General features: G+C 38.9%; 66 protein-coding genes. 20 read left to right on the top strand and 46 right to left on the bottom strand.

All coding sequences use genetic code 11. The features are described 5' to 3' along the window. Positions 1–17 precede the first annotated feature (17 nt). Positions 18–254 (top strand): transposase, encoded by a 237-nt coding sequence (locus EZ444_RS21795; protein ID WP_225874809.1) that lies wholly within the window; start codon positions 18–20, stop codon positions 252–254. Here the strand turns inward: EZ444_RS21795 and EZ444_RS21790 are convergent. The 16 genes from EZ444_RS21790 to EZ444_RS21715 form a co-directional block, all read right to left on the bottom strand. After that, positions 196–1,005 (bottom strand): hypothetical protein, encoded by an 810-nt coding sequence (locus EZ444_RS21790; protein WP_131611313.1) that lies wholly within the window; start codon positions 1,003–1,005, stop codon positions 196–198. The genes EZ444_RS21795 and EZ444_RS21790 overlap by 59 nt on opposite strands. 115 nt (positions 1,006–1,120) lie before the next feature. Beyond that, a complete protein-coding gene (locus tag EZ444_RS21785; RefSeq protein ID WP_131611311.1) occupies positions 1,121–1,684 on the bottom strand; it encodes a sigma-70 family RNA polymerase sigma factor in 564 nt (187 codons plus the stop codon). A gap of 305 nt (positions 1,685–1,989) precedes the next feature. Beyond that, entirely contained in the window at positions 1,990–4,011 is a 2,022-nt protein-coding gene (locus EZ444_RS21780) for a RagB/SusD family nutrient uptake outer membrane protein (RefSeq protein ID WP_131611308.1), read from the bottom strand. A gap of 16 nt (positions 4,012–4,027) precedes the next feature. Further along, entirely contained in the window at positions 4,028–7,312 is a 3,285-nt protein-coding gene (locus tag EZ444_RS21775) for a SusC/RagA family TonB-linked outer membrane protein (RefSeq protein ID WP_131611304.1), read from the bottom strand. Between the two features lie 85 nt (positions 7,313–7,397). Then, a complete protein-coding gene (locus EZ444_RS21770; protein ID WP_131611302.1) occupies positions 7,398–8,168 on the bottom strand; it encodes a GntR family transcriptional regulator in 771 nt (256 codons plus the stop codon). A gap of 43 nt (positions 8,169–8,211) precedes the next feature. Further along, positions 8,212–8,919 carry an SGNH/GDSL hydrolase family protein gene (locus EZ444_RS21765; RefSeq protein WP_131611300.1) on the bottom strand — a complete coding sequence of 236 codons (708 nt, stop codon included), beginning with the start codon at positions 8,917–8,919 and terminating at the stop codon, positions 8,212–8,214. Between the two features lie 15 nt (positions 8,920–8,934). Next, the gene (locus tag EZ444_RS21760; RefSeq protein WP_131611298.1) at positions 8,935–11,478 is read right to left on the bottom strand and encodes a hypothetical protein; all 2,544 of its coding nucleotides are present in this window, start codon (positions 11,476–11,478) and stop codon (positions 8,935–8,937) included. Next, positions 11,478–12,980 carry an L-fucose/L-arabinose isomerase family protein gene (locus tag EZ444_RS21755; RefSeq protein WP_205945326.1) on the bottom strand — a complete coding sequence of 501 codons (1,503 nt, stop codon included), beginning with the start codon at positions 12,978–12,980 and terminating at the stop codon, positions 11,478–11,480. The genes EZ444_RS21760 and EZ444_RS21755 overlap by 1 nt, the downstream gene beginning before the upstream one ends. 33 nt (positions 12,981–13,013) lie before the next feature. Further along, complete coding sequence (locus tag EZ444_RS21750; RefSeq protein WP_131611296.1) at positions 13,014–14,240, bottom strand: MFS transporter; 1,227 nt, start codon at positions 14,238–14,240, stop codon at positions 13,014–13,016. Beyond that, on the bottom strand, positions 14,230–16,485 hold the full coding sequence (locus EZ444_RS21745; RefSeq protein ID WP_131611295.1) for a GH92 family glycosyl hydrolase: 2,256 nt from the start codon (positions 16,483–16,485) through the stop codon (positions 14,230–14,232). Before EZ444_RS21745 ends, EZ444_RS21750 begins: the two co-directional genes overlap by 11 nt. Before the next feature lie 58 nt (positions 16,486–16,543). Then, positions 16,544–19,147: a T9SS type A sorting domain-containing protein gene (locus EZ444_RS21740; protein WP_131611293.1), complete on the bottom strand. Its 2,604-nt coding sequence runs from the start codon at positions 19,145–19,147 to the stop codon at positions 16,544–16,546. Positions 19,148–19,151: 4 nt separating this feature from the next. After that, the gene (locus EZ444_RS21735) at positions 19,152–19,895 is read right to left on the bottom strand and encodes a hypothetical protein (RefSeq protein ID WP_131611291.1); all 744 of its coding nucleotides are present in this window, start codon (positions 19,893–19,895) and stop codon (positions 19,152–19,154) included. Positions 19,896–19,962: 67 nt separating this feature from the next. Next, the gene (locus EZ444_RS21730) at positions 19,963–21,849 is read right to left on the bottom strand and encodes a sialate O-acetylesterase (protein WP_205945325.1); all 1,887 of its coding nucleotides are present in this window, start codon (positions 21,847–21,849) and stop codon (positions 19,963–19,965) included. 119 nt (positions 21,850–21,968) lie between these two features. Further along, on the bottom strand, positions 21,969–23,513 hold the full coding sequence (locus tag EZ444_RS21725) for a glycosyl hydrolase family 28 protein (protein ID WP_131611287.1): 1,545 nt from the start codon (positions 23,511–23,513) through the stop codon (positions 21,969–21,971). A gap of 37 nt (positions 23,514–23,550) precedes the next feature. Continuing rightward, positions 23,551–25,404 (bottom strand): glycoside hydrolase family 127 protein, encoded by a 1,854-nt coding sequence (locus EZ444_RS21720; RefSeq protein ID WP_131611285.1) that lies wholly within the window; start codon positions 25,402–25,404, stop codon positions 23,551–23,553. 104 nt (positions 25,405–25,508) lie between these two features. Continuing rightward, positions 25,509–27,392 carry a right-handed parallel beta-helix repeat-containing protein gene (locus tag EZ444_RS21715; RefSeq protein ID WP_131611283.1) on the bottom strand — a complete coding sequence of 628 codons (1,884 nt, stop codon included), beginning with the start codon at positions 27,390–27,392 and terminating at the stop codon, positions 25,509–25,511. Between the two features lie 55 nt (positions 27,393–27,447). Here EZ444_RS21715 and EZ444_RS21710 point away from each other — a divergent pair, with 55 nt between their 5' ends. After that, on the top strand, positions 27,448–27,903 hold the full coding sequence (locus EZ444_RS21710; protein ID WP_131611281.1) for a hypothetical protein: 456 nt from the start codon (positions 27,448–27,450) through the stop codon (positions 27,901–27,903). On the opposite strand, the gene EZ444_RS21705 is transcribed toward EZ444_RS21710, so the two are convergent. Further along, on the bottom strand, positions 27,893–28,159 hold the full coding sequence (locus EZ444_RS21705) for a P-loop NTPase family protein (RefSeq protein WP_205945324.1): 267 nt from the start codon (positions 28,157–28,159) through the stop codon (positions 27,893–27,895). The two genes, EZ444_RS21710 and EZ444_RS21705, sit on opposite strands and share 11 nt — an antisense overlap. 198 nt (positions 28,160–28,357) lie before the next feature. On the opposite strand from EZ444_RS21705, the gene EZ444_RS21700 reads away from it, so the two are divergent. Continuing rightward, positions 28,358–28,549, top strand: coding sequence for a cold-shock protein (locus EZ444_RS21700; RefSeq protein WP_090780871.1), 192 nt, complete (start codon positions 28,358–28,360; stop codon positions 28,547–28,549). A gap of 163 nt (positions 28,550–28,712) precedes the next feature. Here the strand turns inward: EZ444_RS21700 and EZ444_RS21695 are convergent, their stop codons facing one another. Both EZ444_RS21695 and EZ444_RS21690 read right to left on the bottom strand, forming a co-directional pair. Beyond that, positions 28,713–30,128, bottom strand: a complete 1,416-nt coding sequence (locus EZ444_RS21695) for an aminotransferase-like domain-containing protein (protein WP_131611279.1) — start codon at positions 30,126–30,128, stop codon at positions 28,713–28,715. A 1-nt stretch (position 30,129) separates the two neighbouring features. Continuing rightward, positions 30,130–30,504, bottom strand: coding sequence for a hypothetical protein (locus EZ444_RS21690; protein ID WP_131611277.1), 375 nt, complete (start codon positions 30,502–30,504; stop codon positions 30,130–30,132). Positions 30,505–30,648: 144 nt separating this feature from the next. On the opposite strand from EZ444_RS21690, the gene EZ444_RS21685 reads away from it, so the two are divergent. Further along, positions 30,649–31,290: a chloramphenicol acetyltransferase gene (locus EZ444_RS21685; RefSeq protein ID WP_131611275.1), complete on the top strand. Its 642-nt coding sequence runs from the start codon at positions 30,649–30,651 to the stop codon at positions 31,288–31,290. A 42-nt stretch (positions 31,291–31,332) separates the two neighbouring features. Here the strand turns inward: EZ444_RS21685 and EZ444_RS21680 are convergent, their stop codons facing one another. Together EZ444_RS21680 and EZ444_RS21675 are read right to left on the bottom strand one after the other, a co-directional pair. Continuing rightward, complete coding sequence (locus tag EZ444_RS21680) at positions 31,333–31,710, bottom strand: GreA/GreB family elongation factor (RefSeq protein ID WP_131611273.1); 378 nt, start codon at positions 31,708–31,710, stop codon at positions 31,333–31,335. A 363-nt stretch (positions 31,711–32,073) separates the two neighbouring features. Beyond that, a complete protein-coding gene (locus tag EZ444_RS21675; protein ID WP_131611271.1) occupies positions 32,074–34,077 on the bottom strand; it encodes a sensor histidine kinase in 2,004 nt (667 codons plus the stop codon). A 106-nt stretch (positions 34,078–34,183) separates the two neighbouring features. Between EZ444_RS21675 and EZ444_RS21670 the strand changes: the two genes are divergently transcribed. After that, positions 34,184–34,768: a DUF4142 domain-containing protein gene (locus EZ444_RS21670; RefSeq protein ID WP_131611269.1), complete on the top strand. Its 585-nt coding sequence runs from the start codon at positions 34,184–34,186 to the stop codon at positions 34,766–34,768. On the opposite strand, the gene ligD is transcribed toward EZ444_RS21670, so the two are convergent. Together ligD and ku are read right to left on the bottom strand one after the other, a co-directional pair. Next, complete coding sequence (gene ligD, locus EZ444_RS21665) at positions 34,760–37,261, bottom strand: DNA ligase D (RefSeq protein WP_131611267.1); 2,502 nt, start codon at positions 37,259–37,261, stop codon at positions 34,760–34,762. The two genes, EZ444_RS21670 and ligD, sit on opposite strands and share 9 nt — an antisense overlap. 20 nt (positions 37,262–37,281) lie before the next feature. Continuing rightward, positions 37,282–38,046: a non-homologous end joining protein Ku gene (ku, locus tag EZ444_RS21660; RefSeq protein ID WP_131611265.1), complete on the bottom strand. Its 765-nt coding sequence runs from the start codon at positions 38,044–38,046 to the stop codon at positions 37,282–37,284. Positions 38,047–38,188: 142 nt separating this feature from the next. On the opposite strand from ku, the gene EZ444_RS21655 reads away from it, so the two are divergent. Next, on the top strand, positions 38,189–38,884 hold the full coding sequence (locus EZ444_RS21655) for an ElyC/SanA/YdcF family protein (protein ID WP_165503686.1): 696 nt from the start codon (positions 38,189–38,191) through the stop codon (positions 38,882–38,884). A gap of 33 nt (positions 38,885–38,917) precedes the next feature. On the opposite strand, the gene EZ444_RS21650 is transcribed toward EZ444_RS21655, so the two are convergent. The 12 genes from EZ444_RS21650 to EZ444_RS21595 all read right to left on the bottom strand — a co-directional run bounded on the left by EZ444_RS21650 (position 38,918) and on the right by EZ444_RS21595 (position 56,832). Further along, positions 38,918–40,474 carry a glycoside hydrolase family 28 protein gene (locus EZ444_RS21650; RefSeq protein WP_131611261.1) on the bottom strand — a complete coding sequence of 519 codons (1,557 nt, stop codon included), beginning with the start codon at positions 40,472–40,474 and terminating at the stop codon, positions 38,918–38,920. Between the two features lie 41 nt (positions 40,475–40,515). Continuing rightward, positions 40,516–42,222, bottom strand: coding sequence for a RagB/SusD family nutrient uptake outer membrane protein (locus tag EZ444_RS21645; RefSeq protein WP_131611259.1), 1,707 nt, complete (start codon positions 42,220–42,222; stop codon positions 40,516–40,518). A 26-nt stretch (positions 42,223–42,248) separates the two neighbouring features. Then, positions 42,249–45,389: a SusC/RagA family TonB-linked outer membrane protein gene (locus tag EZ444_RS21640; protein WP_131611257.1), complete on the bottom strand. Its 3,141-nt coding sequence runs from the start codon at positions 45,387–45,389 to the stop codon at positions 42,249–42,251. A 97-nt stretch (positions 45,390–45,486) separates the two neighbouring features. Further along, positions 45,487–47,730, bottom strand: coding sequence for a glycosyl hydrolase family 95 catalytic domain-containing protein (locus EZ444_RS21635; RefSeq protein ID WP_131611255.1), 2,244 nt, complete (start codon positions 47,728–47,730; stop codon positions 45,487–45,489). Positions 47,731–47,732: 2 nt separating this feature from the next. Then, positions 47,733–49,898, bottom strand: coding sequence for an alpha-galactosidase (locus tag EZ444_RS21630; RefSeq protein WP_131611253.1), 2,166 nt, complete (start codon positions 49,896–49,898; stop codon positions 47,733–47,735). Between the two features lie 16 nt (positions 49,899–49,914). After that, positions 49,915–51,978, bottom strand: coding sequence for a glucosidase family protein (locus tag EZ444_RS21625; RefSeq protein WP_225874808.1), 2,064 nt, complete (start codon positions 51,976–51,978; stop codon positions 49,915–49,917). Between the two features lie 111 nt (positions 51,979–52,089). Further along, positions 52,090–52,599, bottom strand: a complete 510-nt coding sequence (locus tag EZ444_RS21620; protein ID WP_131611249.1) for an Lrp/AsnC family transcriptional regulator — start codon at positions 52,597–52,599, stop codon at positions 52,090–52,092. Positions 52,600–52,667: 68 nt separating this feature from the next. Further along, entirely contained in the window at positions 52,668–53,381 is a 714-nt protein-coding gene (locus EZ444_RS21615) for a cyclic nucleotide-binding domain-containing protein (protein ID WP_131611247.1), read from the bottom strand. A 155-nt stretch (positions 53,382–53,536) separates the two neighbouring features. After that, positions 53,537–54,145 (bottom strand): hypothetical protein, encoded by a 609-nt coding sequence (locus EZ444_RS21610; RefSeq protein ID WP_131611245.1) that lies wholly within the window; start codon positions 54,143–54,145, stop codon positions 53,537–53,539. A 1-nt stretch (position 54,146) separates the two neighbouring features. Continuing rightward, positions 54,147–55,415, bottom strand: coding sequence for an adenosylmethionine--8-amino-7-oxononanoate transaminase (gene bioA, locus EZ444_RS21605; RefSeq protein ID WP_131611243.1), 1,269 nt, complete (start codon positions 55,413–55,415; stop codon positions 54,147–54,149). Then, a complete protein-coding gene (locus EZ444_RS21600; RefSeq protein ID WP_131611241.1) occupies positions 55,412–55,852 on the bottom strand; it encodes an NUDIX domain-containing protein in 441 nt (146 codons plus the stop codon). The genes bioA and EZ444_RS21600 overlap by 4 nt, the downstream gene beginning before the upstream one ends. 2 nt (positions 55,853–55,854) lie before the next feature. Beyond that, entirely contained in the window at positions 55,855–56,832 is a 978-nt protein-coding gene (locus EZ444_RS21595) for a cation diffusion facilitator family transporter (protein ID WP_165503685.1), read from the bottom strand. A 135-nt stretch (positions 56,833–56,967) separates the two neighbouring features. On the opposite strand from EZ444_RS21595, the gene EZ444_RS21590 reads away from it, so the two are divergent. Beyond that, positions 56,968–58,161 carry a pyridoxal phosphate-dependent aminotransferase gene (locus EZ444_RS21590; protein ID WP_205945323.1) on the top strand — a complete coding sequence of 398 codons (1,194 nt, stop codon included), beginning with the start codon at positions 56,968–56,970 and terminating at the stop codon, positions 58,159–58,161. A 234-nt stretch (positions 58,162–58,395) separates the two neighbouring features. Here the strand turns inward: EZ444_RS21590 and EZ444_RS21585 are convergent, their stop codons facing one another. Then, a complete protein-coding gene (locus EZ444_RS21585) occupies positions 58,396–59,637 on the bottom strand; it encodes an ABC transporter permease (protein ID WP_131611237.1) in 1,242 nt (413 codons plus the stop codon). A 231-nt stretch (positions 59,638–59,868) separates the two neighbouring features. On the opposite strand from EZ444_RS21585, the gene queA reads away from it, so the two are divergent. Together queA and EZ444_RS21575 are read left to right on the top strand one after the other, a co-directional pair. Next, positions 59,869–60,918: a tRNA preQ1(34) S-adenosylmethionine ribosyltransferase-isomerase QueA gene (gene queA / locus EZ444_RS21580; RefSeq protein ID WP_131611234.1), complete on the top strand. Its 1,050-nt coding sequence runs from the start codon at positions 59,869–59,871 to the stop codon at positions 60,916–60,918. Positions 60,919–61,009: 91 nt separating this feature from the next. After that, complete coding sequence (locus EZ444_RS21575) at positions 61,010–61,693, top strand: 2-C-methyl-D-erythritol 4-phosphate cytidylyltransferase (RefSeq protein ID WP_131611232.1); 684 nt, start codon at positions 61,010–61,012, stop codon at positions 61,691–61,693. Here the strand turns inward: EZ444_RS21575 and EZ444_RS21570 are convergent, their stop codons facing one another. The 6 genes from EZ444_RS21570 to EZ444_RS21545 all read right to left on the bottom strand — a co-directional run bounded on the left by EZ444_RS21570 (position 61,694) and on the right by EZ444_RS21545 (position 64,717). Beyond that, a complete protein-coding gene (locus EZ444_RS21570) occupies positions 61,694–61,855 on the bottom strand; it encodes a lmo0937 family membrane protein (RefSeq protein ID WP_131611230.1) in 162 nt (53 codons plus the stop codon). It abuts the gene before it with no gap. A 94-nt stretch (positions 61,856–61,949) separates the two neighbouring features. After that, complete coding sequence (locus tag EZ444_RS21565) at positions 61,950–62,171, bottom strand: DUF2795 domain-containing protein (RefSeq protein WP_008240955.1); 222 nt, start codon at positions 62,169–62,171, stop codon at positions 61,950–61,952. A 131-nt stretch (positions 62,172–62,302) separates the two neighbouring features. After that, the gene (locus EZ444_RS21560) at positions 62,303–62,851 is read right to left on the bottom strand and encodes a cob(I)yrinic acid a,c-diamide adenosyltransferase (protein WP_131611227.1); all 549 of its coding nucleotides are present in this window, start codon (positions 62,849–62,851) and stop codon (positions 62,303–62,305) included. 2 nt (positions 62,852–62,853) lie between these two features. Continuing rightward, positions 62,854–63,642 carry an ABC transporter ATP-binding protein gene (locus EZ444_RS21555; RefSeq protein ID WP_131611225.1) on the bottom strand — a complete coding sequence of 263 codons (789 nt, stop codon included), beginning with the start codon at positions 63,640–63,642 and terminating at the stop codon, positions 62,854–62,856. Positions 63,643–63,695: 53 nt separating this feature from the next. After that, positions 63,696–63,986, bottom strand: a complete 291-nt coding sequence (gene gatC, locus EZ444_RS21550) for an Asp-tRNA(Asn)/Glu-tRNA(Gln) amidotransferase subunit GatC (RefSeq protein WP_131611223.1) — start codon at positions 63,984–63,986, stop codon at positions 63,696–63,698. Then, complete coding sequence (locus EZ444_RS21545; protein ID WP_131611221.1) at positions 63,983–64,717, bottom strand: lysophospholipid acyltransferase family protein; 735 nt, start codon at positions 64,715–64,717, stop codon at positions 63,983–63,985. Before EZ444_RS21545 ends, gatC begins: the two co-directional genes overlap by 4 nt. Before the next feature lie 201 nt (positions 64,718–64,918). Here EZ444_RS21545 and trpS point away from each other — a divergent pair, with 201 nt between their 5' ends. The 10 genes from trpS (at position 64,919) to EZ444_RS21495 (ending at position 79,889) form a co-directional block, all read left to right on the top strand. Beyond that, positions 64,919–65,917, top strand: coding sequence for a tryptophan--tRNA ligase (gene trpS, locus EZ444_RS21540; protein ID WP_131611220.1), 999 nt, complete (start codon positions 64,919–64,921; stop codon positions 65,915–65,917). 45 nt (positions 65,918–65,962) lie between these two features. After that, entirely contained in the window at positions 65,963–66,577 is a 615-nt protein-coding gene (locus EZ444_RS21535; RefSeq protein WP_131611219.1) for a deoxynucleoside kinase, read from the top strand. A gap of 1 nt (position 66,578) precedes the next feature. Next, positions 66,579–67,307 (top strand): 3-deoxy-manno-octulosonate cytidylyltransferase, encoded by a 729-nt coding sequence (gene kdsB, locus EZ444_RS21530; RefSeq protein ID WP_131611218.1) that lies wholly within the window; start codon positions 66,579–66,581, stop codon positions 67,305–67,307. Between the two features lie 33 nt (positions 67,308–67,340). Then, positions 67,341–67,871: a hypothetical protein gene (locus EZ444_RS21525; RefSeq protein ID WP_225874807.1), complete on the top strand. Its 531-nt coding sequence runs from the start codon at positions 67,341–67,343 to the stop codon at positions 67,869–67,871. Between the two features lie 363 nt (positions 67,872–68,234). After that, positions 68,235–71,012 (top strand): TonB-dependent receptor, encoded by a 2,778-nt coding sequence (locus EZ444_RS21520; protein ID WP_131611217.1) that lies wholly within the window; start codon positions 68,235–68,237, stop codon positions 71,010–71,012. 9 nt (positions 71,013–71,021) lie between these two features. Continuing rightward, positions 71,022–71,786: a GLPGLI family protein gene (locus EZ444_RS21515; protein ID WP_131611216.1), complete on the top strand. Its 765-nt coding sequence runs from the start codon at positions 71,022–71,024 to the stop codon at positions 71,784–71,786. Positions 71,787–71,942: 156 nt separating this feature from the next. Continuing rightward, positions 71,943–73,559 carry a CTP synthase gene (locus tag EZ444_RS21510; RefSeq protein WP_131611215.1) on the top strand — a complete coding sequence of 539 codons (1,617 nt, stop codon included), beginning with the start codon at positions 71,943–71,945 and terminating at the stop codon, positions 73,557–73,559. Positions 73,560–73,579: 20 nt separating this feature from the next. Beyond that, positions 73,580–75,379 carry a membrane protein insertase YidC gene (yidC, locus tag EZ444_RS21505; RefSeq protein WP_131611214.1) on the top strand — a complete coding sequence of 600 codons (1,800 nt, stop codon included), beginning with the start codon at positions 73,580–73,582 and terminating at the stop codon, positions 75,377–75,379. A gap of 323 nt (positions 75,380–75,702) precedes the next feature. Continuing rightward, positions 75,703–78,555: an alpha/beta hydrolase family protein gene (locus EZ444_RS21500; protein WP_131611213.1), complete on the top strand. Its 2,853-nt coding sequence runs from the start codon at positions 75,703–75,705 to the stop codon at positions 78,553–78,555. A 62-nt stretch (positions 78,556–78,617) separates the two neighbouring features. Then, positions 78,618–79,889 (top strand): nucleoside recognition domain-containing protein, encoded by a 1,272-nt coding sequence (locus tag EZ444_RS21495; RefSeq protein ID WP_131611212.1) that lies wholly within the window; start codon positions 78,618–78,620, stop codon positions 79,887–79,889. Between the two features lie 16 nt (positions 79,890–79,905). Here the strand turns inward: EZ444_RS21495 and EZ444_RS21490 are convergent, their stop codons facing one another. Then, positions 79,906–80,802 carry a LysR family transcriptional regulator gene (locus EZ444_RS21490; protein ID WP_131611211.1) on the bottom strand — a complete coding sequence of 299 codons (897 nt, stop codon included), beginning with the start codon at positions 80,800–80,802 and terminating at the stop codon, positions 79,906–79,908. A gap of 93 nt (positions 80,803–80,895) precedes the next feature. On the opposite strand from EZ444_RS21490, the gene EZ444_RS21485 reads away from it, so the two are divergent. Then, complete coding sequence (locus tag EZ444_RS21485) at positions 80,896–81,513, top strand: NAD(P)H-dependent oxidoreductase (protein WP_131611210.1); 618 nt, start codon at positions 80,896–80,898, stop codon at positions 81,511–81,513. Positions 81,514–81,553: 40 nt separating this feature from the next. Here the strand turns inward: EZ444_RS21485 and EZ444_RS21480 are convergent, their stop codons facing one another. The 3 genes from EZ444_RS21480 to EZ444_RS21470 all read right to left on the bottom strand — a co-directional run. Beyond that, complete coding sequence (locus EZ444_RS21480; protein ID WP_225874806.1) at positions 81,554–82,405, bottom strand: energy transducer TonB; 852 nt, start codon at positions 82,403–82,405, stop codon at positions 81,554–81,556. Between the two features lie 103 nt (positions 82,406–82,508). Further along, the gene (locus tag EZ444_RS21475; protein WP_131611209.1) at positions 82,509–83,432 is read right to left on the bottom strand and encodes a PorP/SprF family type IX secretion system membrane protein; all 924 of its coding nucleotides are present in this window, start codon (positions 83,430–83,432) and stop codon (positions 82,509–82,511) included. A gap of 55 nt (positions 83,433–83,487) precedes the next feature. Further along, the coding region (locus tag EZ444_RS21470; protein ID WP_131611208.1) for a Calx-beta domain-containing protein at positions 83,488–88,230 on the bottom strand (4,743 nt) is incomplete at its 5' end.

Genomic DNA, 88,230 nt, shown 5'->3' with positions numbered 1-88,230 from the left:
CAGATAAAGTCTTCGCCTTGGCGAGATTGGCCAAATGGCATGAAAAAGTACGGCAAACGGGATTCAAGTCTTTTAATACAATTGCCAGGTCCATACAGAACCATTATCAGACTATATTGAACTACTTTGATAACAGATCTACTAATGCTTCCGCGGAATCTTTTAATGCAAAAATAAAGGCTTTTAGAAATCTGTTTAGAGGTGTGAAAAACATAGAATTCTTCCTGTATAGACTAACTCAATTGTATGCTTAAAATCCAAAAATTCACGCCTGCTCCACAACTTTTGGGATTGATCCGTTTCTAGCTTCCCTTTAGCAGCAACACTCTTTAGGTACCCGCCAGCGATCAATCCCAAGCCTAAGGCCCCTAAACTGACTCCCGTTGTAAACCTACTCGTTGAATAGGCGCTTTCACCTCCTCCCATAGAAGTTAGCCCCGCAGCCAAAATAGACGCAGCCCCAGCTATGTAAAGAAATTTAGTTGTATTCATACTTCTTCTGTAAGCATAAAGCATATCCATACTCTGAGGATTGTCGGCCATGTCCTTCTTCAGATTAACGTAATTTAACATCTTCAAATCAGCATAGCCGGTATTATAATACAGGTTGGCACTTACTGATGGTGCAGCTCCGGATGGATAATGCATCTCATTTGTATGGTGTGCATCATAGACAAAAGGGGCATATGATAATGTTCTCTCCTGAAAAACATTAATCCGCCCTTCAATAATTCGCTCTGCGAAGCCCGCAGTACGTATAATCCCAATTTTTCTGGTATTGGCAAAAAAACCATCCTTACTATTTAGAAATTTGACTTGTGCTATCGGAACATTTCTCGAGTCGACTCTAACTCGTAGATTCCCTGAAAAATCTGGCCGGATTTTAATATCTCTTGCATAGATAATAGAATCAGAGTAGAGGTACAAAAAGTTCCTGGATTCGCGCAGCTGGGCACGAGCGCTAAAGCCATAGCAAGCCATTGCGATAATAAATAATTTTTTCATATCGGTTATATTTGTGTGTACCTAATGCTACACAAAACCCGACCCAAAAATGGAATTGTAAACAACAAAATACATTAGCTACTTAACGCACTAAGTTAAAAAAATAACAAAAAAATCAAGCATACAATACGTTCATCACATAGGTTTTGGATCCTACAAGTTCTTCTCTCAAAGCTTTATTAGCCAACCTGAGATGTGTTTTAACGGAGTTTATGGTAATTCCCATTTCTACAGCCGCATCCTTATATTTCTTTTTCTCCAGATAAACCAATTTACATACATTTAACCGCTGTACAGAGAGATTCCTGAGTAACTGATATACAGAACGCTCCGATTCGCGGTGCTCAAGCTGGTCATTGTAAACCAGATCATCGCAGCCTAACTTATACTGCTCTATCTGATACTGCCTTCTCTTCTTCCTATTTAATACCACAAGGCATTTATGATATAGGCAGGTTTTGAGATAAGCGCCTAAATTCGAATTGATTTTATCAGCCAATTTTTTATCCATTATTTCTATAAATAAATCTTGAACCTGGTCTTCGGCTTCCATACTATCTTTAAGAAGCATACAGGCCTGAGACCTGAGTGTATGATAATACTTTTGAAACAAATGCTCGTATGCATTTTTATTACCGTCTTTTAGCAGCAATAAGATTAAGTCGTCATTTATTCTCATATCATTTGGCTTATCACATAAACTTTACCGCCGGATTTTATACACTCAAAGCTTTAATATCAACAGCACTTTAACATTTTTTAATCAACTTAACGCACTAAGATGATTTTGACATTAAAAAAGACCGTACATTTTGGTGTATGATCCTGTTGCATACTATATTAAGCGCTATAAAAAACTACCCTAGCGACATCGTTTACGGGGTTTACATTTGGTTACAATTACAATACTATAATACAATTTTTATTTTTAAGTGCATAATTTTTCAATCAAATTATGCACTATAAGTTCTTTCTCAAAAATCCCTAATAACCGTAGTCCTGGCGTAACTTAGGATTGGCATCAATTACCGCTCTCGGCAAAGGTAAAAGTTCAGCATGATTAGGCCGGTAAAGTTCCGCAACATTCGTAACATACAAGGCCGACAAGGCTGCGATCCAGCTCACAGAAGTATAGCCGCTTAAAGCCGCCGCCGGAGCGGGCTCGTACATGGAGTTTTGCCAGATTAATGTTGCTGAGGTGTTTTTGTAAAACCTAACCTGTGGCAGATTTTGATACGGCGCTTGTTTATTTAGCATTTTTGTCAGATTTGCTCTGGTTTCCGTGATTTTCTGGCCCAAAAGGTTCCATCTGATCAGATCATACTTGCGGATCCCCTCTCCCCCGAACTCAAACCACCTTTCATTTACTATTGCTCCAAAAAAGGCATCCTTATCAGCAGTCTGTTGTGGCGTTAGATTAGCTTCAGCTTTATTGGTTAAAATTGTAGCGGTAGCCGTGGCTCCGGTTCCGTTTCCTCCTGTAAAAGAAATAACCGGAGCTGCTGTATAATTGTCGCCAACACTTATAATGGTTATTTTCACCACCTTTCCACCAGAAACACTGGCTACAGCAGCAGCCCCAGTTCCTGTCCCGGTAATCGTTACCGCCGGGATAGCTGTGTAGCCTGTCCCGCCATTTACTACATTTATAGTTTTGATCCCCCTAGCCCAGGCTCTCTGACGAACACTATTCACCGCGCTAATGGCATCCGTCCCTGGCCCTGAATTAATTTCATTATCTGCCTCAGCAAACATTAGCAATACATCAGCGTAACGGATTATGGGCCAGTTTACTCCATAATAAGAAGCTGTAGACTTCAAATCCACTACAGGATTCGAAATCCAGTCTCTTCTGAATTTACCAGAAGCCGCAGCCGGCAATACCGCCCCAAGTTTATTGTTACTTGGGTTAATGGTATAATCGGCGATGGTTACGGGCATTCTTGAGTCCAGCACATCAAAGGAGTAATAGTAAGTTGGCAAAACCCTTACCCCGCCCCCGCCTGCATTGGCACCAACGTTAGGCCCGTCAGAATTACCTAACCTTCCATCTGTTGTGTTCAAGCCTCCCGCCAGTGCAACTTCAAAAATTACTTCTCCGTTAGTTTCTATTTTATGCGCATCTATATTGTCTTTAAAAACAGCTTCGAAACTCGGGTTCAATGCATGTTGTTTGGAATCGATGATGTCCTTACATTCGTCTCTCGCTATTTTATAATATTCCAGGTAATCGGCCCTCCGTTCCATTACACCTGAATTCCTTCTTAGCGAATAGCCTCCACAAAATAGTGCAATCTTCGCACGGATAGCCTTTACCGCTCCTTTAGTGATCCGCTCATCTATAGCAATCCCCGATTCCTTTCTCCATGGGACCAGCTCTTCTGCAATTTTAAGATCGTCTAGTATCCGGTTATAGATACTGTCACGATCTGTCTTTGTTTTAAACAGGTCTGTCTGATCTGCCGAAGGTTCAAATTGTGCTGGAACATCTCCCCAAACCCTGACCAGTTCAAAATAAAACTGGGCTCTTAAAGTCAGGACTTCACCGTGTAATCGCTTTAATGATCTGATATCAGCGGCTGTACCATTGGTATACAGGTCCATTTTCGGAATATTCTTAATGCAGATATTAGCGCTCTCAATACCGCTAAACAGCTGGTTAAATGGTCTTTCCAACTGAATATTTTCTGGTGCTGCATTATACCTGGCAATTGCTTTAGCACCGTTATCTCCACCGCCTGATGAAGTATTCCCGAAGGCAAGGAAATCATCAGCATCAACAGGATAAATTAAGGATAATCGGGAGCCATAGGCAGATTCTCCGGTAAGTCTTCCATAAACGCCCATTACTGCGCTGGTAGCTGTAGTAACCGTACTAAAGGTGTAGGCTTCATCAAAAAATGATTGTGGTTCAATATCCAGATAGCGCTTACATGATGGTAGAATCAATACAGATGCAACCATTAGCATAAGCACAATTGAACGGGTGTAGTATTGTAATTTCATAATGCTATGAATTTGATTAAAGTGTAAGGTTAAGTCCGAATATGTAAGCTTTGCTTCTAGGATAAGCTGAGTAATCTACCCCCCTTGTAACTGGCGAATTTCTTATCGCATTGACTTCAGGATCGTACCCGCTATAATTCGTAATGACCGCAATATTGTTTACCGTACCGTATAGTCTTAAAGATTTTACTTTTATTTTAGCCAGTAAGCCTGGTGAAAAAGTATAACCTAAAGTGATGTTATTGATGCGTAAAAATGATCCATCTTCTACAGCCCTGGAATGTAAAGTATAAGCTCCCGTGCCCTTTAAAGGTTGCCAGATATTAGCCCCTTTATTAATATCATTCAATATTTCAGGAGCTTCACCTATAGCGACCTGTTTTCCACCTACAGTCGCTGTTGTTTGAACAAGGTTACCAAGGTTATCAATGGTTTTCCAGCGGTTACCCATAATGGACAGCATATTGTTGTCAGTTACAAATCCATTGGTAAATTCAATCTTATTGGCATTCATAATGTCATTTCCGATCACAAAATTCGCGAATATGCTCAGATCAAATTGCTTATACCTGAACTGCTGGTTCATCCCCCCAGAAAATTTAGGATTGGCATTGCCTATGATCTTCCTGTCATTCTGGTTTACAACCCCATCGCCATTGATGTCTTTAAATTTGATACTGCCGGGTTGAGAGACACCTGCTGCATCCAAACCATCCGGGATACCACTTTTAAGCGAATAGATTTTAGTTGCCGGATCATAGTTAAAATCCTCGGTTTTATAATAACCATCGGTAACGAAGCCGTACATGGCACCCACCGCCTGGCCAACACTAACCGCATAATCGGGCTGACCAGAAATCCCCCAACCCGAACCTTGCAAATATTCTTTTTGATAGGTAGAAAGTGAAAGAATCTTGTTCTCGTTATAAGAGATGTTAAAATTGGTTTTCCAGGTAAAATCTTTCTTACTGAGAATAGCAGCATCCAGTTGAAACTCAAATCCCTTATTTCTTGTTGAACCTACGTTTTGCAGTTGCGCGGCATAACCGGAAGTTGAAGGGATCGGAACAGGGATTAGCAGGTCTTTAACGTCATTTTGGTAAGCATTAAAAGTAAACAACAGTTTATTCTTTAATATTCCTAGATCCAGACCTATGTTTCTTGAAATTGTTTTTTCCCATTTTAAATTGGGGTTGGCCAGTTTAGTAACGGTATAACTCGGTTGCATCACCTCATTCAAGCCATAGGGGAATAGATTGGTTTGAAATGCGGATAAATAAAGATAATCATCGATCCGATTATTCCCGGCCTGCCCCCAGCTCAGCCTGAGTTTCATGTCTGATATAAAACTAATTGGCTTCATAAATTTTTCCTGCGAGATTCTCCAGGCCAATGATGCTGCAGGAAAATAGCCCCAGCGTTTATCAGGAGCAAATTTTGTAGAGCCATCTGTTCTAAGAGAAAACGCAGCCAGGTATTTACCCTTGTGGGAATAAGTGGCTCTTGAAAAGAATGACAAAATTTTACTTTCTAAAATCAAAGAGGTTGGAAAACTGGTACGCATGGTACCTAAATTCAATTGACCAAGTGCCTTATCAGCAGTAATTCCAGCGGGAAACCCGTTTAACTGTGAATTGTTCTGACGAATATCTGTCTCATAAATCTCCTGTCCCAGTAAAAAAGTGAAGACATTATTTCTGCTAAATAAAGTATTGAATGTCGAATTTGAGAAGTTCAGCACATTTGAAACATTCAATACGCTTTTCTGTGTATTAATCACTCCTGCTACTGGAAGTCCTAAACCATAAAATATAGATCCCGGAGTATTGATATCGTCAAATGAATCCACCTGGGCACTACTATAATCATAACCTGCAGTTGTTCGGAAAGATAAATACCTTGTAAAATTATAATTTACATAGCCAGCAAGATTTATTCCCTTACTTCCATTACTCCGATACTCTGCCTTATTCAAGGCAATAGGATTAATGATAAACACACCATTTCCTACTGCATTTGTTTCGTTGTAATAAGCCTGATCAAAGTCTTCAATTCCAAGATTCACATTGGTGATAAAAGGTTTGTATTTGATAGTCTGCCTTAGTCTTGAGGTTTGTGTTTGTCCGGCCGCACTGGTACCAGCTCCCATAACCTCTTGCGAAATAAACCTTACGGTAGCGCCAGTTTTGAATTTATTACTTGCAACATGGTCAAATTTTAAGTTGGCTATATTCCGGTCAAAATCAGAGTTTAACATAATACCGTCCTGTATATTTTTGGTAAGGCTTATGTTAAAAGTCGTTGACTTGCTGCCACCTGAGATGCCAAAATTATGAGTTTGTATTAAGGCATTTCTACCAAACATTTCCTGTTCCCAATCTATCGCAGGTGTATTTTTGTAAACCGCAAGTGTATCGAAATAAGATCCATATTTCCTGGCAAAGCTAGTTTCTGCATTCACATTTCCTCTGCTTCGCTCGTACTGGTATTCTACAAAATCATATGGGCTCATAACCCCTAATTTATTCGACAACTTATTTATACCCATAAAGCTGTTCACACTAACCACGGTCTTACCCTCCTTTCCACCCTTGGTGGTTACAACAATTACTCCGTTTGCCCCTCTGGCGCCATAAATGGCTGTCGCTGCAGCATCTTTCAAAACATCAACAGATGCAATATCCTGAGGAGAAATCCCTGTCAAACCACTTTCTACCTGCATGCCATCAATAACATATAAAGGTGCATTATCCTGTGTGATGGACCCTCCGCCACGGATAACAATATTGGTTTCTGATCCTGGTGCACCTTCTGATGAGGTAACCTGTACCCCGGCCAAGCGACCAGCAAGCGCATCTGCTGCAGAAGAAATTGGAATATCTTTCAAATCGTTTGCACTGATGGAAGCAACAGCTCCAGTAAGATCCCTACGTGTGACGGTTCCATAACCTACCACTACAATTTCATCCAGGACACTCGTTGATGCTTTCATTTGTATCTTCAATTCTCTCGGGGTTGTCACAGACACTTCCTGAGTCTGAAAGCCCACATAAGAAAACACAAGAATGATGGGATTGCGATCTGCAATCTGCAAAGAGAAATTTCCATTCCCATCAGTTTGGGTTCTTTTCTGAGTACCCTTCACAACAACACCGACGCCAGGCATCGGGCCCCCTTTATCATCTGTCACTTTCCCTTTGATTATTTCCTGTTGCATAAAACTTGCCCGAACAGGCAGGTTAGTCAGCAAAACAAGAACAATAAGCGAAAGCGAATACCAGCTACATTTTTTTTGATTCATACGAAATTAGATATTTGGTTGTCTTCACATATATAGATGTCGTTTCGCAGGAAAAAGGGTGAAGCAAAAAAAAATAAGCTGACGCTTATTTTTTTAAATTAAAAGTAGGACTTACATCGTACTCCGGACTCGCTACAATGGCGAATTTGTATTTATCACCACGATAAAAAGATCTTTCAATTTCAACGACTTTTTCAGCATCACAAAGCACGACGCTGTCCAGTATAAAAACTGGGATTTGCTTGTCTACCTCAAAATTATTCTGTGCAGATGAGGCTTCGAGAATATCTACACCCAGTGTTTGTTTAATATCAGATATCTTTAGGTTATACTCCTCCTCATATGTCTTGAAATAAGAAATCTCTGTAGAGAGTCGATCTATTCTTGGACATAATTTCAATGAAACATATCTGGTTTCGTCTTTCATCAGAATATCGTCTGCATAACGTAATTGACGAATTTTTAAGACAGGTCCATCAATAATATAGTGCTTACCGACAATCTCAGAAGAGATCCCTTCGTTTAAGACTGTTTTTTCAATGATGATATTTTTAGGTGTAAACCCTTCGGCTTTTATTCCCTCGTTAAAACCACGTCTTGTGGAGTTGATAGAACCTAAAGTACGTACCAGCTGATGTTCGACAGTTCGGTTTAGCACAAATGTACCCTTCCCTTTTATCCGCCTCGCATATCCTTTAGACTCTATCTCCAGCAAACATTTTCTGGCTGTAGTATTACTTATTTTATAATCATTGATCAATTCGTTTTCAGAAGGCACCTTATCTCCGGGCAGCAATTCTCCATCTTTAATTTTCTCAATAATCTCTTCACTAATGGTGATAAACTTAGGTTTCATAAGGTAAAATTTCTTAAAATTAGTGATTTTTCGTTAGTATGTGTTACCTGAACCATTTCATCAGTTCCCCGCTGATCAGTTGATGGCCTTTCAGATTGGGGTGGTTTACTTGCGACATATATTCGGCTAGGTTTCCTTTTTTTTGTATGGCTTGAAACAAGCTAAAAGGATCTGCCAAACCTACATGGTATTTTTGGGCCAATGCCCTAATTTGATCGGCATGTGCGGATAGGCTTTTGCCATCCTTCGCGAAAATATCAACTCTTGTATCGGGCGAAGGAGTTAAAAGGATCACTTTTACATTCGCTTCCAGGGCTTTTTGAATCATTTTCTCCCAGGCTTCCTTCGTTTTTTCAAGTCCCGCAGCCCTGTCATTCAGTGCGTAATCAATAAACAGGACATCTGGCTTATGTGGCAGCACATCCTGAGTAAAGCGGCTCTCACCTTTTATTGCATTTTCTCCACCAATTGAAGTGGTAATCACATTGATCACTGCATAAGGATACAATGTTTTCAATTGTTGTAAAAGCAGGTAAGGATAAGATGATAATGTATGTACTTCATGATTGGACCAATAACCTGAGGGTACCGAATGACCATGAAAGACGAGGTTAATAGTTCTGTTTTTTGGCCATTGTTTATTTAATTCAGTTTTTATACCACTAAGGTAAACTGAGGAATCGGCAAGTTGGCCGATACAGATCTGAACTGCCGAAATCAGGATTAATATGGATATACTTATTTTTTTCATATGATTTTTCAGATTTTACCAGGCGAGCACCAGTGTACCAGTCACATTTTTTAACAGATAACTGTTTCCAAATTCTTTTTCAGCTTGCTCAACAACTATTTTCTCGCCTCTCCATGGATAGGCTGCACCAGCGGAAGCTTTTAATTTATCTTTGGTGATGTCTTCATCAGGGAACACCCTGATCACAGCATTTTTTAATCCTTTGATCTCTATTCTCCGGCTTACAGTGGCATCGCCAGGGTAAGTTTCTTTTACAGATACAATCCCTTGCTCTTGTTCTACAAACACCCGGCATTCTTTATGCCATGCGGTTGGTAAATTATAGGTACTAAAGCCTTTTTCGAGCTTCGTTTCAAAGCCTGTAAGTAAGGGAGCACCTTGTGGAAATTTGAATAACTGTTTAGCAGTTGTGCCCGGCACATATCCGGAAAAGTAAAAGCCATTATTACTTCTTGAAAGCGTAAGTACTGGACTTTTTATGGCAGGACTTTCCTTTTCCAAAAGGAAATGATAACCGAACTCCTGTAGGGCATATCGAAGATATAAAGGGCCTGTGCCCCATAAGGACGGGTTATCAGGTGTAAGTAGTTTTTCGTTTTTAGCACTGCTGGAACTTGTACCACGCACATAAACCAGCTTTCCGCCATTCCATTCGGGCTTAGCTCTACTCCACAAAACCGCTCTCTGCTCCTCCCCTTGTTTCGCAGTCATCAACACATGTGTAGTTTTTTCACTTTTATCTTTTACCTGGGTACGTATACCACCGGCAGAAAATAGGGCTTGATGAAGCATTTTTTTCGGGTATGGCTTTTCCAGTTTATCACCCTCCAAATCTGTTTCTATTTGAAACTCTCCCTCTAGCGGCGATATATTTTTAAGATTAAGCAACTCCAGGAACTTCTCGCCAGCATGATCTGCGGGACCGTATATCATTACCTTACCGCCGTTCTCGATAAATCCGATCAGCTCTTTTTCCAATACAGAACCCGCATCCGGGACAATGGTAAGCAGTACAGACTCCTTAAAATAACCAGGTCTGCTTTTGATTAAACGGTTAAAGGATCCCGTCGAAATTACTGTATTCAAAGGAAATCCGTTATTAATAGCCTGGCGGATAAACCAGTCCCCGAAATACACCTCTTTTAACCTGTCTTTTTGCGCATACGTCCAATCGTGGTACTCATCAAAGGGATATACCCATACAAATGGTCCGGCTGTAGTAGGCGCATCATACCGGGCTTTAAGAATATGTGGAATTACCTCATCCGGTACCTGTGCGGGCATGTTACCGAAAGAATTATCTATGGAAAGGAAATTAAGTTGTGTAGGTAAAGTTACTCCGCCATTTGAATCAATCCGGCTAACGGCCATAGGCATATAAATGTCATGGGGTTCGCCACCATACCTGTCAAACCAGGGACTATTTACCCACCAAGGATCATGGGTATAATACCGGAACAAATACCTGTTATCAGGTAATTCAGAAATTCTCGACATATACCCTACCAGTTCCATACCAAAATCACCATCTAATGCTGCCCATGGAGAGTTAGGTGGCGGCAGCAGGTTAAAGCCACCCTTATAAATCCCCCTGAGGTCAACCCCATCCCTAGCCAGGTCTGTACCTGTTGAAAGGTTTGTCCCCCTGGTCTGCACTTGAAATCTTGGACATTCCATACGGAAGATCTTCCAGAATTCCAGGTTTTTAGCCTGTACTTCAGCCAGTTTCCCAGCATCAAATTCTTTCCCGTCAAATATTGCTCCTTTAGATGACCAGGCCTCCATTCCAAAGCCAAAGCCATTGCTTAGCCACAGATAATCAAAACCCATATCCTTTAAAAAATGGTAGCTCTGGCGGCCGAAAAACCTACCGAAAGGTGTATTTGCGGGAATACCTTTAGGAAAGCCCGCGTAGGAGTCTTTATCCGCATTTAACACGGAATAACAATTGACAAAAGATTTAGTGCCCATCGCATTGCCAAGCAATATTTCTGGATGTTTTTTGTATTTAAAATCCGAGCGGGCAAATTCAGGCCCAGGATCAAAAGTAGACCCCACCTTAATTGGCTTACCTGTTACCTGAGCACCCACTTCTTTTAATGTGCTGATGATTAATCTAAGGTTATTATAAGTAAAGTCGGGTGGGTTCTCCATATAAAGATAAGCCCGCTCATGTAGAGAAAGCTCCTTAGGACCAGAACCCACCGCATGTTTTGTATTCGGATTACCAATGTACTTAGCCCATTCTAAGGGTTGATTTTGTTTTCCCTTGTAGTTTAGTATTTCGGAACCGTCGGAAGTCCAGAGCATAATACAGACTGTATCTGCATGCCTCAATAAAGACGACCATTGTGTGAACATTTCCCTGGCTACGCTTTTGATATAAGCCTTATCATTCTTCTTAAATGGCTTTAAAGATGTTTCAAGCGTAATATTATTGAACGACTTGCCCTTTAAGGTATTGGCAGGAATAGGCGAAGCCTTATGTTTTACGCTGTAACAGCTATACATAAGGCTGCCTGTTATGACCAGGATAAAATAGCTGATTAATCTATTCATTAAACAATTACTGATTCTATATTTAAATATTCACCAATCTTCTTAATCGTTTCTGCATGATGGCCAACTCCCAATGCAAAATGATGAGTGGGTCCTTCCTTTACCCATTTCTTAAGGAAGGTACGTACATCTGGTTTAAAAAAGCCCCTTGTATTTGTATTTCCTGTAGGTGGAATAGGTCCTTCAACCGATTCTCCCTCAGCAATTACAAATTTAAACTTCCCTTCGTAAGTCGACGTAATGGAAAGCATGGTAATTGGGCCTTCTTTAATTTTAAATTCAACACCAGCACCAAAACCGGGTTTACCATGATACTTTTTTAAGCTACGTAACACTGGTTTTCCTTGCGCAATGGTAATGTTATGTGGCCCATCGTGTCCAACTAGAATAAAGTTCTCACTAAAATCTACCGGATGGAACTCAGCAAAGCTGCCTCCTATCCCCAAGCGGTCCATGATGAACATGGCAATGCAACATTTAAGATCTGATTCTCCGCACATCGGAAATCCCGCGCCAGTTAGCAATGAATTACCCACAATTAAATTGGTCATCACCTGTCTGGTTGTACTGTTATCCTCGCCTTCGTAATAATAAGCCAGTCCATCCAGTTTTTTGGTCTCCACAAATTTCTCCAGTGCTACTGATACACGAGCGGCCACCTCCAGGTCTGCGTCTTTTAATTTCTCCGAAATAGGATCCGATACCGGATCAGGCGTATCAAAAAAGTCAAGTATCCGCTTTTTCTCCAGTTCTACGTCGGCCACAGCTGTTTCTTCATACTTACTTACAATTTCATTGGCTTCACATTGTACAATGTGCAAACCAAAATGGGCAGTAAGCATTGTTGCATCGGAGTGCATGTCAAGCATCGCCTCTATAGGGTGACCTATGTGACCAATTCGGGCTGTTTTCAAATCATGCAATACCCTTGCAATATTGCAATATTTAGCAATTTCTAGTTCTGATTCTGGATCATTATGCAGTGTACCAATAATCATATCCGGCACCTTTTTCCCCATCCTTACGGCTACACCTGCAAATTCCGGCAATGCACATATATCATCATTATATAGCTGCAAATGTGTAGAAGCGTTGTTATAATCTAGTGCACTGTCTGGTTGTAGGGCTACCAGCACCACCGGTACATCTATGTTCTTAATGATTACACCAAAGGTACTTGAAGTGGCATAGGTAAGCATATCGCAAAAGATCAGATCTAAATTGGCCGCTTTTAGTTTGGGTAAAAGTTCATAAGCACCACTTACTTCATCTACCATACCAAAGTCAATCACTTCTACTTTATTCTTCTGCACTTTTTCTATCAGCACCTCCTGTTTTGCCATGATTTGCTCATAAAGCCCCTCAAACTGGCTCCAGTATTTCACATAACCAACTCCAAAAACACCGATTTTGGGTACGGTCTCTACCCGGCGTTTCATAACAGGAAGCATCTGGTTCTTTTTATCCGGCTCTGCAAGCAGGGTTTCATTTAATTCACTCATAGGTTTAAGTTTAAATATCTTGTTTAATAATTTTTAATGGCTTATAACCAGCTCTTGTTTAAGCGGACTTATTTTAGGTATAAATTTTAAAAGGATTAAAAACGCCAGGGGGTACATCAGGCCACAGATGATCCATAAAGGATCGTAGGAATAATGTTGCACAACTAAACCGATCAGGGGATTGATCAATAAACCTGAAATTGCTCCCGCTGTGCCTGATAACCCCACCACCGTTGATGTTCCATTGTTACCAAATACATCCGATATAGCAGTTATATAATTAGTGATCCAGAAACCATGTGCGAACATTAGTAAGCTCATTAAAGTAATAGCCAGTGCAACAGAAGATACACTTTGAACCATAATAGCTGAAAGCGTTAATGCCGCCGCAATCCCCATCACTATTTTACGTGCCCGGTTAATCGAGATGCCGTTTTTAGTAAGCCTGTCGGATATCCAACCACCTAATATATTGGATATGCCGAGGGCTAAGAATGGAATCCATAACAACTTTCCAATCTCATCAAAGGAAACATTTCGTTGCTCATTGAGATATTTTGGAATCCAGAACATGATGAAATAAAAAACTGGATCGAGTAAAAATCGGATGAGTAAAAACACCAACGCTGTTTTATTACTTAGTATTTTCAGGAAGGAAATGGTCTTTTGTTTCTTAACTGGAGTAACTTCTGGCGTTCTGCTGTTTTTCCATGGGATAACTACCCAGCAGATTACCCATAAGATACCCACTGCTCCTGGTATGATAAAGCTCCATCGCCAGCCAAAAGAATTGGAGATGAGAATGGTTAACGGAGGGGCCAGCACCGCACCTATTGCTGACCCGCCTATGGCTATACCGTTAGCAAACGCGCGCTCCTTCTTTTCAAACAATTCACTTACTGTTTTAGCTGCTGCCGGGAAGCAGCCACCTTCGCCTACCCCCAGCAGAAATCTAAAGATCAGTAACTGGTAAAAACTATCAATTACGCCATGAAGTGCACTGGCTATCGACCAGATCAATACGGAGAAACCAAGCCCTATTTTACCACCAAACAATTCCGTTAACCTGCCACCTATGGTAAACATAAGTGCATAGCTGATCAGAAAGCTGGTATTGATCATTCCGTATTGAACATCATCCAGGTTAAATTCTTTTTGAATTTTTATGATCGTAATGGAAAGCACCTGCCTATCCAGAAAGTTTAAACCGGTGGCAACAAACACCATTATTAAGATTAACCAGCGGAGATTATTTTTCATGAAGTTGTGGTTTATTGGTCATAGCAAACACTAACTCCCCGCCTTCAGCAAGTTCCTGATGACTGATAAAAGGAGTAGCTAATAGTTTTCCATTAAATGTAACAGATTGTACGTATTTATTTTCTTCGGAAAGGTGATTTGCCTTAATTTCCAGTTTACGCAATCTGTTGTCGATATTAAAAGTCATCGTTAATGCAGGAAACTGGGGAGCCCCGAGTGCATACATCCCAGATCCGGGAGTAACCGGATAAAAGCCCATTACACTAAAAATATACCAGGCCGACATCTGTCCGCAGTCATCGTTACCATTTATGCCCTCCGGCTGATTCAAATAATTTTCACGGGTATGTTTTCTTACCAGTTCCTCTGTTTTCCAGGGCTGTCCGCAATAATTATACAGATAAGCATAATGGTGCCCTGGTTCATTGTTATGCGCGTAATGTCCGCCTTCAAAGTTTTGGTCGAGTTTGGCAGCGAACTTCTCCTTCCCACCCATCATATTGATCATTCCCGGAATATCCTGCATTACACAGAAAAGATAGGTCCAGGGACTTCCTTCCGTAAAGCTAAGCTTTGTATCCCCGCCCCAATTACCATTGTATTTTTTCGGCTCCATAAAGCCAGTCTTTTCATTGTACAGGTTTTTATAATTTTCGGACCATTTCATCAGTTTCTTATAATCATCAGTTTTATTCAGTCCTTTTGCAACCTGGGCAATACAATAATCATCTAGTGCATACTCCAGTGTCCTTGAAACAGACTCTGCCGTCTTATCTGAGGGCACATAACCTAGAGAATGATAGTAACTCAACCCTGTCCGCCCCTCAAAGCCAGTCCATTCTTGTCGGTCGTAGCCCCAACTTTTTGTATCATGATCTGGCGGCACCAAGGCATTCTTTCTCATGGCTTCATAGGCCAGGTTCAGATCATAGCCTCTAAAACCTTTTACATAAGCATCAGCAATGACTGCATCAGCGTGTGTACCTATCATGATATTGGTTTCGGCGGGGTTAGGCCACATTGGCAGCCATCCCCCTTCCTTGTACATTTGCAGCATCGAGCTGATCATGTCATTTACTCGTTCGGGTTGCGTAAAAATAAATAAAGGATGTAATGCCCTGAAGGTATCCCATAGGGAATAGTCATTGTACGAAATTCCTTTATGCACCTGATCATCAAAAGCGCTATAATATCTACCATATTCTGAAAATTCTCTTGGAAATAACATGGTATGGTACATTGCCGTATAAAAAATACTGCGTTGATCTGTTGTGACTCCATCTATTTTAATTCGCTCTAGATTTTTCTGCCATTTGTTACGTGTGGTCTGAACGACATCATCGAAATTCCAATCCGGAATTTCCCTACTCAGATTCTCTCTGGCCTGCTCAAGACTGATAAATGAAGTAGCAATTTTCACTGTTAATACTTCGTTCTTTTTAGTAGGAAAACTAATGTAGGCCCCTATTCTTTTACCATAAATTTCGGTCTCATTTTTAACAATGGCTTCAGGGGTCCAAACTCCATAATTCTTAATTTTCCTATTGAATTTCAAAACGAAGTATCCCTTAAAGTTGGGCAGCTCCGGGCCAAGGTTATAGGCTGTCCGGTCTGGGTTATAACCGCTGATCTCCTGGTTTAGTGTATCAATATAGATGTATCCTTTGAGTTTAGACCGCTTATTAGATTTATTATGAAAGTCATCTTCTGCCATATTTACATTAATTCCCTGTATAATTAAGTGGCTTTCTTTACTAGCCGGATATGTAAATCTCATCATTCCGCATCTTTCTGCAGCAGCCATTTCAGCATTAACTGAGCCGCCCTGTTTATCATGCATTTTTACTGCATAATAATAAGCTTTAGCGGTTTCCTCTTTGTGTGAAAATTTCATTTTACGCTGCTCTGGGAGCACAGCAAGTTTTCCTGCTTGTGGCATTACAGAAACATAGCCATAATCACCCATCCAAACCGTGGGTTGATGCGTTCCTATAAACCCATGAATGGTGGAGTCTTCATAAATATATGGCATCGCCTTCATCTTATTCTCACGTGTTTGTGCAGTAAAATTGGTCATTGCGAATGGTGGCCCAACACTTGGCATGGTTCCCCCCTTGCCTTTAGCAGGGGTTCCGATCAATGGATTTACTGCATCAACCTCAGCAACTGCCTTATTTTTTTTCTGAGCCAGTGCACAATTAAAAAGTAAAATAAAAATGAGTAAAGAATTTCTTGTTATGATCATCTTATGATACAGAGGGTATTTAAAAAGTAAAAGGGTGAAGCTGTGTTAAAAATAATTCCTACCTGATGAATTTTAACCTGGCCGCATTAGTATTAGTAGTCAGTATTGCGATATGAATTCCCGGTTTTATAGTGCTTACAGGGAGGGTAAACTTGTTATTCCCCTTCTCCAACCTGACTTTTGTTTTTATCAAAGCTTTACCGTTAAAGTTGTAAATACTCAACTCGGCCTGTTCCGCCTTATCCGAATTGACAGAAACATCAACCAGCAATTGATCGGAAGGCGCATAAACAGACAGTTTAAGAAGATCCTTTTTTTTGGCAACTTCGTCGGTAGTGGCAACAGTAGTTATAACAGATTTAGACACTGGTGGTACCAATAAAGAAAGCGCTCCTGTTATTACGGGACTTGTGATCAAAATGTTATCCAGATCTATAATCCCTGTTCCTGATATAAAAGCAAATTTTAAATCGCTCAATGTTACATCTGCTGCGCCGTTGCTCAACTTTTCATCGAATATTTTTACGTTACCAACCCATAAATCCCACCTGTCCGCCGCCAGTAATTCATCCGACCCGTCGGGAGCAACGTAACTTACTGTTTTCGAAGAATTGTTGATCACCCAGGTAAAGGCTTGGGTACCGCTAAATACAGCTGAACTTAATGCTCCGCTAATGTCTCTGAAACTAAACTGTCCTGCTGTAGGCGCAAAATTTATACCCAGTCTGGAATGTAGCAAGGCGTTATTTTCTAGCGGGGTTCCGGTTAATGCATTGTTGCCATCCACAAAACCTTTACCGACCTGAAATACTGCGACCTGATTTTGAGTAACCCCTGCTGTATTTCCGGATACCGTTACCTCTGCTTTGTATTGAATAACTTCGGGTACAGGCGAGAAGTCTGCTGTTCGGGCAAAGTAACCGTAATCAGCTGCCGCCGAACGGTTAAACCTGAGCTTATTGCTGTTAATGGATACAATGGTTCCTGTACCAGTAGAATTTACGGATGTAAATTGTCCATTATCCGGAGTCGAGCTGATATAAGTCGACAAACTTGAAGAAGAATTAAAGTTCTGGTTAAATATTTCTGAGGACAAATCTGCGTATTCAAAAAAAATCAATGGATCGGCATAATTCCCTCGTTTAAAATAACCACTGTCGGTATGATTTGCCTGGTTTATCAACGTTCCGTTGATATAAAAGTTATTAAACCTGAGGTTTGACTCCTTATTTGTGGCGTCATAGCCATTAAAGTAACTACTAAAACTAGGATGTGCGGAAGGGATTTTAGCATGAATATTTTTAAACAAAAAATTCCTGATGTTAATCGGATATTTGATGCCACGATCGATGCGCAAATCAATGAGTTTTAGTACTTCGGTATCAAAATAAATATCCTGAATCACAAAATTCTCTATCGATGCATTTGAATTTCCAGAGACATTCCCCATGTAATTGATAAAACCCGAGTTCTGAGTTTGCGGCAATACCCATTCCGCATGGATCACATCGCAGTTTTCGATCAGGTTTGTTCCATTGATGTTATGTGGGCGCCAGCCCAATTGTATGATACTGCCACCTCTTAAATGCCAAAATACACATTTGTCTATTTTAAAATTTTTGCTCCCATTGGTCAGAATACCATCGTCGCCAACCCGTACAAAACAATCCGTAACAGTAGCATCAGAGCCAGCCAGCGTAATTCCATCATTGTTATACCTGAATCCATGGATCTTTAAATTTTTGGCCAGGGAACTATCACAAGAGAGCACCACATTAAAAGCTGTGCCGTCTACCAGCGTGATTCCTTCTACACTGTGTTTTTTTCCACCACTGATGACAATTGATTTGTACCAGTCGGTAGAAACAGGATCATATGGAGGGGTGACTTTAGGATAATGGAAGTTCCACTGGTCGTTTGAAATAATACCACGACCATTAATTTTCAAGGATAACGTTGTTGTTGCCCGGTTGGCTCCTATATATCCCCTTACATAAGCTCCACCACTAATATAAACCTGGCTAACAGTGGCCGGAATCCTCCAGTAGTGGATGTTGTAAACACCCGGACCAAAATACACAATGGTCTTTCCGGCAGGTACAATTAAGGTATCTACAGTACTCACCTTGTATACATTAGCCGCAGTTGAATCGGGTATATCTGAAGCCTCTTCAAGAGGATCAGCAAAGATCATCAGGGCGTGCTGGTTCCCTGCATCATCATCAAATTCCACAGAAATCTTCCTGGATTGACTGAGGGTAAAAGTAACCTGTTTACCTCCAGTAACTGATGTGGTTGGAACAGTTCCCAACCCCACTCTGTCGGGCCGAAGTGTCGCTGATCCTGCAGTAGAACCTAGCTTGGTAACCGTTATTGTTGCGGTCCCCGAGGACGAAAACGTGGTAAAATGAAAGGTTTTACCTTCCTGTCCCTGCCATTCCCACAACGGTGCTCCAGTACTGGCCCTGCTCACATACACATAGCTGTCTTTTGTCTCGCTACCGGAAGTTACCGAAACCAGGTACAAATCAGATTTCTTCTCAAAAGCAGCCACAGGCTCTGGGTAGGTAATCAAAGTTTGACCATAGCTAACATCACCTATTAGGATAAAGCAAAACGTTAAGCAAACGGTCAGCTTCGTTAAAACAAATAAGGATTTCATAACGTTAATTTGAAAGGTCTGTAAGCTCAATATTATCAAGATCTATAATTCCAGCCCCTTTTGTAAAAGAAAACTTAAAATTCTTTAACAATTGATATGGACTAACAGCTCCCTTTTTACCGAGTACTAATGTGTTGTTTATCCAAACATCAAATCGATCTGCTGCAAGATTCTGAACCTGACCATTAGGATCGGTATAATACATTGGTGCAGTCGAATTGTTAATCACCCAGGTAATGGTTTTTGTTCCGTTTACAACAACAGACTCCTGCTTTGCCCCTATATGTCTGATAGAGAAATCACCTTCTTTTGCACCGAAACTAATTCCAATTACGGAATGGACAGCTGCCTGGTTCTCGTATGGAGTTCCCGAAAGAGAATTATTCTCATTCACAAAACCACTCCCAAACTGTAGGGCTGCAGCGGCTTCCATCGCCGTATTTTTTGAAACGCTAATGTCAAATTTCAGTGCTAATTTTTGTGGAATTGGAGAAAGTTCAACTGTTCTGGCCATAGAACCGAAATCCGCATTCCCTGTACGATCGAACCGAAGTTTACCCTGCTCAATGTTAATCTTAACCCCTGGGCCAGAACTAGTAATCGCAGTAAATTGCCCTTTATCAGGTTTGTTTTTAACATAATCCTTGATTTTTGTAGAGGCATCAAAATTTTGAGATAACTGTTGCGCAAGGGCTGTGTGACTGAACAGTATTACAGCACATACAAAAAGTAAGTTTTTCATCATCATATTTAGGTTTAAATTTGGTTTGTATATAAGATGAATTTCAAATTGAAATCGGGTGAAGTATAAAAATTTATTTAATCTTCAAAGTGTCCGTTCTGAACGGAACTGCCGGAAGCCCATCTTTGTTGTAGAAATTTATCTTACCCGGATTGTCTTCAAATGCATACCTAACATACAATGGCGCTTTCACCTGATCAGAAAACACAATGACCCGGTCTCCATCAATACTTGCATTTGCGCGGTAAAACTTACTGTCTTTACCTGCTAAACAAAATGCTTTTAAAGTGGATGTTCCATCTTTATTTACCAAGCCAGCACCAACGTTGTTATAACTAATGATCAAACGATCATCTATACGTTCTGCGCTTTTAAATTCCGGTCCCGAAGCGGTAATGTTATTTTCTCCGTAGGCGATCTTTCTGGCCAAGAGGGCTAATCTTTTACCAACATCCTGTTTATTTTTAGGATGGATATCAATTACGTCACCAATATCATTGATAACTACTGTTCCTGCATTTTTCAATCCTTGCCCCACTTTTGCCTGGGCCTCTTGCACAATTGTCCATGCCGAAGGTTCGGGATTACTTTTCACCGGATTAAAGTTTGCGAGTTGAACAATCAGGAAGGGTAGTTTGGGAGCATTGAATGAAGTCCGCCAGTCCGAAATAAGATTACTCAGCATTTTTTCGTAGTCATAGCACACAGAATTTTTGGCATTATCCTCTCCCTGGTACCAAAGCACTCCTTTTACTCCGTAATTAAAAAAGGGAGCGATAACAGCATTGTAAACCAAGGTAGGATACTGGTGTTCAAAATACTCCAATGGCATTAACGGACCTAAAACTCCAGGAGTTTCATAGGTTTTGCCTTGTTTAAAAAGCCATGTGCCTTCTAAAGAAATATTTTGCTGAGGTGCTGTGTTAATGACCAGCTTCGGTTTATACACAGGCTGAAAGCCAGTGCTTCCATTTTCATTGTAAGAGCATACCAGTATTTCGTTGCCGCCTTTTTTTAGCATTGCTTTTGGTATTTTATAATTTGCATTGTACCAAATGGAAAACTGCCGGCCAACAAACTGTCCGTTTATAAAGACCACACATGACATTTTAATTCGCCCTAGGTCGACATTAACGTCCTGTTCAGGTAATTCATCCAGCACAAACTCCTTTTTATACCAACTGACACCATTTTTTACTTTTAGCCCTTGCTGTTCCAGGTATCCGGGAACACGTACATTGAGCCAATCACTCGTATCAAAAAATGCAGGATCTCTGGATAGCTTCAGATCTTGTGAGATATAATCCGTAAGTGCGTAAAATTTCAATGCCCATTTATGGTTCTCTAATTTATATTTCTGCTTCAAATCATTTATAAAGGTTGGAGTAATCGCATCAATACGCTCTTTATATTCAGGAAAATCCTTTAATGCTGCCGGGCTCATAAATGTTTGTATAGGCGAGCCACCCCAGGAAGCATTAATTATCCCAATCGGAACCTTGTTTTTTACATATAGCTCTTTGGCAAAGCAAAATGCGACTGCAGAGAATGCCTGAATAGTAGCGGGACTGCATGACACCCAAGTACTTTTTGCGACATTCTTTTGCGGAACTTCCGCACCCAGCCTATTTGCATCCAATTGTCTGATCCAAGGATAATCAGCATCCTCTTTTTCTTTAGCAAAATTATTTATGGCACTCATTCTAAAATTCATATTGCTCTGCCCGCTACAAAACCATACGTCCCCAAATAACACATCTTTTAAAATAATGCTGCTTTGTGCCGATACAATTTTAATATCGTAAGGCCCGCCTGCTTTTGTAACAGGAAGGTTTACCGACCAGGTACCATCGTCCTTTACTGTGGCGGTATAAGTCACACTGTTAAAAGTCACGTTAGCCGTAGATCCTGCATTTGCCCAGCCCCATATTTTAACCGGCTGCGCCCTTTGCAGAACCATATGATCAGAAAAATATCCTGGAATCCTAAGTTGAGCATGTAAAGACCCGGAAAATAACAACAGCCAAAAAAAGACCGCTAGTTTTATGAAGAACCTCATATATGTATGGTGCAAGGACATTATTTTTGTATGTTTTCAGAATTGGTAATCTTATAAACCGGAGCTTTATGGTCTACAGTAAGCACATTTTCAAATTTAATGTCCTTACAGTAGTTCAATGCTACCGCAGCATTTAACGGGAGTACCACATTTTTGAAGGTTACGTTGCTGGTGTAATGCTTTATATCCGCAAAACCATCTACAGATATCGGGGTACCGTTCGCTTTGGCTTTTGACATATTCATATTACTGAACACCAGGTTTCTGAAATGTGGCAGAGCTGGTGCAGCATCTCCGTCGCTGTTATAGGCGACTGTGGTTTCGATTTTTATCCGCAAGAGGTCGCAATCACTCACGTAAACATTCTCTACATAGCCACCGCGGTCTTTTCTAGATTTGATTTGTATTCCTTCTTTCAGGTTGCCGACCTCACAATCCCGGATGGAAACATTTTTAACACCGCCAGACATCTCGCTTCCTATGGCGAGACCAAATCCCTTAACAAACTTACAATCGGAAATATGGACATTGACCGTAGGTCTAGCAACGATATTTCCTTCCGGATTTTTACCGGACTTGATGGCGATACAATCATCTGCTGTAGAAAAGGTACTGTTAAAAATATAACTATCTGTAGATGAATCAGGATCTATACCATCACCATTACGCGCAGTGCTTTTGATATCCAGGTCGTGGCAGGTCACATTGTTGGAATAGATGTAATGCAGTGTCCAGCAATGCGAATCCTGGAGGGTAAGTCCCTGAACGTTCACATTTTTAGCGTTCATAATGCAAATTAACCTCCCCCGGCTTCTTATTCCTTTTGCCTCAATCATGGCATCGCCCAATTTGGAACTTCCCCCTGTAATTTTACCTTCACCGCGGATAGCAATATTTTCAATGTTATAAACCGGGTTTCTATCCAATTTACCGGCGTTGATCAGACTGGCGTAAGTATCCAGTTCCCAGCCTTCAAACCTATTTTTAACCATTGGCAAATAATCATTAAGGGCCGTACTAGCTTTAAGTTCCCCTCCTTTATCAATTAAAAGGGTCATATTACTCTTTAAAAAGATGGCGCCAATTACATATTTTCCTTTGGGTACCAATACCGTACCTCCGACATTACAGGCATCAATCGCCTTTTGAACGGCTTTTGTATCCAGATCTGTATCATCTGCCCTGGCGCCATAATCCAGTATATTATAAACCTTACTTATCTGTCTGGTATTGATCGTAAGCTCGTTGGTAGTTTTAGAGCTGGTTCCATTTTCATCAACTGAGCTAATAGAAAACCTATATTTTGTATTGGGTTTTAGTCCTCTCGCCGTATAATTTGTTTTAAGGGACTGCGCTATTTTTTTACCATTGAGGTATACCTCATACTTTTGTATGCGATTATAATTTAAAGGTTTATCCCATAACAATGTAACCGATGTTGGGGTGCTGGAATTTGGTGGAGAAATCAGGTTTCTCGGACTTTCAACGGGCACAGCAGCCCGAATAGAAATGTTGTAAACCAGAAGCGTTATTAATATTAAAAATGATCGTTTATTAAATTTCATAAAAGGTTATTTAAAATTAAAATTCAAGGGAAGTGTATTATTTTTCACGCAGATCCAGGAGGTAGGGAAACCATACCATATACCCGGAGTCCGGATTCCAGGTATTTCCAGAAGAAGCATAATCGGTTAAATTGAGCTCGGTAGGCTTACCTGCAACACGAAAGGAAAGTTTGGCTAAAAAATAGATGTCCGGGTCTGTACTTTCAACCAACCTGCACTTGATCTGTTGTGATTTATCAGTGACAGGTTCATAATACTGATAATTTTGCCCTGCATTCAATCGCTGATCTACGGCCAAAACTAAAGGGCCATATTGAATGGCAAAATGTCTTTTATTTTCATCAGTTCGTATTCTTCCTTTTAAATCCAGTTTAATTACCACCTTATCGCCCTTACTCCATTTCCGCTTTATTTCAGCGTATGAACCTGACTTAACGTTATTTAAGGTATCGCCATTTACGGTTATGCTGGTTTGGTCGGACCATGCAGGAATTCTGATCTTCAAATTAAAAACGGCTTTTTTAGAGGGATCCACATAAATGGCGACTTCATCCGACTTAGGAAAAAGAGATTCCTGAGTAATTGAAACGTCCAAATTTTCCAATTTTAGCTTTGCTTTAATGTTACCGAAAAGGTTAACAACAGGGCCATATTTATCCATCATAATGGCTATTTTTGGTATCACCATCATTCCCCTTGGACCACTGGCTATGCAACAATTTAAAGGCATACCACATTGCATTTCGCCCAAGTGCCGATGCCCATTGAGCTCGCTGTATTTACTCCATGATTTCCCATCAGGAGTCATTGAACCTAACAAAGCGTTGTAAAAAGCTTTCTCAATTTCATCTGCATATTCAGGTTTTCCGGTTAATTGTAACATGCGGTTACAAAGCTTAACCCAGGTTGCGGTTACACAGGTTTCCATCATGTTTTTAGCGGGTATACATTGTTTATCTTTTCCGCCATACCAACACTCCAAACTACTCCCCGATCCGGTGATCATAATTTCGGTATCTGTGATATCCTTTACGGCGTTTTCAACTGCAGCTTTATATTCTTCCTTCTTTGTTACTTTATAAAGTTCAATGAGACCTTCGTAACAAGACATCATCTCATAAGCTTTCTGGCCATTTTCTGGGCTAAACCAATTCTTTGGCTTAGGGAAACGTTCTGCAACATGAATTCCATTGATGCTTTTAGAGATCAGTTTAGCTCCATCTGCTTGCTCCCAATCTGCTACTATGGCTTCTGCGAATTTCAAATAACCAGGATCCTTTGTATAATTATACAACAATACCATTGGTTCCAACACCGAGGAGGCAGCCATTCCTCTAAAATTTCCAAACTTGCTGATGTTGCGATTTCCAATTTCTTTAATCAGGTGATCGGCCAGCATCTTTGCACTGCCCAATACTTTTTTATCTTTTGAAATCTCATAATAAGAAAGCAATCCCAATAGACAATATTTTCGTCCCCAAATGTCCCATTCTTTCAAATGAGCCTCCTCTTTATAATTACCAATGTACCCATCCTTTGTTTGGGTGGCCACCAGACCATCTACTGCCTGTTTTAATTTTGCCAATATCAGCGGGTCATTAGTATACCGATAGGCATCGCAAGCAGCAGTAAACCATTTCCCCCAGAATTCCGACTGCCAATACCTCGTTTCAGTTCGGGTTTTAAAAGGTGCAACCAACATAAGCACATCCATTGTTTTTATACTGTTAGCTATACAAACAGCAATTTTTTTGCCCATATAGCCCCCTATCTTTACCTCGCCTGGCTCCAAAGGCTGAAACGGGTTTACACCAGAAACTCTTAAAGAATCATTGGAATAAACAGGGAATAGGAAAAGTAAAAAGACACTGGTAAACAGAAAAAACTTCATATAAGAATAGGTATTAAAATGTCCGTACAATTAAACATAGATCGATCCTAAAGCGAAAAAGGGTGAAGAAGTTGGCAGTTTTGTAATATCACCCTTCAGGGCAATTATACCGCCAAAGTTGAAGGCATAAGTTGCCATTCGCCAGTAATTGAATCATCCTGTTTTATGGCGGCAACTGCCCCGCTTGCCAGATTTGGTAACGATACTGTAAATCCTGTCTTTGCCGCGGGATATGTTGTGTTTAGCAGTGATTTTGAAACTGCTCCTGTAACCACAACATTTACGACCACAGTATTATAACTACTCCTGCTTATTTCTATCCAGGCAGTACCGTTCCACACCAGTGTTAAAATTGAATTCGTGGTGCTGATATACGTCGGAGTAATAATGCCGATATTCCCTACCAAGCGGTTCACAATACAATTAGGGATGGTGAACACAATATTGATTATCCTTCCGTAATATACCCCTGTCACTGTATTGATACGGTTAATGGTAACCGCTGCTCCGGCAACTTTAAAAAAGTCACCATTAGCCGGTAATTTGGCTTCATTAGAAGCATTCACTGTAACCATATCTGCTACTATAGCCAGACCGTTTATATAAATATTGTTGAGCCCATTATCCACAATTTTACCATTTTCGCCGGCAATAGTATTGGTCGCCGCACTATTCGTAATCAACACACCCTGAGCAGGCTGTGTACCCTTAAACAAATTATCTTCAATCCTGTTCCTCACTGTTAATGCATTTACCAGTACAATACCCGCATCTAGCGCTGTACCATCATTATTCACTGTATTGTTCACAACTACACAATCCTGAGCATTCTCTAAAAGAATACTTTTGGTAACAGTGCTTGTCCCTTGGGGTATGTAGGATGAATTTGAAATAACATTCTCAGCTATAATTACATTTTTTGATGGAGAAGAAGGTGTATCACGGGAACCCACGATCATAATTGCGGGGATCGTAATCCTATTCAGGCTGTTGCCAGTAACGGTACAATTGTGCATGTAACCATATATTCCATAATAACAATCTGAAATGGTGTTACCGATATAACTCGAGCTTTTAGCTGTCGGCACCGGTTGTCCGGTTAAATGTGTTGAGCCTATTCCAAACCTAGTATTGCTTACGGTGTTTCCCTGAATGGTACAATCGGATCCGTACCTTAACAATATGCCCCATCCTGTTTTATTATGGATAGCATTGTTCACAATCGTGACATTTGTAGAATATTCAGCCAGGTTATCTGTTATATAGCCCCACACCACAATCCCGTCGGATGTTCCATTCTCGATGCGGTTAGATGAAATCACCGTATTTTCGCAATCCGTCCATAAAGTGAATGCAGAATCCGTGTCGTAGATATAGTTATTAGTAAAAATTAAACCTGGGGAGCTATGGGTACTAACGGCCAAATAGGCATTATTTTGAAAGTTAACAGAAGAGACTTCGCATTGCGTTGAACTAAAAAAACGCAATAAGGCAACCCCATATTCCGGGGCGCCCGGAACAACTCCCTTATTACCATCCAGTGTAATATCTCTGATGGTAACATTAGTACAATCTGTAAATGCTAAAAGTGTATCCGGGACTACAGCTGTAGCGTCAGACTTTAAAGTTCCCGGCCCCGAAATTGTCAGATTAGATATTCCCGTCAAGTTCTTCGCGTAGTAAACACCTTCAGGGACCCATAGCGTTTTGTATGCACAAACATTAATCGCCGTTTGAATGATGATGCTTTCATTCCCTGATCCGGTAGCACCAAACCATTTCAGGTCTATAATACCCTCATCAATTCTTTTGTAAACATTTCCGGAAGTATCTTTTAAAATAGTCCCGGTATTATCGGCGGAAGTGGTATCCAGCGGATCGAAAAGCCAGAACCCCTCCTTTTCAATATCAGAAACATAATACCTGTCAGTAGCCGGCGGACTTGTCATGCTTCTGATACCCGCAATTGTAGTTTGAATTATTGCCATTGATTCTATTTTAAGTTATTCAATAACAACAAGATAAAAATCAGGAGAAAAAAGGGTGAAAGGAAATATCTTATCTTTAGCTATTATGAGGATAACCAGTTATAAAAACTACTTACCCTTTCTATATTTTTCCCTTTTGGCATTTTTGCCTCGAAAATCGATGGCACAAACTTTTCGTTATCCAGGGATATTTGATTTTTGGGATGGCGCAGGCAAACTGCATCCACAAATGTTAAAGAAAAAGGGTTTTTCGGAAGTGTATGGCGGTCCTAAAAAGCAAGGTGGTTTTATCTATTTATACCATAATAAAAACGTGCAAGAATACCTGTTTATACATTATACAGATTCCGGTAAAACGTCCACCATTACCTATTATGTGCCAACGAAAACAAAATATTTAAACCTACAGGTTGATAAGAAAACGCTGAATGTAGGTGAAGAGATAACTCCCCATGGAACCACCACCTATAATGACGGTAAAAAATATTATCAAATTAGTTTTATAAAATAGGACTCACAGTTGTTGTCGGTAAATAACAAAACTCTATTAACTCTTTAAATTCTTTGATCACTTTAGTATTTCCATTATCCATCAAAATGACAGTTGATGAAATATCTAGTACATTTTCGTAATCATGATCAGTAATTATAAACCCTTTGTCTTTTGAATGCTTTTTAATAAGGTCTTTTAGAATTTCGACACATAATGGAGAAACACCATTAAAAGGTTCATCATAAAAAAAACATAAAACATATAGTATACTCATCCGATTAATCTAGTATCATGACAATATAAATATTTGAAGTTTATAATTTTATCCAATAAATCTACTTGCGGTATAGACTATTACTATTTTTATTGTACATTTAAATATCACATTTATGATACAATAGAAAAAAAACACAAAACAATCCCATAACAATGTTGTTATGGTAATCATAATTACAAATTTAAACTAAACAAAATGCCTCAAGGAACAGTAAAATTTTTCAATGAATCAAAAGGTTTTGGCTTTATCGTACCAGATAATGGTGAACCTGAAATCTTCGTACACGTAACAGGAATTGTCGATCAAATTAGAGAAAACGATAAAGTTAGCTATGAAGTAGAAAATGGTAAAAAAGGATTGAACGCAACGCAGGTTAAAAGAGCCTAAGTTAATACCAGCCTTTATTCAAAAAAGCTCCGTAAATCAAGTATTTACGGAGCTTTTTTTTACAATTCACAGCACCATCCTTGCAGATGGTAACTACATAGCTCTAATCACACTACGTGTTTTATACGTGTATGCTACCTGTTTAATACGAATTATACTCAGCTTAATATACAGCTTTGATTAACCGCCCCAACCGTTTTAAGTCAGCCTCTACCTGAGCGTTCCATTCCAATCCATAGTTTAACCGCATACAATTGTTGTATTGATTGTATTGAGTGAACATCCTACCAGGTGCAAAACTTATTTTCTGCTTGATGGCTATGTCAAATAATTCGGCAGTATCCACCTTTTTATCCAACTCCAACCATAACATAAAACCGCCCTGAGGCTGTGATATTTTAGTATTAGAAGGAAAATACTCTTCAATTGCCCTTTGAAATTTGAGGCAACTTGTATAGAGCTTACTTCTCAGCATACGCAAATGATGGTCATACCTACCATGTTCCAGAAAATCGGCAATCACTTCCTGGTACAAAGAAGGTGTTGAAATGGTCTGTAATAGCTTCTGCCTTATAATTTTCTCTTTATACTTTCCAGGAGCTACCCAACCAACCCGGTACCCAGGCGCCAAAGTTTTAGATACTGACCCGCACCACAACACAATACCCGATTCGTCAAAAGCCTTACAAGGCTTGGGTCTTGTAGGACCAAAGAAAAGATTACCGTAAAGGTCATCTTCGATCAGGGGAATATCGTATGTAGTCAACATCCTAACCAGTTCGATCTTGTGCTCGTCTGGCATCAGGCATCCTAATGGGTTGCTAAAATTACTAATGAAGCAACACGCATTTAATTGCGGTAGCACTTTTTTAATGGCTTCTAAATCTACACCAGTTATGGGATGTGTAGGGATTTCTATAGCCTTTAATCCCAAAGATTTAATGATCTGCACGATACCAAAATAAACTGGGCTCTCAATAGCAACAGTATCTCCGGGTTTAGTTACAGCCATCAGACAGTTAAAAATGGCATTCATCGCACCAGAAGTGATCACAAGATCATCTTCAGTAATCTTTCCTTCGAGCACCAAGGACCACTTGGCAATACCTCTTCTAAGGTTAACGCTGCCTTGTACCGGTTCATAACTTGCCCAATCATCATTAAGTCTACGTACAACATTGATCACCCCTTTGTTCAGTTTTGCAATGGGGAGCATGCTTTTATCTGGAACACCCAAAGAAAAATGGCTAATCGTTTTATCTTCAAATGTATTAAAAACCTTACTGATTAAATCCTCAGGCTGCTTCTCCTGAGCCGAAGCCTTAAATTTGCCTATTGATGGAAGCGGAAATTTCCTCATGGATGCTTTGCTCACAAAATATCCAGATTTTGCTCTCGGTTCGATAAGCGATTTACTTTCTAACTCCAGGTAGGCCTGCTTAGCCGTGTTTATGCTGACATTGTAGAGCTTCTGTACGGAACGAATAGAAGGAAGCTTATCACCGAGTTTTAAAGTTTCGGTCGAGATCTGCTCCTCCATTACTTTTGCAATCTTAAGGTACAAGGATTCCTTTTTCATTTTAATAACAGTTATTTAACCAGTCTACTAATCTCAGAACAGAGCTCTTAAACTTGGCATTGTCTTCCCCGACATTTTCAAATGTTGAATGTAGCGTTTTTTTAGCTTGCTCTTCTAGTGTGTATCCGATGGACAAGTCCTCAACTACTTTACAGTGGGAATTTAACGTAACTTCTCCCAATTGGTTGATGGCTGCAAAACCATAACCTATGATTTCATTACCATTAATGGCGATACTTAGTGGGAGACCAAAATCTGCCGTCAACTTAGTAATACTTCCCTGTGATAATTGATGTAACCTCATTACTGCGCTCAGGTCAGAAAGGTATACCTTCCTAAATTCGACACCTCTGGTTTTATGACTTTGTTCATTCATAACTTATCGTTTGATTACAAAATTAAACATCAAATAGAAGCAGATACAGACACAGAAAAGCGATAATTTTAGGTTACAGAATTACGACTGGTATGATAAACTAAACTTCTTTACTTTTGTAACCATCATCAAAAATGAGCATTAATGAAAAAAGAACTAGCAATAGACCAGTGGAAGAGAAAAGAGCATTTTGAGTTTTTCAGAAAATTTGAAGAACCATTTTTTGGGATCACTACAAAAATAGATTGTACGAAAGCGTACCGCAATGCAAAGGAGAGCGGACAATCTTTCTTTTTATATTATTTATATCAATCTTTGATAGCTGCAAATTCGATTGAAGAGTTTAAGTATAGAATTGAAGACGAAAAGGTGGTAATTTACGATCAGATCAACGCTTCGGCAACCATTAACCGTCCGAATGATACTTTTGGCTTCTCTTACATCTATTTCAATGAAGATCCAGCACTATTTTATGAGCTTGCAAAAGAAGAAATGGATAGAGTTTCGAAAAGTACCCAGCTTTTCCCCTTGGTATCGGGTGATGATGTGATCCACTATTCGGCCATACCTTGGATAGACTTTACATCCTTATCTCATGCAAGGTGTTATTCGTTTAATGATAGTGTGCCTAAAATTTCATTCGCTAAGCTTACTGAAACTAATGGAAAGAGAGAAATGAGTATTTCTGTCCATGTACATCATGCCTTGATGGATGGTTATCATGTAGGCAAATTTATCGAGACATTCCAAGAGTTGATGAATAATCAATCTAATACCTTAAAATAATGACATAAAAAAACCGGCAAAATTGCCGGTTTTTTTATGTCATTATTTTAATCTGGATACCTCTTCAATGCGAAATTTCTTCAGGCCTTCAGGCATTTCCCAACTCAACTCTGCTCCCTGGTTATAACCTACTATAGCTACACCAATCGGTGATAAAATAGAAATCGTATTGTTTTTGTTTTTAGCCTTTGCTGGTGGAACAATGATATAAGTAAACTCTAAGCCAGTTTCCAATTCTTTTACACGGACTTTAGTATTTACAGTAACCACGTCTGCAGGAATATCTTTGTTTAAGATCTGCCTTGCATTTCGAAGTTCCTGTACCAGTTTTTCCTGATTGTAATTACTTAATTTCCTTCTTCTGATGTGATCCTTTAAAAGATCAAATATTCCTGTTGATAATATGATTGATGTAGTCATAACTATAAATTCAAAATGATTAAAAATTGAGACAATAGATTAGCTTGTCCGTCAGACCTGAGGACATGATAATCGAAATAAAAGAAATAATTCCCCAGACCTATTAAAAAGGTTGGGGCTTAATGAATGAAGTCTTTGCTACTTTTAAGAAAGGAATCGCCTAAGACAGATTGATGAACTAAAAAACGGTTAAACATAGCTTTAGCAGTCCGAAATTGTCTTGCAAACTGTTTATCAGACATCATATTTAACTGTTTAAATGGGTTCATTGATATAAATGTACCCTATTCCAATTGATATAAAAACTATAGCTAATGTATATCCAGCATTATTACAGTATTATGCCATTCAATACACAATTAACTATTGAGCGCTACTTAGATTAAAGCAAAGTGAGACTTTATCGGGATGGAGACCTATCTTAAGCTCTCCGCCGTTTTGAATAATATATTCCCGGCACAAATGTAAACCAAGCCCCACTCCTTTTTCATTAGCAGTCCCATAAGCAGGGGTTTGGATTTTACCGGCATTAAAGGAAGTTACATTTAACCTATCACTGCCAGCCACCTCATTTATGACGCAAATATGAACGTTTGATTCATCCTTTTTCAGATTAATGGTAATGCATTGGCCAAATGGTGTAAACTTAATCGCATTATCAATCAGGTTACGCATAATCAATTGAACCTGATTTTCATCAGCATGCACCATCAGGTCTGAATCAGCTTTTAACAGGATATTGATTGATTTTCGTTCAATTAATGGCTGATACACCAGAATCAGGTCATTTACCAATGTGAGCAAATCAAATCTTGTAGGAAATACCATTGCCCCATCCATCTGGCTTTTTGCCCAATACAGCAGGTTATTTAACGTATTGTGTATCGTATCTATGCTTCTTCTACTTTCATTAAGCAACATTTTAAGATCTTCAAAAGTCAACAGATCCATATCCTTTAATGAAAAAATGCTCAGCAAGCTGTTAAAGGGGCTTCGTAAATCATGAGCTATGATAGAAAACAGTTTATTCTTAATCGCATTTGTTTCTTCAAGTGTCTCAATGGTTTCATTAAGTTTCAGCGTTTTCTCCTTTAGCATCTTTACACTATCATGGAGCTTTAGTGTTCTGCCATGTACCAGCTTCTCCAGTCTTTCCTTTTGTGTGGTAACCAACAGCATATTGTACTTTCTAATTGTATTAAAACGATCACCTAATGCAAATGATAGCAATAATAATTCAATCGTAGTACCTACTGGAACGACATAAAAGGTGTAATCACCGTAGGCAAAAACATTGGATAAGCTCAGTGTAATGAATAAAATAGGCACACATACAAAAGCCCAGGCCATTATATAATACAATGCTGGCTTATGTCCTTTTAAATAAGACCAAAAAGCAACAGCCCATAAAAATAGTCCAGATAGCATCAATAGATAATTGACGAGCGCGGATATCATATTTTTATAACCCAATGCACTCATCACAAGTATAAGCAGCCAACAAACAATTAAAATATTGTAAATGAACAAGGCTTTTGGCAATCGTTTTTTCAATTCCAAAAAGCTAATAGAAAAGTAAGCTGAAGCCAAACAGGATATGCTTAAAAAAACATGCGGATAGAGATTAATAAATGAACGAAAATCTTGTCCAAAAACGTATCCATATCCCCTGATAAAAAACACCAGGTAAATAAATAGCATCCCCACATAAATGCTATATATAAAATAAATATGGTCCTTAAAGCTCAGATAAAGAAACAGATTGAAGAAAAATAGGATAATAATTGCCCCAATATACATGGCCTCAAATCGTACTTTACCTGTACCATTTTCAATCAAACTTTCAGAGCTTGCCAGCTTAATGGGGAGCAGTAAAACATTGTTCGTTTTGACTCTTAAATAAATAGATTGAGGTTTAGGATCTATCGTCGAAGCTAGCAGATTAAACACGAAATTATTGGAAACGACTACTCCTTTTGTCGCAGCTGAAAGGCTCCCAGCTTGTAAGTGTAATAACTTCCCCCCCTGCAATTCCTCATACAAATCAATATGTTCAATATTGGGCACATCTATCACCAGAAAAGCTTTGCCTTTGCTTTTATTGATATAATCGATTTTCAGCCAAAATGCAGATGTGGTATTGCCTAAATTAAGAATCTCTTTGTCCGACGGTCTAAACTTCCCTGCCTGATGCATTGCTCTAGCTTCATTGAGCGTTAATTTACCCGCTTTATCCTCCAGATAACTAATTGATTTCCCTATATTTTGATAGGGGAAACCATCATCCAAATGCAGTAACGGCTGGCTATACAATTTACAAATTGAAGCCAGGCAGATCAGCAGAAAAAGAGAGTAGCGCATAAGCATGTGAATTCCCAAAGTTAATATTAACCATGGGAATTGTAGTACATTATAAAAACATTTTCAGCTTTAAATTGTAGTTTAAAAAACCTAACACTTAATAGCTTACCTTATGAAAACAAAAATAATATTAGCTGTAGTGATCCTCAATTTTTTAGTACTACAAGCTTGCCAAAGCCCGGAAAAAAGAGTAAAAACCGAACAGTCAGAAACCAGAGCACCTGCACCTGATGAGGCCATTATACCGGATACTTTAGGACTAAACAGGGGAGCTAACTTAACCATTTTTATGAATGAAGCCGCCTTGGATGGTATGTTGGAAATAGAATTAGGAAAAGTAGCAGCGCAAAAAGCTACAGACATACACATTAAGAGATATGCAAGACGAATGATAAAAGACCACACGAAAATTGCTGAACGACTGAAAGTATTGGCTGACAGTAAAAAAATACCTTTACCAACCGTACTCCCCAAAGAGGATCTGGACCATATTGCCGAGCTACAAAAGATGCCAGTAAATGAATTCGAAAAACACTACATGGAAATGATGGTAAAAGGCCATGTTAAGGCACTTGAACTTTTTAAATCTGCAACAACTTCAGGAGATAGCCCGCTACAAAATTTCGCTATCCCTGCATTACGCAAAATTGAACAACATTATACGCTGGCTATGGATATAAGTAAACATTTAAAATAACTTTAAAGCTTTTTTTAAATCATTTTTAGCCAGCTTCAGGTCTTTCCATATATCTCCTGTATCTTTTAATCGATCGGGCATATTAAAAATATGAAAATCCTGAATCTTTAAACCTATTTTAACTTCTTCCCATTTAAGTGGGGCAGATACTGTAGCTCCTGGTTTCGGTCTAACTGAATAAGGTGCAGCGATAGTCTGCCCCCTACTATTTTGAAGAAAATCAAGGTAGATACGGCCTTTACGTTTTGACGGACTACGCTCCAGACTTGTTGTATTTGGATGTATTTCGAAAATAAGCTGTCCCAAATAACGAGTAAAATCCCGTGTAATGTCATAATTGTAGTTTCCAGTAAGGGGAATAAATATATGCAAGCCCTTGGAACCCGAGGTTTTAATAAATGAACTGATTTTACGCTGATCCAGCAACATTTTAGCGGTTAAGGCAACAGCGATCACTTCATTAAAATCGATATCATGAGGATCAAGATCAAGTACGGCAAATAATGGCGCTTCAGGTTTTTTATAAGTACTTAACCAAGGATTGATCTCGATACAGCCCAAATTTACCATCCACAATAAAGTAGCTTCGTCATTACAGATCAGGTAGTCAATATCCTTGTTGTTACTATCCGAATGCATCGGGGCAGATTTAATCCAGGATGGTATTTTATCGGTATCCAGATCTTTCTGAAAAAAACCAGGCTTTGTAATGCCATTAGGATGTCTGTTAAGCGATAAAGGTTTATCTTTTAAATGTGGTAAAATGTAGGCTGCAACTTCTTTATAATAATTAATCAGTTCGCCTTTACTAATTTTTTCTACTGGCCAGTACAACTTATTTAGGTTAGTTAATTTTACTTTTTTACTACCAAACTGTTCTTCTTTTTCATCAACCATTTCATTTTTCTGTTTATCAGGTTTCAAGTCTTCCTCCACTTCCTCATGTACAACATCCTTGGCTGCTTTATCTAAACGTAGACCTTTAAAAACAGGATGACGCAGATGCCGGTCTGCAGTCCATTCAGCGTAAGCTACCTCACATACCAATCCTGGCCTAATCCAGGTAAAACTTTTTTCTTTATGTACCGCTTGTTCAACTGGTTTTTGAGTGGTGATTAAGGACTGCATTTGTTCATATATGGTCTTTAAGCTTTTATCATTATATCCTGAACCGCAATTACCAATATAGGTAAGCGTGCTTCCCTCATAAATCGCTAATGCTAATGCACCAAAATATCCCCTTTCCCCCTCCGGTTTAGAGTAACCAATAATGATGGCCTCCTGGGTAAGTTGAAATTTAAACTTTAGCCAGGAATCCGTTCTTTTATTGCTTAAATATTGGCTCAGACTATTTTTTCCAATAACCCCTTCCCAACCCAGCTTTTGTGCTTCTTTAAAAAGCGCTTTCCCCTCAGCTAGGCGATGTTCATTATAGACGATTACTGAGTCAGCCAATCCTTGAATGACTTTACTTAAGAGCTCCTTTCGCTTTACCAGCTCCATACTTCTGATATCATGGCCATTTAGGGATAACAGATCAAATACATAGAACCTTAGCTGTACATCCTTTTTTTTATAATCGTAGTCTTGTAATAGCTGAAAACTGGTTTTACCGGCTTTGTCCAAAACCACCAATTCACCATCTATTACAGCCTCAAGCCCCAAAGCTTTTAGGGCATTTACAATTGAAGGGTAAGTAGTGCTAAAATCAATTCCATTTCTTGAGATGAGCTTAGCCTCATCTTTTTCAGTCACATAAGCCAGTGCCCGATATCCATCCAACTTACGTTCGTAAATCCAATCAGGATCATCAAATATATGGGCAGATAATCTTGCCAACATCGGTTGAAAGACCTCATCACTTTGCTTTTCTGAAATTTTGGTAGGATCATTACGATTTGTCGGCTTGCCCTTTTTTTCTGTTTTACTCCTTTTCTTAAAATCAACCCCGAGTTTTTTTATAGCCGCGGGCACCAAATCTTCGCTATTGAACTTTCCTTTAACTGCATATTTATCATTGTGCTTGATCAACAACCATGCATTTTGCTCGGAATTTTTAAAGCGTACCAGCACAAATTCTCCCTTTAAAATTTTGCCATTCAGTTTAAACTTAAGGTCACCCTGATTTAACCCTTTCTTCAAGTCTTTTTCTGTCCCCTTATCAAGGGCAGAATAAGTGCCTTTATCAAAAATCGTGACTACACCGCCCCCATAATTTCCTGCAGGTATTTCACCCTCAAAATCTTTATAATCAAAAGGGTGATCTTCTACCATCATAGCCAATCGTTTATCTCCAGGATTTAATGAAGGTCCTTTAGGCACCGCCCAGCTTTTCAATACACCATCCATCTCCAATCGAAAGTCATAGTGCAAACTAGAAGCATGATGGCGCTGCACTACGAAGCTCAGCTTCTTCCCTGTTGCCTTACCTGCGGCAGGTTCTTTAGTCTGACTAAAATCTCTTTTCTGTTTATATTTTTCTAAAGACATCATTAAAAATATTAAAGTGCCAATCAGGCTCTTTTATTTAAGCTTTCCATTAATTGATCATATAAATCTTCGCTAACTGCCTTTTTAGGCTTAATCTTTTTAACTGTTGCCCGTTTACCTTTCGCCTTCGCATTAATGATCTTTAGCAGCTCGTTTGAATAATCATTTTTAAAAGAATCAATATTAAAAGCAGAAGTGTATTGTTTAATTAAGGCCAAACCGACTTCTAACTCTTTGGGGTTAATGGTAACCGCTTCTTTTAGCTCGACTTCTTTTGTATCACGGATTTCTTCCTGAAATCGAATCTTTGTAATCACGATAATCCCATTCATGGGATGTATGACACATAGATTTTCGCTATTTCTTAATACAAAACGGGCAACTCCGGCCATTTTAGACTTCATAAGAGCCTTAAGTAACAAAACATAAGCTCTTTTACCCTGAGTATCCGGTTGTGTATAATACGAGGTTTCGTAATAAATAGGGCTAATTTCTGCGATATTCACAAAATTCTCAATCTCTATGAGCTTCGTCTTTTCGGGCTTTACTTCTTCAAAATCATGCTCATCCAGTACGATGTAACGATCTTTTAAAAAATATCCTTTTACAATATGCTCATATGCTACCTCCTTATGGGTTTTCTCGTTCACCCTCTTGAATCTTATATTGGCATGATCTCGCTCATCCAACATATCTAAATCAAGGCTGCTACTGTGTACTCCTGAATATAGCTTAACAGGAATATTAACCAGGCCAAAGCCTATCGAACCGTTCCATATTGATCTCATTTTTATAGGATTAAAAACAACATTCAAAAAACCAAGGTTAATTTAAGAACAAACAGCTGGTAAAAAGGTTCCAAAAAAATATTTACCTCTCGTTGTAGCAAATCTACCGCGATTAACGTCTATGTATAAATTACCCAATTATATGTCAGAAGAATTACAGCGGGAAATTCTAAAAGTTCCGGCAAGCCCAGATATGGATGCTGAGTTAATTTCAGCACTAACAACACTCTGTTTTCAGGAAGAAAGTTTAGTTGCATCTGACCTTCTTTTTGTATTCGGTTCGAATGTTCAGCATCGCGAAATTGCTGATATTATTACATACATGCTAAATGCAGGGTTCGTAAATCAAGTCTTAATTACAGGTGGAATTGCCAACTACAGCGGCTCCTTTTATAAAAAAGAAGCAGAATCTGAGCAAATCAAATCGCATATTCCAGTTGAAAAATATGCAGATAAAAAGATTTACACAGAAAACAAATCAAAGAATATCATTGAGAATATAGTTGAAGCGCAGAAAATAGTTTCTTTTGCAAACATTAGAAGCATTACCTTTTTGTCGCATTCCTACGCCTCTACAAGGGCCGCTTTATCTTTAAAAAGATTTTTTCCTACCGTAGAACTGCATTGTATTCCTTTGCCTTTAACTACTGATATCGCAAAATATCCAATCAGCAGACAGATGTGGTCTAAAACAGTATATGGACGAGATTTGGTTTGGGGAGAATATTTAAGGTTGCTAACTTATGGCGAAAGAGGTGACTTCCCTATTGATGGAATCCGCAATGAGTTGGATCATGTTAAACAACTGTCTGAGAAAAAATCATTATCAGTAGCCTAACCATTTTTGAGCTGTTAGGCTACTGACAATAGATTAATTAGTTGTACCAGAGATTTTATTATCTTTTATACTAATTGCCTTGCTGTTTCCTTCAACAAGTACAAATTTCTTTGCGGTAACTTTGCCTGTCACATCTTTAACCTGGGCATTTTGTACATTTTCGAATCTGATGATCGACTCTGCACCTGTGGTCTCTGGTAACTTCCAATTAGATACTTCAACACCTATACCATCTTCACATACCAATGCTGGTCTTAAATCATTACTGGCTAAATTGAATTTTACGTTTTTAAGCTTCAATCCTTTTACATGCCTTGCCCAAATCCCGTAAGCCGGTACACGAGGACCAAAAGTTTTTACCTCTGGATATTGATCTATAGCCTCTGGTACAGCCTGACGAGCATGTTCTGCCAATCCACCACCTGCCAAACTAATCTCAATATTCTCCAGGGTTAAACCAGTAATATAATGGCCCGGCACTCCTGTTATTAATATCCCTGTTGGTGGCATCAGCTGTGAATTTGCTGAAGCGTTTGCTTTAACATTTCTAATCACTACGTTTTCAAATGTACCTGTCGGTTGCTGAGTCTCACTGTTTTTACGAAATACGCTCAACCTCGAGCCTAGGCGGAAAAGCATGGGCGTTCTTACATCCTCCATAGTGATGTCTGAAATCTCTACATTCCGTAAATTTGCCCCATCAACTGTAAGCAATTTTATCCCACCATTTCTGGTTTCATAAATATGGCAATTTGAAATTTTGATGTTTTCGAAAGCTGCCATAGATTCGGTACCCATTTTAATTCCAGCCTGACTGCTTTTAAGGCGCAATCCGCTCACAACTATGTTTCGGCAAGCCATCTTACTAGATGTAGTTTTAAACACCAAAGCGTCATCCCCACTCACTACATCACAATTTTTAATGATTACATCCTGGCAGCCATCAATACCTATTCCATCATTATGTGCTACACCAACACTCTGGATCTTCACATCCTCTATGCGAAGATTTTTACTTTGAAAGTAATGTGAGGTCCATGCTCCAGCGTACTTTAAGGTCACATCCTTTACCGTTACCCCATCACAACGAACAATACGCACCAAAAATGGTCTCATGCCCCAACGCTGCCCTTCAGGACGCGTATCTGTTAAGATGTGTTTGGCTTTTATAGCCGAACCTTGACCGTCAATAGTCCCAGCACCTTCCAGTCCAATATTTTTTGCATCGACAGCCACTAAAAGCGCCCATCCTACATCAATACCTAAGCCTTCTGTAAAAGGGTCTAAGTTTTTGTAGTCTTTCAGATCCACGCTACCCAATAGGACCGCATTTTTCTCAAAATGGATGGTACAATTGTCTTTCAATACAATTGTGCCAGAAAGAAATTTCCCTTCAGGGAAGATCACCTTCCCCCCACCTGATTGATGACATTCATCAATTGCTTTTTGTATGGCTGCAGTGTTTAAGGTAACACCATCTCCAACTGCTCCATATTTAAGAATGTTGAAATCAGCAGCTTTTACACAAGTGGTAAAAGCTGCAAGCATGAATAAACTAACCAGTAATTTCATTTTAATTGTTCGGATCATTATCTATTTAAAGTATTTAAATTACGTTTTTATTTAAAACCTTAAAACCAACCCGGGTTTTGCGGGTACTTAGGGCCTACATTAACCGCATCTATCTGGTTTTGAGGAATAGGTCTTAGCACGTGAAAAGGTTTAATATTTGCTCCTGCTTCAGTGTTATACAATTTCACCCTTTCTTCAAGCTTCCCTGTTCTTACCAAATCTAACCACCTTACCTGTTCTCCGCATAGCTCTCTGGATCGTTCATCTAAAATAAAATCTATAGACGGGATACTGCCTACGTTCATTACAGCAGGGTTAGCACTTGGGAAGGCCGCTCTTCTACGTACCGTATTAATTAATGTCAGCGCATCTCCAGCAGGTCCACCACCCATATAAGCAGCTTCAGAAGCAATTAGATAAGTTTCAGCGAGACGATATACAATTACTGGTCTTATTGAAGGGTAATTTAAATCCGCACGCTTTGTATCATTATACTTCTTCATGTAAGGTGATAAACTGGTGGTATACTTACGTGTAGGGATCAGTAGATAAGGTGCCGCTGCAATCTGTGCATCGGTAGCGTCATTAGTGCCGGGCATCAGAATTGCGATGTCACCTAAAGCAAACTTAGGTTTTCCCGGAGCTGCACCAGCGGGTGCCCCAGCAGGAAGTGGATTTGGCCACACTGGTATGGAAGCCGCATTATTACAATTCCATACTGTTTGAAATGTTTTGTTATACCTGGTATCGTTTACACGTTCCTGAAAGGCCGTATTTGTTAACCATGGGGTTGGTACACAACGGATATAAGGTCTACCGTAAAATACGTCGCGCTTCATACCAGGTTGCAACTCATATTGCGGCACCCACATATGATTTAGCACATTATCAGCTCCTCCACTATTGTTGGGGCCGTTATAAGCTAAATTTGGCGTATGCTGCACGTTCCATATCACCTCTTGACTATTTTCATTACCCTCTGCATATACATCTCCAAAATCAGGCAATAGTGATAATCCACTCGTATTGATGACCGCCATAGCTGTATTATAGGCATCGGTATAGTCTGTTGCTTTTTTAGCAGATGAACCTGCCCTTGTTAAGTATACTTTTGCCAGTACATGTTGTGCTGCTGCTTTAGTAATCTGCCCTGGACGAACACCAGCAGTTTTAGGACTAGCAAAAAGACTTGGTGTGGCGATTGCATCTTTAAGATCTTGAACAATTAAATCGTAAACACTAGCCATTGGGGCGCGATCAGCAGTATTGTTTGCTGAGGTCTGAAACGTTTTGCTTAAAGTTACATCGCCCCAAAACTGAACCAGTATAAAATAGAAATTGGCTCTCAGGAATTTTGCTTCTGCAACCATTCTACTTTTAGTAACCTCATCAATATCAGGTACGGTTGCTGCATTTTCTAGCAGACCATTACAAGTATTGATATGAATGTAGCACTCTCTCCAAATAGACGTTACAGTGCCATTGGAAGTATTGTAATTGCTATTGTATTTATTGATGTCATTATTTCCATCTTTACCCGTGTAAAATTCATCTGTGCCTATTACCGTCATGGTAAATAAATTCTGAGTACCCCATAACATTCTTGTACCTGCATAAGCAGCATCAAGTCCTTTCTTAAAACCCTGCGTAGTCTTAAAAAAATCAGGTGTCAGTATAGAATGTGGCTCTTCATTTAGTGCTTTATTACAAGCCGATATCGTTACAATCGATATGAAGGCTAGTAGGCATGTATATATCTTTTTCATGATTCCTTTTGATTGATTTTATAAAATTACAAAGTCAGACTAACCCCAAATATCAACGAATAGGTAGCAGGAGTATCTACATTCACTTCTCCACGGTTATTGCCTGCATTTATAGCTTCAGGATCTATACCACTATACTTATTACGATATTTTGAAAAAAGAATAAAAGCATCATTTGCAGTTGCATAAACTCTTAATGATTTACCACCTATTTTACCCACCACTGATGAAGGTAGGTTATACCCCAAAGTTAAACTCCTTATTTTCACGAAAGTTCCATCAAAATAACCCAATGTTGAGTTGTTTGGAGTATTGGTTGATGCAGCATTCGGCTTAGGCCAGAAATTCTCACCATTGGTTGGCGTCCAGTAATGCACATTCAGATTGTTATAATTTCCCTGAAAAGTATTGGCAAATCCGCTATTATGTACCCTACTGATAATTGTACTTCCAAATCTTCCAAATGCGACTACCGTAAAATCAAAGTTTTTATAGCCAAAGCGATTGGTTAAACCACCAGACCAATCAGGTTGACTTGAACCCAATATCACCCTATCATCAGCAGTGATCCTTTGATCGCCGTTGGCATTTGGTGTAGTATTTGCATTTTCTACTTTAATATTTCCTATTACCGATCCAGAACCAGTTACAGTGAGCCCCAAACTTTTTGCCAATGCAATATCTTCCGGAGTGTTTTGCCAAATACCTATTTTCCTATAATCGAAAATTGTACCTATGGGCTCCCCTACAAACCGGCTATTGGTAATATCATTAATAGCTCCCTGATCTAATGCGGTTATTTTTCCGCGATTCAGAAAAACATTGGCATCTGTGGTCCACGAAAATTCCTTTTTGCCATCTCCTTTAAAGTTAACTGTACTCAACTGAAATTCAAGGCCATTATTTTCCGTTTTACCTACATTGGATACAGGAGAGTTTGGAATCCCTTGTGTAAGCGGTAATGCTTTAGTAAGCAACAACTTATCCGTTAACTGCCTATAAACCTCAACTGTACCTACTAACCTATTATTAAAAAATCCAAAATCTACTCCTATGTCGGTAGTAGTGGTATGCTCCCAGCGAAGATCTTTATTAACCACACTAACCAGATAAGCTCCTGTAGTCGTTTGATCACCAAAATTATAAGGAACGGCTCCCAAAGCACCCAACGTTTGATAAGGATCTATTGCTGTGTTCCCTGTTCTACCATAACTAGCTCTAATTTTTAAACTTGATACCGCTTTAACATCACGCAGGAAACTTTCATTTTGCATATTCCAAGCCACTGCTACAGAAGGGAAACTCTGATATTTTTTACCCGGACTCAAACGTGAAGACCCATCCGATCGCATGGTCAATGTCAATAAGTATTTATCCTTAAAGCCATAATTTAACCTGCCCATATAAGATACAATACCCCATTTTTCATAGTCCCCAGTCCCTACTAAGTTGGAGCCAAAAGCTGGGTTGTAATATACGAGCTCCGCTGGAGTATCATTATTACTAAACGAATTTGACTGTCCATAAGCCTCCTGATAACTGAACAATCCAGTAAAATTGATCTTATGGTTCTGGGCAATAACTTTGTCATAGGTCAAAATATTCTCCAAAGTAAAATTGCTTCTAAAAGCACTTCTATTGTTAGAAGTAGATAAACCACCTAAATTATTAGAAGTAGCGCTACCATAAAAGTTACCATAGTTATCAGATTTCAGTTCTACCCCACCATTAAATTTATACTTTAAACCATCAGCTATACTCAGCTCTCCATATAGTGTTGTAAAAGTTCCAAACCTTTTTCTGTTCTCCACCTTTGCGCCATCTACAAAATCGGCTAAAGGATTCCAAACCTGATTAGCACTACCCGGAACAAAACCTAGTAATTTACCATCTTTATCATAAGGACTAGCCAATGGACTCGCTCTTAACACCTGTCCCATAGGATTGGCATTTTCTCCCTCTGTATCATTATATGTATTCAACGAGCTTAAGCCTATTTTCACACGTTTCCCCAATTGTTGATCGAAACCAGCTTTAACAGTATAGCGCGCAAATGCCTGTCCAGGGTAAATCCCGGTTTCATTATGGTAACCAGCAGACACAGCATATTGGGTTTTTTCTGATCCACCAGAAACACTAACCTGATGATTGGTATTTAGTCCTGATTTATAAATTAAGTCTTGCCAATCGGTACTTCGCCCTGTGTTAATACCTTCTATCTCTTCGGCAGCAAAAATCCCATCAGTTAAAATTCTTGGGTCATCAATTCCTGTATATTTGGGTGTAGTTCCAACAAAGTTTCCGTTTACTACAGCCCACTTTTTAAGGTTCATATACTCTTCACCATTCATCACATTGATTTTGCCCAGGTTCTTTGTCACCCCAGCATAGCCACTATAGGAAACAACTGGTTCACCCACTTTTCCACGTTTTGAAGTGACCAGGATTACGCCATTTGCCCCTCTTGCTCCATAAATAGCCGTCGCTGATGCATCTTTAAGTACCTCAATAGAAGCCACATCATCTGGATTGAAATCGTTTATATTTCCATTATAAGGAATTCCATCCACCACAAACAAAGGTCCATTCTCTGCACTAATAGACCTTACTCCTCTGATACGAATTACAGGGGCCGAACCCGGTTTACTGTTACCGCCCCCTTTTTGTACGTCAATACCGGCAGCTTTACCTTGCAATGCCTGAGATAAATTCGCAACGGGAACTTCTTTAAGTGATTTCTCATTGATAGAAACAATAGAACCAGTAATGTCAGATTTCCTTTGCGTACCATAACCCACTACGATGATCTCTGATAATGTTTTGTTTTCAGCAACAAGCGTTACATTTATAACAGATCTATTTTCAACAGCAATTTCCTGAGAAATATACCCAATAGAAGAAAATACCAATGTTCCAGTACCATCGGGGATTGTTAAACTGTAATTACCGTTCCCTTCAGTTGAAGTAGAATTAGTACTTCCTTTCAACTTTACAATGACGCCAGGCAAAGCACCATTTGCGTCAGAAACTTTACCTTTTACGGTTAGCTGGTTTTTAAAATGATTTACCTTATTGATTGAATTACCTTTACCTAAAGCATCTACCACACTACAACACAATAAAAAAATCATGATACACCAATAGGATGATGTTGTTCGATTAATCATAATTAATTGGTTATTTGGTTAAAAATTGATTAACCTAAATTACCAACACCTCCAGTTGTATTTATCTCTTACATTAGCATTGTAATCACCGGAATTGTCATTTCAATCCCCAGTAATTTTTACCATCCGGTTTCACAGCATCAAGCGTAAAACTAAGCGGCTTCTCTCCTGTATACAAAACCACCTCTTCACCGCCTTTTAAATCAATTTTAACTACTCGATTACCCTGTGGTGTAATCTTGAACTGACGCTTCCCTATGGCTTTAACAACACCCTTAAAATCTGTTTTAACTAAACAAGGGGAACCTGCTAGACTTTTAACTTTTATAAATTCAGTTGTTCCATCTCTACGGCTTCCACTTACTAAAAAAGCTCCTTTTGCACTCAAGTCATTAAATGTAGCATCCTTCCAACTATCCGGAACAGCAGGAAATGGCCTTATTATCCCATTCCAGCTTTGTAAAAGTATCTCATTCATGGTTGTTACTGCCGAAAGCGGTGTTTCTATCACCGGCCCAGCCTCCAGGTACATCGTATTTGGCTTAATACTATATTTTCCCTTCATCATTTCATTCAATAGCTGATGGGTTTTATTTCCATTGCCCATCATCGCATAAATAGAGCCCGAACCTGTATAAGAATACCCTCTCCAGGAAGCTGAATTATTTTCCCACTGGCTTAATGATCTTTTAATCAGGTCGCGGTTTTCCAGCTGATCCCAGTTGGCATCATAGATGGGGTAAACCTGCAACAAGTGCGAATAATGACGATGAGAAATAGAAAAATCAGCATCACGACCTATACGGTAGCCCAATTTATCCTGCGGATATGGGGTTAAATTATTCAGTACCTCCTGCCACTTAACAGCAAGGGGATCATTTAATCCAAGTTCTTTATTGATGTATAACAAGGTTTTTAAGCCCCAATGAAACACAGACAAATCGTAATTTGCATCTCTGGTAACTCCTTTAGGATACTCCGGAGAATAAGTATAAGGAAGATGGTATTTACCATCGCTTTCCTTATCCATAATATTCAAATAATAATTAACAGATCTGGTTAATACCGGATAAAGGTTTTTAATGATCTTTTTATCCATGGTATGCTCGTAAGCCTGGTAATAGACGTGTAAAAGCCAGGTAAGATTACCCAACTCCTTGGATGCATCACTGCTTTCAGTACCATTATTACCCTTTAAAACTTTAATACCCGAAGTCATAGTATATGGCCCAGACCTTCCCAAGGCCGCAGAATTATGCTGGTAAGGCTCAGGTGCATTTTTAGATAAATTGTCAATATTATCATTGATCATCTTCATTAATGGTGCAACTAATTCCACATGATTAGAGCTGAAAAATGGATAATAAGTCAACTGAATATTTAAATTCCACCAGTACTTAGGCCATGGCGTCATCTTGTACCATGGTCCCATTAAATCGATTGGATAGGCACCCACCCTGGTTGCCGAAGCCATTTTATATTGCTGAATCCACCAGAAACTTTCCAAACGGCTATCCGGAACAGAAATAAAACTCTTCTGATAAAAATTACGCCAATGCGTACGGTGTGCCGCAATAATTTGAGGCACATTTGTAGGGCTTATCGAACTTAAAACTTGCTTTGCAATTTCCTTCGAACCATCTTTAGGATAAGTGCTTGCGATAGTGATCAACAAGGAATTGGTGTTCCCACTTCCAATACTTTTCCATGCAGTTGTATAGCTGCCTCCACTCGCCAAAACCTGATAATTGTAATTTACCTCGTTTTCCTTAGAAATATGATAAGGCGGATTAGCTGTGTATTTTGAAGCCGTATCTTTTCCTAAAGCCAAAAATGGACTTAAAGCCTGTTCCGGCTTCCAGGTCCAGCTTAACTTTTCATCTTTTTCTGTGCGCGTATTTAAAATAATGACATCTTTAGTTGCTGCTACAAGTCCACTGAAATGAACCAGCCCCTTATCAGTAGCGATTGTCCCCGACAATTCTGCCTTAAGCAAATCCAAACGTAACTTTATACTTTTAATCGACCCCCTCACTCCCATCACAAATCTCCCAATAGGTAACCTGCACCTTCCAATAGAGGCGTTAATACCTTCCTCATGCGCAACCACATCCGTTCTACCCAAATCAAATCTTAAGGTATTTGCATCCTCACGGTACACCATCACCCCCAGTAAACCGTTACCTAAAAAAGCACCCTCCTCCCATTTGGTGGATAAGGAATCAAACACCATGTCATTGCGGGACATGAAAGTATCCCAGTTTATTTTATTCCGGATTTGCGCAAAAGTCTGCTGAAAAATCCCCGCTAGCAAGAATAAGATTACGATTCGTTTGTTCATAGTTATTTTTCTGCAACAAGTTCAAATACAGTACTGGTTAAAGGGGCTATCTTACCAGCCGAAAGGTTCAACCCTACTTTCATCAGATAATCACCACTATAAATTTTTCCATCCTCAGGCTGAGTAGATTTGGTATCGGGCAGGAGATTAATCTCTTGTATTTTGTACCTTTTCATTGGATCAAGACCTTGCAAAAGCACTTTACCCATAAATTCTTTACGTCTAAAATTGAGCAAATAGTTAAATAGCACTGCCCTATTTTTACTTTGATCTGCATACATCAAAACGGCCCTGTTCTCTTCATAAGGGGAAATCAGACGATATAAATCACCAAACCAGATCACATCACTGATTCCTTTATACGTTTTTACGGCCTGATTACTGAACTTGATCTCTTGTTCAGTCAAATTTTTAACTCGTATATCGTAGCCCATTTTACCCATCATCGCAACATCGGTACGGAACTTTAAAGATTGCTTACCCATTGAAGTCACATGACTAGATACAGTTAATGCTGGGAAAAAGTTAAGGTATCCCCATTGGATAAACACACGCTCCAGACCATCGGTATTGTCACTAGGCCAGAACTCGGTAAAGTATTTCAAACCTCCATAGTCAACTCTTCCACCGCCACCTGCACAAAGCATAATAGGCAAGTGGGGATGCTTTACCCTCAGGCGTTTAAGGATGTCAAATAAGGCCCTGTTATAGTCGATAAACAAATTGCCCTGGTTTTCCTTTAAAAATGGAGAATATGTGTTGGTCAGCATTCGGTTACAATCCCATTTGATAAAAGCAATGCCCGGATTCTTGGTCACCAGATCATTTACCATATCATATATAAAATCCTGAACTTTAGGATTTACCAAATCAAGCACTAATTGATTACGCGAATAGGCTTCCTCTCGGTTTGGTAATTTCAATATCCATTCCGGATGTTTTTCATAAAGCTCACTTTTAGGACTTACCATTTCTGGCTCTAACCAAATTCCAAACTGCAAATGTTTTTTATTGGCTTCACTAACCAGGTAACCAATCCCACTCGGTAGTTTTTTCTTGTCTACCTGCCAATCCCCCAGCGCGGTTTTATCCGCATCTCTCGGGTACTTATTACCGAACCAGCCATCATCTAATAAAAATAGATCAACCCCCAATTGATTTGCGCCATCAAACAATTCGACTAATACATCCTGGTTAAAATCCATGTGCGTAGCTTCCCAGTTATTTAAAAGTGTTAGTCGTGGCTTATTACCATCCAATACGCCATAATTTCTGGCCCAGCGATGCAGGTTTCTGGTCGCCTCACCTTTACCATTTTTAGTGTAGGTAAATATAAATGCAGGAGTTTCAAAGGTTTTTCCAGGCTGTAGTTTATATTCAGAAGCATAAGGATTCATACCAGTAATCATCCGCAACGAGTTTTGCTGATCAATTTCAAAAGAACATTGAAAATTACCCGACCACGCTAATGTACCTGCAATCAATTCACCGGTAGTTTCGTCAGAAGGCTTATTCAAAGAAAGGAAAAAACAAGGTGAGCGATACATTTGTGCTCTGGTGCCAAGCTTACTATCCAGTATTTTTATGCCCGGCGTAAGTGGACTTTCCTTCATGCGCATTTCAGTCATGTAATCTCCATCAAATTGACTCAACCAATATTTCGAAGCATCAAAATGCAACATGGAAGAAGCATAATTGGTCAATGTAACCGGCTTCTTCTCGTTATGCTTTATTTCTGTCCATTCTTTAATAATGTCCTCGTTGTAATAAGCTGAAAAATGCAAGACCACCTCTACAGGATATTGTGAATCTTTTAGCGTGATAGAAGTCGTGGTTACATTGTCTTCCTCTTTGCTGGTCTTCTGCGCTGCATACTTTAAATCCAGTGAAGGGTTACCATCACTGTGTACCATACGGATCGCAGGTTCAAAAAGATCTGCCATACCTGCTCCAATATAAGCTTCCCTGCGAGTAGATTGCAGTAGACTCTGGTCTGCAGGATTGAGAAGCCTTTGCCCCAGGTAACTTTGATATAATTTTTGGGCAGAGGATATGGTAAAAATAAGTGAGGTATTTTTAGTTTCAACAATAATCTGCTTTTCTTTTTGCCCATTGGCATCACTACCAAGCGCTAAAAACAAAAGAAAACAGGCAATGTATTTAGTCATGTTTAATTGGTTTGTATTAGAGTTTAATTAATTGAGTTGCACCCTCTTTAATTTGATATTTATAATCTTTCCCAGCCTTTTTAATGGTTACCAGTAATTTATCCTTGCCAGCACGCGCTACTTCCAGATCAAATACGTTTCCAAAAGAATGGATATTCCTTAAAGCCATATTGTTCCAGTCTTTAGGTAATCTTGGCGCACATTCAAAGCTGCTAAACCCAACCGGGCGCATGCCAAACAAGCCTTCAGTGAATATACGGCAGTATAAACCGCTTTCGGCAGATAAATGACGTTGATTCCCCTCTGGATAAGCTTCTACTGCATAGGGAACATGATCCCCTAACAACCTACGGCGCGAGTAATATTTGATGAAATCCATTGCTTTTTCAGTCTCTCCGGCTTGCAATACTCCTCTTAATGCATAAAGTGTTGACCTGTCCCAGAAAGTTTCCTTCCCTGCCTGCGTAGCTAGTCCATCTGCTGTCCATAGTCTTGGCGAAAACAATGCATCAATGGTACCTTGTTTTCTATCAAAAATTCCCATAGTTAAAGGCAGACAAATCCATGCACGCAGAATATCATTACCTTCGTAATATTTATAGGTTTCAAAACCTTCTACATTGCCACCAAAATATTTTTCTATGTTCGCTTTTAGTGCATCGGCTTCCTTACGGTAAACATCAGTCTGACTTGTAGGTTTATTTAATGCCTGCCCCAATAACACCGACGAACGTAATGCATCGTAGTATAAGGTATTGGTAGATAAGTTGGCTTTACCTGCCGGAAAACGGCCTTCCAGTTCATCTTTATCAGAGGTAGCTACCCCTTCCGCATTTAATTTACGTTTGCTGTATTCCAAACACCATTCAATTAGAGGCCACAGCTTACGGGCCGAATCTATATTGCCATTGGCTAATGCATAACGTGATGCACCATAAGCGATCATAGCCTGATCCCCTCGGTCTCCCGCACCTTTCCAAACTGCATCGCCTTCAGCCACAATAGAACTTGGAATGGCTTTATAATCGGGGTTCATATACTTTGCAAACCAGCTGTAAGCATTCATTGCTGAAAGATTACCTATCCTATCACCAGAGAAAGCAAAATATGGATTGATATATTCTGCCTGGTCATTGGCCCAAATAGCGGCATAATAAGCTAAACCACCAGGTCCATGCATATAGCCGCCCTTTGTTTTATAAATACTTTCTGTAGCCCTCAGTTTAGCGAAGTCGAAAGTTGTATTCAATACCTTATCAGGAGTTTCTAATTTTAAAGGAGCTTCAATCTCCGCAATTCTCGCCACTCTTTTTCCTTCTTCTGCATCAGGGTTAATTGTTGGCAGCTGATCAGGATGATCTGTAGCCAGGTAATAAACAGCAAAAGTAACTGACTTACCAGGTTTCAAAACCCGACTTCCATCACCTACTGTCCCCATAATTACACTATGTGATTGCACTTTACTTCTAGAGGGATCGGTTCTTACCTCACGTTTCAAATATTCCATTGCAATCGGAAGATCTGCATCAGATACATTGGTAAAGACAAATTTCTCAATGGCCATAGGCTGATCTACGGAAGGGTAGATACTCCGTTCCATTGTACACAAAACTGGTTCTCCGATTTCTGCGTTTACACGCATGATGCCTTTATGGTTGATATTTTTAATATCGTAACCTACACTCCCTTTTTTCTTACTTTTAGCGCTTGCAAAATCAAATAGCTTATTATTGATGTAGAACCGAGGAAGTTCAATATCCTGAAATGAATAAGTGATATGTGTTCTGGTTCCATCAGGTAACATTCGAAAAGTTGGGAATACAAGCGTTCTGCTAATTTTAGATCTTTTAAGACTATCCAATCCATATTCAACCCATATAGCTACCTTTTCACCCGCCATTTCAATATGGTCGGTATGTGGTACTGTATTGTTAATGTTCCATGTAATACTACCATTGGGTTGTATGGCCCATCTATCGATCTGCTTTGGCAAAGTAACACGCTGCTGTCCGTAGCATAAAGCCTGACTAAGACAAAAAGCTGCTGCAATAATGTTTGTTCTTGTAAAAAAAAATCTCATACTGTTAATTATGTTCAAATTGGCTATTGCAATTTGAAGATTTTTAACAGCTTTTTCAGACATTCAATTGGCTAGTTAATCAACAATCTTAGCATAGATATCCAATCAACACTATTTCATCTGCTTTTGATTTCGATTGAACTTGCTACACAAATGTGTTAAATCAATCGCTTGGCCTCCTCCCATTTCATTGAGTACAAAAAATGTTCTGAGTTCACTCACATTTTCAATGTTAGCGAATGTATTGACCAAGCAATTGCGATAATCCTGCATATCGGTGGCAACCATATGCAAAAAAAAGTCGAACATTCCATTTACATGATAGCAATTGGTAACCTCAGGAACATACTTTACAAACTCCATAAAAGATTCCAGATTTGAACTGCTATTGTGAATTAAACGCACTCCGGTAAAGGCCATCAGCTTTCTATTTAGCATGCTGTTATTCAAAACCGTCACATATTGTTTAATATACCCTCGTTGTTCTAACCGCTTTATTCTTGAGCTTACTGAGTTAGGAGATAAATGAATCTTCCTCGAAATATCCTTGGCACTAATCCTTGCATTTTCCTGTAAATGAAATAATAATTTGAGATCTAGTTCGTCTAAGTTGAAAGGCATACATTTTTTTTAGTTGAGCGCAAATTAGATCAAGTCAACAATTAAAAAAACTGTCTGTAGATACTTTTTTATTTAGTTTGCCTTTTAAAATTCTCTCCACGCAATCTGCTCAGAAATGAAGGTTGCATTGCTAAAAAGCTGGCTATGTGCTTTACTGCAAAGTATTGTTCAATCTCAACCCCAAAAAAACTTAGGAATTCCTGGTATCTTTCTCTTGGTTTCATCTTCCCTATTTTCATTTTCTCTAAAAAACCCTGTTTCTCCAAGTCAAAAATTTTCTTCCCTAACTCTTCCACTTCAGGAGCATTCAACTTCAAACACTCAAAATATTCTTTTGGTAAGAGGATAATTATTGCACCACGAGCCAGTTGCAAATTAAGATCACTGTTTACAGGAATCATCTCTACTTTACCCGGTTTACAAAAATCCGCAGTTTCCTCATATGGTAAACCTTCTTTGTCTACCTTATTGGTATAATAACGTCCATAGCCCGACTGCAACCAAAAACCCTCAGCACATATGCTGCCTTCGGCATCCACCATTGTCATTTTTTTCAAAGTCTCAACCTCGAGCATCGGCAATACCATACTATAAAACGCATCTGAGAGATCCAGAAAACTGCGTAGGTAGTTAAAAAAATCATTGATGATTATCAACTCTCCTTCTGACCTATGCGAAATACTTAAGCCCCTGCTACTGAACTCATCTTCAATTGATTTTCTTACCGACATTTTACAAAATGAATAATCTTTAGGCTCTTTCATACACTTACTTTCTTTCATGTGTTAATTTTCTTAATAAATTACACATAGTTCGACGAATGGTCCACATTAGAAAGAAAATTTATTTTGTAACGATAATGGGACAAACTATTAAAAAAACAAAACCCGCCTTATAAATAAATTATAAGGCGGGTTAGGTAAAATTAATTTATAGTTTAAGCAACCAGCTTACCCAGATTTCGTATCCAGTCTGCAAACATATCTTGTTCTATTTTTATAACCAATTCTGCATGTTTTTCCCAATCCGGCGAGAAGGTTTTAAGTTGATTCAACATCTCTTCCAAATGTCCTTCTTCCTCCAAAATGATAGATTTCACATTCACCTTACTCCCCGCTCTGGTTAAAACATCCTGATAAATAGGATACAATTCATCCGCTCGCACTTCGATTGCATAAGTAACAAACAAATAAGCTGCAAATTTCAACTCATAGCCAGTCAAATTAAAATGCTGCTTTAAATACCTACACACAGCAACATCCAATGCATTTAAATAAAACTTAGTATGATTGGGGCTTAAAAGCTCCTCATTGGTATATGTTTTACACAAATTCCCATCCAACTTATCCAATTGCTTCTTCAAGTAATATGCATGACGATGTTCTTCTGCCGCATGTTTAAGGATAATCAAATTTACCTGTTCCTTATGCTCTGATGCTGAAATCTTTTTTGCACCGGCATTCTCCATGTACGACAACGTATTTAGCCATTTAGCGTGCAGCACGTTGTCATTAACTATATTCTCCAAAATTGCCTGGATCTGCATATTATATATCTTTTAGTGCCTGTAAAATAGTTTGGTAAATATACGCCAGATCTTCATTACTGATTACATAAGGTGGCAAAATATATAACACATTGCCCAATGGCCGTAATACGATCCCACGTTCTAAAAAGAATAGGTACAATTCATCCCTTAATCCGCTCAAATAAGAGGTGTCATTACCAGTTTCCCACTCCATAACTAATATAGTTCCGGCTTGCCTAATGTCTTTCAACTTAGCGTTTCCCTTAATCCTTTCTGCAAATCCCCTATGTTGCGCTTCCACTCGTTGAATATTTTGCAGAGTTTCAGGGTTCAATAAAATATCAAGACTAGCCAATGAAGCAGCGCAGGCAACAGGATTTGCCGTAAATGAATGCCCATGGTATAAAGTTTTAAGTTTATCATTACTTAAAAAAGCATCAAATACAGTTGCATTACAGGTGGTAATCCCAAGCGGCATCGTTCCCCCCGTTAGTCCTTTAGAAAGACAAAATATATCAGGCTTCCTGGTCAATGCTTCACAGGAAAAATATTTACCCGTACGACCAAAACCGGTCATTACCTCATCGGCAATGGTTAAAATCCCATGTTTCTGGCAGCTTTCCAAAAGCTCATCAAGATATTTAGCTTCATACATCAGCATTCCACTTGCACCAAGAACCATTGGCTCGAAGATAAAACAAGCAACCTCATTAGAAAGGTAGTTGATCCTCGATTTTAGCTGCTCTATGTTTTGAGCATTGGGCAGTTCTATAAACTCTACATCAAACAATAGCTGATTAAATGGATCTGTAAATATGCTGCGTCCACTAACAGACATGGCACCAAAAGTATCACCATGATAGGCTTCTTTAAATGCAATGATCTTTTTCCGAGCCTGTTTGCCCGTATTTACCCAATACTGTAAACACATCTTAAGCGCAACCTCTACCGCGGTAGAGCCATTGTCGCTGTAAAACACTTTCGATTGCTTTCCCGGTAACAGGGGCAATAAACGTTCGGCAAGCTGCACTGCAGGTTCGTGTGTAAAACCTGCAAATATCACATGTTCAAGCGTATTTAACTGTTCGGCAACCTTAGCGGCAATATAAGGATGCGCATGCCCATGGATATTTACCCACCAGCTAGAAACAGCATCAATATACTTCCTGCCCGTTTCATCAAATAAATACACACCTTCTCCCCGCACAATAGGAATGTGAGGCAAAGGATTCTTCATTTGCGTATATGGATGCCAAATTACTTGCGCATCACGTGCTGCTAAACTCATAAATCGTATTGTTTCAGTAATAGATCAACTGCCGTTTTATCAGTTTTAAAGGTCACATCATCTTCCTTTAGTTTATCCAACGCAATCCATCTAAACGACTGCAAAGAACCCTCATCAAAGTCAAACGCCTCAGTTTTAAAACTAAGTTCCAATGGATGCACTGCCTTAACCATATAATAAATGCTCAAAATCTGACTGTCGTTAAATGAAGACTGCTCATAAAAATCAGTCGTATAAAGATGACCCAACACCTCTATTTCGGCATTACATTCTTCCATAAACTCCCTTTTAAGTGCATCAGCGAGGCCCTCGCCAAGCTCAAGACCACCACCGGGAAATTTACTAAAAATACGTCCTCCAGACTGCTCATCACTAATCAATACCTCGCTGTTGGTGTTGATCAATAATCCGTATACTCTAACGTTAAAATAGCTCATTATTATTGGTCAAAATGTTTTAAATTCTTCGTTGCATTTTCTATAGTCCACTTAATTTCAGCTCTGAAATCCTCCTGCCTAACCGGGCATTCTTTCATGTGACAGTAATTACAGCAAGCCGGCAAACATGGATCAGTATGAATAAAAAGCTCCGTCTTACGATCCGCATTACCGTTTATTGTTTTATCTATTTCAGATATTTCCTGATGGACCCTATTCAAATCGAAATAATATGGCAAGGTAATGTGACAATCGATGTGTAGATCGGCACCGTATTGCTGCGCCCTTAAATTATGTACATCTATCCAAGGATCTTTCCTGTTTTTTTGAAGTATATCTATAATATTCTCTACCAGATCAACATTACTTTCGTCCATTAAGCCACCTACTGAGCGTCTGGTTAACTTATAACCGCTAAATAATATATACAAGCCCAAAAGAATTGAAATCACACTATCCAACCAAAAAATCTCCGTTAGCTTAATCAAAATAATCCCTACAACCAATCCCCCACTGGTAATCGCATCAGTTAACAGGTGCCTCCCATCCGCCTCAAGTGTAATTGATTTATGGTTCTTTCCTGTATTAATTAAGTAATATCCTACAATAAGATTAACTACCCCCGTGACTCCAATAATGCTTGCTCCTTCAAAAAGCTGTACAATTGGCCTAGGATAAATCAGATCGTACCCTGACTTCAAAATAATAATAACCCCTGCAATGGCAATTAGGACACCTTCGATAAACGCAGAAAAGAACTCCACTTTACCATGCCCATAAGGGTGATTCTCATCCTTTGGCAAAGTAGCGAGGTAAATACTATAAAATGCAAAGCTACTGGCCAATACATTTACAATACTTTCTGCAGCATCCGTAAGTATAGCATTTGAATGTGTGATAAAATAGGCGGCAAATTTAGCCAGCATTAACACTACGCTTACACATAATGCGATTAATATGGCTTTCTTTTGAGGTTGCAAATTGCTGAGTTTAGCAGCCAAAAATACAGTTTACCCATGAAATTATGATAAAAAGTATTTTTTTTAGTTTATAATACCGTTAGGTTTCTATATTTGCTACTTCACAAAATAATATTTGCTTGCGCATTAATCATTATGACATTTTTATCAAAAAGAATCAACAACCTATCTGAGTCACAAACCATTAAAATGGCGAAGTTAGGAAGAGAACTATCTGCAAAAGGGATAGACATTATCAATTTAAGCTTTGGTGAGCCTGACTTTTTTACACCTGATGATGTGAAGGCGGCTGCCAAGAAGGCTATTGACGAAAATTACTCTTACTATACCCCGGTTTCAGGTTACCCTGAATTACGTAAGGCTGTTGTTGACAAGCTTTTAAAGGAAAATGGCTTAACTTATACGTTCGACCAAATTGTACTTTCTACTGGCGCTAAACAATCTCTAGCCAATGCAGTAATGTGTCTGGTTGATCCAGGGGATGAAGTTATCGTACCTACTCCTTACTGGGTATCTTATTCAGAAATGATTAAACTTGGTGAAGGTGAAACTGTTTTTATCAATGCATCTGCTCAGAATAACTTTAAAATAACTGGTGCACAGTTAGAAGCTGCAATTACGCCTAAAACCAAATTGTTCATGTTCTCTTCGCCATGTAACCCTACGGGATCGGTTTACAGTAAAGCCGAACTTGCTGATTTGGTTGCGGTATTTGAAAAACATCCAAACATCTATATCATCTCTGATGAGATTTATGAGCACATCAACTTTGTTGGAAAACATGCTTCAATCGCAGAATTTGATTCTATAAAAGACAGAGTAATCTTAATCAATGGTTTCTCTAAATCTTATGCAATGACTGGCTGGAGAGTTGGTTATATGGCTGCAAACAAAGAGATTGCTAATGCCTGCGATAAACTACAAGGACAAATCACCTCTGGAACCTCTTCAATTGCACAACGTGCAGCTTTAGGTGCATATATGGGTGGTTTAGAATCCGTACACTTAATGGTTGATGAGTTCAGAAAACGTAGAGATATCGTTTACGCATTATTAAAAGAAATCCCTGGGATCAAAGTAAACCTTCCAGATGGAGCCTTTTATTTCTTCCCTGAAGTAAAATCTTATTTCGGTAAAAAGAATGGCGAAAATGTAATCAAAACTGCAGAAGATCTTTCTCTATACCTTTTAAATGAGGCACACGTATCTACCGTTACTGGTGAGGCTTTCGGAAACGAAGACTGTATCCGTATCTCTTACGCTGCTTCAGAAGAGCAATTAAGAAAAGCTGTTAGCCAAATTAAAGATGCCTTAGCTAAATTAAGCTAAGCACACATAACACTGTTACTAGTAAAAAAGCAGATCATGATTTATGATCTGCTTTTTTTATGCTCCCTACTTTTTTTATATACCCAACAATGAGAATAGCGAGTTTATGCTGAAGTGCCATGTTTAAAAAATGAGCGTTCGAAGAAAAGGCCTAGGAATTTTTGCGCTTCTTCAGCGCCAAAGGTTCCAGCCTTTGAATTGTAATGCTCATTTTTTAAGAGAAGAACAGCCATATTACGAGCGGATCGCTTCGACAGGATCCAACCGAGATGCCGAATAAGCCGGCCAGAACCCCGATATCGTTCCAATCGCAAACGACACCCCTACTCCTAACAAAATATTATTCAAGAACAGGATCATTGTAAATCCCATAGCTCCGGTGATTAACGTGACGATATACACCAATAAGATCCCCAGTCCACCACCCAGCAAACAAAGTGCAACAGCCTCAAACAAAAACTGTAGCAATATGAAATAATTCTTAGCTCCCAACGATTTCTGAATACCAATAATATTGGTACGTTCTTTTACAGACACAAACATAATATTGGCAATTCCAAAGCCCCCTACAAGAATGGAGAAGCCACCAATTACCCAACCTGCAATATTTACGATACCAAACATCTGATCTAGCTGATTAGATGCAATGGTGCTCTTATTCAAGGCAAAATCATCCTCAGCTCCAGGTCTTATTTTATGTATCGCTCGCATGGCGCCCTTTATTTCACTCTCAATCTCCTCGACAGCAATATGTTCCTTTCCTCTTACCGTAATCGTAGGATCATATCTTCCACTTTGCACGTCAAACAATCCTTTGGCAAAATTCAAAGGAATCAAGATGTTCTTATCCTGCGACATACCTAACATATCTTCCCCCTCTTTTTTAAATACCCCAACTACAGTCAGTCGGCGTCCCATTACCAATATTTTCTTACCTACAGCAGTTTCACCGTTAAATAAACCATCGGCAATATCGGCACCCAGGATGATCACAGGCGAACCTGATTTCCCCTCATTTTCGGTAAAATACCGACCTTCCTGAAAGTCGATGGTCCATGTTTTGTTAAAATCCTGTGAAGCGGCCTTTAACCCGGCACCTTCAACTGAATTACTCCGATACTTCACGGTTCTACTATCCGCATAAATCTCATAAGAAACGCCTTCTGCATGCTCCAGTCTATCTTTTAGCGCGGTATAATCCCTCAAAGAAGGCTCAGGTCTATTTACATACTTCCACCAGGGGTAATCTCCAAAACCACCCCAAGGCCATTTTTGCACAAAAATAGTTTTAGAACCTAATTTGTCAATGCTCTCCTGGAGTTTACTTCTAAAAGTATCGGTTGCAGTAAAAACGAAGATGATGGCGAAAATACCAATGGTAATTCCCAGCAAGGAAAGCATGGTCCTCAGTTTGTTTTGGCGCAATGCATCAGCTGCGAACCTAAAACTTTCTCCTATTAGTCTGAAAATAATCATAATTGTAGTTTAGATCAAAACTACCCAAAAAGGTTACAGTAATTCCTCCAAAAATAAAAAATATAAAGCGAACAAAATAAATTCAGATTTCGTCACCAAAATACCTTTTTAATAACAAATCAATAGAAAACAATAAAATATTGGCATTAACAGGCTCCATCAAAAAGAATTATACATTAATCAGGATATTATTTTGTAAATTTGCGCCCTTAAATATCACATTAAAACACTATGAAGTTATCTCAATTTAAGTTTAATTTACCCGAATCATTGGTTGCCAACAACCCTTCTGAACATAGAGATGAAGCCCGTTTAATGGTTTTACATAGGGATAGCGGTAAAATTGAACATAAAATATTTAAAGATGTTTTAGATTATTTCGATGATCAGGATGTTATGATTCTGAACAATACTAAAGTTTTTCCTGCCCGTTTATACGGAAACAAAGAGAAAACCGGTGCAACAATTGAGGTTTTTCTGTTAAGAGAACTGAACAAAGAGCTTCGTTTATGGGATGTTTTAGTTGACCCTGCACGTAAAATCCGTGTTGGAAATAAATTATATTTCGGTGATGATGATCTATTAGTTGCTGAGGTAGTTGACAACACAACTTCTCGCGGCCGTACCATCCGTTTCTTATTTGATGGTACTGACGAAGAGTTCAGAAAAAACATCGAAATCTTAGGTGAAACACCATTACCTAAATACATCAAACGTAAAGCTACTGCTCAGGATAAAGAACGTTACCAAACTATTTTCGCTAAACATGAAGGCGCTGTTGCAGCTCCTACTGCTGGTTTGCACTTTAGCAGAGAACTAATGAAACGTTTGGAACTGAAAGGTATCAACTTTGCAGAAGTTACCTTACACGTTGGATTAGGTACATTCAGATCAGTTGAAGTAGAAGATCTGACCAAACATAAAATGGACTCGGAGCAATTCATCATTGAGCAGAAAGATGCAGATATTGTAAACCAGGCATTAGAACGCAAGAAAAGAGTATGTGCTGTTGGTACAACCTCAATGCGTGCTATAGAATCAGCTGTTTCTTCAGGAAGAACACTTAAGGCTGCGAACGACTGGACTAGTAAGTTCATCTTCCCTCCTTATGAATTCAGTATTGCAAATTCAATGATCACCAACTTCCACACTCCAGAATCTACTTTATTGATGATGGTAAGTGCTTTTGGTGGTTATGATTACGTTAGACACGCTTATGAAGTAGCTTTAAAAGAAAAGTACCGTTTCTATAGCTATGGCGATGCGATGTTAATCATCTAAAGATTAATCTATTCAATTTAAAGAATATAGACATAGGAGATTTGAAAACGTAAGTTTTAAATCTCCTATTTTTATTTAAATGCAATACAACATGAAATATTATGCAATAATAGTAGCTGGCGGATCAGGCAACAGAATGCAAAGCGCTGTCCCGAAACAGTTTTTGTTATTAGATAAGCAACCTGTGCTTATGCATACAATAACAGCATTTCATTCATGTGCATTAAATCCTCACATCTTACTGGTGCTCAATATAGACCAGCACAAATATTGGGAAGAACTTTGCTTGAAGTATAATTTTACGATCCCCCATCAGGTTGTTAATGGTGGAGCACAGCGATATCACTCCGTAAAAAATGGCTTAAAAGCCATTAAAGGAAAAGGCATTGTTGCTGTTCACGATGCAGTAAGACCATTAATTTCAGTTCAGCTAATTACCAAATCCTACCAGGTTACTGAAGAAACAGGCAATTGCATTATTGGCATTACGCCTACTGATTCTGTTAGAAGAGTATTGGAAAATGGCAAAAGCGAAGCGCTCAGCAGAGATGAGCTGGTGCTAATACAAACGCCACAAACGTTTGAGATAGACCTACTCAGAAAAGCATATCAGGCTCCTTTTAGAAACGAGTTCACTGATGATGCTTCTGTAGCGGAATATGCTGGATTTAAAATTAACCTGATAGCGGGTGAAAGAGAAAACATCAAAATCACCCACCCTGAGGATCTGGAGATTGCCTCCATTTTAAAAAGGATGATCAAGAGAACACCTTAGTTATGCGGCCCTATTTATTACTTTCAGTAGAATAGCAACTACAGCAATAACCAACAAAATGTGAATCAAACCACCCACATTAGGTCCAAACCCGTGAAAAACGAATCCAATAATCCATAATATAACCAGCACTACTGCTATAAGATAAAGTAAATTTCCCATAATATTTATTTTTAATAAGGGAACACTTAAATCTGCAAATTGTTTAAAATAAAAAAGGCTCCCTTGTCGGGAGCCTCTACTATTTCGTTACAGGTTAATACTCGTCCTCGTTAAAGAAGAAATCATCTTTTGTAGGATAATCTGGCCAAATTTCCTCTATGGTTTCATAAGGCTCACCATCATCTTCCAAAGCTTGTAAATTTTCAATCACCTCTACTGGGGCACCTGATCTGATACCGTAATCAATCAATTCATCTTTTGTTGCAGGCCATGGAGCGTCTTCCAAATGCGATGCGAGTTCTAATGTCCAATACATATTTCTTATACTATTAAGTTATTCAAATTTATTTCGCAAAAGTATATTAAAAAACCTGAGCAAAACAAATTTTTTTTCCACTATTTTCAATCCCATCGTTTTTCAGTACAATGGTCTTGAAATTTCATTAATTACAATCGCGGAATCCAGATGTTTTCTTCTGTTTTAGCATCTGAATTCAGCTTTCGTGCCAAAACAAACAAATAATCGCTTAAACGATTCAAATAAATCGTCATTTTTTCGTCAACAAAGCTTTCCGAAGCTAAATGAACGGTTAAACGCTCTGCGCGACGGCAGATACATCTTGCTACATGACAATAAGATACAACTGTATTTCCACCAGGTAACACAAAATGTTTCAATTCCGGCAGCACTTCATTCATATCATCCATTTCCTTCTCCAATAAACTGATATCACTATCATAGAGGTCAGGGATCTTCATCCTTGATTTTTCAGGATCTGCAGCCAAAGCGGCTCCAACAGTAAAAAGACGGTCCTGTATTTCCTTTAACATTTTTTGATGATGTGCATCAATATCCTGACACATGATCAGTCCGATGTAAGAATTCAGTTCATCCACTGTACCATAACATTCGATTCTCAAATGAAACTTAGGTACACGGGTGCCTCCTATTAAAGAAGTCAAGCCCTTATCACCGGTTTTGGTGTATATCTTCATATTTAATTTATGGTTTCAAAATCGGCACCCTTCTCTTTCAGATGTGTCAATCTTGGCGACACCGTTTTAATGTCTGTATTTAGATAGTCTTTTTCAATCAAGCCATCACGCATACGAACAATACGATGTGCATGTTGAGCGATATCCTCCTCATGTGTAACCAGAATAATCGTATTCCCTTTACTATGGATCTCTTCCAGCAGCGCCATGATCTCTATAGAAGTCTTCGTATCCAGGTTTCCGGTAGGCTCATCGGCCAATATGATAGATGGATTATTAATCAATGCCCTTGCAACAGCCACACGCTGTCGCTGTCCGCCTGAAAGCTCATTGGGCTTATGAGTTACCCTATTTCCTAAACCAACGTTCTCTAGCGCCTTATGCGCACGTTCCTCGCGTTCTTTTTTATTAGCCCCTGCATAAATTAAAGGCAAAGCCACATTATCCAGAGAGGTAGAACGTGGCAACAAGTTAAAAGTCTGAAAAACAAAACCAATCTCACTGTTCCTAACTTCCGCAAGTTCGTTATCCGACATGTGACTCACGTTAGTCCCATTTAAAATGTAATCGCCTTTACTTGGCGTATCTAAACAACCTAAAATATTCATCAGGGTAGATTTCCCAGAACCAGAAGGCCCCATCAATGCTACAAATTCTCCCTTATGGATATCGAGTGTAACTGATTTCAAGGCATGAATCACCTCAGAACCAATGACATATTTACGAGCAATATTTTTAATGTGTATTAATGCTTTATCTGACGCTGTCGACGTGCTAGAGGCTTTCTCCATTGCTTTTCTTTTGAGGTTAGACGGCACCGAACATGCTAATGTTACAGCAGTCCTTATTTTTCTATGATCTTTGGAACGAGAAAAAATGCTTCATTATGTAGCGCTGAGTTTTTTAAACCGTCTGCTACACTGATCTCCTGTTTTACTTCATCTTCACGCCAAACATTCTCTTCCGTATTCATGTACACCAAAGGTTCCACGCCTTTAGTATCCAGCTCATTTAACTTCTCCATAAAAGTAAGAATCTTGTTCATATCCGGTATTAAGGCATCAATTTCTTCCTCTTTAACCGCGATCCTTGCTAAATCTGCTACTTTATGTATGGTTTGCTTATCTATAATCATTTATCAACAAGTTTACTATTTATCAAGTCAAAAATACGGTCTTTTAACTCATCTGAGTCATTTATTGTCAAATTGGTCGTCAAAACCGGCTTATGGACATAAATATCACCAATTCCCGGTGCAGAACCGTACTTTACCCCATCATCCCACATCGTTTTCCATACATTCGTTAAGCTTACCGCAACGATGGGCACCCCCTTCTCTATCGCCAATCTAAATGGTCCATTTTTAAAAGGCATCAATTTTGGTGGATAGTGTTCATCCGCAATCTTCCCTTCCGGAAAAATAATCAGGCTCATTCCGTTTTCAAGGTTAGTCCCTGCCCGTTTAAACGCCCTAAAGGCCGACATTTTACTATCTCTATCTACCGGAATATCGATAGTTTTAAAAAAAATCCTCAACAAGGGGTTCTTTAATAACTCCGCCTTTCCCATAAAATGAAATCTACCTTGTGCTAATATGCAAAGGATCATGATATCATGATTAGAAGTATGATTACAGCAGTAGATATAATTTTGACCTGACCGTAATGGCTCCTCGAAAGTAAAGCGAGGAACAAAGCCAATAAAGAATGCGCAGAGTCTACTTTTTAACTTACGCAAGCCATTTAACAGGCCGTAAGTTTTCGGATTTTGAGCGGCCAGATAATAAAACGGATAAAAAAATATCGAAAATATAGCAATTATAAATACAGAATAGACCCGATGTATTTGTTTGAGGTTGCTGATCATTGAATTCAAAATTACTAAAAATAGCCCATATGCTCAAAAACTGCCATTAACGTGTAAACATTTAGCATGTAGATAAAAAATGAAATTATAAGCGGGCTGAATTAGGGTTTTTTATTAATTTCGGCCTCTTGAATCTTACCTTCAGCTTAGGCTCAAAATCTAAAGCAAGGATTTTTCATCAAATTAACAATTAATAATCAAATGAGAGAAACGGTAGTTAGTGGTATTCGTCCAACAGGAAAATTACATTTAGGAAATTATTTTGGTGCAGTAACCAACTTTGTAAAAATGCAATATGATTATAATTGCTATTTTTTCATTGCCGATCTACATTCATTAACTACTCATCCTACTCCACAAGATCTACATGGTTATGTAAAACATGTTCTGGTAGAATATCTTGCTTGTGGAATAGATCCTGAAGAAACAACAATTTACATTCAATCTGATGTTCCAGAAGTTGCAGAATTGTATTTATACCTGAATATGAATGCATACATGGGCGAATTGGAAAGAAGCACATCTTTTAAAGATAAAGTTAGAACTCAGCCCGACAATGTTAATGCAGGACTATTAACATACCCTACATTAATGGCAGCAGACATTCTTATCCATAAAGCTACAAAAGTACCTGTAGGTAAAGATCAGGAACAGCATCTTGAATTTACAAGAACCTTCGGAAACCGTTTTAACAGGCTGTATAATACAGAATGCTTCCCTGAGGCATTTGCATTTAACTACTCACAAAATCTCGTTAAGATCCCGGGTTTAGATGGAAATGGTAAAATGAGCAAATCAAGCGGAGAGGGTAACTGTATATACTTATCAGACAGCCCTGAAATTATCCGTAAAAAAGTATCTCGTGCGGTAACCGACAGTGGTCCTACAGAAGAAAACCAGCCAAAGCCAGAAGCGATTCAGAACTTATTTGATTTGATGAAAATTGTTTCTACCCCTGACACCATTGAACATTTTGACGGACTATACAATAAAATGGGAATTCGCTATGGTGACTTCAAGAAACAACTTGCTGAAGATATGATTGTATTCAATACGCCTATCCGCGAAAAGATTGAAGAAATGTCTAAGGACACTTCATATTTGCGTCAGGTAGCCAAACACGGTGCCTTAAAAGCAAGAGAAAGTGCACAAAAAACCATCAAAGAAGTTAGAGAGATTATTGGATTCAAATCATTTTAACATTTAGTGTAAAATAAGTACCTTACTCCTCTTCAAAAATAAGATATGCACATAGCGATAGTTGGAAATATTGGCGCCGGTAAAACGACTTTAACAGGTCTACTCGCGAAAAATTATGGCTGGGAAGCCTTGTATGAAGCTGTAGATAATAATCCTTACCTGGAAGATTTCTATAGTGACATGAAGCGTTGGAGCTTTAACCTGCAAATCTATTTCCTTAATAGCCGTTTTCAGCAAATTGTAGACATCCAGAATTTTAATAGGAATGTAATTCAGGATAGAACGATCTATGAGGATGCCTACATATTTGCCGATAATCTGCATGAAATGGGATTAATGACCACCAGAGATCATCAAAACTATAAAGCTATATTTGAGAACGTTACTTCTTTCATTAAACCACCAGACTTACTGGTATACCTACGTGCTTCAGTACCTACTTTGGTAAACAATATTCAACGCCGTGGCCGCGAATACGAAACCAGTATCCGTATTGATTATTTATCTAAGCTTAATGAGAAATATGAAGCCTGGATTAAAGGCTATAGTCTTGGTAAATTACTAATATTGGACAAAGATAAATTGGATTTCAGCAATAACCCAGAAGATCTGGGCACCATTATTCAATCTATAGACGCGGAGATTAACGGATTATTTTAAGATGAAAGTATTAGGCATTATTCCTGCTCGTTATGCCTCTACCCGTTTTCCGGGCAAGCCTTTAATTGATATTCAGGGTAAAAGCATGATCCAACGGGTTTATGAACAAGCCTTAAAAGCTACGAGCTTAAACAAAGTGGTTGTAGCTACAGATGATGAACGCATTGCTGAAGCAGTAAAAAACTTTGGTGGAGAATTTGTAATGACCGGAAGTACACACCAAAGTGGTACAGACCGTTGTGCTGAAGTATCACAACATTTCCCAGATTTCGATACAGTAATTAATATACAGGGCGATGAACCATTCATCAACCCAAAGCAAATCGACCTACTTGTTTCTTGTTTTGAGGAGGAAGATGTACAACTGGCGACCCTAATTAAAAAAATCCACACCGAAGAAGAACTGTTTAACAACAACATTCCAAAAGTGGTGATCAACAGCAGACAAGAAGCTGTTTATTTTAGCAGGCATACCATACCCTACATCAGAAGTGCAGAAAAAGACCAATGGCTAAATGCACACCAGTTTTATAAGCACATTGGCATTTATGGATATACCACCACTACCCTACACGAAATCACCAAGCTTCTGCCTTCTTCGCTCGAAGTAGCCGAAAGTCTGGAGCAATTGCGTTGGGTAGAAAATGGCTATACTATTCAAACCCGCATCACAGCCATTGAAACCATTGCCATAGATACGCCCGAAGATTTGAATAAGATCATTAGGTAAGCAATTCAATTATTACTTATATTGGTTATAGTTATGAAAAATTATCTTATCCCAATTTTACTGGTATTCGGCATTTTAAGTGCTTGTACTTCGGGCCACGAAACTAAGGGCAGCGCTGAAAATCATATTGTATTAAAACCATTTAGCGATTCCGTTAAGATAGACACTTTTAAAGTTGCGCTTAACGGAAATGATTTGAAAGACATGACCATTCGGTTTAGCATAACCGCCCACGACGGGAAACTCATCTACAACAAAGATTTTAAAGCCGTGGATTTGATAGACAATTACAAATCCAGCGTCGATTTGAAAAAAGAGCGCAGTCAGAAGGCCTTTATTATGAATGAATATAAGCTATTTCTAGATGACGAGAACTTTCTAGAACCCGCAGTTACAGAAAGTGAGAGCCCAGATCAGTATACTCCTGATAAAACTTTTTACAACGAACTAAAACAGTCTACATTAAACGGTTTCAAATACCGTACTGGAAAAGAGACAAGTGTATATATTGCCTGGTCTGAAAAAGAAAAAAAAGTTAAGCCGTATTACAATTGTTGTAAATAATTTCATTTTAATTTTATTGCCAAAAAACGCTTCAATTGAAGGCCAGAAGCATGTGCTAACGTAAAATGGCCATACTTTGTATACCTCAACGAGAAAAAAATAAAAATAATATTATGATACTTATAAATTTTATATTATGTTTATATAATCAAAGAGCAAATAAGTAGTTTGCTTTTCAACAATCAGCATATTCTAACCAAATATACTTTTACAAAAGAGCCCGGAAATTTTCGGGCTTTTTTCATTTAACGCCTTTTCAATCTATTTTCAACTCATAAAAAGAATATTATTTCGAATAGTTAATGCGATAAAAAAAATAGTTCTTAGATTTAAGAACTGTGCCTCTTCGCTACAAAGTAATTTATGCTCAAAAAGATTTCCATTAGTATTCTATTTCTATTTCCAATTATTACCGCCTTAGCGCAAAAGGCAAAAATAAAAGGTATAATCATAGATCCTATCGAAAATAGAAAGCTGGAGCATAGCGCCATCCTACTTATCGGCGCCGCAGATTCTATGCTGGTAAAAACAACCAGAGCTAATCAGCTAGGATATTTTGAGTTCGGAAATTTAAAAAAAGGCGACTATAAAATTCTAATTACCTACCCAAAAATGGCCGATTATATTCGGAACCTAAGGGTGTCCGACACTTCAAATCTAAATTTAGGTATCATCGGCATGGAACTGAAATCCAAGATATTACACGAAGTAGTGATACAAGCCACAAAAAGTGCTGCAAGGATGAAAGGCGACACGCTTGTCTTCCAAGCAGATAGTTTTGCCGTACGTACCAATGCCAATGTACAGGAGCTATTAAAAAGATTACCAGGAATAGAGGTAGATAAAAATGGGACTATAAAGGCACAAGGCAAAGAGGTAAAAACAGTATTGGTTGATGGGGATGAGTTTTTTGGCGATGACCCATTGCTGGCCACAAAATATCTAAAGGCAAATGCAGTTGAAGAAATTCAAGTATACGACAGAAAAAGCAAAAACGCCGACCTCACCGGTATAGATGACGGCATAAAGAATAAGACCATCAACATTAAATTAAAAGAAAATGCCAAAAACGGGTACCTATCAACAATTGACCTGAATACCAGTACTAATAAGCTGGGAGATTACGGAGGTATGGTTGGTGTATTCCAAAATAAACTCAAAGCGGCTGTTTATGGCACCTATTCCCGCTTAAATAATGAATCCAAGATAAACAACTCGTTGCGAAAACTGAAGGGCGAAGAATACGACCTGATCGAAGTTGGGGATGATGGCAGCTCCATTATGTATGTATCCGACAGTGAAGATGATGACTACACCACATCTTCGGGAGGATTACCTAATAATTTAAGTTTAGGAGCTTATTATGCCGATAAATTTAAGGACAATAAAATGGGTTTAAAACTCAACTTTAAAATCTTTAATAACAATAATGTCAACCATACAACTGCCAATACAGAAGAATTACTTCCAGATCAGCCAAAATTTTACAGTTCAGAAAGTACAGATAACAATACCGAAGTAGGAGGCGAATCTTTAAAGGGAACTTATTCCTACAATATAGACCCACTTTCTGTCTTAAAAGTATCTTTTGGATTGAGTAAACGTAGAAACGAACACAATTCAAGGAGTGCTAACTCTACGCGTGGAGATAATGGATTCCCTATCAGTGAGAATAAGCAAAAGAATGCTGGGATAGGTACAACTGAAATCTATAATGGAAACATTAACTGGTCCAGAAGGTTCAAGAAAAAAGGACGTACGCTATCCATAGATTTGCAGCCAGAAAGCCAAAGTAGCAACAGCAATGAGTACAGTTTAAACAGAACCAATTACTTTAAAACCAATGGCTTTCTAGATAGAGTTGAAAATACCGACCTTAGGAAAAGCAATTCAGGATCTCAAAACTCATTAGGTACCAGGATCAATTACACTAATCCAATTTCTAAAAAATGGATACTCGAAGCAGGGTATAGTTTCAAAACTATAGCTTCAAGTAGTAATAGAATGGTCTTCGACAATATTAAAGATGATTCAAAAAAGATAGACTCCTTAAGTAACAACTTTAAGTTTGTCAATTTTTCCAACGTAGGTAAAATAATCCTACAATATAGTAACCAAAAAATTTCGGTATCGACTGGGCTCGAAGCTACTCAAAGTAACTTTGAGTTAAAGGACCTGGATAAAAGCACAGATTTCAGAAGAAACTACTTAAATCTATCACCCAGAACCAACCTATTTTATAAGATCAGCAACAGTACCGGCATGTCTGTCAATTACAATGGAAATATGCAGCAACCCAGTATTGAGCAGCTACAACCAGTCCGACAAATCAATACCCCATTGTTTCAAGTTATCGGAAATTCGGCATTAAGGCCTTCTTTCAGTAACAATTTCGGCATTTCCTATAACAGTTTCCAGTTTAAATCAGATCAATACATCTCTGCCAATTTCAACTATAGCTTTACCAGTAATGCCATTGTAAACACTGAATTGGTAGATGAGTTCAACAAGAGAATATCTAGCTTTATCAATGCCGATGGCAATAATTCCATAAATGGTAACCTAAGTTATTCTAAGGGTTTTTCTAAGGTGCATATGCGTTTTGGTGCTGACCTGGGCTTCAGCAGATCGAACACTATAGCTATCATTAATGCTACCCAAAATAAAGCGGCAAATATGCAATATAACTTAAGGGCATCCTTTAATTATTATACCCCTAAAATAGAATTCAATTACGTACCATCAGCCACTTTAATGACTGGTAAATCATCTATTGGTGAAATTAACGATGGTAAAAGTGTTACCCACAATCATGAAATCTCAGGCACCATTCAATTGCCCTTTAAATCCGAATTTCGCACTTCTTTTTCTTTATCCTTCCGTCCTGCCAATTCCTCGTTTGTACAAGATGTGAATACCGCAATCTGGGATAGTTACATATCTACAAAACTACTAAAAAGCGAAACGCTTGAAATTAAGCTATCTGTTACCGACATCCTAAACCAAAAAATAGGATACAATAGATTTGTAGGTGGTAACATGATAAGCGAAAACACATTTAGCTATATCCCGCGTTATGTATTAATTGGGATAAACTGGAATTTAAGTGGTAATTTTATGAAGAATACAGCAGCCAAATAAATTGATCTGATGAAGCAAAAGGTTATTGTTTTATTTTGTGTGTGTAATTGTTTTCTAAGTTTAAAAGCTCAGGAAGCCTTTATCCCCTATGGTAAAATTACATTCGAAAAAAAAATAAACCTGATCAGAAGCCTAGAAAACTCTGGTCTCCCGGAAGAAGCCAAAGAGAAAATGCAAAAATACTCCAGCAGCAATTGGGAATTTCTTTTCAATCTCGAAAAATCAGTCTACAAACCCATCAAAAAGGAAGCTGAAAATAACCAGGCGGGATTCTTTTCTTTTTCCTTGAACCAACAGAATAATGAAATCTATACCGATTACAGCAAAAACCGTAGGGTACTAAGACGAACGGTAATGGACGACACCTATCTGCTTACTGACACCATTCCGCGGGTAAATTGGAAGATTATGCACGATGTAAGAAATATTGCAGGATACGAGTGCAGAAAGGCCATAGGCGTAATTTACGATACCGTATATGTAGTTGCCTTTTATTCAGACGAAATTTTACTACGTGGAGGACCCGAAGGATTTGGCGGTTTACCCGGTACCATATTGGGTCTGGCTATCCCCCGCTACAACACCACCTGGTTTGCAACAAAGGTGGAAGGGTTTGCTAATCAGCAGGCTGAAATTGTCCCCCCAACTAAAGGAAAAAAAATAGAAACTGATAAGGATTTAAAGAAACTCATCGAATTATTTACCCGTTACGATCAGCATAAAAAAGAAAAAGAAGAACAAGCGAAGAAAACGCTGTACGGTTTCACCCTGTAACTTTTTAGGAGCTAAGATTTTATCACTTCTTTCACATATATGTGTTTTTTTACAAAAAGAGCGGCTCAGCTTTGGTTTTATTTGCTAACTTTGTATCCCGTACAAAAACAATAAAACAGTGATATAATTACTGCTTTATTTCAGAAAATCAAAAACATGACTAAGTATATTTTTGTTACGGGCGGTGTTACTTCCTCATTAGGTAAGGGCATCATCTCCGCTTCATTAGCCAAATTACTACAAGCACGCGGCTATAGTGTTACCATCCAAAAGTTCGACCCTTATATCAATATTGATCCGGGAACATTAAATCCTTACGAACATGGTGAATGCTATGTTACCGAAGATGGTGCAGAAACAGATCTTGATCTTGGTCACTATGAACGTTTCTTAAACGTTCCCACTTCACAGGCAAATAACGTAACCACTGGTCGCATTTACCAAAATGTAATCAACAAGGAAAGACAGGGCGAGTATCTAGGAAAAACCGTACAGGTAGTTCCTCACATTACTGATGAGATTAAAAGAAACATGCGTTTGTTGGGCGAAACCGGACAATACGACATCATAATCACCGAGCTTGGTGGAACTGTAGGTGACATCGAATCTTTACCATTTATAGAGGCTGTACGCCAGTTTAAGTGGGAAGAAGGCGCACATAATGCGATCGTGATCCACTTAACCCTGATCCCTTATCTTGCTGCTGCTGGTGAGTTAAAAACAAAACCTACTCAACACTCTGTAAAAACGTTGCTAGAATATGGTATTCAACCAGATATCCTGGTTTGTCGTTCAGAGCGTTCTATTTCTTTAGATATCCGTAAAAAAATTGCGTTGTTCTGCAACGTAAATGTAAATGCAGTAATCGAATCACTTGATGCTTCTACCATTTACGATGTTCCTTTGCTAATGATGAAGGAGCAATTGGATAAAACGGTACTGAGCAAACTTAAGTTGCCGCAGAAAAACGAGCCCGATATGGAAAAATGGAAAGAATTCCTTGGCCGTTTAAAGAACCCAACATCTGAAGTTAAAATTGGTTTAGTAGGTAAATATGTAGAATTACCTGATGCTTACAAATCAATTATTGAATCATTTATTCACGCTGGTTCAAGAAATGAATGTAAAGTAAAAGTTGAGTATATCCACTCTGAAGGAATATATCCAGACAATGCAAAGGAAAAACTTAGCCATTTAGATGGTATTTTGGTTGCTCCAGGTTTTGGAAGTCGTGGTATTGAAGGAAAAATTGACACCATTAAATACGTAAGGGAAAACAATGTACCATTCTTTGGTATATGCCTGGGTATGCAATGTGCCGTAATTGAATTTGGTCGTAATGTGTTAGGACTGCAAGGTGCAAATACTACTGAAATTGATGAAGAAAGTGTACACCCAGTAATCAATATGATGGAAGACCAAAAAAGCATAACTGCTAAAGGTGGTACTATGCGTTTAGGTTCTTACCCTTGTGATCTGAAAAAAGGTACAAAAGCCTTTGCAGCTTACGGAAAACAACACATTACTGAGCGTCACAGACACCGTTATGAATTTAACAGTGCTTACCTGAGCCAGTATGAAGAAGCTGGAATGATTGCTTCAGGTATTAACCCCGAAAGCAGTCTGGTTGAAATTGTTGAGCTTAAAAACCATCCTTTCTTTGTTGGTGGACAGTTTCACCCTGAATTAAAATCAACAGTTGCTAATCCTCACCCACTTTTTGTTAAATTTGTCGCCGCTGCGATGGAGTTTGCGAAGAAAAAAACAAAATAATACGCGTTTAATTAACAATAATGGATAGAAATACGTTTACAGGATTATTCCTGATCATGATCGTTTTAGCAGGTTCCTTCTATTTCTTTAAGCCTAGCGAGGCCGAAATGAAATCAATTCAGGAAAAACATAAGACTGATTCACTTGAAAAAGCTGGAGTTGCACCTGCTCCTACCGCAGTAGCTCCAATAGCAGCATTGCCTGTGTTAGACTCTGCAGCGTTAACGGGACCTTTCGGTGGCAACATCGCAGGAACTGTACAAACCAGTGTTCTTGAAAATGAAAATTTAAAATTAACCTTCAGCAATAAGGGTGGTAAAATATTATCGGTACAAGTTAAAGGTGAGAAAACCTATAATGGAAAACCGGTTATTTTATTTGATGGTGATCAGAACAAGTTTGGCTTGAACCTGAACATCGGTGGTAAAATCGTAAGTACAAACGACCTATATTTTACAGCTACACAAAATGCAGGAAGCATCAACATGCGTGCTAACTATTCGGCTGATAAATATATTGAATATGTGTACAACTTGAAGCCGAACAGCAGTCAAGTAGGTTTTAACATTAATTTAAATGGTTTAAACCAGGTTATTCAAAATAACACTATCGCTTTAAACTGGGAAACTACCTTACTTGAGCAAGAAAAATCAGCTAAGAAAGAGCAGGAACACTCGGCTCCATATTATAAGTATGTAGATAAAAACCCTGACCACCTGGGTGTTGCCAAAGATGTTAAAGAAGACCTTAAGGAAGGTAAAATTCAATGGTTCTCCTTTAAACAACAGTTCTTCAGTGCTGCTTTAATCCCTAAAGATGCGTTTGAAAAAGGAGATCTTGAAGTTAAAGTAAGCATTGAGCCTGGTAAAATTAAATGGTATGGCGCAAACATGATCATGCCTTTTAACCAACTAGCTGCACAAAGCTATAGCATGGATTTCTATTTCGGAACCAACAAGTTCTCTACTTTAAAAGCTCAAGGTCACGAGCTTGAAAAGCAAATAGACATGGGCTATTGGCCGCTTAAATACATCAACAGATTCATTGTTTTACCTGTATTTAAGTTTTTAGAAAGCTTTGGTTGGAACTACGGACTGATTATTCTGCTTTTAACTATTTTGCTAAAAGTGGCGATGTCACCTTTAACCTACAAGTCTTACCTTTCAATGGCCAAAATGAGAATTTTGAAACCAGAAATGGATGTGATCAAAGCTAAGGTTGGTGAAGATAATCCTACTTTATTACAACAAGAATATTTGAAACTTTACAAACAAGTGGGTGTAAATCCATTGGGTGGTTGTTTGCCGATGTTGCTACAATTGCCTTTTGTAATGGCTTTCTTCTTCTTTTTCCCTAACCTTTTCGAATTAAGGGGCGAATCATTCTTGTGGATGAAAGATTTATCAACTTATGACGACTTCATTAAATTCGGCTTCACTATTCCTTTTATTGGTGACCACTTAAGTTTAATGTGCGTATTGATGACGATTTCTACGTTGATTTATACTTATTTCAACAACCAGATTTCTGGTGCTTCAGGTCAAATGAAATACATTGGTTACATCATGCCAATCATTTTCTTAGGTGTACTGAACAGCTATCCATCAGGATTAAACTATTACTACTTCCTTGCGAACATGTTGACTTTTGCGCAGCAGTTCTTAATTAAGACAATGGTTGATGATGAAAAGATCCACAGAACATTACAAGAGAACAAAGCTAAACCTGCGGAAAAGAAAAAGAAATCAGGATTTAGTGCTAAATTAGAAGATTACATGCGTCAACAGCAACAAGCTGCTGCACAGCAAAAAAAGAAATAAGTAATCACCTTATTTTCTTACAAAAATGCCCGGATCATTAATTATGATCCGGGCATTTTTTTGTCAAAAAATCTGCCATATCCCCCTATTTCCCCTACTCGTTTTCAGCTGATCTGCTACCTGATTCTCTACGGGTTCCCTACGGCTAAACCCTTATAGAACCCGTTGCAAACCTGTAGAGGAAACGTATGGAGTCAAGACTCAAATACCCAACAAATCAACCACATCCCTTCATTGTAAAATTTGGCGTACAAATGAGGATATCTGTATAAAAATTATAACATTTAAGGGTTGAAGCCAAAAGGCGATTAATTCTACTAAGTATGTTAAAAAAACTAATTCCACTTTTCCTGTTATTCCTTTCAAGCGTAAGTTTTGCGCAAAAGAAACCCTTGGACCATACGGTCTACAACAATTGGGAAGCAGTTGGCACAAAACAGTTGTCAAATAATGGATTGTGGGCTGCGTACGTCATAAATAAACAAGAAGGAGATGCTGTCTTATACCTGAACAACTTAATGTCCAACATAAAGCGAAATATAGCGAGAGGAGCTAATTTACAATTTAGTAAAGACTCAAAATATGCTGCCTTTACGATCAAGCCTTTGTACAAGGATACTCGCGAAGCAAAAATTAAAAAGAAGAAACCTGATGAAATGACTAAAGACTCATTAGGTATCGCTAACCTTGACAATTTTGATATCCTTAAAATACCAAGGGTAAAATCCTATAAAATGCCAGAGGATGGTGCAATTGTGATCGCCTATTTACTAGATAAACCGCTGGATACGGTAAAAAAAACAAAACCGACAGGTACAAGTCCATCAACAGAGAAAAAAGAAGATAGCGCCATTGCTTTTGCTGATGAACCAGACACTAAAGGCAAACAGGAAGGTACGGATCTGATCTTTAAAAATTTAACTACCGGAACCTTGCGTATTTTCAAATATGTAACCGACTACAGTTTTAATAAAAATGGCAAGCAATTGGTTTTTGCATGCTCAGGTTCCAAAAAAGACAAGTCGGCTCCTACTGGTGTATTTCTTTTCAATACAGAAAAAGGAACACTAAAAACACTGGTAAAAGGAAAAGGTAATTTTAAGAGTTTCACTTTCAATGAGGAAGGAGAATACCTGGTGTTTTTAGGTGAAAACAGTCCTGAGAAAAAGGAAATCAAAGATTTCGAGATTTACTATAACGCTCCTACTCTTGATACGGCCCAAATTTTGGTTGACAAAGCCATTCCTGGAATGCCTGAAAAATGGGCTATAAGTGGAGATGGTAATCTAAAATTCAGCAAAGATAGTCGCAAGTTATACCTTGGCATTGCACCCATAAAAACACCAAAAGATACAACTTTAGTTGATTTTGAGAATGCAAAACTGGATATATGGAGTTATAAAGATGACTACCTCCAACCTATGCAGTTGAAAAATCTTGAAAAGGACTTAAAGAAATCATACTTATCTTCTTTTGAGGTATTTAGCAGCGAGCCTAAAATCGTTCCATTAACAGACGTAAAACTGCCAGATGCAATCCCAGTAACCGAAGGGAACGCCAATTTTGTATTGGCATGGACTGATTACGACAATAGAATACAGGCACAATGGACCGGCAGTACGCCAAGGGATTATTACCTTGTGGATACAAAAACCGGGGCAAAAAAGAAAATCATTGAAGGATTAAATGGATCAGCTACGGCCTCTCCTGCTGGTAAATACATCCTGTACTTCGATAAAAAAACATCCAACTGGTACACTTACAATGTGCTTACGGCAAAAATTACTTATTTAAACAATGGCTTAAATGTAAAATTTGTTGATGAGGATAATGATGTACCGGAAGATCCAGCTTCTTATGGAATAGCCGCCTGGACTGAAGAAGACAAAACTGTGCTGATTTACGACAAATATGACATTTGGGAGTTTAGTCCAGATGGTAAAAACGCTCCGCAAAATATCACTAATGGATTTGGCAGACAAAACAAACTGACCTTTCGTTATGAAAAACTAAATCCTGAAAGCAAGTTTTTAGATAAAAAGGCGACCATCTGGCTCAATACCTTTAACAATACCACTAAAGAACACGGTTGGTATAAAAAGGCTATTGGCAACCGCAACAATCCCGAGCTGGTAGTGATGGAGAAAATGGTCTACACTGATCTTGTTAAAGCTAAAGATGCCGAACGTTTCATTTTTGATAAAGGCAATTATGAAAACTCACCTAATGTTTACGTATCAACCGATATGAAGGCACAGGTAAAACTAAGTAATACAAACCCACAACAAAAGGAGTACAACTGGGGAACTGCAGACCTGGTAAAATGGACGACACCTAAAGGTTTCAATTCGGAAGGGATACTGTATAAACCAGAAAATTTTGATCCGGCTAAAAAATACCCGATGATTGTATATTTCTATGAAAAGCTATCTGATGGCCTTTACAGCTATCAAGCTCCTGCACCTACTCCATCCAGGTTAAATATCCCATATTTTGTAAGTAATGGATATCTGGTATTTGCACCTGATATTAGTTATGAGACAGGTTACCCAGGCAGATCTGCCGAAGAATTTATCAATTCGGGTGTTGAATCTTTAAAGAAAAATGCATGGGTAGACGGCAGTAAAATAGGTATCCAGGGACAAAGCTGGGGCGGTTACCAAGTAGCTCACCTTATTACAAGAACCGACATGTACGCTGCTGCATGGGCAGGTGCACCAGTAGTAAACATGACCTCAGCATACGGTGGGATGCGCTGGGAAAGCGGTATGAACCGCCAATTTCAATATGAAAGAACTCAAAGTCGCATTGGCGCTACATTGTGGGAAAAACCAGAACTATACGTCGAAAACTCTCCATTATTTAAATTACCCAACGTAAAAACCCCGGTAGTAATTATGTCTAATGATGCTGATGGAGCTGTGCCTTGGTACCAGGGGATTGAAATGTTTACAGGCTTAAGAAGGTTGGGCAAACCAGTATGGTTACTAAATTATAATAATGAGGCGCATAATTTAATGCAACGCCAAAACAGAAAAGATATCCAAATCAGAGAGCAGCAGTTTTTTGACTATTACCTAAAAGGTGCAAAAGCTCCGGCATGGATGGTAAATGGCATACCTGCAACGGAGAAAGGCAAAAGCTGGGGATTTGAGCTGACCAATGAAAAACCTTAAATTTAAATCAGAGATATTAGAATCAAAACTTTAAATTTAAGCCCTAAACTAAATCATCTTTAATGGCATTAAGTAGAATCTGGTCTGCTTTTATAATCGTTGCAATTGTTGTAGCAAGTATAAAATGTTTCTTTTTTGGACAAACTGATATTTTTAACTGGATGGTTATTGGCAAAGCCGATGACGCTGCCAATCCATTAAAACTTGACGGTATCATTCAAACCTGCTGGGTTGCGGTAGAACTTTGTCTTAAACTGATCGGAATTTTAGCCTTCTTTATGGGCTTGATGAGTATTGCTGAAAGAGCGGGAGGTATACGTTTATTATCGAGAATCGTAGGCCCCTTCTTTTCAAAATTATTTCCTGACATTCCCAAAGGACATCCATCTATGGGGCATATGATTATGAATTTTTCTGCTAATTTACTAGGATTGGATAATGCCGCAACACCCTTCGGACTAAAAGCAATGGAAAGTTTGCAAGAGTTGAATCCAAGTAAAGATGTGGCATCTAATGCCCAGATTATGTTTTTATGCCTTCATGCAGCTGGATTAAACCTAATTCCTGTAAGTGTGATCGCCATTCGTGCATCACAGAATGCTTCAAATCCAACAGACATATTTATACCTTGTTTGATTGTAACCTTTGTGGGCACCATAACAGCAATGATGATTGTTTCCTTCAAGCAAAAAATCAACCTTTTACAACCAGTGGTAATTGGATGGATTTTAAGCATTTCGTTTGTCATTGCTTTATTAGTTTTGTACATCACCACCCTTAATGCAGATGGCATTAAATCATTTTCAGGAGTGTTGAGTAATGGGCTGATCTTATTCGTTATTTTGGTGATTATATTAGGTGGACTCTACAAAAAAATTGATGTATTTGATGCTTTCATTGATGGCGCAAAAAATGGATTTGATACCGCGATTAGAATTATTCCTTATTTAGTTGGAATGCTGGTAGCCATAAGTTTATTACGTACAAGCGGTACTTTTGATGTAGTAATTGGTGGCATAAAAACCCTATTCGCTTCGTTAGGAGCTGATACAAGGTTTGTTGAGGGCCTACCAACGGCCTTGATAAGACCGCTAAGTGGCGGCGCAGCCAGAGGAATGATGGTCAGTACTATGGAAACATATGGTCCTGATTCTTTTCCTAGCCGACTTTCAGGAATATTCCAGGGTGCATCAGATACTACATTTTATGTGGTTGCCGTTTATTTTGGCGCTGTAAACATAAAAAATACGCGTTATGCAATTGGTGCGATGCTATTGGCTGACTTAGTTGGTGTTTGCACTGCAATAGGACTTTGCTACTTATTTTTCGGTTAGTGAGTAAAAACAATCATTAAACCATTTCTTTCAAAAATATCTCTTTGATGGTTTTGATCTGCTCCTCGTAAATTGTTTTTTTGCGGGTACCGAAGTATAAGGTGTTTTCGATAGGGTCATTACCCTCCCAAAGAACCTTAATACTTCCCTGATCAAGTTCTCGTTTAGACAAGAAATCAGGCATTACTGCAATACCATTACCTGCACTTAAACACCTAAGAATGGAACATAAATTAGGAACAATATAGTTAGGTTTAAAATCAGGCCGTTTACCAAAGTTATTGTGCCAAAACCTACGCTGGTGTTCCATATCTCCAGTAGTACCATACCAGGTTTGCTGTTTTAGCCAGTCCAACTGGCCATTTGTATCTTTTGCTTTGGTTAAACTTTCGAACGCTTCTGTAGCCGTTTTTGCCCCGCAAACCAGTACAATTTTTTCTTTAAAAAAAGGCTCATAAAATAAACCCTTATAATCTCCTTTTTGAGGAGTTATGATAAGGTCAAGGATGCCACTATCCAAATCATTCAACATTTGGGGATACTCTCCAAACTTGATGATCACATTGAAAGGCAGCGTTGGTAAATAAGATTCCAGTGTAAACTGAAAAGTTTCAAAACACATCCCGATGCTTATAGTTGGAATGTCCTTCTCTACACTTTTATGAAAATGCCTTTCAGCCTCTTCCAGTTTTGTTAAAGATTCGAGGATATAATTGTAAAGCACCTTACCCCTTTCTGTTGAGATCATTCTCCTCGACGTTCTGTCGAAAAGTTTATAACCAACATAGGCCTCCAGCGAGCTTAGGTGTAAACTTACTCCCGGTTGCGAGATATACAATGCTTCAGCAGCACCTGTAAGCGTCCCGGTTTCATAAATAGCTTTAAATGTTCTGAACCATTCTAAATTAACCATACTATCATAATTATGATACAAATGTATAAATTAAACTATTATAATTATACATATATCGGCTTTACCTTTGTAGTGTTATTAAAAGATAAAACTATGAAAAGAATATTTGTAATTAACGGCGGACAGGTTTTTGGACATTCTGGCGGTAAATTCAACAAGACAATAACAGATAAAACAATAAGCTTTTTTGAAAATAATGACGGCTTTGAAGTACGATCAACCGACATCAATCAACCATACGATATCAAACAAGAAGTAGAAAATTATAAATGGGCTGATGTAGTGATTTACCATACTCCGGTATGGTGGTTCCAGCTGCCTAATGAATTTAAGAAATATATAGATCTAGTGTTTACAGAAGGTCACAACAATGGGATTTACCATAGTGATGGCAGATCTTCGGCCAATCCAACCATCAACTACGGAACAGGTGGATTGATGCATGGCAAAAAGTATATGCTCAGCACTTCATGGAATGCACCTAAAGAAGCATTTACCTTACCTGGAGAATTTTTTAATGAAAAAAGCGTGGATGAAGGACCTATGTTTGGCTTCCACCGCATGAATGCTTTTACTGGTATGGAGCCATTGGAAAGCATCCATTTTCATGATATAGAGAAAAATGCGGATGTACCAAATGACCTGCAACGTTATGAAGCGCATCTAAATAAAATATTCATTAACGAATATAAAATGGAATTATCAGCATAAAAAAGGGCCGCTTTAAAGCGGCCCTTTTTTATGCTGATAATTACTGAGGCATAGCAAAGTTAATCGGGATGTTATACTTTACGCGGACGAACTTTCCATTCTGTACTCCAGCTACCCATTTTGGGCTAGCGGCCAACACTCGAACAGCTTCTTCATCGATTCCATAGCCCACCTTTTTTTCAACTTTAATATCGGTTAGCGTGCCGTTCTTTTCGATAATGAAAGATAAGTACACTTTACCTTGAATATTATTTTCTTGAGCCATGGCCGGATACCTTATACTTTTTGAAAGATATTTATAAAACTTATCCATCCCACCAGGGAATGTAGGTTGTACTTCTAACGCTATAAATATCTCGTACACGGTATTATCCTCAGTTGCACCAGCACCTACCGGTCCCTTACCTTGCGGTCCATCAATTACAATGTTACCATCAGGTACACCAAGGGCATCTTTCTGTGCTGTATTTGCATCCACAAGATCTTTAATCTGTACTGGATCAGTATCAATCACCTTATTATCTTCCACAACAATTGGGGGAGGAAACTTGATTTGATTTTGTCTTGCCGGAGGTGGCTCAATGGCTGCTGGCGGTGGAGTTTCTGGATTTACAGGTGGTGGCGACTGCACAGTCACCGTTGTTACCTTATCAGGAATATCCTCAATGGTATCATTTCCCTTGATCAGGCTAATGATCTTTGGAGATAAAAACAGCAGGATAAACAATGTTCCCGCTATAAAAAGTGCCCTTAAAGTATTCGAAGAACTTTCTCTGCGCAGTGCATAAGCACCATAGCTTTTGTTTTTCTGATCAAATACTACATCAAGCCATTCATTGCCAAATAAGTCGATTTTTGAACCCAACATTGCTTTAGAATTTAGATTAAACATTATACCATTGATTTATAGTATTGATGCTAACATCATCAGCATTCCATAAGCCAGAGAAAGAAATATTTAAATTAAAAAAACTTGGACAAATAAATGATCTTCGCTAAAAATAGCAGGTATCATTGGGGTCTCTTCCTTTAATAGAGAAACTGAATTTAAGCATAATTTCGTGAGACCCTGATTGGCGCTTTGCCAATTCTGTATTCGAAAAATCATAAGAGTAGCCAAGTTGAATTTGAGGCGTAATATATACAGAAGCGATTGCGTCGAAAGAATCTGCAGAACGGTAAGAAGCTCCCACCCATATGGTTTCTTTTATCAATAAATTAGCGTTTAAATCAAATTGAATGGGAGAGCCATTCACGTATTTAATTAAGAAATTCGGTTTTACTTTAAAATCATCGCCAAGCGGCAGGAGTACCCCTGCCTGGAATAAATAATACGGCTTATTCTTAGCATGTGGAGATTCCTTATTGTAAGATGAAAAATCCCGCTGGTAAAAATAAGGAGAGGAAAAGCCCAGATAATAATTCTTGGAAAAAAGCATCACCCCGAACCCGAAATTTCCTCTTATGCTATTGGCATCGACAAAGACAGGATCATTAACAGATTCGGGGCTATAAGGATAATTTTCTGAATAAGTTGATCTGAAACTGCTAGCTCCCCCAGTTATCCCTACAGATAGAAAGGACTCCTGGCCAACAGCCACTCTTTGGGAGACGCTTAAATACCCCCCGGTTTCTTTTAAAACCTCTCCTATCTGATCATTAATTAAAAGCGCACCGACAAAGGTATTTGACGTCTTAATTGGAGTGTGTACAGATAAAGTTTGTGTTCTAGGAGCCCCTTTAAAACCAACCCATTGAAGACGTGAAAGTGCTGTGATGGATAATTGTTCATCCATGCTTGAATAAGCCGGATTTATGGCCAGACCATTAAACATGTACTGCGTGTACATGGCCTGTTGTTGACTGTATCCAAAAAATGAACTATACAAACAAATAAAAAATAAAACTACCTTTCTCATGTGCTACTCAATCAATTTAATTATTCTATAATCCCAAATGTGTTCCAAAACCATACTAACGCTTAATAATAACACTGCCTTTATTGACTCTTAAAGCGCCCGAACTGTCTTTCGTATGAATGATATAAAAGTAAACTCCATCTGCCAGAACAGCACTTTTATTCACCAAAAGACCCGTATTTGCCACACCTCCAAACGCCTTGTCGCGGTTATTGTATCCTTTAACCTGAAAAACTTTATTACCCCATCTGTTGAAGATCAGCACTTCATTATCTGGATACCGTTCTATATTATGAATGATAAAGTTCTCATTCCCTAAACCGTCCCCGTTAGGCGATGATAATGGATCTGGATTGATGTCCCCATTTGCATTTTCATCAGTCCCCTTATCCTCAGGATAGAAATCTTTAATAAGAATATCAGCACCCAACCCTTTATCTACAAAGTCAGACGGAGTGGCACTCAGTACGCGTACCTGTATAGCTTCCTCACCTTCCTTCAGAAAATCCTTTATACTGCTAATTGTGAATTTTTGCTTAGTGACCAACTTCCCTGCCGGAATAACCATACTGATATAGTCACCTTCCAGGATATAATCCTTCTCCAGCAATGCTGAACCTGTATAATTCAGGGTAATTTCTACATCCTGAAATAATCGTTCACCAATCTCAGCTGTAATGCTAATTAAATCACCCTCTGTAATGGTTGCCACAGATGGAGTAAGTTTAACCGCAACCTTTGGCTGAACATACAGTGTAACCTGAGCAGTACTACATAAACCAGGTGCATCACAAGCCCTATAACTAAAATGATCTATGCCCACAAAACCGTTATCAGGAACATAAACAAACGATCCATCGGCAGGATTAAATGAAGTAATCTTTCCGTTTGTTGGTGAAGTTAACACAGTAAAATTCAATCGATCTCCATCAAAATCAGTATCATTCGCTTTTACTGTTGCATTAAGACTACCATCTTTTCTGACATAAAATATATCGTCGCGCGCCACAGGTGCATCATTTACGGCATTAATTACAATGCTTACCTTAGCCACATTCGATTCAATACCAGTATTGTCGTTCACTGTGTAAGTGAATTCGTCTTTTCCGTTGTAATTATCCTTCGGAGTATAGGTAAATGTCCCGTCAGGGTTGAACAACAATGTTCCATGAACAGTGCTGGTAACAACTTTTATACTACCAGGGTTTACTGCTCCATCGACATCAGCATCATTACCGGTAACACTAAATGTTACCGGTGTATCCTCATCTGTCATAATGATATCGTCTGAAGCCACCGGCTGTATATCATCATTCAGGATCGTTCCAACACCCGGCCATTCACTGATCTTTAACGCGCCGCCAAATGTATTAGACAAACCACTTAATACTACTCGGAAGTTTTCATCATCTTCAATATTGATGTCTCCGTTAATCCAAACCGAAATGGTTTTAGTCTCCCCTTCAGCCGTTCCACTGAAAACCAAGGTTCCCTTAACGAAATTATAATCATTATCATTCAAGGTAGCTGTTCCATCTTCTGTGACATAATCAACCATAAAGCCAGCACCAGTTGCACCATTTAATTTCACCTCAAACGTTAACAACGTTCCGCCACTGTTTCCTTCTTTTATCGTCGGACTGCTAATTGTCAGCTGACTATAGTCATTATCAAGAATATTTAATACCGGTACAGGTGTATTAACCGTAATGCCATTGTAACGACTGTTGACTACTCCTGCAGTGATCATCTGCAAGGTCTCAGCACCTTCCATAATGTCATCGTCGATAACTGGAACAGGCAGCTTAAGGCTGTTTACTCCTGCTGGTATGACTATCGGACTTGAGAACATGGCTATATAATCCTGATTTTTGAAGGCTGTACCTCCCAGTATAAAAGGTATAGTTGTCGGCGAGTCAAATGTTATGCCCGTAGGGAAACTAAAAGTATAACTTCCGTTATAGATTCCTTCCATCCCATCCGTTGTAGTGATTGTGATCTTTTTATTCGCAGGGATGTTATCATCATCAAGGATCTTTCCTACGGCAGGCGATCCGATGAGGTTTAAACGTCCTCCAAATGTATCTGAAAGATTTAAAATCATGTTGAAAGTTTCATCACGTTCAATTTTCTGATCACCTTTAACCGTTACACTAATAGCATGAGTTTCTCCTGCTGTTCCGTTAAAGTTCAATGTTCCGTTAACGGCAGTATAATCGTTATCCGCAACAGTTGCTGTTCCATCCGTTGTATTGTATGAAACCGTAAAACCATTAGGAGTACCTGTACTCAGGATCACATTAAACGTAGCCGTAACTGTTCCGTTGTTTCCTTCTGTTACTACAGGATTGCTCACCGTTAGCGCTACCTGATCATTATCCTTTATGCTTGCACTTATCGGAGTAGTCTGAACAGGCAAAGTAAAACTGACGCTGCTAGCAGCTGTTAAACTCAGTATTACAGTTTCGGTTGGTTCAATCAACTGATCATCGATCACCTCCACATCAATAAAAGCCTCGTTCGATCCGGCCGGAATGATCACCTTTCCATTTAGTGCAATATAATCAACTCCATTAATGGCGGTTCCGGCAATGGTATAGGAAACTAGTGTTGCCTCCGAACTGGTAACACTAGTGTTTATGATACTCACTTTAAAGCGGGCATTTGTTAAGGGCTCTTCGCCATCAGCTACCTTGCTTAAAATTATCTGCGTACGATCATCATCTATAATGGTACCCCTTGCTTCCGGCGATGGGATGCTAAAAATATCATTAAGATTAGACAGCGTTCCAAGCGTTACTGTAAAAGTCTCATCCTGCTCAATCCTCTGATCCCCTTTCACCTGGATGGTGATCGTTTGAATTTCATTCGCTGTACCATTAAAGTTCAGAACACCTGTTCTTCCAACATAATCTTCTCCATCCGTAGCTGTTCCATCAGCAGTAGCATACGTTACGGCAAACGGTACTCCCGTCGCTTTATCCAGTTTCACGTTAAAGGTAATGTCTTGCGTTCCACTGTCACCTTCTGTTACTGTTCCATTGCTGATGGTCAACTTAGCACCATCGTTATCAGCTATATTCAAGCTTTGCGGTGAATTGCTCACTGTAATTCCATAAGGAAGTCCACCTGTGTTTGTGGTAAGGATTACTGTTTCAGTCCCTTCTACAATCTGGTCATCATTTACATCCAGGTTCAGCTTTACACTTTTCGCATTGGCAGGAAGTGTGATAGTACCTGTCGCCGGACTAGCAGTATAATCATAGTTGATTCCAGTACTCAATGCGGTTCCACTCAGACCGTAATTGATCGTTACGGGAACGTCAGTAGTCACATCAGGATCGCTGAACCGGAAGGTAAAGCTGGCAGGACGAATGCCGGGTGTACCATCTTCTGATCCGTCTGCAGGAACAATTACTATCGTCCCCGAATCATCGTTCTCTATCGTTACCGTGGTGCTGGTTACAGGAATCGTTAAACGGTTGTTAAACGTCTGGCTCAAATCACTCAAAACTAAACTGAATATTTCATCAGGCTCAATCTTCTTATCCCCATTTATCTGTATTGTAATGGGATAAGACTCTCCGGCATTACCGGCAAAATGCAGGATTCCTGGATTTGAAATATAATCGTTAGTGACTGCTTTTGCGGTACCATCCAGGGTAGCATATTTAAGATCAAAGCTACCAGTTGTCCTTTTGTCCAATGTTACTGTAAAAGTAGCTGTAGTAGTACCAGCATTGGTTTCCAGCAAAGTTACCGGTCCGCTTAAAGCTAGTTTGGCTACATCATTGTCTTTAATCGTTACCACCGGACGGGACGCATTCAGGGTAATCCCGCCATTAATACTGCTCACACTAGCATCAATAGTTACCATCTCATCATCCTCTACAATCTCATCATCATTTACCGGAAGGTTCAGTATTACGCGCTCATCTCCTGCGGCAATCGTTACTGTTCCTGTTAATGTACCGGTGTAATCAGGATCCGGCGCTGTATGCTTAGCACTGCCACCCAAGGTATAATTTATTACTATCGGTTGGCCCGAGGTTACACCAGAAGGAAGACTAAAGATAAAGCTGCCCGGTAAGGTCTCCTGCTCATCGCCGTTGACTTTAGAAATCGTAATCTCTCCCGAATCATCGTTTACTATGGTTCCGGTAGCCGTTCCTTGCGTACTATTCACCGTTAAGCGACCGTCAAAGGTTTCAGAAATCGCACCTAAGATGACCTTAAAGATCTCATCTGCCTCGATCTTCTTATTTCCATAGATCTTTACCTTAAGCATTTGAGTTTCATTTGCTAAACCACTGTAATTCAATGCAGCACCAGTTAGCACGGGCTCATAATCATTATCTGCAGTTGTTGCTGTGCCATCTGCCGTAGTATACCCGACCTTGAAAGGCTTTGATGTCGCATTATTTAGCTTCACTGTAAAACTCATATCGGTTGTCCCCCCATCGCCTTCGACCATCGTTGCATCAGTGATGCTTAATTCCGCCACATCATTATCTACAATGCTGGTGGTAGCGCTGGCGGTACCAATCGTGGTAAGACCGGTAATACCCGTTAAAGTGGCACTAAATGTTTCGCCTGTTTCTACAAGGTTGTCGTTCTGAATCAGTACCGTGAAAGTCCTGGTCGCCCCGCTTGGTGAACCTGCCGGGAAGATGACCGATCCTGTAGCATTTGCGTAATCACCAGGTGCAATGGCTTGCCCATCTGAACTGGCATAGTTTACCGTAAAGGCATCCTGGACATTGCCGGTTAAAGTCACCGTAAAGGTAGCTGTACCCGC

Source organism: Pedobacter hiemivivus, from assembly GCF_004331685.1.
GTDB lineage: Bacteria > Bacteroidota > Bacteroidia > Sphingobacteriales > Sphingobacteriaceae > Pedobacter > Pedobacter hiemivivus.
The sequence above is the reverse complement of the archived record's forward strand: the minus strand, read 5'-3'. Positions and strand labels throughout refer to the sequence as shown.

What these genes read in the sequence shown, in the direction of transcription:
- EZ444_RS21625 (WP_225874808.1), bottom strand. Translation starts at nt 51,978, where the DNA reads ATGAGATTTTTTTTTACAAGAACAAACATTATTGCAGCAGCTTTTTGT.
- EZ444_RS21760 (WP_131611298.1), bottom strand. Translation starts at nt 11,478, where the DNA reads ATGAATAGATTAATCAGCTATTTTATCCTGGTCATAACAGGCAGCCTT.
- EZ444_RS21715 (WP_131611283.1), bottom strand. Translation starts at nt 27,392, where the DNA reads ATGGCAATAATTCAAACTACAATTGCGGGTATCAGAAGCATGACAAGT.
- EZ444_RS21745 (WP_131611295.1), bottom strand. Translation starts at nt 16,485, where the DNA reads ATGATCATAACAAGAAATTCTTTACTCATTTTTATTTTACTTTTTAAT.
- EZ444_RS21555 (WP_131611225.1), bottom strand. Translation starts at nt 63,642, where the DNA reads ATGGAGAAAGCCTCTAGCACGTCGACAGCGTCAGATAAAGCATTAATA.
- EZ444_RS21725 (WP_131611287.1), bottom strand. Translation starts at nt 23,513, where the DNA reads ATGAAATTTAATAAACGATCATTTTTAATATTAATAACGCTTCTGGTT.
- yidC (WP_131611214.1), top strand. Translation starts at nt 73,580, where the DNA reads ATGGATAGAAATACGTTTACAGGATTATTCCTGATCATGATCGTTTTA.
- EZ444_RS21565 (WP_008240955.1), bottom strand. Translation starts at nt 62,171, where the DNA reads ATGTATTGGACATTAGAACTCGCATCGCATTTGGAAGACGCTCCATGG.
- EZ444_RS21740 (WP_131611293.1), bottom strand. Translation starts at nt 19,147, where the DNA reads ATGAAATCCTTATTTGTTTTAACGAAGCTGACCGTTTGCTTAACGTTT.
- EZ444_RS21615 (WP_131611247.1), bottom strand. Translation starts at nt 53,381, where the DNA reads ATGAAAGAAAGTAAGTGTATGAAAGAGCCTAAAGATTATTCATTTTGT.
- EZ444_RS21630 (WP_131611253.1), bottom strand. Translation starts at nt 49,898, where the DNA reads ATGACTAAATACATTGCCTGTTTTCTTTTGTTTTTAGCGCTTGGTAGT.
- EZ444_RS21495 (WP_131611212.1), top strand. Translation starts at nt 78,618, where the DNA reads ATGGCATTAAGTAGAATCTGGTCTGCTTTTATAATCGTTGCAATTGTT.
- EZ444_RS21480 (WP_225874806.1), bottom strand. Translation starts at nt 82,405, where the DNA reads ATGTTTAATCTAAATTCTAAAGCAATGTTGGGTTCAAAAATCGACTTA.
- EZ444_RS21500 (WP_131611213.1), top strand. Translation starts at nt 75,703, where the DNA reads ATGTTAAAAAAACTAATTCCACTTTTCCTGTTATTCCTTTCAAGCGTA.
- EZ444_RS21675 (WP_131611271.1), bottom strand. Translation starts at nt 34,077, where the DNA reads ATGCTTATGCGCTACTCTCTTTTTCTGCTGATCTGCCTGGCTTCAATT.
- EZ444_RS21575 (WP_131611232.1), top strand. Translation starts at nt 61,010, where the DNA reads ATGAAATATTATGCAATAATAGTAGCTGGCGGATCAGGCAACAGAATG.
- EZ444_RS21640 (WP_131611257.1), bottom strand. Translation starts at nt 45,389, where the DNA reads ATGATTAATCGAACAACATCATCCTATTGGTGTATCATGATTTTTTTA.
- EZ444_RS21510 (WP_131611215.1), top strand. Translation starts at nt 71,943, where the DNA reads ATGACTAAGTATATTTTTGTTACGGGCGGTGTTACTTCCTCATTAGGT.
- EZ444_RS21755 (WP_205945326.1), bottom strand. Translation starts at nt 12,980, where the DNA reads ATGAGTGAATTAAATGAAACCCTGCTTGCAGAGCCGGATAAAAAGAAC.
- EZ444_RS21790 (WP_131611313.1), bottom strand. Translation starts at nt 1,005, where the DNA reads ATGAAAAAATTATTTATTATCGCAATGGCTTGCTATGGCTTTAGCGCT.
- EZ444_RS21685 (WP_131611275.1), top strand. Translation starts at nt 30,649, where the DNA reads ATGAAAAAAGAACTAGCAATAGACCAGTGGAAGAGAAAAGAGCATTTT.
- EZ444_RS21525 (WP_225874807.1), top strand. Translation starts at nt 67,341, where the DNA reads ATGAAAAATTATCTTATCCCAATTTTACTGGTATTCGGCATTTTAAGT.
- EZ444_RS21750 (WP_131611296.1), bottom strand. Translation starts at nt 14,240, where the DNA reads ATGAAAAATAATCTCCGCTGGTTAATCTTAATAATGGTGTTTGTTGCC.
- EZ444_RS21670 (WP_131611269.1), top strand. Translation starts at nt 34,184, where the DNA reads ATGAAAACAAAAATAATATTAGCTGTAGTGATCCTCAATTTTTTAGTA.
- EZ444_RS21735 (WP_131611291.1), bottom strand. Translation starts at nt 19,895, where the DNA reads ATGATGATGAAAAACTTACTTTTTGTATGTGCTGTAATACTGTTCAGT.
- EZ444_RS21485 (WP_131611210.1), top strand. Translation starts at nt 80,896, where the DNA reads ATGAAAAGAATATTTGTAATTAACGGCGGACAGGTTTTTGGACATTCT.
- EZ444_RS21655 (WP_165503686.1), top strand. Translation starts at nt 38,189, where the DNA reads ATGTCAGAAGAATTACAGCGGGAAATTCTAAAAGTTCCGGCAAGCCCA.
- EZ444_RS21585 (WP_131611237.1), bottom strand. Translation starts at nt 59,637, where the DNA reads ATGATTATTTTCAGACTAATAGGAGAAAGTTTTAGGTTCGCAGCTGAT.
- EZ444_RS21650 (WP_131611261.1), bottom strand. Translation starts at nt 40,474, where the DNA reads ATGATCCGAACAATTAAAATGAAATTACTGGTTAGTTTATTCATGCTT.
- kdsB (WP_131611218.1), top strand. Translation starts at nt 66,579, where the DNA reads ATGAAAGTATTAGGCATTATTCCTGCTCGTTATGCCTCTACCCGTTTT.
- EZ444_RS21520 (WP_131611217.1), top strand. Translation starts at nt 68,235, where the DNA reads ATGCTCAAAAAGATTTCCATTAGTATTCTATTTCTATTTCCAATTATT.
- EZ444_RS21635 (WP_131611255.1), bottom strand. Translation starts at nt 47,730, where the DNA reads ATGAACAAACGAATCGTAATCTTATTCTTGCTAGCGGGGATTTTTCAG.
- EZ444_RS21775 (WP_131611304.1), bottom strand. Translation starts at nt 7,312, where the DNA reads ATGAATCAAAAAAAATGTAGCTGGTATTCGCTTTCGCTTATTGTTCTT.
- EZ444_RS21705 (WP_205945324.1), bottom strand. Translation starts at nt 28,159, where the DNA reads ATGAGTATACTATATGTTTTATGTTTTTTTTATGATGAACCTTTTAAT.
- ku (WP_131611265.1), bottom strand. Translation starts at nt 38,046, where the DNA reads ATGAGATCAATATGGAACGGTTCGATAGGCTTTGGCCTGGTTAATATT.
- EZ444_RS21645 (WP_131611259.1), bottom strand. Translation starts at nt 42,222, where the DNA reads ATGAAAAAGATATATACATGCCTACTAGCCTTCATATCGATTGTAACG.
- EZ444_RS21490 (WP_131611211.1), bottom strand. Translation starts at nt 80,802, where the DNA reads ATGGTTAATTTAGAATGGTTCAGAACATTTAAAGCTATTTATGAAACC.
- EZ444_RS21785 (WP_131611311.1), bottom strand. Translation starts at nt 1,684, where the DNA reads ATGAGAATAAATGACGACTTAATCTTATTGCTGCTAAAAGACGGTAAT.
- EZ444_RS21765 (WP_131611300.1), bottom strand. Translation starts at nt 8,919, where the DNA reads ATGAAAAAAATAAGTATATCCATATTAATCCTGATTTCGGCAGTTCAG.
- EZ444_RS21780 (WP_131611308.1), bottom strand. Translation starts at nt 4,011, where the DNA reads ATGAAATTACAATACTACACCCGTTCAATTGTGCTTATGCTAATGGTT.
- EZ444_RS21545 (WP_131611221.1), bottom strand. Translation starts at nt 64,717, where the DNA reads ATGATCAGCAACCTCAAACAAATACATCGGGTCTATTCTGTATTTATA.
- EZ444_RS21560 (WP_131611227.1), bottom strand. Translation starts at nt 62,851, where the DNA reads ATGAAGATATACACCAAAACCGGTGATAAGGGCTTGACTTCTTTAATA.
- queA (WP_131611234.1), top strand. Translation starts at nt 59,869, where the DNA reads ATGAAGTTATCTCAATTTAAGTTTAATTTACCCGAATCATTGGTTGCC.
- EZ444_RS21730 (WP_205945325.1), bottom strand. Translation starts at nt 21,849, where the DNA reads ATGGTTCTGCAAAGGGCGCAGCCGGTTAAAATATGGGGCTGGGCAAAT.
- EZ444_RS21680 (WP_131611273.1), bottom strand. Translation starts at nt 31,710, where the DNA reads ATGACTACATCAATCATATTATCAACAGGAATATTTGATCTTTTAAAG.
- EZ444_RS21570 (WP_131611230.1), bottom strand. Translation starts at nt 61,855, where the DNA reads ATGGGAAATTTACTTTATCTTATAGCAGTAGTGCTGGTTATATTATGG.
- trpS (WP_131611220.1), top strand. Translation starts at nt 64,919, where the DNA reads ATGAGAGAAACGGTAGTTAGTGGTATTCGTCCAACAGGAAAATTACAT.
- EZ444_RS21620 (WP_131611249.1), bottom strand. Translation starts at nt 52,599, where the DNA reads ATGCCTTTCAACTTAGACGAACTAGATCTCAAATTATTATTTCATTTA.
- EZ444_RS21535 (WP_131611219.1), top strand. Translation starts at nt 65,963, where the DNA reads ATGCACATAGCGATAGTTGGAAATATTGGCGCCGGTAAAACGACTTTA.
- EZ444_RS21770 (WP_131611302.1), bottom strand. Translation starts at nt 8,168, where the DNA reads ATGAAACCTAAGTTTATCACCATTAGTGAAGAGATTATTGAGAAAATT.
- EZ444_RS21610 (WP_131611245.1), bottom strand. Translation starts at nt 54,145, where the DNA reads ATGCAGATCCAGGCAATTTTGGAGAATATAGTTAATGACAACGTGCTG.
- EZ444_RS21695 (WP_131611279.1), bottom strand. Translation starts at nt 30,128, where the DNA reads ATGAAAAAGGAATCCTTGTACCTTAAGATTGCAAAAGTAATGGAGGAG.
- EZ444_RS21690 (WP_131611277.1), bottom strand. Translation starts at nt 30,504, where the DNA reads ATGAATGAACAAAGTCATAAAACCAGAGGTGTCGAATTTAGGAAGGTA.
- EZ444_RS21475 (WP_131611209.1), bottom strand. Translation starts at nt 83,432, where the DNA reads ATGAGAAAGGTAGTTTTATTTTTTATTTGTTTGTATAGTTCATTTTTT.
- gatC (WP_131611223.1), bottom strand. Translation starts at nt 63,986, where the DNA reads ATGATTATAGATAAGCAAACCATACATAAAGTAGCAGATTTAGCAAGG.
- EZ444_RS21590 (WP_205945323.1), top strand. Translation starts at nt 56,968, where the DNA reads ATGACATTTTTATCAAAAAGAATCAACAACCTATCTGAGTCACAAACC.
- ligD (WP_131611267.1), bottom strand. Translation starts at nt 37,261, where the DNA reads ATGATGTCTTTAGAAAAATATAAACAGAAAAGAGATTTTAGTCAGACT.
- bioA (WP_131611243.1), bottom strand. Translation starts at nt 55,415, where the DNA reads ATGAGTTTAGCAGCACGTGATGCGCAAGTAATTTGGCATCCATATACG.
- EZ444_RS21600 (WP_131611241.1), bottom strand. Translation starts at nt 55,852, where the DNA reads ATGAGCTATTTTAACGTTAGAGTATACGGATTATTGATCAACACCAAC.
- EZ444_RS21515 (WP_131611216.1), top strand. Translation starts at nt 71,022, where the DNA reads ATGAAGCAAAAGGTTATTGTTTTATTTTGTGTGTGTAATTGTTTTCTA.
- EZ444_RS21720 (WP_131611285.1), bottom strand. Translation starts at nt 25,404, where the DNA reads ATGAAGTTTTTTCTGTTTACCAGTGTCTTTTTACTTTTCCTATTCCCT.
- EZ444_RS21700 (WP_090780871.1), top strand. Translation starts at nt 28,358, where the DNA reads ATGCCTCAAGGAACAGTAAAATTTTTCAATGAATCAAAAGGTTTTGGC.